The 115343-nt window shown below is 69.6% G+C and carries 98 protein-coding genes (1 of these 98 running past the window's edge); 50 read left to right on the top strand and 48 right to left on the bottom strand.

Features of this window, described 5'->3' with window-relative positions; all coding sequences use genetic code 11:
• Positions 1-960 carry the 3' portion of an AbgT family transporter gene (locus ACWD4J_RS22550; RefSeq protein ID WP_451397198.1) on the top strand. It extends 594 nt beyond the left edge of the window, so 960 of the gene's 1554 nt are visible here — the last part of the coding sequence; its start codon lies beyond the left edge, outside the window; the stop codon is at positions 958-960.
• 40 nt (positions 961-1000) lie between these two features.
• Complete coding sequence (locus tag ACWD4J_RS22545) at positions 1001-2176, top strand: M20 family metallopeptidase (RefSeq protein WP_451397197.1); 1176 nt, start codon at positions 1001-1003, stop codon at positions 2174-2176.
• 113 nt (positions 2177-2289) lie between these two features.
• Here the strand turns inward: ACWD4J_RS22545 and ACWD4J_RS22540 are convergent, their stop codons facing one another.
• Together ACWD4J_RS22540 and ACWD4J_RS22535 are read right to left on the bottom strand one after the other, a co-directional pair.
• On the bottom strand, positions 2290-3693 hold the full coding sequence (locus ACWD4J_RS22540) for a glycoside hydrolase family 43 protein (protein WP_451397196.1): 1404 nt from the start codon (positions 3691-3693) through the stop codon (positions 2290-2292).
• Between the two features lie 200 nt (positions 3694-3893).
• The gene (locus tag ACWD4J_RS22535; RefSeq protein WP_451397195.1) at positions 3894-4874 is read right to left on the bottom strand and encodes a LysR family transcriptional regulator; all 981 of its coding nucleotides are present in this window, start codon (positions 4872-4874) and stop codon (positions 3894-3896) included.
• A gap of 94 nt (positions 4875-4968) precedes the next feature.
• On the opposite strand from ACWD4J_RS22535, the gene mdlC reads away from it, so the two are divergent.
• The 3 genes from mdlC (at position 4969) to ACWD4J_RS22520 (ending at position 9379) form a co-directional block, all read left to right on the top strand.
• Positions 4969-6549, top strand: a complete 1581-nt coding sequence (mdlC, locus tag ACWD4J_RS22530) for a benzoylformate decarboxylase (protein WP_451397194.1) — start codon at positions 4969-4971, stop codon at positions 6547-6549.
• Positions 6550-6581: 32 nt separating this feature from the next.
• Positions 6582-8036: a benzaldehyde dehydrogenase gene (locus tag ACWD4J_RS22525; RefSeq protein ID WP_451397193.1), complete on the top strand. Its 1455-nt coding sequence runs from the start codon at positions 6582-6584 to the stop codon at positions 8034-8036.
• 86 nt (positions 8037-8122) lie between these two features.
• Positions 8123-9379 carry an MFS transporter gene (locus ACWD4J_RS22520; protein WP_451397192.1) on the top strand — a complete coding sequence of 419 codons (1257 nt, stop codon included), beginning with the start codon at positions 8123-8125 and terminating at the stop codon, positions 9377-9379.
• 111 nt (positions 9380-9490) lie between these two features.
• On the opposite strand, the gene ACWD4J_RS22515 is transcribed toward ACWD4J_RS22520, so the two are convergent.
• The 4 genes from ACWD4J_RS22515 to ACWD4J_RS22500 form a co-directional block, all read right to left on the bottom strand.
• Positions 9491-10627 carry a GH12 family glycosyl hydrolase domain-containing protein gene (locus tag ACWD4J_RS22515; protein WP_451397191.1) on the bottom strand — a complete coding sequence of 379 codons (1137 nt, stop codon included), beginning with the start codon at positions 10625-10627 and terminating at the stop codon, positions 9491-9493.
• A 350-nt stretch (positions 10628-10977) separates the two neighbouring features.
• Positions 10978-12396, bottom strand: coding sequence for a Gfo/Idh/MocA family protein (locus ACWD4J_RS22510; protein WP_451397190.1), 1419 nt, complete (start codon positions 12394-12396; stop codon positions 10978-10980).
• Between the two features lie 26 nt (positions 12397-12422).
• Positions 12423-13241: a carbohydrate ABC transporter permease gene (locus ACWD4J_RS22505; RefSeq protein ID WP_451397189.1), complete on the bottom strand. Its 819-nt coding sequence runs from the start codon at positions 13239-13241 to the stop codon at positions 12423-12425.
• Between the two features lie 91 nt (positions 13242-13332).
• On the bottom strand, positions 13333-14271 hold the full coding sequence (locus ACWD4J_RS22500) for a carbohydrate ABC transporter permease (protein ID WP_451397188.1): 939 nt from the start codon (positions 14269-14271) through the stop codon (positions 13333-13335).
• 212 nt (positions 14272-14483) lie between these two features.
• Here ACWD4J_RS22500 and ACWD4J_RS22495 point away from each other — a divergent pair, with 212 nt between their 5' ends.
• From ACWD4J_RS22495 to ACWD4J_RS22475, 5 genes are all read left to right on the top strand, one after another.
• Positions 14484-15509, top strand: coding sequence for a LacI family DNA-binding transcriptional regulator (locus ACWD4J_RS22495; RefSeq protein ID WP_451397187.1), 1026 nt, complete (start codon positions 14484-14486; stop codon positions 15507-15509).
• A gap of 244 nt (positions 15510-15753) precedes the next feature.
• Positions 15754-17010: an ABC transporter substrate-binding protein gene (locus ACWD4J_RS22490; RefSeq protein ID WP_451397186.1), complete on the top strand. Its 1257-nt coding sequence runs from the start codon at positions 15754-15756 to the stop codon at positions 17008-17010.
• Entirely contained in the window at positions 17007-19100 is a 2094-nt protein-coding gene (locus ACWD4J_RS22485; RefSeq protein ID WP_451397185.1) for a hypothetical protein, read from the top strand. The genes ACWD4J_RS22490 and ACWD4J_RS22485 overlap by 4 nt, the downstream gene beginning before the upstream one ends.
• A gap of 104 nt (positions 19101-19204) precedes the next feature.
• Complete coding sequence (locus ACWD4J_RS22480; protein WP_451397184.1) at positions 19205-20608, top strand: glycoside hydrolase family 5 protein; 1404 nt, start codon at positions 19205-19207, stop codon at positions 20606-20608.
• 156 nt (positions 20609-20764) lie between these two features.
• Positions 20765-22459, top strand: coding sequence for an APC family permease (locus ACWD4J_RS22475; RefSeq protein WP_451397183.1), 1695 nt, complete (start codon positions 20765-20767; stop codon positions 22457-22459).
• Here the strand turns inward: ACWD4J_RS22475 and ACWD4J_RS22470 are convergent.
• The 9 genes from ACWD4J_RS22470 to ACWD4J_RS22430 form a co-directional block, all read right to left on the bottom strand.
• The gene (locus ACWD4J_RS22470) at positions 22440-24152 is read right to left on the bottom strand and encodes a hypothetical protein (protein WP_451397182.1); all 1713 of its coding nucleotides are present in this window, start codon (positions 24150-24152) and stop codon (positions 22440-22442) included. The genes ACWD4J_RS22475 and ACWD4J_RS22470 overlap by 20 nt on opposite strands.
• The gene (locus ACWD4J_RS22465; protein WP_451397181.1) at positions 24149-25177 is read right to left on the bottom strand and encodes a hypothetical protein; all 1029 of its coding nucleotides are present in this window, start codon (positions 25175-25177) and stop codon (positions 24149-24151) included. The genes ACWD4J_RS22470 and ACWD4J_RS22465 overlap by 4 nt, the downstream gene beginning before the upstream one ends.
• Position 25178: 1 nt before the next feature.
• On the bottom strand, positions 25179-25523 hold the full coding sequence (locus ACWD4J_RS22460; RefSeq protein WP_451397180.1) for a hypothetical protein: 345 nt from the start codon (positions 25521-25523) through the stop codon (positions 25179-25181).
• 124 nt (positions 25524-25647) lie between these two features.
• Positions 25648-26157, bottom strand: a complete 510-nt coding sequence (locus tag ACWD4J_RS22455; RefSeq protein ID WP_451397179.1) for a hypothetical protein — start codon at positions 26155-26157, stop codon at positions 25648-25650.
• Between the two features lie 162 nt (positions 26158-26319).
• Positions 26320-27669, bottom strand: a complete 1350-nt coding sequence (locus tag ACWD4J_RS22450) for a chloride channel protein (RefSeq protein WP_451397178.1) — start codon at positions 27667-27669, stop codon at positions 26320-26322.
• Between the two features lie 235 nt (positions 27670-27904).
• A complete protein-coding gene (locus ACWD4J_RS22445; RefSeq protein WP_451397177.1) occupies positions 27905-29329 on the bottom strand; it encodes an RtcB family protein in 1425 nt (474 codons plus the stop codon).
• Positions 29330-29398: 69 nt separating this feature from the next.
• The gene (locus ACWD4J_RS22440; RefSeq protein ID WP_451397176.1) at positions 29399-30046 is read right to left on the bottom strand and encodes a protein-L-isoaspartate(D-aspartate) O-methyltransferase; all 648 of its coding nucleotides are present in this window, start codon (positions 30044-30046) and stop codon (positions 29399-29401) included.
• A 16-nt stretch (positions 30047-30062) separates the two neighbouring features.
• On the bottom strand, positions 30063-30296 hold the full coding sequence (locus tag ACWD4J_RS22435; RefSeq protein ID WP_451397175.1) for a hypothetical protein: 234 nt from the start codon (positions 30294-30296) through the stop codon (positions 30063-30065).
• 182 nt (positions 30297-30478) lie between these two features.
• Positions 30479-30931: an archease gene (locus ACWD4J_RS22430; RefSeq protein WP_451397174.1), complete on the bottom strand. Its 453-nt coding sequence runs from the start codon at positions 30929-30931 to the stop codon at positions 30479-30481.
• Between the two features lie 106 nt (positions 30932-31037).
• Here ACWD4J_RS22430 and ACWD4J_RS22425 point away from each other — a divergent pair, with 106 nt between their 5' ends.
• On the top strand, positions 31038-31733 hold the full coding sequence (locus ACWD4J_RS22425) for an NAD(P)-dependent oxidoreductase (protein ID WP_451397173.1): 696 nt from the start codon (positions 31038-31040) through the stop codon (positions 31731-31733).
• Between the two features lie 73 nt (positions 31734-31806).
• Here the strand turns inward: ACWD4J_RS22425 and ACWD4J_RS22420 are convergent, their stop codons facing one another.
• Both ACWD4J_RS22420 and ACWD4J_RS22415 read right to left on the bottom strand, forming a co-directional pair.
• Positions 31807-32538, bottom strand: a complete 732-nt coding sequence (locus ACWD4J_RS22420; protein ID WP_451397172.1) for a DUF429 domain-containing protein — start codon at positions 32536-32538, stop codon at positions 31807-31809.
• A gap of 61 nt (positions 32539-32599) precedes the next feature.
• Positions 32600-33580 carry an RNA repair domain-containing protein gene (locus ACWD4J_RS22415; protein WP_451397171.1) on the bottom strand — a complete coding sequence of 327 codons (981 nt, stop codon included), beginning with the start codon at positions 33578-33580 and terminating at the stop codon, positions 32600-32602.
• A gap of 143 nt (positions 33581-33723) precedes the next feature.
• Here ACWD4J_RS22415 and ACWD4J_RS22410 point away from each other — a divergent pair, with 143 nt between their 5' ends.
• Positions 33724-35850 (top strand): hypothetical protein, encoded by a 2127-nt coding sequence (locus tag ACWD4J_RS22410; RefSeq protein WP_451397170.1) that lies wholly within the window; start codon positions 33724-33726, stop codon positions 35848-35850.
• A 256-nt stretch (positions 35851-36106) separates the two neighbouring features.
• Complete coding sequence (locus ACWD4J_RS22405; protein WP_451397234.1) at positions 36107-37126, top strand: DUF6454 family protein; 1020 nt, start codon at positions 36107-36109, stop codon at positions 37124-37126.
• Positions 37127-37471: 345 nt separating this feature from the next.
• Here the strand turns inward: ACWD4J_RS22405 and ACWD4J_RS22400 are convergent, their stop codons facing one another.
• A complete protein-coding gene (locus ACWD4J_RS22400; protein ID WP_451397169.1) occupies positions 37472-38356 on the bottom strand; it encodes an SCO6745 family protein in 885 nt (294 codons plus the stop codon).
• Positions 38357-38390: 34 nt separating this feature from the next.
• On the bottom strand, positions 38391-38924 hold the full coding sequence (locus tag ACWD4J_RS22395; RefSeq protein WP_451397168.1) for a YbhB/YbcL family Raf kinase inhibitor-like protein: 534 nt from the start codon (positions 38922-38924) through the stop codon (positions 38391-38393).
• Positions 38925-39091: 167 nt separating this feature from the next.
• Between ACWD4J_RS22395 and ACWD4J_RS22390 the strand changes: the two genes are divergently transcribed.
• Entirely contained in the window at positions 39092-39784 is a 693-nt protein-coding gene (locus ACWD4J_RS22390) for a GntR family transcriptional regulator (RefSeq protein ID WP_451397167.1), read from the top strand.
• A gap of 400 nt (positions 39785-40184) precedes the next feature.
• Complete coding sequence (locus ACWD4J_RS22385) at positions 40185-40664, top strand: GyrI-like domain-containing protein (protein ID WP_451397166.1); 480 nt, start codon at positions 40185-40187, stop codon at positions 40662-40664.
• Between the two features lie 124 nt (positions 40665-40788).
• Here the strand turns inward: ACWD4J_RS22385 and ACWD4J_RS22380 are convergent, their stop codons facing one another.
• Positions 40789-41706: an aminoglycoside phosphotransferase family protein gene (locus ACWD4J_RS22380; RefSeq protein ID WP_451397165.1), complete on the bottom strand. Its 918-nt coding sequence runs from the start codon at positions 41704-41706 to the stop codon at positions 40789-40791.
• 122 nt (positions 41707-41828) lie between these two features.
• Here ACWD4J_RS22380 and ACWD4J_RS22375 point away from each other — a divergent pair, with 122 nt between their 5' ends.
• The 4 genes from ACWD4J_RS22375 to ACWD4J_RS22360 all read left to right on the top strand — a co-directional run bounded on the left by ACWD4J_RS22375 (position 41829) and on the right by ACWD4J_RS22360 (position 45496).
• The gene (locus ACWD4J_RS22375) at positions 41829-42218 is read left to right on the top strand and encodes a hypothetical protein (RefSeq protein ID WP_451397164.1); all 390 of its coding nucleotides are present in this window, start codon (positions 41829-41831) and stop codon (positions 42216-42218) included.
• Positions 42219-42223: 5 nt separating this feature from the next.
• Positions 42224-43159: a hydroxymethylbilane synthase gene (gene hemC / locus ACWD4J_RS22370; protein WP_451397163.1), complete on the top strand. Its 936-nt coding sequence runs from the start codon at positions 42224-42226 to the stop codon at positions 43157-43159.
• 867 nt (positions 43160-44026) lie between these two features.
• A complete protein-coding gene (locus ACWD4J_RS22365) occupies positions 44027-44821 on the top strand; it encodes an ATP-binding cassette domain-containing protein (RefSeq protein WP_451397233.1) in 795 nt (264 codons plus the stop codon).
• An 18-nt stretch (positions 44822-44839) separates the two neighbouring features.
• Positions 44840-45496, top strand: a complete 657-nt coding sequence (locus tag ACWD4J_RS22360; RefSeq protein WP_451397162.1) for a hypothetical protein — start codon at positions 44840-44842, stop codon at positions 45494-45496.
• A gap of 171 nt (positions 45497-45667) precedes the next feature.
• On the opposite strand, the gene ACWD4J_RS22355 is transcribed toward ACWD4J_RS22360, so the two are convergent.
• Positions 45668-46129: a protein kinase domain-containing protein gene (locus ACWD4J_RS22355; protein ID WP_451397161.1), complete on the bottom strand. Its 462-nt coding sequence runs from the start codon at positions 46127-46129 to the stop codon at positions 45668-45670.
• A 68-nt stretch (positions 46130-46197) separates the two neighbouring features.
• On the opposite strand from ACWD4J_RS22355, the gene ACWD4J_RS22350 reads away from it, so the two are divergent.
• Both ACWD4J_RS22350 and ACWD4J_RS22345 read left to right on the top strand, forming a co-directional pair.
• Positions 46198-47088, top strand: coding sequence for a PaaX family transcriptional regulator (locus tag ACWD4J_RS22350; protein ID WP_451397160.1), 891 nt, complete (start codon positions 46198-46200; stop codon positions 47086-47088).
• 383 nt (positions 47089-47471) lie between these two features.
• The gene (locus tag ACWD4J_RS22345; protein ID WP_451397159.1) at positions 47472-49142 is read left to right on the top strand and encodes an MFS transporter; all 1671 of its coding nucleotides are present in this window, start codon (positions 47472-47474) and stop codon (positions 49140-49142) included.
• 113 nt (positions 49143-49255) lie between these two features.
• On the opposite strand, the gene helR is transcribed toward ACWD4J_RS22345, so the two are convergent.
• Together helR and ACWD4J_RS22335 are read right to left on the bottom strand one after the other, a co-directional pair.
• Positions 49256-51427, bottom strand: coding sequence for an RNA polymerase recycling motor ATPase HelR (helR, locus tag ACWD4J_RS22340; protein WP_451397158.1), 2172 nt, complete (start codon positions 51425-51427; stop codon positions 49256-49258).
• A 188-nt stretch (positions 51428-51615) separates the two neighbouring features.
• The gene (locus ACWD4J_RS22335) at positions 51616-52851 is read right to left on the bottom strand and encodes a glycosyltransferase (protein WP_451397232.1); all 1236 of its coding nucleotides are present in this window, start codon (positions 52849-52851) and stop codon (positions 51616-51618) included.
• 545 nt (positions 52852-53396) lie between these two features.
• On the opposite strand from ACWD4J_RS22335, the gene ACWD4J_RS22330 reads away from it, so the two are divergent.
• The 10 genes from ACWD4J_RS22330 to ACWD4J_RS22285 all read left to right on the top strand — a co-directional run bounded on the left by ACWD4J_RS22330 (position 53397) and on the right by ACWD4J_RS22285 (position 67573).
• Positions 53397-54251 carry an ABC transporter permease gene (locus ACWD4J_RS22330; RefSeq protein WP_451397231.1) on the top strand — a complete coding sequence of 285 codons (855 nt, stop codon included), beginning with the start codon at positions 53397-53399 and terminating at the stop codon, positions 54249-54251.
• A complete protein-coding gene (locus ACWD4J_RS22325) occupies positions 54248-55135 on the top strand; it encodes a carbohydrate ABC transporter permease (protein WP_451397157.1) in 888 nt (295 codons plus the stop codon). Before ACWD4J_RS22330 ends, ACWD4J_RS22325 begins: the two co-directional genes overlap by 4 nt.
• Before the next feature lie 27 nt (positions 55136-55162).
• Positions 55163-56803, top strand: a complete 1641-nt coding sequence (locus ACWD4J_RS22320; protein ID WP_451397156.1) for an extracellular solute-binding protein — start codon at positions 55163-55165, stop codon at positions 56801-56803.
• An 82-nt stretch (positions 56804-56885) separates the two neighbouring features.
• Complete coding sequence (locus ACWD4J_RS22315) at positions 56886-58001, top strand: LacI family DNA-binding transcriptional regulator (protein ID WP_451397155.1); 1116 nt, start codon at positions 56886-56888, stop codon at positions 57999-58001.
• Positions 57998-59983 (top strand): DUF2264 domain-containing protein, encoded by a 1986-nt coding sequence (locus ACWD4J_RS22310; protein WP_451397154.1) that lies wholly within the window; start codon positions 57998-58000, stop codon positions 59981-59983. The genes ACWD4J_RS22315 and ACWD4J_RS22310 overlap by 4 nt, the downstream gene beginning before the upstream one ends.
• Positions 59984-60061: 78 nt before the next feature.
• Positions 60062-60685, top strand: a complete 624-nt coding sequence (locus ACWD4J_RS22305; protein ID WP_451397153.1) for an alpha/beta hydrolase fold domain-containing protein — start codon at positions 60062-60064, stop codon at positions 60683-60685.
• Positions 60686-60938: 253 nt separating this feature from the next.
• Complete coding sequence (rph, locus tag ACWD4J_RS22300) at positions 60939-63536, top strand: rifamycin-inactivating phosphotransferase (protein WP_451397152.1); 2598 nt, start codon at positions 60939-60941, stop codon at positions 63534-63536.
• Positions 63537-63886: 350 nt separating this feature from the next.
• Positions 63887-64198 carry a trypco2 family protein gene (locus tag ACWD4J_RS22295; RefSeq protein WP_451397151.1) on the top strand — a complete coding sequence of 104 codons (312 nt, stop codon included), beginning with the start codon at positions 63887-63889 and terminating at the stop codon, positions 64196-64198.
• 97 nt (positions 64199-64295) lie between these two features.
• Positions 64296-67289 (top strand): tetratricopeptide repeat protein, encoded by a 2994-nt coding sequence (locus tag ACWD4J_RS22290; protein WP_451397150.1) that lies wholly within the window; start codon positions 64296-64298, stop codon positions 67287-67289.
• 146 nt (positions 67290-67435) lie between these two features.
• Entirely contained in the window at positions 67436-67573 is a 138-nt protein-coding gene (locus ACWD4J_RS22285; RefSeq protein ID WP_451397149.1) for a hypothetical protein, read from the top strand.
• A gap of 36 nt (positions 67574-67609) precedes the next feature.
• On the opposite strand, the gene ACWD4J_RS22280 is transcribed toward ACWD4J_RS22285, so the two are convergent.
• Both ACWD4J_RS22280 and ACWD4J_RS22275 read right to left on the bottom strand, forming a co-directional pair.
• A complete protein-coding gene (locus ACWD4J_RS22280) occupies positions 67610-68785 on the bottom strand; it encodes a CaiB/BaiF CoA transferase family protein (protein ID WP_451397148.1) in 1176 nt (391 codons plus the stop codon).
• On the bottom strand, positions 68764-68913 hold the full coding sequence (locus ACWD4J_RS22275; protein ID WP_451397147.1) for a hypothetical protein: 150 nt from the start codon (positions 68911-68913) through the stop codon (positions 68764-68766). The genes ACWD4J_RS22280 and ACWD4J_RS22275 overlap by 22 nt, the downstream gene beginning before the upstream one ends.
• Between ACWD4J_RS22275 and ACWD4J_RS22270 the strand changes: the two genes are divergently transcribed.
• Positions 68906-70804: a cellulase family glycosylhydrolase gene (locus ACWD4J_RS22270; RefSeq protein ID WP_451397146.1), complete on the top strand. Its 1899-nt coding sequence runs from the start codon at positions 68906-68908 to the stop codon at positions 70802-70804. The genes ACWD4J_RS22275 and ACWD4J_RS22270 overlap by 8 nt on opposite strands.
• 126 nt (positions 70805-70930) lie before the next feature.
• On the opposite strand, the gene ACWD4J_RS22265 is transcribed toward ACWD4J_RS22270, so the two are convergent.
• The 4 genes from ACWD4J_RS22265 to ACWD4J_RS22250 form a co-directional block, all read right to left on the bottom strand.
• Positions 70931-71152, bottom strand: coding sequence for a helix-turn-helix domain-containing protein (locus ACWD4J_RS22265; RefSeq protein WP_370021954.1), 222 nt, complete (start codon positions 71150-71152; stop codon positions 70931-70933).
• The gene (locus tag ACWD4J_RS22260) at positions 71152-71643 is read right to left on the bottom strand and encodes a DUF2975 domain-containing protein (protein WP_451397145.1); all 492 of its coding nucleotides are present in this window, start codon (positions 71641-71643) and stop codon (positions 71152-71154) included. Before ACWD4J_RS22260 ends, ACWD4J_RS22265 begins: the two co-directional genes overlap by 1 nt.
• Positions 71644-72026: 383 nt before the next feature.
• Positions 72027-73496 carry an APC family permease gene (locus ACWD4J_RS22255; RefSeq protein WP_451397144.1) on the bottom strand — a complete coding sequence of 490 codons (1470 nt, stop codon included), beginning with the start codon at positions 73494-73496 and terminating at the stop codon, positions 72027-72029.
• A gap of 76 nt (positions 73497-73572) precedes the next feature.
• Entirely contained in the window at positions 73573-74307 is a 735-nt protein-coding gene (locus ACWD4J_RS22250; RefSeq protein WP_451397143.1) for a FadR/GntR family transcriptional regulator, read from the bottom strand.
• Positions 74308-75119: 812 nt separating this feature from the next.
• On the opposite strand from ACWD4J_RS22250, the gene ACWD4J_RS22245 reads away from it, so the two are divergent.
• Positions 75120-76574 carry an amino acid permease gene (locus ACWD4J_RS22245; protein WP_451397142.1) on the top strand — a complete coding sequence of 485 codons (1455 nt, stop codon included), beginning with the start codon at positions 75120-75122 and terminating at the stop codon, positions 76572-76574.
• A gap of 620 nt (positions 76575-77194) precedes the next feature.
• Positions 77195-79084 carry a Na+/H+ antiporter NhaA gene (gene nhaA, locus ACWD4J_RS22240; protein WP_451397141.1) on the top strand — a complete coding sequence of 630 codons (1890 nt, stop codon included), beginning with the start codon at positions 77195-77197 and terminating at the stop codon, positions 79082-79084.
• Between the two features lie 10 nt (positions 79085-79094).
• Here the strand turns inward: nhaA and ACWD4J_RS22235 are convergent, their stop codons facing one another.
• Positions 79095-79811, bottom strand: coding sequence for a DUF6250 domain-containing protein (locus ACWD4J_RS22235; protein WP_451397140.1), 717 nt, complete (start codon positions 79809-79811; stop codon positions 79095-79097).
• Between the two features lie 311 nt (positions 79812-80122).
• Here ACWD4J_RS22235 and ACWD4J_RS22230 point away from each other — a divergent pair, with 311 nt between their 5' ends.
• From ACWD4J_RS22230 to ACWD4J_RS22205, 6 genes are all read left to right on the top strand, one after another.
• Entirely contained in the window at positions 80123-80893 is a 771-nt protein-coding gene (locus ACWD4J_RS22230; RefSeq protein ID WP_451397139.1) for an SDR family NAD(P)-dependent oxidoreductase, read from the top strand.
• A 6-nt stretch (positions 80894-80899) separates the two neighbouring features.
• Positions 80900-81331 (top strand): VOC family protein, encoded by a 432-nt coding sequence (locus ACWD4J_RS22225; protein ID WP_451397138.1) that lies wholly within the window; start codon positions 80900-80902, stop codon positions 81329-81331.
• A 9-nt stretch (positions 81332-81340) separates the two neighbouring features.
• A complete protein-coding gene (locus tag ACWD4J_RS22220) occupies positions 81341-82897 on the top strand; it encodes an MFS transporter (protein ID WP_451397137.1) in 1557 nt (518 codons plus the stop codon).
• Between the two features lie 174 nt (positions 82898-83071).
• The gene (locus ACWD4J_RS22215) at positions 83072-83827 is read left to right on the top strand and encodes a nuclear transport factor 2 family protein (RefSeq protein WP_451397136.1); all 756 of its coding nucleotides are present in this window, start codon (positions 83072-83074) and stop codon (positions 83825-83827) included.
• On the top strand, positions 83824-84165 hold the full coding sequence (locus tag ACWD4J_RS22210) for a YciI family protein (protein WP_451397135.1): 342 nt from the start codon (positions 83824-83826) through the stop codon (positions 84163-84165). Before ACWD4J_RS22215 ends, ACWD4J_RS22210 begins: the two co-directional genes overlap by 4 nt.
• Positions 84166-84172: 7 nt before the next feature.
• The gene (locus ACWD4J_RS22205) at positions 84173-85423 is read left to right on the top strand and encodes an RNA polymerase sigma factor (RefSeq protein WP_451397134.1); all 1251 of its coding nucleotides are present in this window, start codon (positions 84173-84175) and stop codon (positions 85421-85423) included.
• 31 nt (positions 85424-85454) lie between these two features.
• Here the strand turns inward: ACWD4J_RS22205 and ACWD4J_RS22200 are convergent, their stop codons facing one another.
• From ACWD4J_RS22200 to ACWD4J_RS22165, 8 genes are all read right to left on the bottom strand, one after another.
• Positions 85455-86225, bottom strand: coding sequence for an SDR family NAD(P)-dependent oxidoreductase (locus ACWD4J_RS22200; RefSeq protein WP_451397133.1), 771 nt, complete (start codon positions 86223-86225; stop codon positions 85455-85457).
• Between the two features lie 35 nt (positions 86226-86260).
• On the bottom strand, positions 86261-87262 hold the full coding sequence (locus tag ACWD4J_RS22195; RefSeq protein WP_451397132.1) for a LysR family transcriptional regulator: 1002 nt from the start codon (positions 87260-87262) through the stop codon (positions 86261-86263).
• Between the two features lie 197 nt (positions 87263-87459).
• Positions 87460-88416 (bottom strand): fumarylacetoacetate hydrolase family protein, encoded by a 957-nt coding sequence (locus ACWD4J_RS22190; protein WP_451397131.1) that lies wholly within the window; start codon positions 88414-88416, stop codon positions 87460-87462.
• A 3-nt stretch (positions 88417-88419) separates the two neighbouring features.
• The gene (locus tag ACWD4J_RS22185; protein WP_451397130.1) at positions 88420-89790 is read right to left on the bottom strand and encodes an FAD-binding oxidoreductase; all 1371 of its coding nucleotides are present in this window, start codon (positions 89788-89790) and stop codon (positions 88420-88422) included.
• 11 nt (positions 89791-89801) lie between these two features.
• On the bottom strand, positions 89802-90779 hold the full coding sequence (locus tag ACWD4J_RS22180; RefSeq protein ID WP_451397129.1) for a cyclase family protein: 978 nt from the start codon (positions 90777-90779) through the stop codon (positions 89802-89804).
• On the bottom strand, positions 90776-91801 hold the full coding sequence (locus tag ACWD4J_RS22175) for an amidohydrolase family protein (protein ID WP_451397128.1): 1026 nt from the start codon (positions 91799-91801) through the stop codon (positions 90776-90778). The genes ACWD4J_RS22180 and ACWD4J_RS22175 overlap by 4 nt, the downstream gene beginning before the upstream one ends.
• A complete protein-coding gene (locus ACWD4J_RS22170) occupies positions 91798-92922 on the bottom strand; it encodes an FAD-dependent monooxygenase (protein WP_451397127.1) in 1125 nt (374 codons plus the stop codon). The genes ACWD4J_RS22175 and ACWD4J_RS22170 overlap by 4 nt, the downstream gene beginning before the upstream one ends.
• A 43-nt stretch (positions 92923-92965) precedes the next feature.
• Positions 92966-93271, bottom strand: coding sequence for an antibiotic biosynthesis monooxygenase family protein (locus tag ACWD4J_RS22165; RefSeq protein WP_451397126.1), 306 nt, complete (start codon positions 93269-93271; stop codon positions 92966-92968).
• Between the two features lie 240 nt (positions 93272-93511).
• Here ACWD4J_RS22165 and ACWD4J_RS22160 point away from each other — a divergent pair, with 240 nt between their 5' ends.
• The 6 genes from ACWD4J_RS22160 (at position 93512) to ACWD4J_RS22135 (ending at position 99536) form a co-directional block, all read left to right on the top strand.
• Positions 93512-94486, top strand: coding sequence for a fumarylacetoacetate hydrolase family protein (locus ACWD4J_RS22160; protein WP_451397125.1), 975 nt, complete (start codon positions 93512-93514; stop codon positions 94484-94486).
• The gene (locus tag ACWD4J_RS22155; protein WP_451397124.1) at positions 94483-95427 is read left to right on the top strand and encodes a VOC family protein; all 945 of its coding nucleotides are present in this window, start codon (positions 94483-94485) and stop codon (positions 95425-95427) included. Before ACWD4J_RS22160 ends, ACWD4J_RS22155 begins: the two co-directional genes overlap by 4 nt.
• A 28-nt stretch (positions 95428-95455) precedes the next feature.
• Positions 95456-96757 (top strand): histidinol dehydrogenase, encoded by a 1302-nt coding sequence (hisD, locus tag ACWD4J_RS22150; protein WP_451397123.1) that lies wholly within the window; start codon positions 95456-95458, stop codon positions 96755-96757.
• A complete protein-coding gene (locus tag ACWD4J_RS22145; RefSeq protein ID WP_451397122.1) occupies positions 96754-97524 on the top strand; it encodes an SDR family NAD(P)-dependent oxidoreductase in 771 nt (256 codons plus the stop codon). The genes hisD and ACWD4J_RS22145 overlap by 4 nt, the downstream gene beginning before the upstream one ends.
• Positions 97525-97748: 224 nt before the next feature.
• Positions 97749-98942, top strand: a complete 1194-nt coding sequence (locus ACWD4J_RS22140; RefSeq protein WP_451397121.1) for an RNA-guided endonuclease InsQ/TnpB family protein — start codon at positions 97749-97751, stop codon at positions 98940-98942.
• Positions 98943-99179: 237 nt separating this feature from the next.
• Positions 99180-99536 (top strand): hypothetical protein, encoded by a 357-nt coding sequence (locus ACWD4J_RS22135; RefSeq protein WP_451397120.1) that lies wholly within the window; start codon positions 99180-99182, stop codon positions 99534-99536.
• Positions 99537-99642: 106 nt separating this feature from the next.
• On the opposite strand, the gene ACWD4J_RS22130 is transcribed toward ACWD4J_RS22135, so the two are convergent.
• Positions 99643-99843: a hypothetical protein gene (locus ACWD4J_RS22130; protein WP_451397119.1), complete on the bottom strand. Its 201-nt coding sequence runs from the start codon at positions 99841-99843 to the stop codon at positions 99643-99645.
• A gap of 737 nt (positions 99844-100580) precedes the next feature.
• On the opposite strand from ACWD4J_RS22130, the gene ACWD4J_RS22125 reads away from it, so the two are divergent.
• From ACWD4J_RS22125 to ACWD4J_RS22115, 3 genes are read left to right on the top strand one after another with little or no spacing between them, the layout of a single operon-like run.
• Positions 100581-101537: a VTC domain-containing protein gene (locus tag ACWD4J_RS22125; RefSeq protein ID WP_451397118.1), complete on the top strand. Its 957-nt coding sequence runs from the start codon at positions 100581-100583 to the stop codon at positions 101535-101537.
• A complete protein-coding gene (locus ACWD4J_RS22120; protein ID WP_451397117.1) occupies positions 101534-102211 on the top strand; it encodes a DUF4956 domain-containing protein in 678 nt (225 codons plus the stop codon). The genes ACWD4J_RS22125 and ACWD4J_RS22120 overlap by 4 nt, the downstream gene beginning before the upstream one ends.
• Positions 102211-103983, top strand: coding sequence for a CotH kinase family protein (locus tag ACWD4J_RS22115; protein ID WP_451397116.1), 1773 nt, complete (start codon positions 102211-102213; stop codon positions 103981-103983). Before ACWD4J_RS22120 ends, ACWD4J_RS22115 begins: the two co-directional genes overlap by 1 nt.
• A gap of 104 nt (positions 103984-104087) precedes the next feature.
• Here ACWD4J_RS22115 and ACWD4J_RS22110 read toward each other — a convergent pair whose 3' ends face one another.
• The 9 genes from ACWD4J_RS22110 to ACWD4J_RS22070 all read right to left on the bottom strand — a co-directional run bounded on the left by ACWD4J_RS22110 (position 104088) and on the right by ACWD4J_RS22070 (position 115005).
• Positions 104088-106988 carry an NHLP bacteriocin export ABC transporter permease/ATPase subunit gene (locus tag ACWD4J_RS22110; RefSeq protein ID WP_451397115.1) on the bottom strand — a complete coding sequence of 967 codons (2901 nt, stop codon included), beginning with the start codon at positions 106986-106988 and terminating at the stop codon, positions 104088-104090.
• 1 nt (position 106989) lies between these two features.
• On the bottom strand, positions 106990-109107 hold the full coding sequence (locus ACWD4J_RS22105) for an NHLP family bacteriocin export ABC transporter peptidase/permease/ATPase subunit (RefSeq protein ID WP_451397230.1): 2118 nt from the start codon (positions 109105-109107) through the stop codon (positions 106990-106992).
• Positions 109108-109259: 152 nt separating this feature from the next.
• Positions 109260-110063 carry an HlyD family efflux transporter periplasmic adaptor subunit gene (locus ACWD4J_RS22100; RefSeq protein WP_451397114.1) on the bottom strand — a complete coding sequence of 268 codons (804 nt, stop codon included), beginning with the start codon at positions 110061-110063 and terminating at the stop codon, positions 109260-109262.
• Positions 110064-110191: 128 nt separating this feature from the next.
• The gene (locus ACWD4J_RS22095) at positions 110192-110419 is read right to left on the bottom strand and encodes a type A2 lantipeptide (protein ID WP_451397113.1); all 228 of its coding nucleotides are present in this window, start codon (positions 110417-110419) and stop codon (positions 110192-110194) included.
• A gap of 640 nt (positions 110420-111059) precedes the next feature.
• On the bottom strand, positions 111060-111611 hold the full coding sequence (locus ACWD4J_RS22090) for a DoxX family protein (RefSeq protein ID WP_451397112.1): 552 nt from the start codon (positions 111609-111611) through the stop codon (positions 111060-111062).
• Positions 111612-111839: 228 nt separating this feature from the next.
• Positions 111840-112469, bottom strand: coding sequence for an MBL fold metallo-hydrolase (locus ACWD4J_RS22085; protein ID WP_451397111.1), 630 nt, complete (start codon positions 112467-112469; stop codon positions 111840-111842).
• Positions 112466-113569: an S-(hydroxymethyl)mycothiol dehydrogenase gene (locus ACWD4J_RS22080; RefSeq protein WP_451397110.1), complete on the bottom strand. Its 1104-nt coding sequence runs from the start codon at positions 113567-113569 to the stop codon at positions 112466-112468. Before ACWD4J_RS22080 ends, ACWD4J_RS22085 begins: the two co-directional genes overlap by 4 nt.
• Positions 113570-113698: 129 nt before the next feature.
• The gene (locus ACWD4J_RS22075; RefSeq protein ID WP_451397229.1) at positions 113699-114025 is read right to left on the bottom strand and encodes a Zn-ribbon domain-containing OB-fold protein; all 327 of its coding nucleotides are present in this window, start codon (positions 114023-114025) and stop codon (positions 113699-113701) included.
• A gap of 245 nt (positions 114026-114270) precedes the next feature.
• The gene (locus ACWD4J_RS22070) at positions 114271-115005 is read right to left on the bottom strand and encodes a TetR family transcriptional regulator (RefSeq protein WP_451397109.1); all 735 of its coding nucleotides are present in this window, start codon (positions 115003-115005) and stop codon (positions 114271-114273) included.
• Between the two features lie 142 nt (positions 115006-115147).
• Between ACWD4J_RS22070 and ACWD4J_RS22065 the strand changes: the two genes are divergently transcribed.
• The coding region (locus ACWD4J_RS22065) for an acyl-CoA dehydrogenase family protein (RefSeq protein WP_451397108.1) at positions 115148-115343 on the top strand (196 nt) is incomplete at its 3' end.

Below are 115343 nucleotides of genomic sequence, written 5' to 3'. Positions count from 1 at the left end.
CTGTCGTCGATCTCCACTGCGGCCGCGCAGACCATCGACCCGGACTTCGTCGTCACCCCGGTGGCGAACTACTACTTCAGCCTCGCGTCCTCGGTGCTCGTCGCGCTCGTCATCACGATCGTCACCGAGAAGGTCCTGGCCCGCAGGCCCGATCTGGAGACGGACGAACCGTCCTCCGAGCTGGAGGCCGCGGAGCTGACCGAGGTCGAGGTCTCCGCCGCCGAGCGCCGGGCCCTGCGGGTCACCGGGCTGGTCGCGCTCGCCTTCGTCGCGGTACTGGTCCTCGTCATGCTGCCTTCGGGGTCCCCGCTGCGCGGTGAGGACGGCAGTGTGGTCCAGTCCCCGATGTTCTCGGGAATGGCTCTCCTCCTGGGTGTCTTCTTCGCGGTCCTGGGCACCGTGTACGGCCGGATGACCGGCAGCATCGCCGCGGCCCGGGACGTGGTCGCGGCCATGGTCGAGGGTGTCCGGTCCATGGCGCCGATCCTGGTGCTGTTCTTCGCCATCTCCCAGTTCCTCGCCTACTTCAAGTGGAGCCACATCGGTGAGGTACTCGCCATCAAGGGTGCGGAGGTGCTGAAGGACCTGGGCGTGCACGGAGGTGTGGTCCTGCTGGGCATCGTCGTCCTGGTCACCTTCATGAACCTGGCCATCACCAGTGGATCCGCACTGTGGGCCCTGGCCGCACCGGTGTTCATCCCGATGCTGATGCTCATCGGCATCAGGCCCGAGGTCACCCAGGCCGTGTACCGGGTGGCCGACTCGGTCAGCAACTGCGTCACTCCGATGAGCCCGTACTTCGCGATGGCGCTCGGCTTCATCCAGCGCTACCGCAAGTCGGCGGGGATCGGCACGCTGGCCTCCTTCACGATCCCCCTGGCGGCGGTCGTCTGGGTCGTGTGGGTCGCCTTCGTGCTGGCCTGGTATCTGCTCGGTATCCCCTTCGGCCCCGGCGCCTGAGAAATCTGAACCTCCCGAACCTCAACGGAGCGATTGCACCATGATCTCCGAACTCGCACGCCGCGCGGACGCCGCGACCGCGGACATGCTCGCCGACATCGCCGACCTCGTCGCCTGCGAGACCCACAGCTACGACCTTCCCGGCCTCGCGGAAGGCCTGGCGCTGGTGAACGACCTGCTCGCCCGCCGGCTCGGCGCCCCGACCCGGGCGGAACGGATCCCGGGCGGCGAGCGGGGCGACACCACCGTCGTCACCTATGAGGGGACCGGGCCGGGGCATGTCGCCGTCGTCGGCCACTACGACACCGTGTGGCCGCGGGGCACACTCGCCGACTGGCCGGTCGCCTCCCAGCGCGACGAGCACGGCAGGCAGCGGCTGACCGGACCGGGCATCTTCGACATGAAGACCGGTCTCGCCCAGGGCATCTGGGCCCTCAAGCTGCTGCGCGAGAGCGGTGGGGCCGTACCCACGGTCACCTTCGTCATCAACGGCGACGAGGAGATCGGCTCCCTTTCCTCGCGACCGGTGATCGAGCGCGTCGCAGCGTCCGTGGACGCCACGCTGGTGCTCGAGGCGAGTGTGGACGGTGCGGTGAAGTCCGGCCGTAAGGGCGGGGGCATCTTCACCGTGACGGCCACCGGCGTGGAGGCACACGCGGGGCTGAACCCCGAGGCCGGGGCGAGCGCGATCCACGCGCTCGCCGAGTTCGTCACGGCTGCCGCAGCCGTCGCCGCACCCACCGAGGGAACCACCGTCAACGTGGGGCGGATCAGCGGCGGGACCGGCACGAACGTGGTGGCCGGACAGGCGACCGCGAACATCGACATCCGTGTCCTCACCCAGGAGGAACAGGACCGGGTGGACGTGGCCTTCGACGGGATCGAGGTGAGCGACCAGCGCATCCGCATCGACGTCCAACACGGCTGGAACCGGCCGCCGATGATGCTGAACGCGGTATCGGAGCCACTGCTGAAGACGGCGCGAGCGGTGTCGGAGGAGCTCGGCAGTCACCTCGCCGATGTCACCGTCGGTGGCGCCAGCGATGCCAACTTCGTCGCAGGGCTCGGCCTTCCCGTGCTCTGCGGTCTGGGAGCGGTCGGCGGCGGAGCCCACGCGAGGCACGAGTTCATCTACCCCGACACGGTGTCTCACCAGACGGCCCTGGTGGCCGGGATCCTCAACCGGCTGGCGAGGGCCGAAGACCCGAGGCCCTGAACCGGATGCAGCGCACGTCCCCGCCGGTCGGCGGGGACGTGGAAGCCGGGGCAGTGCGGCCGAGCCCCGACCCTGTGCGTGCCGGGCCGTAGCCGGCAGGAGCGATCGGTCTCTCAGTAACCGACGGAGAACGTGGCGTCCGCGCGGTCGGTGGCGGTGGAGATCGGGTCGATGCGCAGGGCGAAGTCGGAGTGCCTGAGGTAGCGGTCAGGGAAGTTGTGCGACTGGTACGACGTCCAGGAGGAGTCGGCGAGGCCCGCGGTCGGATGGAACGTGGCGTCCTGGGCGAACGACGTGGTGCCGTCGTTGACGTCCAGCCTGAGCTGGTAGCTGTAGTGACGCAGGTAGCGGGTCGGGTAGTTGACCGACTGGAAGGACACCCCTGAGCTGTCGGCGAGACCCGGCACGATCTTCCACTGCGAGTCGGTGTACGGGTCGAAGGGGTACTCGTCGATGCGGCCGGCGAAGCTGGCGTGCCGGACGTAGCGGGCCGGGTAGTTGTAGGACTTGAGCCGGTTCCAGGCGGGCTTTCCGTAGTGCGCGACGAGGTTGTCGTACTCGGTCGTGGTGATCGACTCGATGGTGCCGTGCTTGGAGTTCACCGGCTGGGTGTAGTCGCGCTGGTCCAGGGCGGTCCAGGTGCCGGAGGCGAGGTCGCTTGTCTGCCAGGCGTAGAAGACGCCGTTGGGGGTGTAGGTGTCGCCCCACAGGTACCAGGTGCTCGAGGTCAGGGACTTGGCGAGGATCGGCGCCTCGGTGCCCCCGTGGGAGACCGGTGTGCTGAAGACGGTGAAGCTGCCGGGGTCGAGGGTCGTGGACTTCGCACCGACCAGTGCCTGCGTCGAACTACGCTTGAAGTACAGGTAGTTGACGCCGTTCACGCCGACGGCCATGTCGCCGTCGATGACGTCGTAGCCCGGGTCGAAGAAGACCTGCGGGGACGTCACCGTCCGGAAGTCGGTGGTGTAGTTCACCATGATGACGTTGTGGCCGCTGGAGTTGACGGACGAGTAGATGACTGCGTACTGGCCGCGGCCCGCGTCCCAGAACGCCTCGGGCGCCCAGCTGTGGGTGACCATGTCGTGCAGCTTCAGCCGCCGGTAGCCGGTGAGACTGCGCAGGTCGGTGGAGTCCCAGACGTGGATGTACTGGCTGTTGTAGCTCCAGTCGGTGCCCTTGAGGTCGGTGGCGAGGACGACGAAGGTGCCGTCCTGCTTGCGCATGATGAACGGGTCGCGCAGGCCTCCGGCGCCCTCGGTGGGCGTGACGACGGGGTTGTTCTGGTTCAGCGGCATCCAGTGGCGGCCGTCGGTGCTGACGGCCAGGTGCAGACCGTAGTCGGTGCCCACACCGTTCGGGGACTCGGTGAAGTAGCCCATGACGTAGGCCGAGTCCGCGGCGAGGGCGGGCCCTGCCCCGAGGGTCAGGTCGGCGGTCACGGCCAGCGGTACGGCCGCGGCCATACCGAGGAACAGCCGGCGGGACGGCTGCGAGCCGGGGTGGGGTCTTGCGTTCATCTGGTCTCCCAGTGGGGGGTGCGAGGCCGGTGGAGCAGCCGCATCAGGCAAGGGGGAGACCCTGATCGCTGGTGAGCGACGTCCACCAATGACTGGTATTTCGAACGTGGTTCGGTGAAGCGATCAGAAGCTAGAAGGGATGTGAGTACGCGTCAATATTTCTGTCACTTTTCGCTGATTCCTGCGGGGAACGCACGGGTTCAGCGGGGGCCGCCCCGAGGACTCCTCTCTGGGCGCGGCTGCGCGGTGCCGTACGGCGGCAGCTGGGCCGGGCTCACCTGTTCGCCCAGTACCTCGGCCATGAACGAGACCAGCCACCGCTGGGAGGGGCTGCGCGAGGACTCGTGTCGTGCGTACAGGGCCACCTCGATGGGCTCGGTCTCGAAGGGCAGCCGTACCAGGCGTACGCGGTGGGACTCGGTGAAGACCTCCGCGACGTACCCGGGGACGATGGCGATCAGGTCGGTCTGCTCCAGGAGGTAGGGGAGCATCGAGTACCGGGTGGCGTCCACGGCCACGCGGTCCAGGAGCCCGTGCGTGGCCAGTACGGCTCGCGGCGCGACGTGCCCGCTGGGGCCGAAGACCGTCGCGTGGTGCTCGGCAGTGAGGTCCGTGAGGGTGACCGAGTCGCCCCGGATGCGGGGGTGGTCGGCGGAGACCATGCCGACGTAGCGCTCGCGGAAGAGCGGGATCCGCACGGTCCGGTGGGAGGTCAGCACCGGGGTGGCCACGAACGCGTCGAGTTCGCCGCGGCGCAGCTGGCGCTCGGCGTCGTCCACGTCGAGCGCACGGATGGTGAACGACACCTGCGGCGCGCGCTCACGTGCCGCCGCCAGCAGGCGCGGCAGGAGGGTCACCTCGCCGAGGTCGGAGAGGGCAAGCGTGAAGCGGCCCGACATGGTCCCGGCGTCGAAGTCGTCGGCCTGGCGGGTGGTCGCCCCGTCGATCTCCGCCAGTGCGCGCTGCAGTGGCTCGTACAGCCGGCGGGCGCCCGCGGTCGGTGTCAGTCCGCGCCCGGTACGCCGGAACAGCTCGTCGTCGAAGTGCCGGCGGAGCTTCCCCAGGCTGTAGCTCACGGTGGGCTGCGTCACGTGGAGCGTCTCGGCGGTGGCCGTGACGCTGCCGGTCTCGTAGAGCAGCACGAAGACGCGGGCGAGATTGAGGTCGAAGTTGGTGCCCATATCGAAGGACTCTATATCGGAGCCGCACAACATCTATTGGTGCCCATGTCACAGCGTTGCTTAGCGTGTCGAGCGCTCATCGAAAGGAACGTCTGTGCCATCCGTGCGTCGTGTCTCCCACGAGCTCCTGGAGCGCCAGGGACTCACCACCGTCTTCGGCAACCCCGGCTCCAACGAGCTGCCCTTCCTCGCCGACCTGCCCGACGGCTTCCGCTATGTCCTCGGCCTCCACGAGGGCGCCGTCGTCGGTATGGCCGACGGCTACGCCCAGGCGACCGGTCGGCCCGTCCTGGTCAACCTGCACGCCGCCTCCGGCTCGGGGAACGCGATGGGCGCGCTGACGAACGCCGTGGCCTCCCGGACACCGCTCGTGGTCGTCGCAGGTCAGCAGGTGCGGTCCGCCATCGGCCCGGAGGCCAACCTGGCCAACGTCGACGCCCCGGCGCTGATGAAGCCCCTCGTCGGCTGGGCCGCGGAGCCGGCATGCGCCCAGGACGTACCGCGCGCGCTCGCCCAGGCCGTCTTCGAGGCGCAGCTGCAGCGGCGGCCGACGTACCTCTCCGTTCCGTACGACGACTGGGCGGCCGAGGCGGACGACAACTCCCTGGCGGTGCTCGACCGGCAGGTCCAGCGGGCCTCCGTGCCCGGCACGGCGCAGGGCCGCCGGCTCGTCGAGCAGGTCACCTCCGCCCAGCGGCCTGCTCTCGTGCTGGGCGGCGACATCGACTCGGCCGGCCTCTTCGACGACGCCGTCCGCCTCGCCGAGCGCCTGGGCGGCCCGGTGTGGGGGGCCCCGTCGCAGTTCCGGCTGCCCTTCCCCAACCGCCACCCGCTGTTCCGCGGCGTGCTGCCCGCCGGGATCGCACCCATCTCCCAGGCCTTCGAGGGCCACGACCTGGTGCTCGTGCTCGGAGCGCCGGTTTTCCGCTACCACGAGTACCTCCCGGGCCGGTACCTGCCGGAGGGCACCCGGCTGATCCAGGTGACCGACGACGCCTCCGCCGCCGCGCGGGCGCCGATGGGCGAGGCTCTGGTCGCCGACCCCGGAGCGGTCATCGACCTGCTGCTGAAGGCGCTGGACGCCCCCGCCACGCCCGCAGGCGCGTACCGGCCCGCACCCGGGCCGCTCACCGTCGATGGGCCGGGCCTGCACCCCGAGGAGGTCTTCGCCGCGCTGCGCGACGAACAGCCCGAGGACACCGCGTACGTGGTCGAGTCGACCTCGACGAACTCCTCGTGGTGGCGCCAGATGGACCTGCGCCGGCCCGGCTCCTACTATTTCCCGGCCGCGGGCGGGCTCGGTTTCGGGCTGCCCGGCGCGGTCGGGGTCGCCATGGCCCAGCCCGACCGCCCGGTCGTCGGCGTGATCGGGGACGGCTCGGCCAACTACGGCATCACCGCCCTGTGGACGGCCGCCCAGCACCACGTCCCCCTGACCATCGTGCTGCTGCGCAACGGGACGTACGGGGCACTGCGGTGGTTCGGCGGCCTCCTCGGTGTGCCGGACGCACCCGGCCTGGACATCCCGGGCCTGGACTTCACCCGCATCGCGGAGGGCTACGGCGTCCGCTCCCAGCACGTCACCGGCGTCGAGGAACTGCGTGCCGTCCTCGCCGAGCGCCCGGACGGCCCCCGGCTCGTCCAGGTGGACACCGCACTCACCACCCCCTCGTAAAGACCACCCCCCCGCAGAGAAAGAAGTGACGGATGAAACTCCTGGACAGCGACGTCTGGAGTAAGAGGTTCTTCAGCGACGGCTGGAAGGACTCCACCTCCGAATGCCCGGTGATCGAGCCGGCGACGGGGGAGCAGCTCGGCGCGGTCGGCCTGGCCACGGCCGAGGACGTACGCCGCGCCGCCGCCCGCGCCGCCGAGGCCCAGCGCGCGTGGGCGGCGACCGCCCCGCAGCAGCGGGCCGCCGTGCTGCGCCGCGCGGGCGAGCTCCTCACCGAGCACGCCGCCGAGATCGAGGACTGGCTGGTGCGCGAGGCCGGCTCCGTACGGGCCAAGGCGGGCTTCGAGGTGCAGCTCGCCGTGGGCGAGTGCTTCGAGTGCGCGGCGCTGCCGACCCACCCGCAGGGCGAGGTGCTCACCTCCGAGGAGGCCCGCTGGTCGCTCGCCCGCCGCCGCCCCGCCGGCGTCGTGAGCGTGATCGCGCCCTTCAACTTCCCGCTCATCCTCGGCCTGCGCTCGGTGGCGCCCGCGCTCGCCCTGGGCAACGCGGTGCTGCTCAAGCCGGACCCGCGCACCGCGGTGAGCGGCGGCGTCGTCATCGCGCGCGTCTTCGAGGAGGCAGGGCTGCCCGCCGGCGTACTCCACCTGCTGCCGGGCGACGGCTCGGTCGGCCAGGCGGTCGTCGAGGCCGACGAGGTCCGGGTCGTCTCCTTCACCGGCTCCACACCGGTCGGGCGGGCGATCGGCGAGCAGGCCGGCCGCCTCCTCAAGCGGGCCCATCTCGAGCTGGGCGGGAACAACGCCCTGGTCGTGCTGCCCGGCACCGACGTGCAGAAGGCGGCCTCCGCCGGCGCCTTCGGCTCCTACCTGCACCAGGGCCAGATCTGCATGACGACCGGACGCCACATCGTCCACGAGTCGCTGCTCCAGGAGTACACCGCCACGCTCGCCGCGAAGGCCGAGGCGCTCCCTGTCGGTGACCCCGCCCGCGAGGACGTGGCACTCGGCCCGATCATCGACCGCCGCCAGCTGGAGCGCGTGCACGGCATCGTCACCGAGAGCGTCGCGGCGGGCGCGACCGTCGCCGCGGGCGGCGAGATCGCCGGTGCCGGCTACCGCGCCACCGTACTGACCGACCTGACGACCGACATGCCGGCGTGGCGCGAGGAGATCTTCGGCCCCGTCGCACCCGTCATCGGCTTCTCGACGCTCGAGGAGGCCGCGCAGATCGTCAACGACTGCGAGTACGGGCTGTCCGTCGGCATCCTCGGGGACGTCGGGACGGCGATGAAGCTCGCCGACCGGATCGACTCCGGCAAGATCCACATCAACGAGCAGACCGTCAACGACGAGCCAGGCGCCCCCTTCGGCGGGGTCAAGGCCTCCGGCACCGGATCCCGTTTCGGCGGTGCCGCGGCCAACATCGAGGCCTTCACCGAGACCCAGTGGGTCACGGTCCGCCCGGACATCGCCGACTACCCGTTCTGATCCTGCTGATCCCGGCTCTCCCGTAGCCGCCCCGTTTCTCCGTATCCGCTCATCTCCCGTAGCCGCCACAGGGGGGAATTCCCACCATGCCATCCGCCATCTCGTCCCACGCACCGGCGCAGACCGGCACCGACAGACGCAACGCCTGGACGGTGATCCTTTGCTGGATCACCGTCATGCTCGAGGGCTACGACCTCGTGGTTCTCGGCGCCATCATCCCGACCCTGCTCAAGACCCATCACCTCGGCATGACCGCGGGTGACGCGACCACCATCGCGACGCTCTCGCTCGTCGGCGTGGCCATCGGCGCGGTCTGCGTCGGCCCGCTGGCCGACCGGCTGGGGCGGCGCCACCTGCTCATCGGGTCGGTGGTGCTGTTCTCGCTCTTCACCATCCTCGTGCCGATGGCCAACTCCGTCGCGATGTTCGCCGGGCTCCGCCTCATCGCCGGCCTGGGCCTCGGTGCCTGCATGCCGGTGTCGCTGACCATGATGTCCGAGCACATGCCGGCCAGCCGGCGGGCGCGGGCCAGCACGCTGACCATGACCGGCTACCACACCGGTGCCGTGATCACCTCGCTGCTCGCGCTGCAGGTGACCGACAACTGGAAGATCCTCTTCTACGTACTCGGCATCGTCGGCTTCGTCGTCGCCGGTATCCAGTGGTTCTACCTGCCCGAGTCCGAGGCCTTCGTCCACGCCAAGCAGGCGACCGAGTCCCAGCGCGTTCCGTTCACCGAGCTGCTCAAGCCGGTGTACCTCCGCGCGGGCATCGGGATCTGGCTCGCCTCCTTCATGGGACTGCTGCTGGTCTACGGCCTCAACACCTGGCTGCCGAAGCTCATGAACGAGGCCGGCTACCCCGTCCCCACGGCCGTCACCCAGCTTCTCGTGCTCAACCTCGGCGGCGTCGTCGGCCTGGTCGTCGGCGGCCTCATCGCCGACCGGCGGGGCATCAAGGGCACCGCGCTCGGCTGGTTCGCCGTCTCGGTGGTCATGCTGGCGTGCCTGAGCATCAAGATGGAGAGCACCATCCTGCTCGACGTCGTCGTCTTCTTCACCGGCGTGTTCGTCTTCTCGGCCCAGGTGCTCGTCTACGCCTACGTGACGAACTACTACCCGGCCGCCATCCGCGGCACCGCCCTCGGCTCGGCCTCCGGCATCGGCCGGATCGGCTCGATCGTCGGCCCGACGATCACCGGCGCCCTGGTCACCGCCGGAATCGGTCACCCGTGGGGCTTCTACTTCTTCGCCGTGGTCGCGGTCCTCGGCTTCCTGGCCGTGCTGACCCTGCCGCGCGGGGCGGCGAACGCCCAGGTGGAGGGTGTCGAGGCCGTCGCCTGACGCGCCTGTGGGCACTGCCCGCCACCGTGCAGCGGCACGGGCTCCGCACCGGGGCCCGTGCCGCTGTCATGCATGCCATGCCGTGCAGTGGTGACCGGCGCCGCAGTGGCGTCACACGGTCGTGCAGGCGGTGCCGTTGAGGCTGAATTGCGCCGGCTCGGTGAACGTACCGCTGTAGGTCCCCTGGAAGCCGAACGTCTGGCTGCCGCCGGACGTGATCTGCGTGTTGTGGGCAGCCCCCGTCGCCGTGACGGCCCCCGAGGACGGGGTGACCGAGGCGTTCCAGGCGTTGGTGATCTGCTGTCCGGAGGGCAGGGTGAAGGCGAGCTGCCAGTCGTCGACGGCGGACGAGCCGGTATTGGCGATGGTGACCGAGGCGGTGAAGCCGCTCTGCCAGACGTTCGTGGCGTACGTCACCTCGCAGGCCACCGAATCGCTGGGGTCCGGGTCGCTCGGAGTGCTACCGCCACCGGTGTTGACGGTCGAGGAGAAGGAGTTCACCGCGAGCCCCGCGCCGTTCTGCCAGGGTTCAAAGCCGGCCTGCACGCTCGTCAGGTACCAGTCGTCCTCGGCGAGTCCGCGGGACACGGCCTGCTGGACGAAGTCCATGACGTCGAAGCTCCAGCTGCTCATCGCCGAGGGGGAGACGAAGGACAGCACGTCGTTGCCGCCGTTGTTGCCCGACCACACCTCCCAGGAGCGCCCGGCCACGGTGGCCGTACCCACCTGCGAGCCCACTGGCTGGATCGATCCGACCCTGTTGAACCAGACCATGATCTCGGTCTGGTTGACGCCGTCGGTCTTCGCCGTCGGGTCGAGCCAGATGTCGTACGCGGCGTCGAAGACCGCGTTGCTGACGTAGCTGTACGAGATGCTGGTGGGCGCGCTGGAGATGCCGCTCACCTGCGCCGGGAGGTTGGTCCCCGGTGAGCAGTTGGTGTAGTGGCAGCCGTTGAAGGCCGACGGGTAGGACTTCGGAGCGCCGTTCGTCGGCACCGAGCCGTCGGCCTGGGTGACTGTGAAGCCCGAGTCGGTGACGTTGATGCACTGCGGGTCGCTGGTGCCCCAACGGTTGTTCTGGACGACATAGCGCCCCTGGATCGTGGTCGATCCGAACTGCTCGCAGATCGTGGTGTCGGCCTGGGCCGCCGTCGTCGTGGTCGCGAGTGCCGCAACGACGGCGAGAGCGGTGAGCAGCGCTCCGAACAGACTGCGCAGGGGGTGGGGCCGGGGCGGTGACGATCGCATGCGGGGGTCCTCTCTCGGAGGGATGTGGGGGGAGGTCTGAGGGTGTGGGAGCGCTCCCAAGTGTCGGTGGGACTGTAGGGAGTAGGGCATGTTCCTGACAAGACTCCGGACATCAAAGCGTCGAATGGATTTCGAAAGGCCAGGTCATGCGAGGTGCGCCGGGTCGGATGCCAGTCGTGAGAGTGCTCCGAGTGTGCGGCAGTGGTGCTCCGCGAGCTGCTTGAGGAGGTCCTCGTCAAGCAGCTCGCGGACAGGGCCGCAGAGGATGCCGCTGCAGAACCCGGCCCGAACACGAATCCGCTGGAACGCGAAAAGAACGCGAAAGGAACGCGATCGATCAACTGTCCAGGTCAGGGCCTGGCTTCGGAGGCGACCAGCGCTGTCGCGGGGCCGATCTCGAGCTGGTCGACGCGGATGGCGGTGCCGCTCTCCAGGGAGCGGTTTCCGGCCAGGCCCACGACGACGGAGCGCACGCCGTCGTGCCAGGAGGCCGCGTGCCCGAGGGGGTCCTCGCCCGCGCCGGTGAAGACGTCGCGCAGGAGGGCGGCGTCGCCTCCGCCGTGCCCGCCTTCGGCCTGTGGGATCGGAACTTCGCGGGCCTTCTCGAAGTGCCGCTGCACCACGAGGCGTTCGCCCACGGGACGTTCCCTGTCATCGACGACCAGTTCGGGGTGGGCGCTCGGGTCGGTGATCACGTGGCCGTCGGCGTCCGTGGTGACCGACCCTCGTTCGACGACGGTGAGTTCGGCGCGGCCCTTGGTGCCGTTGACGCCGATGACGTATCCCTCCCACGGTGAGTGGGCGTTGAGCGCGTAGGTCATGGAAGCGCCCGAGGCGTAGTCGACGATCAGGGAGAGGTTGTCCTCGATGGTGATGCCCGGGTCGAAGACGTCCTGGTCCCGGCGGTAGTTGTCGAAGTGCTCGGTGTCCAGGTAGAGCGCCTTGTACCAGGGCTCGTGGCGCAGGTCGAGGCTGAAGGCGTCACGCAGGGGCGAGTCGGTCGTGCCGCGCTCCGGGCGCGGTCCGAGCCCTCGGCGGGCGGCCGCGTCGGCGCCGTAGAAGCGCAGGCCACCGCTGGCGAAGACACGCCTCGGGACGCTGTCCAGCCACCAGTTGACCAGGTCGAAGTGGTGAGAGGACTTGTGGATCAGCAGGCCGCCGGACTTCTCCTTGTACCGGTGCCAGCGGCGGAAGTAGTCCGCGCCGTGGGCGGTGTCCAGCAGCCACTCGAAGTGCACCGAGGTGACCTGCCCGATCTCGCCCGAGACGATGACCTGCTTGAGGGTCGTATTGCGCGGCGAATAGCGGTAGTTGAAGGTGACGGTGACCTGTCTGCCGGTGCGCTCTGCCGCCTCCGCGATACGGCGGACCCCCTCCTCGCTGGTGGTCAGCGGCTTCTCGACGACGGCGTCGGCGCCCGCCTCCAGAGCGGCCACCATGACGTCCGCATGCGTGAAGTCGGGCGTCGTCACGATGACGCGGTCGATCCGGTGCCTGCGCACCGCCTCGGCCACCTCGTCGGGGGCGAACCGCACGGGTGGCACGGCGCCGGCCTCCCGCATGCGCCGCTCGTAGACGTCCAGACGTCCGCGGTTGGTGTCGCTCCAGGCGACGAGCTCGGAGACCGGGGCATGGACCCCGGTCATCGCGTCGATGTACATCTGCGCACGTGACCCGGTACCGACCAGGGCGTAACGCAGCGGGGACGTGGAGGTGGGCACCTTGGTTCCTTCGGTGAAGTAGGCGTGGGCCATTTGATACCGGTTCATTTGATACCGGTGCATCTGATTCCGGCTTATTTGATTCCGGTCGTCGCAATACCGCGCAGCAGCCAGCGCTGGCCGAAGAGAAACATCAGGAAGAGCGGCAGGAGCGAGACCACCGACATGGCGAACATGCCCCCGTAGTCGGAGGACGTCTGGGCGTCCAGATAGGTGTTCAGGGCCAGTGGGGCGGTCCAGTTGCTCTCTTTGGTCAGGTAGATGAGCTGGCCGAAGAAGTCGTTCCAGGTGCCGATGAAGGTGAAGATCGCGGTCGTGGCCAGGGCCGGCGTCATGAGCGGCAGGATGATCCGCAGGAAGATCCGCGGATGTCCGGCGCCGTCGATGCGGGCGGCCTCGTCCAGTTCGCGTGGCAGGGAGCGGATGAACTGGACCATCAGGAAGACGAAGAACGCGTCCGTGGCCAGGAACTTCGGGAGGATCAGCGGCAGGAAGGTGTTCAGGAGGTTGAGCTGCGAGAAGATCACATACTGCGGAACGATGATCACGTGGATCGGCAGCATGATCGTGCCGAGCATGACGGCGAAGAGCACCTTCCGGCCGCGGAACTCGAGCCGGGCGAAGGCGTAGGCCGCGAGCGAGCACGAGACGAGGTTGCCGATGATCGACCCGAGGACCAGGATCGCCGAATTGATCAGGTACTTTCCGAAGGGCGACGCAAGGGCCGTCCATCCGTTGCTGTAGTTGGAGAGCGTCAGGCCGTCCAGGCTGAGTCCCGGATCGCGGAAGATCATGTCGCTGGGCCGGAAGGAACTGATGACCAGCCAGATCAGCGGGTAGATCATGGTCACGGCCAGGACCGTCAGAAGCAGGTGCTTGAAGAGCCTCGACACCCGGTTTCCTCCGGCGCGCACCGGGCGGGAGCCGCGGCGCCGGGCGGCGGACGGGGCCTGACCAGGTGTGGCCGGGGGGCGCTGGATCGTCTTAGTCGTCATAGAACACCCAGAATCTCGAGGCCCAGAAGTTGACGGCGGTGAACAAGGCGACGAGGACCAACAGCGCCCAGGCCATGGCGGACGCGTAGCCCATGTTGAACCTGCCGAAGCCCTGCTTGTAGATGTACAGGGTCGTGAAGAGGGTCGAGTCGCTCGGGCCCCCGGTGCCCCCGGAGATGATGAAGGCCTGGGTGAACGACTGGAAGGCGAAGATGACCTGGAGGACCAGGTTGAAGAAGATGATCGGGCTGAGCAGCGGCAGGGTGACCGACCGGAAGCGGCGGAACGTGCCGGCCCCGTCGACCGCCGCGGCCTCGTAGTACATGGCCGGGATCTGACGCAGCCCGGCCAGGAAGATCACCATGGGCGACCCGAAGGTCCATACGTGCAGCAGCACGATGGTGCCCAGCGCCGTGGAGGGATTGGATATCCACCCCGGCCCCTCGATGCCGAACAGCTTCAGGAAGTCGTTCACCAGGCCGTCCAGGCCGAACACCTGACGCCACAGGATGGCGATCGCCACCGAACCGCCCAGCAGGGAGGGCAGGTACAGCACGGAGCGGTAGAACGGCAGGCCGCGCAGGCCGCGGTCGAGCAGCAGGGCCAGGCCCAGCGCGAGGGCGAGCTGAAGTGGCACCGAAGTGACGACGTAGATGAGCGTGACCTTCAGCGACGTCCAGAACTCGCTGTCCCCGAACATCCGGGTGTAGTTGTCGAATCCGCTGAACTCCGGTGACTGCAGAAGGTTGTAGTCGGTGAAGGACAGATACAGCGATGCCAGTACCGGTCCGATGGTGATGAACACGACGCCGAGCAGCCACGGGGCCAGAAACACGTAGGCGACGCGGGTGTTCTTGCGCTCCTTCGCTCTGCTCGGCCCGGACCGTTCGGTCCGGGCCGGCCGGCGGAGTTCGCCGATGCTGCTCACGTCATTTGACTCCTTCGTCCTCCTGCGCGACTCTGTGCGCGCAGTCGTGAGAAAGCGTTTTCACGGCGTGATTATGTGTATAGGGCATGCACTGGTCAACCCATCTCGCACAAGATTGAGGGGCCGTCATGTGGTCTCCGCGTCTCGGAGCCGTATGCCCAACGCACCGCCCTCTGCCCGCTGTTCTGCATGCATCGCACCTGAGGAGTCACATGACGCCCAAGCAGCGCTCGGGATCTCCGACCATCACGGATGTGGCCGCACGGGCCGGAGTGTCGTCGGCGACGGTCTCGCGCGTGATGAACGGCCGCTTCGTCGGCGACCCAGCCGTCGCCGAGCGCGTGCGTGAAGCCGCCTCGGCGCTGCAGTACCTGCCGAGCCCGCTGGCCCGAAGTCTCGTGCTCGGCCAGACCAAGACCGTCGCCTTCGTCGTCCCCGACCTCGGCAACCCGACCTTCCAGGAGCTGCTGCACCGTTTGACGAAGGCGGTGGCCAAGGACGGCTACCGGGTGCTCGTCGCCGACTCCGGCGAATCGCCGGAGGAGGAGGCGCTGCTCGCCATGGAGACCCGCCGCCGATGCGACTCCCTGGTGTTGTGCGCGCCGCGCATGCCCTCCAGGGCACTGGCAGAACTGGCGCCGCGGCTGCACCCTTTCGTCCTGATCAACCGGCCGACGCCGATCCCCTCGGTGCCGTCGCTGTCGGTGGACTACCGCACGGGCATCGTCGAGCTCGCCCGCCATCTGCACGGCCTGGGGCACCGGCGTCTGGTCTATCTCGCGGGCCCTGCGATGGCCTTCTCCAACAGGGCACGCCTGCGCGGTCTCGACGACTTCGCGGCCGAGGTGTCCGGAGTGGTCGTCCATCGGCTGGATGCCGGATCCTCGTCCGCGGACGGCTATGCGGCCACCGACGCGGTGGTCGCCAGCGGTGCGACGGCCGTACTGGCCTACAACGACCTGGTCGCCGTCGGCCTGCTCACCGGGCTGGCCGAACGCGGACGGCGTGTCCCCGAGGACATCTCGGTCGCCGGGTACGACGACATCCCCCTTGCCGGCTATGTGACTCCGTCCCTCACGACCGCCTCGGTGTCGTGGGAGGAGCTCGCGGCCCAGGCCTGGGCGCGGCTGCATGCGGTGATCCGGCGCGAAGGGCCTGGAGACGGTGATCCGGAGACGGTGATGTTTCGCTCCAGGCTGACCGTCCGGAACAGCTGTGGGCCGGTACCCGCAGTTTGAACGTCCGTCAGGAAGTGTCTCCGAGGCGTTGACAGGCTGTGACGGCGTAGTTAACTTCTCGCCCCGAGAAATCGTTTTCGTGGCCAGTACAAATATGTTCCCCGAGTTGGACGGACCCGGCCACACCTCCAACTTCCCTCAGCCCTGCCCCCCGTACCTGCGGGCATGGCACCGCTTGTCAGGAAAGACGAGGCATCTGATGCGGAAGACGTCGAAGAGTTTCTTGAGGGCGCCGGCGGTCGGGATGGCTGTTGCCGCGCTGGTGACGCTCAGCGGTTGTTCGTCCTCAGGGGGAGACTCGGACTCCACGACGACCATACGCTTCGCCTGGTGGGGCGACGACGCGCGCGCCGCGACGACCAGGGCAGTGCTGGCCGACTTCGAGAAGGCCAATCCCGGTATCAAGGTCGAGACCGAGACGAGCGACTTCGACTCCTACTTCGACAAGCTGGCCACCGAGACCGCCGCCCGGGACGCCCCCGACGTCATGACGCTCGGCGGTGCCTACCCGCGCGAGTACAGCGACCGGGGAGCCCTGCTCGACCTGAAGGAGGTCTCCTCCCAGCTGAAGCTGTCGAAGTTCCCGGAGACGACCCTCGCGGCCGCCAAGTTCAACGGCACTCTCTACGGGGTCCCCACCGGCGGCAACGCCATCGGCATGATCGTCAACCCTGCCGTCTTCAAGGCCGCCGGCGTGGACCTCCCGGACACCGACAACTGGACGTGGGAGGAGTTCGTCGAGGTCGCAGGCGAGATCACCGCCAAGAGCCCCAAGGGCACCTACGGTTTCGAGCCGAAGGTCAACGACACACTCGGCGTCTACGCCGGCCAGCGCGGAACACCCATCTTCGACGAGAAGGGCGAGGTCGGAGTCCAGGCCTCCACGGTCGAGGACTACTTCACGCTGGAGAAGTCGCTGCTGAAGGGCAAGGGCATACCGCCCGCCGAGAAGATCCAGGAGGTGGCCGCGGCGACGCCGGAGCAGACCCTCATGGGCCAGGGCAAGGCGGCGATGACCATCACCTACTCCAACCTGGTCGGCGCCTACGCCACTGCGGCGGGGACGGACTTGAAGATGGTCTCCATCCCCGGTGAGAAGCAGTACAAGCAACCGGGGACCACCGTACTGCCCTCCCAGTACTACGCGATCTCCTCGCAGTCCAAGCACGCGGAAGCCGCGGCCGAGCTCGTCGACTACCTGGTCAATTCGCCCGCTGCGGGCAAGAAGATCCGTGACGACCGCGGACTGCCCTTCAACACCGATGTCCTCAAGGCGATCACCCCGTCGCTGGACGAGGCGGGCAAGGCCAACACCGCCTACATCGAGAAGGTCGCGAACAACGGCGCTCCGGCCGCCCCGATCCCGCCGGCCGGCGGTTCCGCGCTCAACGACATCACTTCGAAGAACGACGCGAACGTGCTCTTCGGCAAGGCGTCCCCGGCGGACGCCGCCAAGGAGTGGGTGTCGCAGTTGAAGAAGGCGCTGGAAGAATCCCAGTGAGCCTCGACCGCGCGGGCGTGGTGGCACGCCACCGCATCCGGGTCCGCGAGATCCTCGGGCAGTCACCGCTCGCCGTGGGGAACGGCGAGTTCGCCTTCACCGTGGATGTGACCGGCCTGCAGTCGCTACCGGACCGGTACCCGCTGCCGGACCGGTACGGCCAGGGCACCGGCACCCTGCTTGCGACCATGACCCAGTGGGGGTGGCACTCCACGCCCGCGCGGCCCGAGCAGGCCCACGGCCTTCGGTCGACGCTCCGCCGATACGACACCGCACACGGCCCCGCCGACTACGTCGACCTCGGCGGGACCCTCTCCGCCACGGAGCAGTCCGGGATGACCCCGACCGAGGAGTGGCTGCGGGCCAACCCGCACCGGCTGGACCTCGGACGCATCGGCCTGTGGACCGCCGACACCGAAGGCCTGGTACGGGCGTCGGACCTGAGCGGCATCGACCAGGACCTCGACCTCGCCACCGGCGTCATCACCAGCCGGTTCAGGCTGGGCGGCCGCGGCTTCACCGTCCGTACGGCCGCCCACCCGGGCCGCGACGCCCTGGCGGTGGAGATCACCGCCGACCCCGGGGCGGCCGTCGGTCTCGTCGCCGCCTTCCCCTACGGCTCCGGGGCCTGGGGGGACGCCGCCGACTGGTCACGTCCCGACGCCCACCACACCCGGCTGGTCCGGGAGAGCGGCGGCTGGCGCATCGACCGCGAGCTCGACGCCACCCGCTACACCGTCCGGGTGTCCGGCCCCGCAGTGGAAGCCGAGATCACCGGGACCCACCGCGTCGTCGTCCGCGGTGACGGTGCCCGCTTCGCCGGCGTGGTGGAGTTCGCCTCGTACGGCGCCCGGCGGTCAGGCGCGCCTCTGACCAGCCAGGAGGTCTTCGCCGCCGCGGCGTCCGGATGGTCCTCCTTCTGGTCGTCCGGGGCCGCCGTCGACCTGTCGGGCAGCGAAGACCCGCTGGCCGAGGAGCTCGAGCGGCGCATCGTGCTCTCCCAGTACCTCACCCGCATCCACTGCGCCGGATCGATGCCCCCGGCCGAGACCGGGCTGACCGCGAACTCCTGGCGAGGCAAGTTCCACCTGGAGATGCACTGGTGGCACGCGGCGCACTTCGCCGCCTGGGGACGGCCGGAGCTGCTGGAGCGGAGCCTGCCCTGGTACGAGAAGGTGCGCCCGCTCGCCCGCGCCACCGCGGCGCGCCAGAAGCTTCCCGGGGCGCGCTGGCCCAAGCAGGTGGGGCCGGACGGCGAGGAGACGCCGAGCGACATCGGACCGTTCCTGCTGTGGCAGCAGCCGCACCCGATCCATCTGGCCGAACTCGTCCGCCGGGCCCGTCCCGGCGACCGCGACGTCCTCGAGCGGTGGGCGCCGATCGTCTTCGACACCGCCGCCTTCATGGCCGCGCTCCCCGAGCGGACACCCCGCGGCTTCGAGCTCGCTCCGCCGCTCGTCCCCGCGCAGGAGTCCTACGCCGCCGACCGCCGGCGCCTGCGCAACCCCACCTTCGAACTGGCCGCCTGGGCCTGGGCGCTGAGTGTGGCCAACCAGTGGCGTGTGCTGCTGGGCCTGCCGGAGGAGAGCCGGTGGCGGCAGGTCGCCGACGAGCTCGTGCCCCCGCCGGTGCGTGCCGGGATCTACGCGGCGATCGGCGTGCCGCCGTACACGGTCCGCGACGACCACCCCAGCATGCTCGGCGCCCTCGGGGTGATCCCGCGGACACCGCTGGTCGATCCCGCGACGATGGAGCGGACCCTGGAGTCGGTGCTGGCCGACTGGGACTGGGCGAGCGCCTGGGGCTGGGACTTCCCCATGGCGGCCATGACCGCGACCCGCGTCGGCCGCCCCGACCTGGCGACACGGGCGCTGCTCCTCGACCAGCCGAAGAACCGGTATCTCCCCAATGGTCACAATCGGCAGGACGACACGCTGCCCCTCTATCTCCCCGGCAACGGCGGCTTGCTCATCGCAGTCGCGCTCATGGCCGGGGGCTGGGACGGTGCGCCGCCCGCCGCGCCGGGTACGGGTCCGGGGTTCGGCTCCGGCTGGTCGGTGCGGCACGAGGGCATGGTGCCCCTGCCTTGAGCGGCCGCCCGCCCCGCCGCTGTGGCGCGGCCGTCAGGTGGCCGCCCGCCGTATTCCGTCCCTGCCTGAGCCGTACCCGAACGATCGCACCCGGAGGAAGACCAATGACCGCACTGCAATGGCTGCATGTCGACGGCGACAGGCTCGCCGACGAGCAGGGCCGGACAGTGGTGCTACACGGCGTCGGCCTCGGCGGCTGGATGAACATGGAGAACTTCATCACCGGCTACCCGGGCAGCGAGCAGGACATCCGCCGCCTGCTGCGGGAGGCCATGGGGGAGGAGGCGTACAACGCCTTCTTCGCCACCTTCCTGGTCGACTTCTTCGACGCGGCGGACGCCCGTCACCTCGCCTCGCTGGGCCTGAACTCGGTGCGCATCCCGGTCAACTACCGGCACTTCGAGGACGACGACCGGCCGATGGAATGGAAGGAGGCCGGGTTCGCGGCCCTCGACCGGGTGATCACGCTGCTCGCCCGGCACGGCATCTACTCGATCATCGACCTGCACGCGCTGCCCGGTGCGCAGAACCAGCACTGGCACAGCGACAACCCCACCCACCGCGCCGCGTTCTGGACCCACCGCCACTTCCAGGACCGCGCCGTGGCCCTGTGGGAACAGCTCGCCGAGCGCTACAAGGACCGCCCCGAGGTCGCGGGCTACAACCCGGTCAACGAGCCGTCCGAGCCGACCGGCGAGATCCTGCTCGCGTTCTACGAGCGACTGGAGCGGGCGATCCGGGCGATCGACCCGCGCCATGTCCTCTTCCTCGACGGCAACAAGTACTCGACCGACTTCTCGGTCTTCTCCCGGCGCGACGAGCCCCTCCCCAACTGTGTCTACACCGCCCACGACTACGCCCTGCCCGGCATCACCAGCGCGACGGAGTACCCCGGGATGACGAGGGGCGAGTACTTCGACCGCTCCGTCGTCGAGCAGACCTTCCTGCGGCGCACCCAGTACATGAGGGAGACCGGAACACCTGTCTGGATCGGGGAGTTCGGGCCGGTCTACCCCGCCGCCCGGCCGCAGGACACCTGGCGGTCGGCGCTGCTGCGCGACCAGTTGGAGATCTACCGGGAGCACGGGGCGAGCTGGGCCCTGTGGACCTACAAGGACATCGGCCTGCAGGGCCTGGTACACGCGTCCGCCGACAGCCCCTACCTGCAGCGCATCCGGCCGGCACTGGAGCAGAAGGAGCGGCTCGGCGCCGACTCCTGGGGAGGCTCGGACGCGGGGGTGCGCGACGTCCTCGACCCGATCGATGCCCTCTTCGACCGCGAGTTCCCCGCCTACGAGCCCTACCCGTGGGGCCGCAAGCCGCACATCGCGGTGCTCGTCCGGCACATCCTGCTCGCCGAGCCGCTGGCTGAACGGTTCGCCCGGCTCTTCGAGGACATCACGGTGGAGGAGGCCGTCGAGGCGGCGCGCTCCTTCCGGTTCGATCGGACAGTGGAGCGGACGGGGCTGTCAGAGGTGCTGCGGAAGCACTTGCTCGGCGCGGGGTAGGACACGAGGCTGCTGACGACACGTCGCATCAGTGGCCCACCCTGCCCGATGTGGCATTTGGTACACACATGAATCGTCTCGCTGTAACCTGTCGCTACTGTGTGCGAGGAGCTGCAAACGCTACGCGGAGGGTAGGGGCGGATGAGTCTCCGGGCGATGCAGCCCCGCAGTGGACAGCTCGTGAAGATCGAGGACGAAGACGAGCAGCGACGGCTGTCGGTGTTCCATCTCGCCGGGCTGGCGGCCGGGGGTGTGATCGGCTCCGGCTGGATGCTGGGCGCGGAGGACGCGTTCAAGGTCGCCGGATCCGACGCCTATCTGGCCTGGCTGTTCGGTGGCCTGCTCATGCTGCTGATCGCAGGCGTCATGGTCGAGTTGGGCACCGCCGCTCCCAAGACCGGCGGGTTGATCTTCCTGCCGCTGCAGAGCAGCGGTGCGCTGGTGGCGACGATGGTCGCGGCCGGTCTGTGGATCTTCTACGCGATCAACCTGGCCAGTGAGGCCGTCGCGATGACGAGGGGGCTCTCCTGGAAGGTCCACGGGCTCCTGGACTCCGGCGCACTGACCCTCAAGGGCTGGGGCTATGCGCTGGCCTTCATGGCGGCGATCTCCGCGGTGAACCTGCTCGCCCCGTGGCTCTTCTTCAGGATCAACTCCGCGTTGACGGTGGTGAAGGTCGTCATCCCGGTCCTGACGGTCGCTCTGCTGATCGCCTCCGGCTTCGACCACCAGGGTCTGCACGCGAGTCACGACAACACCGGAAAGGGCGTCGGCGCCGCCTTGACCGCGGTGGTCGGCAGTGGCGTCATCTACGCCTACGTGGGCTTCCAGGGGCCGCTGGACTTCGCCGGGAACATCAAGCGGCGGGGGATCGGCGAGGCGGCCCGGCTGCGTCGGGCGGTCTTCGGCACGATCATCTACTCGATGGTCCTGTACATATCGCTTCAGGTCGTCTTCAGCAGGTATCACGCGTACTGGAGCATGGACAACGTCGAGTCGTCGCCCTACGCCCAGTTCGCGTTCGCCGCCTCGCTGTGGTGGCTCGGGTGGCTGCTCAGGATCGGCGCCGTGGTCTCGCCCATGGGCGCGGGACTCGTCTTCGCCCACGCGGTCACGCGCGAGGTCGCAGCGCTCAGCCGGGCCCATCTCACGCACCGGGGACTCCAGACCGCCCGCAAGGCGTCGCTGAGGCGGCGGTACGACGCCTACTGGCTGGTGCTGGTGGTCGACTTCTTCATCGCGGGGATCGCGTTGCTGGCGGTCGGCGGCAGCTGGAACACCCTCGTCGCCATCACCGGAGTCCTGACGCTGGTCGTCTACGCCGTTCCGGGCGTCGTCCTCGTATCGCTGCGCGAGCACCTGACCGGCTACTCGCGTCTGCGGCATGACGTCCACGAGGTCCTGGCACGGGCGAGTTTCGCCCTGATCACGCTGATCCTCTACGGGGCGGGCTGGGCGCCCATGTGGCGCGGCATGGCGACCCTCGCGGTGGCCTGCGTCCTGCTGCTGTGGCTCCCGAGCCTGGCCCGGTGGCTGCCCGCCTTCGGGCGGATCTACGACGCCAAGGTGCACGTGACGCTGTTCCGGCACTGGCGCACCAGCCCCGCCGCGCAGGCAGCGATCTGGCTGATCGGCCATCTCACGGTGCTGACGCTGTCGACGCTGCTGGGCAACTCCCCGGTCGCCGTCCTTACCAAGCCCCTGGGGGGCTTCCTGGCCGTCGCCGCGTCACTCGCGGCCTTCGAGGGGCTGGTCAGAGCCTCCAAGCGGCACATGGCCGAAGTCGCGCCCATGCTGCCGACGCCCGGCACCGGCCGTCCCTCCCCGGCCGCTAGCGCAGCGAACGAATGACCTCCGTGGCCTCCGCGTCGAACCTCCTGCCACGCAGCTCCTCGACCGCCTCCTCCCTGCGATGCGCGTCGGACCAGCGGCCCACCGTGGCACGGAGCAGAAGGTGCCTGTCCTCTTCCTGCATCGTGCTGGCGTGCAGCCTGCCGACGATCACCGCCACGTCCTGAGGAGTGACCCGCTGCTCGTTCTCCAGGCAGCGTTCGAGCAGGTCCCAGCCGTCGCGGCGCAGACGTGCGCCGTACAGGCGGGCGGCGATATCGGCGATGATCGCTCCCGAACCCTCGGGCGCCCGGCCGGAGGCGGAGGGGTCCGCCAGCTCTTTGCAGGCCAGGTAGACGGCCTCCGAGCGGCCGGAGGACCGCAGCCCTCTCACGTAGTCGACGAACAAGCCGGCGTCGGCGCCCTGTTCGAGTACGTGTGCGGTGAGCTGCTGGGCCACCGTCTGCGCCGCACGGTTGCGGTCACGCGGCCGCTCGATCCTTTCCAGCAGGGCGGCCATGTCGGCCCCGGAGCGGCCGTCGGTGTGCGTCGCGGCGGCGATGCGCAGCAGCCTTCTGCACTCCGGCTGGGCGTTGAAGTTGCCCAGTACCGTGTCCAGATACTCGAGTTCCCTGGGCGAGCGCGGTCCTCCCTCGCGCGCCGTTCCCCTGGCCACGATGTCGGCGAGCAGGTCCTTGGTCGTCTTGGTGAGGGCCTCGGAGCGGTGCCAGGCTATGACGATCTCGGCCAGGTGCTCCACATTGTCGCGTGATGCGGCATGTTCGCGGATCGCCGCGCACTTCTCGGAGGACGGAGGCTTGGCCAACTGGCCGCAGATTTCGACGATGTCGTGCTGCGAGAGCCTTTTGCCGACGTGTTCCACAAGGGTGTCGGGGTTGTCCGTCCGGGTGGCTATCAGATGGGCGATGATCCGTCTCGTTTCAGGGACGTGATCCGGGAGCCGCAACTGGGCGTCGACCCATTCCTCCAGGATCCGCTCGGACGGACTGAGCTGGTGCAGCGCCCCGGCGAGATCGTTGAACTCCCTGGGCACGGTGTCCGACGCCTGCAGCGAACCCTGTTCAGTGATCGCGACGAGGGTCTGGCGGAGGAGTTCGGCGGCTTCATCGGGGCACTTCTCGTCGCGTAACGCGATATAGAGCAGGGCCTTGTCGAGATTGGTCCGCCCTGAACTCGGCGTGGTGAACACGCGCAGGGTCTTGTCCACCAGTTCGCGGTTGCCGTTTCGATGGCATACGCGGATGAACACGGCGACATCCAGGACGGTCCGCTGGCATGCGATGTCATGAATGACGCCGTCGGTCAGCCGAGGGCGTCCGTCCTCACTCTGGCGCTCGGCATCCCATTGTTTGATGGCGAGTTCCGCGGCATGCATGATGTTCCGGCACAACGCCGCCGTCGCCAGCATGTTGACGGCGTCCCGGTAATCGAAGCTCGCCGCGGACTCGATGAGCTGGTCGATGGGGCGCTTGATGGCGAAGGCGTGCATCGCCCGGATCGCGGTGGCGGGCCGGGGCTTCTCACTGCTCTCGGTGACCGGCTTCTCGCCCTCCCGCATGGCCTGCATACGCTCCACGAAGGCCTCGACCGAGCAGCTGGTCACCCATTCGTAGCCGAAGCTCCACGGCTCCCCGCCCTCACCCTCGGAAGCCTTTGCCGTGTCGGAGCCTTTGGCCTTCTGGCCCTCCCTCATGCGCGCAGTGCCTTCTCCACCTGATTCCAGTAGCGGGCAAAGGCGTGCGGTGAGCTGAACGTGTTGTTGGCCTTGACGTCGATGTGCCGCGCGAGATGCCGACTGGCCTCATCCGACCTGGCACTGAGGATAGCGACGACGTCGCCGGTCTTCCGCTCGTCCTTCAGCAGCTCGTCCAGGCGGGAATCCCGGTCCAGCATCAGGGTCTTGACCCAGTCCGCGGGCTCGACAGGAAGTTGCGGGACCTGATCGCGCCTCTTGGGCTCCATGCGGTTGGTGAAAAGCGGCGTGCCGTCGCGGGCGTCGTTCAGCGACATCCTCGGCACCTGGTGCCGGGCGGCGGTGCAGCTCTCCATCTCCTTTTTCACGGCCTCACGCAGAAGGCCGATGGTGAGCTGATGATTGTAGTCTTTCGTCCCGTCCTGAAGTATGTGCAGCAGATGCCCGCTGAACGGTGTGCACTTCGATAGTTCCCCGGGCAGGGCTGAACAGCCGTCGGCCGAGGCGAAATTCAGGTTCTTGACCGCCGTGAAAACGCAGGTTCCTTCGTCCAACTCGCCCAAGACCCCGGGGAGGACCGGTTCCTCGCCCAGTTGAGGCAGCAGATTAGAATAGCAGCAGTCGGCGATCAGTACTTTCAGCCTCGCCCTGGATTTGCGCATGACGCGGTAGACATACCAACTGGACAGCCAGGTCCACGGTTTGTCCCGAGAGGACGAGCCCACCGAGAAATGCACCTGCGCGCCGGGAAGGTCGCTCCAGTACTGACCGTGACCGACATAGACCACCAGGAAGATGTCGTCCGGCCCCGTCTCGTCCGCGGCCGCCTGCAGCGCCTCCATGACGCCGTCGGCCGTCCTGACCTCGTCCTCCGTGAGGACCCGGCAGCAGTCGGGGCCCCACATGTCGTCGCCCGCCAGGACTTCGCCGTACATGCGCGCGCTCTCGCCGATCGACGGATGACTGTCGATCCCCGAGTACTCGGCGTACCTCGCCGGTCCGATCACCACCGCCCGGGATGCCATCTCAGCCGTCCAGCCTCTCCGCTGCCTGCGCCTGCGCCGCATCCTCGTCCGAGTCGGGTACGGACTGCGTGCCGACCGACGTCTCCGGCGGATCCAGCCTCTCGCGGCGCCAGCGCTCGACGACCCGCTTCACGGCGTCCACGGTGGCCACCACGGTCATCTCGGTCGCCTTGCCGACCACGGCCACGAGGATGATCTCGACGATGCCGCCGGTGAGGACCTTGTCCTCGTCGACCGTCCGTGACTGCCACGACAGACCGGTCTCCGCCTCGAGGTCGCGCAGCATATGGTCCGGATCGTCCAGACCGGTCAGCCCTTTGACGGACACCGAGATCCTCGTAGCCATGCCAACGCCCCCGCATCGAGCTCGGACTTGAAGAAGGACGCCGAAGCCGGTTCCGCCGCCTTACCGCGTCAACGCCCATACCAGCGTACCCAGTCAGGCAAGCCCACCCGAGTCGCGTACCGAGTCAACCGTCGATCGACGTGAGGTGGTATGTCGTGTCCACCCAGAATCCGTGCCCGGTGTCGGCCTTGATCTCCAGGACGTACGCCCCGGCCCGCAGCGGAGCGAGCGCGCCCCACAGCCCCCACGTCGAGCGCCGCAGCAGCAGGGACCGGAACTGCCCGTGGAACTCCTCCAGCGGCAGGGGAGCGCCGTTGAGGAACGACTCGGCTCGTGCCACCGGCAGCCGCAGCCCCTCGGCCGAACGTCCGCCGGGCACCTGGACGTTGAGCACTGGGAAGAACACCGGTCGATCGGCCGGTATCTCGCAGTGTCTGGTCACCTTTCCGCCGTACGTGCCGGCGAGGAACCACACGTCCTCCGGCTGCTTCCACCCCGCGTGCTCGCCCGTGGTGTCCTTCACGGGGCTCGCGTCGTCAGGAGCGGACAGCGCCCACTTCCACCACCGCCCCGCCAGCGTCCCGCCCTCTTCGGGTGAGAGCTTCCACGTCGAACCCGTGACCGACTCCGCCACGATGTGCCCCCTTCATTTGCCTTCATGTACGCGACAACCCAACGGTGCTGCTGCGCCGCAGGCCAGAACGTAGCCCATGATCTTGGGGTGTTCGGGACCAGGGCTGTTCTGCTTCGGCCCGCACGAGCTGGTCCGCCGGGGGCCCTTTTCTGCCTGTACCGGTCAGGCGGCGGCTCCCGGCTCCTGCCGGTCCTCCGGTTCCCGCCGACGCCATCGGAGCAGCAGCCGGCTCGTGAGGAACGAGACGACGGCCGCGACGACGATCAGAGGCATCTGGCCGTGCCCGTCGCGGCCGAGCAGCAGCACGCCCAGGACCGCGCCGGTGAGGGGCAGGCCCGTCACGGCCGCGGCAGCGGCGGAGATCCCGAGGCCCAGGGCCGGGGTGGGGCCGAGGCCGGGCAGCCCCGAGCATGCCAGGGCGGTCGCCGCACCCAGCAGAACGGCCGGGAAGATCGGACCGCCGCGCAGGCTTCCGAGGCTGATGCCCCAGGCCAGTCCCTTGCAGACGACGAGCGCGAGCAGGGCGGCCACGGACCAGGCGTGCGGGTGGGCGGCGAGGTCGCCGAGGGCCGCCTGGCCGGAGAGCGCGGCCTCCTCGGGGGAGCGGCCGGTGAGCAGGGCGTACGCCGCGATGCAGACACCGGCTGCGACGGCGCAGACCACCGTGCGCCTTCCGGTGTGCCGCCCGGTCCAGATCGCCGTACGCCGGCCGAGTCCGTGTGCCGCGGTGACGACCAGCGCGACCAGCGCCGCCGCCGGGACGCCCCACAGGAAGTCGCCCGCGTCGGGGCCCACGTCGGGCGGCACCGTGGGCAGGCCGAGGGCGCCCACCGACAGGCCCGTCCACTGGCCGAGGCCGGTGAAGACCAGGGCTCCGGCCGCGCTCGCCAGCAGACAGGGCAGCAGCAGGACGACCAGCTGGGTACCGGCGAGGCCGGCCGCCTCGACGACCATCAGCGCGGCCACGAGCGGGCCGCCCAGGATGGTGGAGATCGCGGCGGTCGACCCGGTGGTGGCCACGATCGCCCTGGTCCCGGGGTCGGGCGCCGTCCGGGCCATGCGCAGGGACAGGAGCGCCAGCCCGCTGCCGAGCGCCATCAGCGGAGCCTCGGGCCCCAGGACGACACCGAGGGGGAGAGTGCCCACGGCCGCCAGGATCACGCCGGGCAGCTCCTTGGGGCCGATGGGCCGGCCCCCGAGGCCTTTCACCGGCACATGGCCTCCGCGCCCCGGCATGCGGGTGACGATCGGCGCGAGGATCAGCCCGGCCAGCAGCAGCGCGGGCAGCGGCCACCACCAGGGGGCGCGGTCGTAACCGACGGCCCGCGGCAAGGACTGCCACACGCCGCTCTGAAGCGCGTGCTGAAGGCTGACGAAGAAGAAGCTGGCGAGCGCGACGGGCACGCCGAGCAGCACGGAGCGCAGAAGAACCCGCAGATAGCCCCGGCTGAGCAGGACGTCGCTCCGATCTGCCTCCCCTGGTGCGGAATCGCCGGTTGCCGGGCGGCTCATGGCACTGGAACCCGGCCCTGGACCAGGCACGTTGAGACCAGGAACGTCGAGACCCGCATGCCCTCCATGCAAGGCCCGTCGGCGACGCCGTGCCCGTCGGCGGGCCTGAACGGGGGAGAGACACCCCGGCAGTCAGCGTGCGCAGGGGCCTGAACGGGTGAGAGACCAATCCGCGGTGCGACGCGGGGCTCCGGGCTCCGGGCTCCGGGCTTTGGGCTTCGGGCGTCCTGCGGTGTCATCCCTTGACGACGCCGAGCGGCACCAGGCGGGCGACCAGCCGTGCGAGCCCCGCGCCTTCGGTGGCGGTGGCGACCGCGTCGACGTCCTTGTAGGCGCCGGGCGCTTCTTCGGCGAGCCCGCGCCACGACGACGGCCGTACGGCGATGCCCTGGGACTCCAGTTCGCTCCGGAGTTCCTCGCCGCGGACCCTGCGCAGCGCCTGATGGCGGCTCCACACCCGCCCCGCTCCGTGGCAGGCCGACCGGAACGCGTCATTCCCGGTGGTGCCGACCATCACGTACGAGGCGGTGCCCATGGTGCCCGGGACCAGTACGGGCTGTCCGGCCCCGGCGAGATCCTCCGGCAGGCTCGGGTCGCCCGGTGGCAGGGCCCGGGTGGCGCCCTTGCGGTGGACGCACAGGCGGCGCCGGACACCGTCCACCTCGTGCGTCTCGATCTTCGCGGTGTTGTGGGAGATGTCGTACACCAGGTCAAGGCCCACCCCGGCCGCGACGGCGAAGGCATGGCGTGCGGCCTCGGCGAGCAGTTGCCGGTTCGCGCGTCCGTAGTTGGCGGCGGCCGCCATCGCCCCGAGATACGCGCGGCCGGGCGGGGAGACGACGGGTACGCAGGCCAACTGCCGGTCCGGGATGTGGATGCCGTATGTCCGCAGTGACTGGTCCATGACGCGGACGTGGTCGGTGCACACCTGGTGTCCGAGGCCCCGCGAGCCGCAGTGGATCATCACGCAGACCTGGCCGGGGCGCAGTCCGAAGGCGGCCGCCGTCTCCGCGTCGTACACCTGGTCCACCGCCTGCACCTCCAGGAAGTGGTTGCCCGAGCCCAGGCTGCCCACCTGCTGCAGCCCCCGGTCCACCGCCCGCTGCCCCACCTGCGACGGATCGGCCCCGTCCAGCACGCCGTAGTCCTCGCAGCGCACCAGGTCGCGTGGCACGCCGTGGCCGCTCTCGACCGCGTACCGGGCGCCGCCCACCAGCAGCTCGTCCATCTGGGAACGCCCCTTGAGCTTCCACAGCCCGCCACGGCCCATGCCCCGCGGGATGGTGTCGCCGAGGATGTCCATCAGCCTGCGCATGTTCGGGGCCAGCGGACCGCGTTCGATGTCGGCGGCCAGCAGCCGGACACCGCAGGAGATGTCGAACCCCACCCCGCCAGGCGAGACCACACCGGCGTCGTCGATGTCCGTGGCGGCCACCCCGCCGATCGGGAAGCCGTACCCCCAGTGCACGTCGGGCATGGCGAACGAGGCACGGACGATGCCGGGCAGCGTCGCCACGTTCACCACCTGCTCCAGCGCCTTGTCCCCGGCCGCCTGCGGCAGCAGGTCCCGCGTGGCGAAGACGACTCCGGGCACCCGCATCGGATCCTGCTGGTCGATACGGAAACGGAACGGGCCGTCCTGGACCAGCGTGATGTCCATAGTTCGAGCGTACGTGCGCCTCGACTGGCGGGCACCACTCGACTGACAGGCGGCGAAAGGGACGTCGGATCAGGGAAAGCCGTACCGGCCCCGCAGGCGTACAAAACGGGCCGCGGTCAGCAGCCGCCCCGCGTCCAGCCCCGAAGCCGTGCGCCGGAACGACATGACCTCCTCGTCGCCGCCGGAACCGATGGGCTGCGCGAGGCGGCCGCCGGGCCGCAACTGTTCGATCAGCGGCGCGGGTACCTCGGGGAACGCGGCCGACACGATGACCGCGTCGTACGGAGCACGGTCGGGCACGCCGCCGCTGCCGTCCCCGACCCGCAGTTCCACGTTCTGGACGCCCTGGCCCGCAAGGTTGCGCCGGGCCTCGGCGGCGACGTCAGGCCACATCTCGATGCTCACCACGTCGGCGGCCAGCCGGGCGAGCAGCGCGGTCTGGAAGCCGAGACCCGTACCCACCTCCAGTACGTGCTCGTCCCCGCCGAGGCCGAGGCTCTCGATCATCATGGCCGACAGCGAGGGCTGCGTGGTCACCTGCTCATGACCGATCGACACGGGTACGTCGTCGTAGGCCGCCGCAGCACGTCCGCTGGGGACGAACCGCTCGCGCGGCGTCGCCCGCACGGCCTCGAGCAGCCGCTCGTCGGTGATCCCGGCCGCGCGGAGGGCCCGTACGAGATCCTGGGGAGTACGGGCGGGATCCCGCGAGCGCACCGGGAGCCGGCCGGACTCAGGCGTGGTCGACCAGCTGCGCGAACCCCTTCTGGCGGGCGCAGTGCGCGCAGCAGAAGAACTCGCCGTCGGCCTGAAGGCCGTGGCCGAGGATGCGGCACTGACAGTTGGTACAGGTCGGGGCCATCTTCTGGGCCGCGCATTCAAGGCTGTCGAAGACGTGGACGGCTCCCTGCGCCCGTACCTCGAACGCCATGTCGTAGTCGTTGTTGCAGACCTCGCACACTGCCATGAACCTTCACTCCTTGATGTTGTGCGGTCATCGGGCCGCATGCGGCCCGCCCGGCTCGGCTCCCGCTCGGAAAGGTTGCTCCCGACTCCCTCTTCCACGGGCCAGGAGCGCGGATACGCTCCGTGCTCAGGGATCACACGGCTGGGGCGGCAGATGCCGCCGTACGCAGGGATCAGGGCACCTCACACGTCGAGCGTCACCGAGCAGGTCCAGCCTTCGGGGTGGTGAGCGAAGTACAGGTCATGCAGCGTGACCGCCTTCGGTGCCGCCCCCGTCACGGGAAGCGCCGATGCGTCAGCCATGTGCAGGCCGGCTCGCAGACCCTGGGGGACAGGGGTCAACTCCACGTCGACCGGTACCTCGTCCGCGGTGTCGAGCCAGTACACGACCTCCTCCAGCAGGGCCACGAGGAGGTCCTCGTCACTGTCCGCCCGTACCCTCACGTCCCGCCTGCGGACACCCGCCGCTCCCGTCAGATCGAGGAACGACTCGCAGACACCCCGCACCGCGTGTGCCAGACACTCCTCACGGGTCGGGGCCCACGCCTCCACCCGCAGATCCGCGGTGTGCGGCACACCGCGGTGGCCGGCGCGCCGCGCGCCGCCTTCCGGATGCACAGGCTCCGTACCTCTCACATCGTCATGGTCACCCCTCCACCGGGATGTCACACTCGCGGCCGCGCGGGCCCTCTTGGACGGCAAGGACACCTCGGAATCGGAACCCTCGGAGAGGGGAAAGCAAGTGAAGCTCGTCGTTTTCGGAGCGAACGGTCCGACCGGACGGCTGGTAACCGAACAGGCCATCGCGGAAGGGCACGCGGTCACCGCCGTCACGCGTCGGCCCGACGCCTTCCCGCTGACGGACCCGCGCCTGCACGTGGTCCGCGCCGACGTACTGGACCCGGCGGCGGTCGAACCCGCCGTGGCCGGGCACGACGCGGTGATCTCGGCACTCGGCGTCCCCTACAGCCGGGACCCCGTCACGGTGTACTCGGACGGCATCACCCACATCACGCAGGCCATGACGAAACAGGGCGTCCGACGTCTGGTCTGTGTGACCTCGACCGTGCTGTTCGGGGAGGCGCCAGGGGAAGGATTCTTCTTCCGCAAGGTGCTCGAGCCGTTCATCGTGCGTTTCGTGGGACGCACGGTGTACGACGACATGCGGCGCCTGGAGGAGATCGTGCGCGAGAGTGACCGCGACTGGACGGTCATCCGCCCCGCCGGCCTCTTCGACGCGACCGCCGTCAGCGACTACCGGGTCGCCGACTCACGGCTTGCGGGCCGGTTCACCGCGCGTGCGGACCTCGCGAACGCGCTGCTGCGCCGGGCAGTGGACGGCGGTTATGTGCGTACGTTCATCGATGTGCGCACCACGGAGGGAACCCCGAGCCTCATCGACCTCCTTCGGAAGGAGGCGGTGGGGAGCAAGAAGTAGGGACCGGCGCGGTTCAGGGGCCGAGGGACTCGGGCCCCGACGCGGCTCAGGGCTCCAAACCGGCCACCGAACGTCAGAACAACCGAGGCAGGCTGCCCTCCGCCGGGAGATGGATCCAGCCCTCGATCTCGGCCGCGGCCAGGTCCTGGCCCTCGGGCAGCGCGGTCAGGCCGAGTGCGGCGGCCCGCGCCACCAGTGCCGCGATCAGCGCGTCGAAGGCGTGCTCGCTGCGTTGGTACAGCTCCTGGACGTGCGGCTCGCACTGGAGCTGCGGTGCCGCGCGCAGCAGGACCTCCATGGAGCGCGGGCTGCCGAGCCCCCAGCGGAGCCGGGCGGCGGCGGGGTACACCTCCACAATGCCGCCCTTCCCCGTCCGCTCCACCTCCAGCCCCCGCGCGGCCAGCGCATCGGCAAGGTGCGCCCAGCGGGCGGTGGTCGCGCCGAGCCTGTCGAAGGCGACGGACAGCGGCGGACGGGCCCCTGCGCCGAGCGCCCGATGGGTCAACAGATCCGTACGGCGAAGGCGCAGGGTGGCGCGGTGCGCGGCGCTCTCCGCCCCCCGCCCGGGCCAGGGCCTGCCGGCCGCATGGGCGGAGACGGCCTCGACGAAGGGGATCGGCCAGCCGAAAGGACAGTCGATCCCGGCCCGTTCACCTGGCCGGAGACCAGTGAGGAGTCCGAGCAGATCCTCATCGGTGCACCGCAGCAGCGGGGGCTCGACGACGGCGCTCGCCCCCTCCCAGACGATCACTGCGGCCGCGGTGGTCCGGGGGCCGGCGGCGAGGTCGATGCCAAGGGTTCGCACGAGGTCATCATGGCAACCTGCTTTCGGCAGGCGCGCGACAGTCGCGCATGGGGCCTCTGCCTCACCTGTCGGTGATCTCGGAGAGCCAGGCCGGATCCTCCGCGCCCGGTGGCGCGTCGGGGCCCGGCTCGGGCAGCCGGCGCACCTCGCCCGTGCCCAGAGCGACCGTGACCCGCGGCCGCATCGGCCCGTCGCCCCTGCGCGAGAGCAGAACGAGCTCCCAGACCGTCGCCGTCATGGCGTCGAGCCGGGTGGCGCAGTCGGCGGCGACCCGCTGCGGTTCCTGGGTGCGGCCCAGGGACAGGTGAGCGGTGAAACTCTTCCCGCGCCCACGGCAGCGCGGGAATCGCTGCTGCAGTACGCGGTACAGACCCGCCCACGGTGCCGCGCCGGACGCCGCCGGGTCGAGCCACACCGTGGAGTACGCCCGGTGCCGGAAGGTGCGTACGCCGTCCAACCGGGCCGTGAAGACCGGCGACTGGGCCGCCGCAGCGGCGAGCAGCGGGGCCGCCTGCCCGAAGTCGGACTCCGGCACGAAGCCGAAGAGCAGATTGACGTGGGGCGGCCAGCGGTGGATCTGCGGATCGTAGTCCTGGCGGATGTCCTGGATCGGTTCCCACAGCTCGGCAGGCGGGATCCAGGCCACCGCCGTGCGAGCGGTCGGGTATGCGTCGAAGGCGGTGGTGGGCCCGCTCCAGCCGAAGTCCGGGTCGGGGCGCAGGCCGGCTTCCACACCGTATTGATCACCGTATCGGTCCGACGCGTACCAGCCCTCCGTGGCTCGCAGGCGGCGCGGGCCCCGCACACGGCCGGCGTTCGACACGTCGATGCGGTCCACACCCGTGGCCCGGTCCCAGACCACCTCGCCGTCCGCCTCGATGAACACCACCCGGTGCCATGGGATGTCGCCCCCGGGTACGAAGGAGGTCAGCGCGATGCGCTTGGGCGCACCCCCGCGCTGGCTGATCCCCAGCACGAACCGGGCCGGATCGAGCCGCGGGTCCCAGCGGACCCGGTGATAGATCTCGTCGCTGGTCCGCATCACGCCTCCTCTCCCACCTTCACACCATCTCTTCCTCCAGAGTGCCGCCGCCTGTAGGTTCTGGACCCGGCCTGCCTGCCGCGGCCGGTAGCGTGGGCAGCGGAGACACAGCCCGGCGAAAGGCCAGAGCGGGAACCATGCGGATGATCTTCAATCCCGCGGAGGAGCACGAGTACGAGGCGGCCTGCGGTCTCCTTGTCCACCGGTTCGACCGGTGGGCCGGGGAGAACGGGTTCGACGCCGATCCGTTCGTCGCCGAAGCCGCGCTGGAGTACCGCCACCTCGGCACGCCCGACGGCAGGCTGGGACTGTGGGACCAGCGGCACATCGAGGAGTTCCTGCTCGACTGGGTCCCGCGGACGGTGACCGTACTTCCCGACGAGGAGCCCGCCGACGCACCGGGCACTCTGCGGGCCCTGTTGCACTATCTGGACGCCGTCCACCTCGCGGATCCCCGAGGGGCGTCCCTGTCCGAGGCGCTGGAGGCCGTCGACGCGGCAGCGCCCCGCTACGCGGAGGCGATGGCCGACCGCAGCCGCTGGGGCCTGGCGAAGTTCTGGATCACCATCGCGGCGGAGCAGGGCGTCGACGTCCACGACGAGCAGGCGTTGCAGGAGTTCGTGGAACGGGCACAGCGCGAAGAGGTGCCCTACGACCCCGAGGTGCTCGACGCGATCGTGGAGCGGCAGATGCGGAGACCCGGGCCCGTACGGTCCGAGCCGCAGCTCCCGGTCGCGCTCCCGGGCGACGACGTCCTGCGGGAACAGGCCGACCGCTCACCGGTCCTGCGGCAGCTGCGCGGCCTGACCGAGTGGGCGGGGCGCGACGGTCGGACGCTCACCGGTTCCGGCAGGCTGCGTCTGTCCGACGCCCGAGAACTCGTAGAGCAACTGAACACCGGAGACGTCACCGACTCGGTCCGCTCGTCCGCGGACCTGCCGCGCCTCAACCTCCTCGTGGAGTGGGCGAAGAGAGCCAGACTGATACGAGTCGCCAAGGGGAAGCTGTACGCGGTGGCCAAGGCGGAGCCCGTACTGAACGACCCTCTTGCACTGTGGCAGCGGGCGTTCGATGCGTTCGGCGAGCTGCGCAGTCCAGTGAGGGGCGGGCCCCGCGGCAGGTACGGAGAATCCCTGCGATTCGACGAGTACGACCTGTACGACGTCATCCTCCCCGACGTACTGGCGACCCTCTACAGCCTGCCGTACCCCATGCCGTGGCCCGGGCTGCGCGAGACCGTCCACCTCGCCTACCGCTCGAGTTCTTTGCTGGGAGTGCTCGGCACGGGCTCCATCGGGTGGGAACAGCCCGACGACGACAGCGATCTGCGCAGGCTGCTGGGAGTTCTGGAGGACCTCGGGGCGATCGAGTGCCACCAGGGGATGGCCGAACCTGTCTTCGGGGATCTGGCGATGAGCGAGGACGAGGTCGAGGGCGAGGACGAGGCCGAGGGGTGGGCCGGAATGCCGGCCGCGGACGATGACGACCTGCTGGACGGTGTACTGCTGGATGACGCTCTGTCGGCTGACGCTTTGTCGGATGACGAGGCAACCCTGCGGAGCCGGAAACTGAAGTACGAACTGAGTGCGGGACCCGTTGAGTTGATCAGCCTCACCGACCTCGGAACGGACTCCGTGCGCCGCCGTCTGCTGGCCGAGGGCCGGGATGCCCCCTTGATCGGCGAGCTTGCCCAGGCCCAGCCGGCCGGCCTCCTGGGCGTCCTAGCCGACCACTACGATCCGGAGTCCGCCCGGGTCGAGCTCGCCGCATGGATGGCCGCCAACGGCGGCCGCTCCGCGGCGCTGGAGCAGCTCGTCCACGCGGTGCGGACCATGCCGTTCCGCACCCGGGCCGAGGCCATGCTGGACGTCCTCGCCTCATCGCTCGACGACGGTGAGATCCTGCTGCGAAGCCTGCGCTCGGACCCATCCCTGGCTCCCACCGCGCTGAGCCTCCTGGCCCGCCGGGAGATCCTCACCCCCGAAGACCTGACGGAGCCGGAAAGCCTGCTCATGGTCGCCGAAAGCCTGTTGCAGCTCTATGAGGCGACCGGCGCCGACGGGTTGGGCGAGATGCTGCACCAACAGGGCCACGAGGCCGAAGAGGCCCTTCGGACGGCTCTGACCTCCGGCCACCCGGACCGTGAAGGCCTTGCGGACCTTCAGACTCTCGCCGACCGTGGGTCCCGGGAGCGGAAGACCCACATCGGCCGTCTTCGGCAGCGCGGCCACCGGAAGAACGACAGACGGGGCGGTAGGCGGCGCCGCTGAGGACTGGCGCTCCCGGCGCGCCGGGTGCGGCCACTATCCTTCGGCGCGCTAGGTGACGGTCGGCGGGACCGGTGCGTACCCGGCGCCTGCGCGGTCGGGTGCGAGGGGCCTGCGCCGGACGTGCTCCCCGTACGCGGGGCGGTCGGTTGCGTGGCCGGTCGTTTCGATGCCCGTTGTCTGCTATGACTTTGCCGGTTCACTTCGCCCTCGTACGGTCACTGCGTTCTCGGGGGCCGATAGAACTGCAGGGGTGGACATGAAGAACATGGCGACCGGCCGTATCGCTGCCGCCGCGGCACTGTCCGCGTGCCTCGCCGCCGGGGGCGTGGCGATGGCGGTCAGCTCGACCCAGCACACTGTCTCGCCCGCGACGCGTGCCGTCGCAGCCGAGAGCCGGCAGGACGGCGTCCTTGCACAGGCATTCGACGCGGTCGATCGCAACACCGCCTGGCAGCTCACCGGCAAGCTCAAGCTCAACTTCGCGACCTACCACACCGAGGGGATGGTCCAGGCCGGAGGCCACATCTTCCTGTCCGCGGTCCAGATCATCGAGCCCACCCAGAAGTACCCCACCCCGCAGGGCGGGTACGACCGCACTCCCGGTCGTGGGATCGGCCACGTGTTCGTGATGGACGATGAGGGACACCTGCAGCGGGACATCGTCCTGGGCCAGGGGGACATGTACCACCCCGGTGGCATCGACTCCGACGGGAGTTCGGTGTGGGTGCCCGTGGCCCAGTACCGCCCGAACAGCAGCTCCATCATCTACCGCATCGACCTCAAGACCCTCGACGTCCACAAGGAGTTCGAGGTCAAGGACCACATCGGCGGCATCGTCCGCGACGAGGTCACTGGCCACCTCATCGGCAACAACTGGGGCTCGCGCCACTTCTACGAGTGGAACGAGCAGGGGCGGCAGATGGCCGACTGGGACAACTCCCAGTACTTCATCGACTACCAGGACTGCCAGTACGTCCCGGACCGCAAGATGCTCTGCGGCGGCGTCACGAACCTGCCCCAGACCCCGGCCGCGGGCGGAACCGGCGCCGTCTACGAACTCGGCGGGATGGCCCTGATCGACCTGCGCAGCCACAGGGTCCTGCACGAGGTGCCCTTCCAGCAGTGGTCGACCGCCGGCCACGTGGTCACCCGCAACCCTCTCAAGCTGTCCGCCGACGGAGACAAGATCACGATGTGGGCCGCTCCCGACAACGGCGAGGAAGGCAACGGCACTGAGATCCTGACGTACCAGGCGAGCGTGCACCCGGTCGGCTGATGTGCCGGAGCCCGGGCTCGGCGAACCGTGGCCTGGCTGCTCGAGGCTCCACCGATCTCGGTGCGGTTCACTCCTCCGCCACCGCATCGGAGGGGGGCCGCCGTCGGTCGTCGACGCGATCGAGTGGGGCAGCAGAGGCAGGGTGCGGACCTCCGCATGCTCAGCCAGGACGACCTGGATGCCATCGCCGCAGAACTCAACGACCGCCCCCGCAAGATCCACCGATACCGAAGCCCCGTCAGACGTCTACTCTGGGCTCCTGAACAGCGGTGATGCGTTGATCGCTTGAGCCCGCCATCGTTTATGCGAGATCCCGCCGTCCATGGGTGTCACCGTCAGTACGAGCTAAGCCGAACGAACGCCCTGAAACGTTCCCGCCGCGGTGAACGCGTCGGTGATCGGCGAGATGAGCGAGGCGAAACGGCGGGCACCCGCGTTACCGATCGGCTCCCACAGCGCGGAGCAGTGCTCGTCCGTTTCCACCTCGATCCGCTCGCGCGCCGCGTTGCCGGCGTCGGTGATCATGGCCTGGGAGTCGAGCCAGCCGCGCGCGACGAGACGTGCCGTAGCCGCGGTCCACTCCTCATCGTCCCACTGGCGGGTCGCCCGCGCGAGAGCCGTCGGGAGGCGGCCTGTCGCGGTATGCAGAACGAGGCAGTCGCACGGTCCGAGACCGTTGTCGGCGAGCACGACGAGATGCGCGTCGCCGCGCCACTCGCGCGCCACCGTGATCTGCTGCCACAGCGCGACGAGTGGATCGGACGGCATCGCGACCGACGCGTTCGCGGCGGCCAGCACCTTGCCGGCGTAGTCGGCGCCGGTGACGACCGGGTCGATCAGCGATCGCGCCTCAGCGAGTTGGTCGGCCGTGATCTGCACTCCGACGCGCCGCATCGCCCGCCCGGCGGCCAGGAAACGGGCGGCCTGCCACTGCTCGGGCGGCGCGGCGTCCCACACGCCCGCCATGGCCCGCACCGCCCGCGGGCTGAAGTTGTAGAAGGCTGCCAGCGTGACCTGCCACGGAACCGCGCCCATTGCGGCCGACCGGAAGGCAAGGTACGCCGGTCCGCGGTTGGTCACGCCGAACTTGGCCGCCTCTTGGGCGCTCTCGGGGGCGAGATAAATGAACAGGTGGGCCGCGCTGATGGCGCGGCTGACTTCGCGGACGGCGTTCAGGTCCATCGAGTCGTCGCCGGGGCGAACGGAGTCGGGAAGGTCGTCGAGGTGCATCGCGGTTGTTCCTCCCGGGAGTTGGGCGGCGCCGTCAGGCGGAGGTCTCGGCGGTGGCGATCAGTACCGCGCGGCCGAGGGTGTGACCGGCCATGGTGAAACCGAGGACAGCCGGGGTGGCGTCGGCCGGGACGCCGATGGAGGCGACGTCGAGGGCGTGCACCACGACGAAGTATCGGTGCGGGCCGTGCCCGGCCGGCGGGGCGGCGCCGATGTAGCGGGCTGCGCGGGCGTCGTTGGGTAGCTGGTAGGCGCCTTCGGGCAGGCCCGAGCCGGTGTCGTCGCCGGCGCCCTCGGGCAGTTCGGTGACGGTGGCGGGGACGTCGGCGACCGCCCAGTGCCAGAACCCGGACCCGGTGGGGGCGTCGGGGTCGTAGACGGTGACGGCGTAGCTCTTGGTGCCGTCCGGGGCGCCGCTCCAGGACAGCTGCGGGGAGATGTCCTTCCCGCCGGGCAGGCCGGAGGCGTGCTGTTCGGGCGGCCAGGCGGCTCCGTCGGTGACGGTGGTGCTGGTGACGGTGAAGGACGCCGCCTCGGGGAGGCGGGCGAAGGGGGCGTTGGCGTTCACGCGATGTTCCTTCCAGGTTCCTTCCAGGGCTGTGCGCTGGGGGCGGTGGCGCGGCCGATTACCGGGCCGCAGAGTCGACGGAACGGAGTCGGCGATGACTCCCGTCCGCCATTGATCGACGATAGCAGCAATAATCGATTATTTGTGAAATCGTCTATGCTGAGTTCATGACTGGCACGCCTCACAACCCGGCTCCCTCCGGGAAGCAGATGCTTTCCGAGCAGGTCTACACACACCTGCGGGGCGCGATCATGCGCGGGGACTACGCCCCTGGTGACGCCCTCAAACCGCAGGACCTCGCCAGGGAACAGGGCGTGAGCCTGGCCGTCACGCGCGAGGCGCTCGTGCGGCTGGTCGGCGAGGGGCTCGCCGACCGGCTGCCCAACCGCGGCTTCGCGGTCCCGTCCTTCTCCGACCGCCGCTGGCAGGAGATCGCGGAGGCCCGCCGGACCATCGAACCGGTAGTACTGCGCATGTCCATCGAGCGCGGCGACGTCGGCTGGGAGGCCCACGTGCGGGCCGCCCACCATCGCCTGGTCCGCACCCCGGCGTACGTGCCGGAGGAGGGCGAGTACTACACCGGCGCTTGGTCCGAGGCCCACAGGGCCTTCCATCGCACGCTGCTGGAAGGGTGCGGCAACCCCACCCTGCTGGAGACCTTCGACCGGTTGTGGACCGCGAGCGAGCTGGCCCGCCGTTGGTCGGCGCACCGCAACCCCGACCGGGACGGCGAAAAGGAACACCGCAGGCTGGAGGAGGCGGCGCTGGCCCGCGACGCCGACACCGCAGCCGCGGTCCTGGTTCAGCACCTCACCTTGACCGCAGCTGCTCTGACCGACGATTCAGGTCAGGCCACCTAGGCTTTTCCCGGAGTCCGGACAACGCCCCCGTGCACGTGGACCGCAGCGTCCGCATACGTGCTGACCTGCGCTTTTGCGTCCCTCGTGGGGCGTGATCGAACCGGCCGTGGAGCGGGATGGCGTCCAGCGGGCCCTTGTCCGTGACGTCCACGGTGTCGTCGGGGGCGGTCGTAGTCGGTGTCCGCCAGGGTGGAGCGTTCGCCCCAGTCGCCGGCCTCGTTGCGTTCCGACAGGGACACGTTCGCGCGTCTCATGTCGGTGTTCGGTCCGGCGCGCAGCGAGTGGCTGGTGACCTTCAGGCTGTTGACGTACTCAACGCCGGCGGCGGGCGCTGGCGGACGCGGCGTCGGGCCTGGCCCAGATCGAGGCGCGGCTCCGGTTGATCGAGAACGAGGGTTCCATGCCCCAGGAAGACGTCGTCATCAGGCAACTGCCCGCGGTCCGTCTGGCTGAGCTGAGCGCAATGGCCACGAGCTTCAGCCCTGACGAGACCGGCCCGCTTATCGGCCGGCTCTTCGACGAACTGCGCAGGCGGCTCAACTCTGCCGGAGTTGCTCCGACCGGCCCTCGCACCGTCTACTTCGAGACCCCTGACGAAGGCGACTACGGGATCGTCGTGCACGTCGGCCTCCCTGTCCCCGCGGGAGTCACGGAATACGCGGACCTCCAGATCGTCTCACTGCCCTCGGTGGAATGCGCCGCCACGATCGTGCACCGCGGCATGACGCACAGTTTTCTGAGCACCAGCCAGCTGCTTGTTCGCTGGGTCGACGCGCACGGCTACCGGTTCGACGGGCATGCGCGGGAGGTCACGCTCAACTCCTCTGAGGATTCGCACGAGTCGGTGGCCGAGCTGCAAGCTCCAGTCGTCACGACCTGACCTTGGCTGCTGCCACGTCGCCACCGCCAAGCGGGCTGCGAAACCCGGTGCCGACCGGGCCCGGCGCGCCCCCGCGAGATCGCCCACGGTCACCATGTGACTGAGCCTCGCGGGGGAACGGGGCCTATGCGGGAGAGGGCCAGTCCAAGCCGGATGTCAGAACGCGATCGAGCGCCGCCCGGCCTGCGGGTCCCCATGTCGGCTTGCCGCCAGGAAGGCCCCGGTCCCCGGCCTGGCCCATAAGGATGAGGAAAAGGCTTTTCAGAGCAGCCAACCCTCGGGCACGCCGGATCGTCGCCTCGTCCGCATGCGCGTACACCTCGAAGAACCGTGAGCCCGCACCCGCGGGAAGGAGCAGCCACGCGGCCGCGAGGTCCCACGCCGGATCGCCGGCGAACATGTCACCGAAATCAATTACGCCCGAGAGCGTCCCGTCCGAGACGACGACATTCGCGGGATGGAGGTCACCGTGCAGCCATACCGGCGGGCCCTCCCACTCAGGGGTCGCAACAGCATCGTCCCAGACGGCCCGGACGTCGGCGGCAATGCCGCCGGGGGCAACGGCTTGCAAGGACTTTTCGAAGCCGTCCGTGCACTTCTTGGGGTGGTCGCCGCGGTCCAAACTGATCGGCGCCTCAGCCGGCGCCTCCACGTGGAGCGCCCTGAGGAAGCCCGCCAACGTGTCGGCCGCGTGGTCGCCGCGGCTGATCGAGGTGTAGTCGAGTGGCTCGCCGGGAACCCACGTCATGATGGTCCAGGGCTTCGGGAAGCGCGCGGACGGTTCACCGATCCGTACAGGGTTCGGGACCGGAAGCGGCAGGTGCGGGGCCAGGACGGGCAGCCACCGGCGCTCCCTGCGCTGGAGATCCGGGGCACGTTCCGTGCGCGGCATGCGCACGGCCAACTCGTCCCCAAGACGCCACATTTGGTTGTCCCAGCCGCCCGCTACTTCGCGGATGGCCAGCCCTGCAAGGTCCGGATGCTGGTCCTTGAGTAGATCGTGTACCAGCTCTTCGGTGATCTCGATCTCGGAGTCGGTCATACGAAGCCACAGTACGGCGCAAGCAGCTGGAGTACGCGACACCTCAACATGCGGGCCTACCAGTCCCGAGGCCGTACCTGGCGCAGGAGCTGGAGCCCGGCCGCGCCGACCGGGACACCCTGGTGCAGGCGCGGCGCTGGATCGCCGAGGGAGCCGGCGTCCCGTCCCGGCGGGTGGCTGCTGGCGACGACAAGCGGATCACGTTCGTCGCCGAGGACGCCGGTATCTGGCTCGACCGCGGGGCTCCGAAAGGTCCCCGCTTCGATCTGGCCTACGTCGACTGGCGACGGGGCAAGTTCGAGCGGCTGCCCGATCTGCTGGCCCTGCTCAAGCCCGGCGGGCTGTATGTGGTGGATGAGACCTGCTGCCCCAGGCCACATGACCCGATGACCACCAGCAGCGCGTCGACGGCTTCCTCGAGCACCTGCCCGGGTAGCGCGACCTCCGTGCCGTGCCGTTCAGGTGGGCGTCCGGGCGGGTCGTCGGCGCCCGTATCTGACGGGCTATCGTGAACGGCATGTCCGTCTCTGAGCTGATCCGCATCGTCTCCCGCGACTCGCCCATGGCCCTGGCCCAGGTGGAACGCGTCCGCACCGAGCTGGCCGCGCTCTACCCGGGCCTGCGTACCGAGGTCGTCCCGGTGAAGACGACCGGCGACAAGTGGATGGGCGACCTGTCCCAGGTGGAAGGCAAAGGCGCCTTCACCAAGGAAGTGGATGCCGCGCTGCTGGCCGGTGAGGCGGACCTGGCGGTGCACTGCGTCAAGGACGTCCCCGCCGACCGCCCCCTTCCGGCCGGCACGACGTTCGCCTCGTTCCTCAAGCGCGACGACATCCGCGACGCCCTGGTCCACCCGGGCGGGCTCACCCTCGATGAGCTTCCCGCCGGCACCCGGATCGGTACCTCCTCGGTGCGGCGCATCGCGCAGCTTGCCGCCTCTCATCCGCACCTTCAGTGCGTGCCGTTCCGCGGCAACGCCAACCGGCGCCTGGAGAAGCTGCAGCAGGGCGAGGCGGACGCACTGTTGTTGGCGGTGTCCGGCCTGGAGCGGATCGGCCGCACCGACGTGATCACGCAGGTGCTGCCCACGGACGTGATGATGCCGCCGATCGGCGCGGGGATCCTGGCCCTGCAGTGCCGCGAGGACGACACCGCAGTGATCGACACCGTCAGTGCCCTCGGCGACCCCGCCACTCACCGCGAAGCCACCGCCGAGCGCATGTTCCTCCACGTCCTGCAGGGCCACTGCAACAGCCCGATCGCCGGATACGCACGGGCCGAACGCGGCGGCGGCCTCTCCCTGCGGGCCTGCGTCTTCACCCCCGACGGCAAGACCGTCCTCAACGCCCACGAATGGGCCGGCCCGCTCGATCCGGCAACCCTCGGCACCTCTGTCGCCGTCGCACTCCTGCGCCAAGGCGCCCGCGAACTGATCGACAACATCGCGCACTAGGCCCCTTTGGTCACCCATCCTCTGGGCGCCGGATCGAGCCGCGTCTGTCGTCGCCACCAATGCTCAGGCCGTCGGGTCGGCGGCGTCCGGGCGCGTCTCGGCTTCCCCCTCCACACTCCAGGTTCTGAGCACGCGCTGACGGCCGTCGGTCCCCTCGATGAGGCGGATGACCACGTTCGGGTTGCTGCCGTACAGCCCGACCCATCCCCGGTAGGTGCGCAGCGAGGGTGTGGCCCAGGTAGTCCGTTCCAGTGCGCTCGGCGTAGCGCATCGCCGTCTGAGGGCTCACGCCCAGGGCGTCCGCCAAGACGGTCCCGGGCTATGGCCACGCGCCCCAGAGCCTGGATCCAAATGGTCTGAGAAGCCCCGCCCGCAGACAGGCGGCGCCTTCTGCGCTGTCCACGTGCCCCAATCGGGTGTCATCGACTTACCGCGCCGACCGGGTCCCCATCGGCCGGGCCGGCGTGGTCGTCCACCAGGTCGGTGTGTCGGGCCGAACTCGCCACCCTACGCGCCGAACTCTCCGTGCGCGTGGGCACCGGCTGCCCGTTGCGGGCAGCCGGCCAACCCGGATGAAAACGGGTGGGGAGCATGACGAGCCCGACCGGTGACCAAGACCGTCGAGGGGCTCACCCCTCCCGGCGAACAACGTAGGGAAGACAAGCACGCGAAGCCTCTGGTGGATACGGTTCTCTTGGTCGAAAACCCATCTACCAGGGGCTCAGCTGTCTGTCAGCTTAACTGCCAAGCCCGTCTGCCAAGCTGGAAGGGCCAGCGCGTGGGCCACAGTGAGGAGTCGAGTTGTTACGGTGTGAGGCGGTCGGTAAACGTTACGGCGGAGGACGGTGGATCCTCAGCGACGTGGACATGGAGATCTCGACCGGTGACGTCCTCGCGGTGGTGGGCAGCAATGGTTCGGGGAAATCGACCTTGCTGAGGATCCTCGTCGGACTGTCGCAGCCCACCTCCGGGAGCGTGTCGGGCCGACCACCGCACATCGGTTACGTACCGGACCGCTTCACCGTCCACGACCGCATCTCGGCGATCTCCTATCTCACTCACATGGGGCGTATCCGTGGCATGTCGGCGTCCACCGCCCGTGCCCGAGGCGATCACCTGCTCGAGCGACTGTCCCTGGTGGGCGGCCGGAACGCGTCGTTGCGCACGCTTTCGAAGGGCAACGCGCAGAAGGTGGCGCTCGCCCAGGCTCTGCTTGTTCAGCCCGACCTGTTGGTCCTCGACGAACCCTGGTCAGGTCTGGATGCTTCGGCCCACGGTGTCCTCGCCGAGTTCATCGACGAAGTGGCCGCACAGGGCGGGTCAGTAGTCTTCACCGACCACCGCGAGGCGATCACCCAGACGCACGCCAGCGGCGCCTACACCATCAGCGACGGCAGGGTCACCTTGCTCGGCGGCCGGCACGCCGGGAGACGCACCTCGATGGTCGAGCTGGTCCTGACCGTGCCGCCCATCAGCGTCATGCCGGACGAGGTGAACTGGTCCGCGCTGCCGGGTGTGGTGGACACCGCCAAGCGCGGCGGGGAGGTCGTCCTGCGAGTCGAGCGGGAGCACTCGGACGCCGTACTGCTGACGGCGCTGCAGCACCGTTGGTCGGCAGTGAGCCTGGTAGGGGCCCGTGCGCGAACACAGTTTCCGGGTTGATGTGAGGAGGACCGCCCTGTGATCGCCCTGGTCCGCTATATGTTCACGGTGCTGCTGTTCTCCCAGCGCTACCTCGCTCCGCTGCTGTTGTTCCTTGGCCTGGTGGCCGTGCTGACCAGCAGCGACACCGGTCCGCTCACCGCGACCTACGCCTCGGTGGCCGGGGCCATGCTGCTGTGCTCGGTCTGGCTGACCATGGCACTGATCGGCCTTGAGGACCAGTCGCACCGCTCGATCATCGTCATCAGCGCCGGCAGCCATCTACGCGTCCTGCTCGCGACGGTCGGGACGGCCGCAGTGTGGTGCCTGCTGCTGATTGCTGCCGGTCTGGTGCTGCCGCTCATGTTCGGAACCCACACACCCGGCATCGCGGACCTGGCGCTCGGGACAGAGGCCCAACTCACCTGCGCCTTCACCGGCATGGCCATCGGACTGATCTGCTCGCGGCTGGTGTTCCGGCAGCAGGGCTACGCGCTCGTCCTCGCCCTGGTGCTCCTCTTGGCCGTGCTGCTGGGCAACGGCGTTTCCCCGGTCAACATCATGCTCACCCACCTGCAGAACACGTCGGACCCGGCGGACGCCCTGGCGCCCACGAGTGCCCTGCTCGCCGTCGCCGCGGGCTTCTTGGCGGCCGCAGTTGCTACTACACAGGCGATCGCCCGCAGAAAGGCATGAACCCTGCGGCGGGTTGCCCGCACCGGCGCAAGATCAGCCGCACCCAGCCGGGCGGCAGCCGGCCCGCGCCGCCCACCGCACCCGGACGGGCGCTCAACTCGGTCTCCAATTCATCGAGCAAGAAAGACGGTTCGGGCCGCGCATCCGGATCGGCGGCAAGGCAGGGGCGTATCAGCGAGTCGAGTTCGGGTGACAGGCCCGACACGTCCACGTCGGCGCGGGCGACGCGGGCCAGCAAGCGCAGGGTGTCGTCGTCGTCCGCGTACGGTGGGCGGCCCGCGGCCAGGTGAAAGAGGGGGGGCGCCCATTGCGTACCCGTCGGACGCGGGTGTGCCGGGCTCGCCTCTCGCCTCTCGCCTGCTCGGGCGAGGTGAAGGCGATCGTGCTCAGGGTGACGCTGGTGCGGGTGGCGTCGTGGGCGTGCGAGATGCCGAAGTCGATGACGCGGACACCGTCCAACGGCAGCGGGATGCTGGACGGTTTGATGTCGCGGTGCACGATCCCGGCCCCGTGCAGGGTGAGCAGGGCCTCCGCCACGCCGGCGGCGATCCAGCGGACGCTGTCGGCCGGCAGCGTACCCGCCTCGCGCACCAGCGAGGTCAGGGACGGCGCGGGGATGTACGCCGTCGCCATCCACGGCGTCGGCCTCAGGAGGGCGCTCGGCTGAGGTTCGGAAGGAGGAACGTCACCCGCTGTCTAGGATGACCCCTGTGACCAGCCCCGATCAGACGAGTGCCACCCCCCGGCCGCAGTCGCTGCTGCTCTCCTTCTTCGGGATCCATGTCCTCGGCCGGGACGCCGCGCTGGCTGCCGGGAGTCTGATCGACGTCTTCGCGCGGGCCGGGATCACCGAGGAGGCCGTGCGATCCACGCTCACCAGGATGGTCAAGCGCGGGCTGCTCGAACGGCACCGGCGGGGGCGGAAGACGTACTTCGGGCTGACGCCTCGCGCCGCGCGCGTACTGCAGGACGGGCACGACCGGATCTGGCAGACCGGGGCGGTCAACCGGGACTGGGACGGTACCTGGACGCTGGTTGGGTTCTCGCTGCCGGAGGCGTGGCGCAGTGAGCGGCATGATCTGCGGTCGAGGCTGGTGTGGGGCGGGTTCGGGTCCCTGCAGAACGGCCTGTGGGTGGCGCCCGGTGCGGTGGACGTGTCCGCCGTCGTGGCGGGGCTCGGGCTCGACTCGTATCTGAAGGTCTTCCAGGGCGCGATGGCCTCTGGGCCCACCGATGCCGGGTCGGTCCTGGAGACGGCGTTCGACATCGAGGCCATCGCCAAGGGGTACGACGTGTTCCTCTCCCGTTGGGGAGCGGAGGCTGAGGGCGGTGGCCGCTCATCCAGCATGGGTGCCGAGGACCTGGGAGAGGACGGCGTCGATGCCGTCGTACGTCAGTTGCTGCTGCACACCGACTGGCTGGAACTCGTCCGGCAGGACCCGCACCTGCCCGCCGAGCATCTGCCGGAGGACTGGCCGGCGGGCCGGGCCGAGGAGCTGTTCCGGGAGCTGGCGCGGCGGTACGAGGGGCCGGCCGGCCGGGAGGCCGCACGCACCCTCGACATGATCACGGACTTCGGCGACCCGGCCTGATCCACTCACTGGGACGCCTGCGGTCCTTCCTTCGATCACAAGGTGACCATCCCTGTCGCCCCTTATTTGCCGCATCCGCTGCTTTTCCAAATTTGCTGCATTTGTTGCATCACCTCATGTTGCCGCCCGGCTGGGTCCCCCTTGATCGCGGCCCGTCCTGATCGCGAACTGTGCTCTCTTCGCCCACGTCTGCCCGCCCTCGCCGCTCGACATTGGGCATTCTATTGACGGCAGTCGAAAATCAGCCCTACATTCGTCGCGTTCTCGGCACGCCGCATCCGAGGCTCCCCGCCCTGCGGGCCCTTTCCCCACGCCTCGTCTCGCCTTGCCGTCGTCTCCCGTATCCCCGCTGCTCAGCCGCTCAGCCGCACAAGGGAGTGCACGTGTCCACTGAAACCACCGAAACGCGTACGCAATCGCCATCGGAGTCCACCGAGAGCGCACCGGCAGGAGGCCTGCCCATCGGCACCCTCATCGCCGGCTGTTTCGCGGTCTGCCTGGCCCAGATCGCCCTCGCCATGCCCGCCACCCTGAACGGCCTCTTCCAGGAGGACCTGCACCCCATCGGCTCCCAGCTCACCTGGATATCGGACGCGTTCCTGCTGCCCGTCACCGTCCTCGAGCTGACCTTCGGTGTCCTCGGTGACCTCTTCGGGCGCAAGCGGCTGCTGGTGGGAGGCGGTGCTCTGCTCGTCGTCGGTGAGGCCACGGCCGCCGCCAGCAACGGCATCCACATGCTCTGGGTGGGTCAGGTGATCGCGGGCCTCGGTGCCGCCGCGTTGTTCCCGACCTCCCTCGCCATGATCGCCGCCGGTACGCACACCCCGCGCGACCGTGCCCGGACGATCACCATCTGGGCCGCCGCCCTGTCCAGCGGTGGTTTCGTCGCCCCGGTGCTCGGCGGCATCACCGGTAACTACGGTTCCTGGCGCTGGGCTTTCATCGTCGTCACCGGGCTGGCTGTCATCAGTACGGTGCTCAGCCAGTTGCTGGCGCAGAACTCCAGCGCGCCGGAGGGTCGCTCCCTCGACCTCGCCGGGCAGATCACCGTCGGCATCGGCATGTTCGCCCTGCTGTACGCGGTCATCCAGGGTCCGACGGACGGCTGGACCGCGACCCCCGTGGTCATCGCCTACGTCGTCGCCGCCGTCTTCATCGGCCTGTTCATCGTCGCCGAGCGGCGCGCCGCATCCCCGCTGCTGCGCCTCGACCTGTTCACCAACCGCGCCTTCGCGCTAGCCTCGTTCGTCGCGGTCGTCGGCATGTTCAGCTACCTCGGCACCGCGTACGCGACGAGCATCCGGCTTGGCCCGATCCAGCACCAGAGTCCGCTGCGCGGTTCGTTCGCCTTCATCCTCCTCAACTGCTGGACGCTGCTGCTCCTGCCTGTGATCTCCCGGCTCCTGGAGAAGGTCAGCCCGCGGTGGGTGCTCGGCGGAGGCCTCGCGCTGATGGCCGCCGGTGACTTCCTGGCCGCCGCCCTGCCAGTGAGCGACACCGCGCTGACCTCGCTCATCGTGCCGATCGGGCTCGTCGGCATCGGCTTCGCGCTCACCGTCTCCTCGATCACCGCGACCGCCGTCAACACCGTGCCCGTTCACTACGCCGGTATGGCGAGCGCGTCCACCAGTCTGCTGCGCGACTTCGGCTTCACGCTCGGCCCGGCCGTCATCGGCGCGATCGCCCTGAGCCGCGCCGCCAACGAGTTCACCGCCAAGCTCGCCTCCTCCGATCTCAGCGCTCAGGTCAAGGCCGCGGCAGGTGAAGTCGTGCGGGAAGGCGGACCTCTCGCCGTCAACTCCGTTCCGCCCACCTCGCCCCCTGGCGGTGCCTCCTCGATCGCCATGGAGGCTCTCGGGAACGGGTACTCCATCGGCTACATCGTGTGCGGTGTCGCGGCCCTCGCCTGCTGCGTCCTCACCGTGGCCGCCCTGCGCGGGGAATCGGGCGACCAGGCCACCACCCTTCCGATCGACGAGACGGTGGCCGACGCTCCCGGCGAGGACAAGGCAGCCCAGGCAGCCACCGCCACCCCCACCGTTCCTGTCGACTAGGTCCGTGTTCTAGGAGTCGCTGAACCGTCTGGTTGGTTGGCCGAGATCGTTGCGACCGACCCGCCAACCAGACGGACAGCCCCTTCGCGCTGCGACCGGTACTCGTCTCTGCGTCAGGAGCTCGTCAGGATGACGAGTTGCTGGGTCGCTCGGGTCATCGCGACATAGCGGTCGACCGCTCCCTCGACGCCCTCGCCGAACTCCTCCGGGGCGATGAGGACCACCAAGTCGAACTCCAGCCCCTTCGAAAGCTCCGGGGTCAGCGACCGGACGCGGGACGACGTCGCCCGGAACGTGGGATCGCCGATCACGCAGGCGATGCCTTCGGCATGCGCAGCGAGCCAGGTGTCGAGGATCGAGTCCAGATCCGAAACAGATCCGTGTACGACGGGGACGCCGCTGCTGCGGATGGAGGTCGGCACATTTGCGTCCGGGAGCACGGCTCGGATGACCGGCTCGGCTTCCGCCATGACCTCTTCCGGTGTCCGGTAGTTGATGCTCAGGGAGGCCAGGCTGATCCGGTCGAGCCCGATCCGCTCCAGCCGTTCCTGCCACGACTCCGTGAACCCGTGCCTGGCCTGGGCGCGGTCCCCGACGATGGTGAAGCTCCGGGACGGGCACCGGAGCAGCAACATCTGCCACTCCGCGTCGGTCAGTTCCTGAGCCTCGTCCACGACGATGTGCGCGAACGGGCCGGCGAGCAGGTCCGGGTCGACGGTGGGCAGTTCGGACTCGTCGACCAGGCTGACCTGGGCGTCCTCGCCGCGCAGCATCGTCACCAGGCCTTCGCCGTCGTCGCCGTCGGCTCCGGAGTCGGCTGCGGCCCCGATCAGGTTGTCGACGACCTGCGCCATGCGCTCGCGCTGGGCGGCGATGACGGCCTCGTGCCGGCGCTTCCGCCGGGCCGTCTCCGGGTCGCCGAGCCGCTGCCGTGCCGCGTCCAGGAGCGGCAGGTCGGACACCGTCCAGGCCTGGGCGTCCCCGCGCTGGAGCCTTTGAACCTCGTCGCGGCTGAGCCAGGGAGCGCACATCCGCAGGTAGGCGGGTACCGACCACAGGTCTCCGACGAGGTCAGCCGCTTCGAGCAGTGGCCACGCGCGGTTGAAGGTCGTGAGCAGCTCCCTGTTCTGCAGCAGCGACTTGCGCAGCAGGTCGGCCGAGACGTCGCCGTCGTGCTTGTCCACCAGGATGGTGAGCAGCTCCTCCCAGACCTGGTCGCGCGCCTCGTTGTGCGGAGTACCGGGATCTGCCGCTTCGAACGCCACGGCCCAGTCGTCGGCGCTCAGCCGGATGTCGGACCAGTGGGTCGTGACCGTCATCCCCTTGGTGGGCGGCTCCTCGTAGAATCTGACGGCCGTCTCGATCGCCTTCACCATGTTCGCGGACGACTTCAGGAGGGCCACGTCCGGGTCGGCCTCGATCGCTGCCGCGGCTCCCTCGGCGACGAGGTCCCGAAGGGTGCAGGTCTGCACGCCCTCCTCTCCGAGGCTGGGGAGGACGTCGGCGACGTAGGCCAGGTAGGGCCGGTGCGGACCGACGAACAGCACGCCGCCCCGACGGTGACCGAGGCGGGGGTCGGAGTGGAGGAGGTAGGCGGAGCGGTGCAGAGCGACGACGGTCTTCCCCGTACCCGGACCGCCGTCGACGACGAGAGCGCCGCGGGATCCCGCGCGGATGATGGCGTCCTGGTCGGCCTGGATGGTGCCGAGCACGTCTCGCATCCGTGCCGACCGGTTGCCGCCCAGGCTGGCGATGAAGGCGGACTGGTCGTCGAGCGCGGCGTGCCCGACAATCCCGTCCGAGGTGAACACCTCGTCCCAGTAGTCGCTGATCCGGCCGTTGGTCCAGCGATACCTGCGGCGGCTCGCCAGACCCATCGGGTTGGCGTGGGTCGCTCCGAAGAACGGCTCAGCCGCGGGGGAGCGCCAGTCGACCAGCAGCCGACGACCCGCGCTGTCCGTAAGGCCAAGTCGTCCGACGTACACGGGCTCAGGATCGTCCGCGCCGACCATGTGTCCGAGGCACAGGTCCAGACCGAAGCGGCGCAGTGTGCGCAGGCGAGCGGTCAGCCGGTGGATCTCGACGTCCCGGTCCATCGCCTGCCGGCCTGTGCCGCCGGGCGCCTTGAGTTCGGCGTCGAGGCGGTCGGACAGATCGGCGATCGACTGATCGAGGCACTCCGCGATGGCCGCGAAATGCTGCTCATCGCCGGCGATCAGCGTCGGGTCGGCCTTGGGGGAGAGGTGGTCGGGTAGGTCAAACGCCCTGGTCGTCAGGGGGTTCACGGTAAGCTCCGATCTCTGGTCACACACGACCATTTCGCGCGGCAAGGCATCTGAACCGGCGTGACGAACCGGCGGCCAGGACGAGCAACGCTCCGCCTGACGTGGACCCCGTGGGCCGTTGTCGGTTCAGGTCGCCAGGGTTTGCACGTTCTCGTGTTCTGGGTGCCGGCTCGACGATCCCGCGTGGTTCACGCGGACACAGGCGGCTTTTCTCGGCTGATCTCGTCGAGCAGCAGCTTCGCGGCCACCGTCGCCCCGTCGCTGCGGATCTCGCCGGCAACGGCGGTCGCCCGTGCGCGGGTCTCGGGGGCCAGAGCCGTGCCGAGCACGGCCGACAGGGACTCGAAGGTCGGAGTCGGACCAGTGTGTGCCGCGCCGATGCCCAGGTCGGCCACCCGGCCAGCCCAGTACGGCTGGTCCGTCGCCTGGGGTACCACCACCTGAGGCGCGCCGGCCCGGGTGGCCGTCGTAGTGGTGCCAGCGCCGCCATGGTGCACGACGGCGGCCACCCGGCCGAACAGCGCCTGCTGGTTGATCTCGCCGACGACGAAGCAGTCGTCCCGGTTGTCGATCAGGGCCAGATCGGCCCAGCCGCGCCTGACGAGAGCGCGGCGGCCCTGTGCGCGGATCGCCTCGATGGCCACCTGGGCGACGTCCGTCGATGTGTGCATGGGCATGCTGCCGAAGCCCACGTACACCGGTGGTGTGCCGGCGTCCAGGAATGCCACCAACTCGGCCGGGAGCGGGCGTTCGTCCGGCAGGATCCACGCGCCGGTTTGCACCACGTCGAGGCCCGGCGTCTCCTGCCACGGGTCCAGGATCGGGTCCGTCGCCAACCACGGCTGGTCGCCGATGACGTAGTCGCGAACGTTCTCCACCGGGGGCAGGCCGATCGACGCCCGGTTGGTGTTGAGTGCTTCACCGAACAGCGTGTCGATGCTCTTGGCGTCCAGGTCCCACAGCACCCGGTTGTCGGTCACCTCCGGCGGGAACGGCCGACCCGGATACGCCAGTGGCGGGTGGTGCGGCGACGGCAGGGTGAGCTGCTGGAAGGTCACGGACACCGAGCGGATGCCCAGTTTCTCGGCCACCGACCGCGCGCCGGCCGCAGCCGGCATCACGCCGGTCGCCACCAGCGCGTCACATCCCTCGGCCGCCGCGGTCACCGCCTCGAACTGGCCGGCGATCAACTCGGCCGCGCGCTGGGGCAGGTTCCCCGCTGACGGCGGTGGCGCCGCCGCCGTCAGCGCGCGCGCCGACCGGCCGACGGGTACCAGCGGCACACCCACACCGGCCAGCAACTCCGCGAACTCCTCGTCCGGCGGCGCGCACACCCGCACCTCCGCGCCGAGTCCCCGCAACGTCACCGCGAGTCCCACCAGTGGTTCGACATCCCCGCGGGACCCATACGTCGACAACAACACACGCACTCGCGACTCCCCGTTTCTGCAGCTTTTGGCTTCGGCCAGCGATTCTGCGGCACGACCCGGGCCTTGCCGCAAGCCCCCTAGTGCGCTATACCTTGAGAGTGGCAAGGAGTGGGTGACCTCCTTGCCTTTGTCTTTTGTCGCCCGCTGTGGAGGGGCAAGCCCCTCGCGAGGCGGCGGCGACGCGCCACGTGCGGCGGTTCCCTTGGCCCAGTACAGCGGCCGGCCCTGACCGCTTCCTGCCCGGGGTGGCCCGCAAGACTCCCCGCTCACCCCACGAGTCCGCCCAACGCCCCGGCGCCCGCCACCTCTTCACTGCTCGCGCACCCCAACACATATTCGTGTCCAGGACATTGACTCGGCATTGGAAACGTTTTAATTTCCTCTCGCTCCGAGTCGCACGAAGAGGGGGACCGGTGGACGTCGCGTTGCACGAACACAGAGATCAGCGAGCAGAGCAGCCCTCGAAGGGTGCTGCGAAGCCCGTTCGACCCGTACGAAAACGTTTTAACAAGGGGTCGAGCTGGGCGTTGGCCCTGCTCATGGTTCCCGGGCTCGCCTACTTCCTGCTCTTCCACTACGGCGCCCTCGTCGGCAACGTCATCGCCTTCAAGGACTACGTCCCCTTCGACGGCGTGTGGGGCAGCCAGTGGACCGGCCTGGCCAACTTCCAACGCATGTTCAGTGACGAGGAGTTCTGGTCGGCCGTCCTCAACACGCTCTGGATCGCCGTCCTCCAGCTCGTCTTCTACTTCCCCGTGCCGCTCGCTCTCGCCCTGCTGCTGCACAGCCTGACCTGGAGTACCGTCCGGCGGTTCGTGCAGTCGGTCGCGTATCTTCCGCACTTCATCTCGTGGGTGATCGTCGTCGCCCTCTTCCAGCAGGTTCTCGGCGACACCGGCCTGATCAACGGCTATCTCGGCGACGCCGGGCTGCACACCGTCGACATCATCGGCAACCCGGACGCGTTCAAGCCGCTCGTCGTCGCCCAGGTGATCTGGAAGGACGCCGGCTGGGGCACGATCATCTTCCTCGCCGCGCTCTCCCAGGTGGACGAGCAGCAGTACGAGGCCGCCGCCATCGACGGGGCGGGGCCCTGGCGGCGCTTCTGGCACGTCACGCTGCCGGCGATCCGACCCGTCGTCGTCCTCCTGCTGATCATGCGGCTCGGCGACATCCTCTCCGTCGGCTTCGAGCAGATGCTGCTGCAGCGCGACGCCGTCGGGCCCGAGGCCGCGGAGATCATCGACACCTTCGTGTACTACCAGGGCATCGTCGGCGGCGACTACGGATTCGCCGCGGCCGCGGGCCTGTTCAAGGGCGTCATCGGCGCCCTCCTCGTCTACGCGGCCAACAAGGTCGCCCACCGCCTCGGCGAACAGGGGGTCTACAGGTGAGTTCCCACGTCCGGCCGGGCTGGATGGAGAAGCCGAAGCCGCTCACCCAGGGCGCGAAGGCGGTGGCCCTCATCGCCGTGGTCCTCCTGGTCTGCGTGCCGTTCCTCGTCATCGTCTCGACATCCCTCGCCTCCACCGACGAGGTCGTCGCCAACGGCGGCTGGGTGCTGTGGCCCACCGACCCCACGCTCAGGGCGTACCGCGACATCCTGGACGGCGGCATCGTCACCCACGCCCTCGGTGTCAGTGCCGGAGTGACCGTGATCGGCACTCTGCTCAGCCTCGCCTGCACGGTCACCCTCGCCTACGCCCTGTCCCGACCCGGCGTCTTCGGCGGCAAGCCGGTGCTGCTGCTCGTCCTGTTCACGTTCCTCTTCCCGCCCGGCATGATCCCGAGCTTCCTGCTGGTCAAGGAGCTGGGCCTGCTGGACAGTTACGCCTCGCTCGTCCTGCCCGTCCTCGTCAACGTCTTCAACCTGGTCGTCCTCCGCGGCTTCTTCCAGGGCATCCCCGAGGAGCTGTACGAGGCCGCGCGCCTGGACGGGGCGGGGGACTGGCGGGTGCTGTTCTCCGTCGTACTGCCGCTGTCCAAGGCCGCGTTGGCGGTCGTCGGACTCTTCTACGCGGTGTCGTACTGGAACTCCTGGTTCTACGCCTCCCTCTACATGGAGAACGACCACTGGCCGCTCCAGCAGGTGCTGCGCACCTACGTGGTGGCCGGTTCCGGACTCACCGACGCCACCACCGGTGAGGGCACCGTCACCGCCCCCCAGACCGTGCAGATGGCGGTCCTCGTGATCGCCACCGTGCCGATCCTGCTCGTCTACCCCTTCCTCCAGAAGTACTTCACCAAGGGCGTGCTCACCGGCGCCATCAAGAGCTGACCCAAGCCGACACGAGGTGGTTCACCCATGCCAAGCCTGTCCCGCCGTACCCTGCTCGGTTCCATGGCCGCAGTCGCCGTCCCCGGTGTGCTGACCGCCTGCTCCACGAGCTCCGGTGACAGCGACGTCTCCAACGCGGGCAAGAAGCTCGCGCCCTGGCCCGCCTACCGGGCCGCGGCCAAGGCGCCCAAGCCCGACCTGGCGCCCACCGAGGCCGGTGTCCAGGCCGGATTCACGTCCTACCCCGCCGACCTGACGCAGTCCGTCTCCCGTACCCCGGGCGACGGCTCCACGATCAAGGTCATGACGGTGTCCTTCGGTACGCCGCCCAAGCCGGCCTCCGCCAACCAGTTCTGGGCGGCCGTCGAGAAGGCCCTCGGAGTGAAGATCGACTACACGATCATCTCCCAGGCCGACTACCAGAAGAAGATGGCCACGGTCATGGCGGGCGATGCCGACAGCCTGCCCGACATCATCAACATGTTCTCCGGGCTCACGGTGCCCCGTGAGGCCCAGTTCGTCCAGACGCGCGCCGAGGACCTCACCCCGTTCCTGTCCGGCGAGGCGATCGCCGACTACCCCAACCTGGCCAACATCCCCACCCACGCCTGGCGCGACATGGGCCGCATCGGCGGGCGTATCTACGGCATCCCCCTGGAACGCCCGCTGCCCGGCTCCACGCTCTGGATCAACCAGGCCATGTTCACCGGCGCGGGCATGAAGGAGGGCTGGACCTCCGACGACTTCGCCGCCGTCGCCAAGAAGGCCACCAGCGGCAAGACGTACGCCCTCGGTGCCGCGCAGGGTTCCGGGTTCGGCAACGGCTACCACTCCGCCGCCCACAACGCGCCCCAGGGCTGGTCCGTCACCAAGGACGGCACCTTCCTGCCGGGCTGCGCCGACGAGCGCTACAAGGCTTCGATCGCCTTCCGGGCCGAGTTGCGCAAGGCCGGCTCCTACTACCCGGACTCCACGTCCATCTCCCAGATCGACCTGAGCACCCTCTTCCTCAACGGCACCGTCGGCTCCATGCAGGACGGCTTCGGCGCCTACCTGCCCAAGTACCTCGACTCCGAGGGCAAGTTCACCCCGGCCGCGGCCCTCCCGTACAGCGTCGACGGCACCCCCGGCGGCGTCGTCGCCGCCCGCCGCTCCTTCGGCTACACCATCCTGAAGAAGGCGAAGAAGGAGCGCATCGAGCTGATGCTGCGCATCCTCGACTACCTCGCCGCGCCCTTCGGCACCAAGGAGTGGGAACTCGTCCACTACGGCGTCGAGGGCACCCACTTCACCCGCAACAAGGACGGCTCGCCGAAGGCCACCAAGCTCGGCGAGGTCGAGAACAACACCAACCTGCCGCTGAAGTACCTCGCCGAAGGCCCCCAGGTGCTGTTCGTGCCGGGCATGCCGGACCCCGTACGGGCCCTGCACGCCTGGCAGCAGAAGGTCGTCCCGCACGCCGTGCGCAACGCCTCCTACGGCCTGCAGTCCGCCACCAGCAACTCCCAGGGCGCCACCCTCGGTGCCCTCCTCGACGACACCGTCACCGGCATCATCGCGGGCCGCACCCCGATGTCCGAGTGGGACGCGGTGGTCAAGAAATGGCGCAGCCGGGGCGGCGACAGAATTGCCGAGGAACTGGCCAAGGACTACGCCGCCAACAACTGATCAGCGACCGGGAAACCGCTGAGCGGGAAACCGCCGAGCGGGAAACCACTGACGGGGGCGGCACGAAGGAGAGCGGACGGGGATGGGGAAGAACACGGGGGCTGCGGCCGCCGGTCAGGGTCGTCGAGTGACCATCCGGGAGGTCGCGGACCGGGCGGGGGTGTCCATCGCGACGGTCTCGCGTGTCCTGAGCGGCAACTACGAGACCCCGGCGGCCACCAGGGCCCGTGTGCTGCGGGCGGCCCGCGAGCTCGACTATGTGGCCAACGCGCACGCACGGGCGCTGGTCGGGGCCGGGCGCAAGATGGTCGCCGTGGTCGTACGGCAGGTGACCAGCCCGTTCTACGCGCAGGTCGCCGAGGGGGTGGAGGCCGAAGCCGCCACCCACGGGTGGCTCTGCCTGGTGGCCGCCACGGGCGGCGACCCTCAGCGCGAGCTGGAGATCGTGCAGCTCATGCGGGAGGAAGGCGCGAGGCTGGTCGTCCTCGTCGGCGGCGTCGTCGAGGACGAGGCGTACCGGGAGCGGGTGGCGCACTACGCGCAGGCGCTCGACGCGTCCGGGGCGCGCTTGGTGCTGTGCGGCCGCCCGGCCCCCGTGCCCGACATCCCCGCCCTCGTCGTGGAGTTCGACAACGAGGCGGGGGCGCGGGCCATCACCTCGCACCTGCTGTCGGCCGGGCACCGCCGCATCGTGTTCGTCGGGGCGCTGCCCGGCAACACGGCGCTGGACGCCCGTGTCGCCGGATATCGCGCGGCGCTCGCCGAGCACGGGCTGCCGCCAGAGGCCGCCCACGTCGTCGACTGCGGCCTCGGCCGGTCCGCCGGACTGCGGGCCATGACCGCGCTGCTGAAGGAGAGCGGCGGTGCCCCGGACTTCACCGCCGTCTTCGCCGGGGACGACATGGTCGCCGCCGGTGTGCTGCGGGCCGCCGCCGACGCGGGACTGCGCGTGCCCGAGGACATCTCCGTCGTCGGCTACAACGACATCCCGCTCGCCGAGGACTTCGACCCGCCCCTCACCACCGTCCGCACCCCCGCCGAGGAACTCGGCCGGTCCGCGGTACGGCTGGCCCTGCGCGATCCCGAGCACGCCGCCGGCACGCACCATCTGCTCGGCACCCACATCGTCGTACGCGACAGCGTCCAGCCGCCCCCGCCGGGGCCCGACTCGTCCGACGGAGGATCTCCCACCGCATGACCGCACCTCGTCTGTTCCTTCCGCGCCACGCCATGCCCAACCTGCCGGACCTTCCGCCCGACGACCGCCTCCGCTCGCCCGTCACCGGCTGGACCCGCGCGCACTGGGAGGCCGTCGCCGACCGGCTCCTCGACGCCCTCGTCCCGTATGCGACGCCCGGCTTCGCCCAGTACCGGCTGCCCGGACCAGCCAGCCACTCCGGTCCGCTCTCCGACGGCCTCGAGGGCTACGCCCGCTCCTTCCTGCTGGCCGCCTTCCGGATCGCGGGCGCGGGCGGGCAGGTGGACCCGACGCTCATCGAGCGATACGCGGCCGGTCTTGCCGCCGGCACCGACCCGTACAGCGCCGAGGCGTGGCCGCCCATCGAGGACCGGGGTCAGCCGATGGTCGAGGCCGCGTCCATCGCCATCGCCCTGCACGAGACCCGCCCCTGGATCTGGAACAGGCTGGACGGCGCCGTGTGCGCCCGTGTCGCCGAGTGGCTCGGCGGATTCGTCGGCAAGCAGGCGAACGACTCAAACTGGCGCCTGTTCCAGGTCGTCACCGAGGAGTTCCTCGCGTCCGTCGGTGCCCCGCACTCCCGCGCCGAGATCGACGGCGGACTCGACCGGATCGAGGACTGGTACCGGGGCGGAGGCTGGTACAGCGACGGCGACGGCCAGAAGTTCGACTACTACAACGGCTGGGCGATGCACCTGTACCCGCTGCTGTGGTCACGCATCGCCGGGCCGCGCGCCGACCCGTCGCGTGTCGAGACGTACCGTGCCCGCCTGCGCGAATTCCTCGCCACCTACCAGTACTTCTTCGGCTCCGACGGCGCACCCGTCCACCAGGGCCGCTCCCTCACCTACCGCTTCGCCACGGCCGCACCCCTGTGGGCCGGCGCCCTGGCCGACGCCACACCGTTGCCCCCCGGCCGCACTCGCCGCCTCGCCTCGGGCGCGCTGCGCCACTTCGCCGAGCGCGGCGTACCGGATGAGCGCGGGTTGCTGACGCTCGGCTGGTACGAGGCGTTCGAGCCGGTCACGCAGCGGTACTCGGGGCCGGCGTCGCCGTACTGGGCGAGCAAGGCGTTCCTCGGCCTGCTCCTGCCCGAAGACCATCCAGTGTGGACCGCGGCCGAGGAGCCGGGACCGGTCGACACCGCCGACGCGTGCGTGGCGCTGCCCGAGCCGGGCTGGCTGCTGCACTCCACGGCCGCCGACGGGATCGTACGGCTGGTCAACCACGGCAGCGACCGGGTGTTGCCGCCGCCCGCCAAGGTCGAGGACAACCCGCACTACGCGAAGTTCGGGTACGCGACGGCGGCCGCGCCGGACGCGGGAGACGCGGCGTGGGCGGCGGGCGTCGACAACCACATCGCGCTCGTCGAAGCGAACGGCACCGCCACCCGGCGCGGCCGCATCCATCCGCTCGGCGCCGCCGGACGGCGCGCCGCATCCTGGCACGCCCCCGCCGAAGGCAGCCGTATCGAGACGACGAGCGTGGTGCATGGCCCCTGGGAGGTGCGCGTCCACCGAGTTGTAGTACCTGCGGGTGTGGGCGGCGGTGCGGGTATGGGCGTACGGGAAGGCGGATGGGCGCTGGCGGACGACGAACCGCCTGCCACCGCCTCAGGACCCGGCTGCGCGCTGGCCCGCCGGGCGGACGGCCTGACCAGCGCGATCGTCGCTCTGTACGGCTGGGACGCCGCGCCCGGTGCGCTTGCCCTGACACAGGACGCGAACGCCTACGGCCGCCACTCGGCAACCCCGTATCTGACCCTGCCCGAACTCGCCGACGGCGGCGGGCTGTTCGTCACCTTGGTCGCCCTGACAGGCGATGACACCGACGGGCCGTGCACCGCCGAGTCCCTGCGAGCAGCGGTGACGGTACGCGTCAGGGACGACGGAGACCGTGCCGTTGTGGTCGTGCGCTTCGGCGACGGGACCGAGGAGGAGGTGGTGGTACAGGGGCCGACCGGAAAACAAGATCTGTCATGAGCACAATGCTCGTCCGATCAGTGCGATCGCTGGGCCGTCGTCGTCCGCGTGCCAGGCAACCGGACCACGCCGTCCAAGATGGCTCTGCTCGGTGAGGTGGCCGCGGACTCGGCGGCTCGGCTTCACTGCTGGCCAGCCCGTCATGCTCGCCCTCGACCGGACACAAGAGATCGATGCCGCGGTCGTCTCGGTGGACTGTCGCCTGGCTCCGGAGACCCCCTTGGTCCGGTCGAGGACTGCTACGCCGGTCTCGTCTGGCTCGCCCAGCACGCCGACGAGGTCAGCATCGACCCCCAAAGGATCATGGTCGCCGGCATCAGCGCCGGTGGTGGACTCGCGGCTGTGACAGCGGGCCCGCGGATTCCATCCCCTTTCCCGGTGAACGAGCTTGTCCAGACACTGGTATCGGGCGGTCGACATCCGCGAGCGGGCCAGAGTGCGCTTCGGGCCCCGACGAGGGACCGCAGCACCAGTAGCAGAAGAAGTCACGCAACAACTAACGATCAACTACTGGCGCAGGACGTTAGCTGGTCAACCCGCCTCGGGAGCGTCCGAGGGGGATCGAGCCCCCGTTTCGGGCTTGGGCCAACGCCGCGTACCCGTACGCGGCGCGCCACCGCTTCGCGAGAAGCTTGTCAGTTCCATTGGACGGCAAAAGGCAAAGGCAAGGAGAGCTCTCTCCTTGCCACTTTCAACGTATAGCGCACTGGGGGGCTTGCGGCAAGACCCGGGGCACGGCGCAGAATCGTCGGCCGAGGCCATGACCTGCGGAAACTCGGCGCGGAGGCGCGGGGGTGCGCGCCGCCCGACTGGGCGGAGCGGCCGGCCGAATCGTCAGAGGGAGGCAACCAGGGATGAGGACGTGCCCGACAAGAGGTTCGACAGAGTTGGAGGCGCCGGTGATTCGATCGGCCACCGCAGTGCAACGGAGCACGGCTGCCTCGGAGGTATCGCAATGATCGAACCGTACGTGTTGGATCTTCAAGAGATTGACGAGACGCAGGTCGCGGTCGTTGGCGGCAAGGGCGCGCACCTGGGCGGGCTGTCGGGGATCGAAGGCATCCGCGTGCCGGGTGGCTTTTGCGTGACGACGGACGCCTTCCGGCGGATCATGGCGGAAGCGCCGTCGATCGACGATCCGCTCGACCAGATGTCGCGCTTGAACCCGGACGACCGGGAGGCGATCCGCACGCTCAGCGCGCAGATTCGCCGGACCATCGAAGGGATTGCCATCCCGGGCGATCTCGCGACGACGATCACCCGTGCGCTCGCCCAGCTCGGCGAGCAAGCCGCCTACGCCGTCCGATCCAGCGCGACGGCAGAGGACCTGCCGACGGCCTCCTTCGCCGGCCAGCAGGACACGTACCTGAACGTCGTGGGGCCGACGGCGATCCTCCAGCACGTCAGCCGGTGCTGGGCCTCGCTGTTCACAGAGCGGGCCGTGACCTACCGCCAGCGGAACGGCATCGACCACCGTACGGTCCACATGGCCGTGGTCGTGCAGCAGATGGTCTTCCCGCATGCGGCCGGCGTCCTGTTCACGGCCGACCCCGTCACGGGCAACCGGAAGGTCGCCACCGTGGACGCCGGCTTCGGCCTCGGCGAGGCCCTGGTCTCCGGCCTGGTGAACCCGGACGTCTTCAAGGTGCGACACGGCGAAGTCGTCGCCAAAGCGATCGCCGCCAAACAGCGTGCCGTTCACGCCCTGCCGGCCGGCGGCATGCATGAAATGGCGATCGACTCGCAGCGGCAGGAGCAGCCGGCGCTGACGGATGCGCAGGCCGTGCAGCTCGTGCAACTCGGGCGGCGGATCGAAGCGCACTTCGGCCGCCCGCAGGACATCGAATGGTGCCTGGTCGATGATGGCTTCCAGATCGTTCAGAGCCGGCCGATCACGACGCTGTTCCCCATCCCCGAGAACGGCGACCAGGAGAATCACGTCTATGTCTCCGTTGGTCATGGGCAGATGATGACCGACCCCATGAAGCCCCTGGGACTCTCCATGTGGCAGCTGACGGCCATGGTGCCGATGCACGGGGCCGGCGGGAGGCTGTTCGTCGACGTCACCCGGCGTCTGGCCTCGCCCGCGAGCCGCGCCGGGCTCCTGGACGTCATGGGGAGAGGCGATCCGCTGATCAGGGACGCTCTGGAGACCGTCCTCGACCGCGACGATTTCGTCCCGTCGCTCCCGGACGCGGGTCCCGGCGTGCCGCCGGCCAGGGGTACGTCCGCCCCGATCGAGACCGATCCGGCCATCGTCACGGAGCTGATCGAGCGCAGCCAGGCGTCCATCGCCACCCTGCGCAGCGACATCCGAACGAAGACCGGACCGGCGCTGTTCGATTTCCTGCTGGAGGCCTTCGAGGAGCACAAGCGAGTCCTCAGTGATCCGCTGAACCTGCAGGCGATCACGGCGGGGATGGAGGCCACGTGGTGGCTCAACGACAAGCTGCAGGAGTGGCTCGGCGAGAAGAATGCGGCTGACACGCTCACGCTGTCCGCGCCCGGCAACGTCACGTCGGAGATGGGACTGGCGCTGCTCGACGTTGCGGACGTGATCCGCCCGCATCCGGAGGTGGTTGAGTTCCTGCGGGGCGTCGAGGACGAGGGCTTCCTGGACAAGCTGGCGAAGCTCGCGGGCGGGACCGAAGCGCGCGACGCCATCGAGGCCTACCTCGACCGGTACGGCATGCGCTGCGTCGGCGAGATCGACATCACGAGGCCGCGCTGGCGCGAGCGTCCCACCACGCTCGTGCCCGCGATGCTCGACAACGTCAGGAACTTCGAACCGGGCGCCGCCCAGCGGCGCTTCGAGCAAGGGCGCCAAGCAGCGCGGAAGAAGGAACAGGACGTGCTGTCGCGCTTGCGGGCCCTGCCGGACGGGGAGCAGAAAGCCGACGAGACGAAGCGGATGATCGACCGGGTCCGGACCTTCATCGGATACCGGGAGTACCCCAAGTACGGGATCGTCAGTCGCTACTTCGTCTACAAGCAGGCCCTGCTGGAGGAAGCCGAGCGCCTCGTGCAGGCAGGCGTCCTCTCTGAGAAGGAGGACATCTACTACCTCACGTTCCAGGAACTCCACGACGTCGTTCGCTCGAACCAGGTGGACGACCAGCTCATCCAGCAGCGCAAGGACGAGTTCCGGTCGTACCACGCGCTCACACCGCCCCGGGTGCTCACATCGGATGGCGAAGCCGTCACCGGGGCGTACCGGCGCGACGACGTGCCGGCCGGAGCCCTGGTCGGCCTACCGGTTTCCACCGGGACCATCGAGGGAAAGGCCCGCGTCATCCTTGACATGGCGGAAGCCGATCTCGAGGCGGGCGACATCCTGGTCACGACCTTCACGGACCCCAGCTGGTCGCCCCTGTTCGTCGGAATCACGGGCCTGGTGACAGAGGTGGGCGGCCTGATGACCCATGGCGCAGTGATCGCCCGGGAGTACGGCTTGCCGGCCGTCGTGGGCGTGGAGCAGGCCACCCGGCTGATCCGGGACGGACAGCGGATCCGCGTGCACGGAACCGATGGGTACGTCGAAATCCTGCCTTGACCGACAACACCGCGAACACGTCGCCCAAAGCGCGGTGAGGTCGAGTTCCAGCGATGCACGTCCTTCCAGATCGTCTTCGAAGGCTGTCTGACCCCAAGCGGAAGTTGACCAACTCCTGGCCAATCAAGGGGTGTTGGCCGAAGAAGGTGCTGTCGACAGGTGCCGCTATGATCCGCGTGGGAGTTCAATCGTTCGAGTACGTGGTGAATGTGCTCCGTGCGACGTCTTTGCTCGGCCTGCGGCGCTCGTGTCACAGATGTGCTGCAAGAGTCAATTGCCCTGCGATTGCCGGGCGATGATGTGGCGCAGCATGTGAGCGGTTTGTCAGGCAAGTTGATAGGGGCCCGCTGGTGGATGACGCGGTCGAGTTGGCGGACATGATCTGGCAGCTTCGCCAGGAGCTGAGCAAGGCGATGTGGGCCGGTGCCCACACCGACCTGCGGTTCAAGGCGGAGAAGCTCGAGCTGGAGCTGACCGTGGGGGTGGAGCGGACCACCGAGCCCGGGGTGAAGGTGCGTTTCTGGGTGTTCGACGCCGGCGCCACGGCACGGCGGTCGGCCATGACCACTCAGCGGATCACGCTGACGCTGCAGCCGGTACGCGCGGACAGGCCGGACGAAGTGGCGCTGATCTCCGGCGATGAGCTGGCCGACGAGGACTGACCGGGCCATGACGGAAACGCAGCCGAACCCCGGCCGGCCGGGGCAGCCGATCCCTGGCCAGGCAGGGCAGCCGATCCCTGGCCAGGCTGGGCAGCCGGTGACTGCCCGTCCGGACGACTTCGGACTGGACGCGCACCGCATCGCCGAGATCATCGTCATCACCGCTGCCGGTAACGGGCGGCGCGGGTCGGGGTATCGCGTCACCGACACCGCGGTGCTCACAGCGGCCCATGTGGTGGCCGACGCCACCGGCGTGCAGATTCGTTTCGACGCCGACCGGCCGGGCCAGTGGATGGTGCCGGCGAGGGTGGCCTGGTCGGACATCGACACCGATGTGGCCGTCCTGGCCTTCGCGCCGCCGGCGGGTTCCGGGGCGGTCGCGCCCACACGGTTCGGCCGTATCGCCGACGACCGTCACGCCGTCATCGATGTGCACGCCGCGGGGTTCCCGCTGTGGAAGCAGCGCCGCCGCCCCGACGGCAGGCGATTCCGCGAACTCCACCAGGCCGACGGCACCGTGGCAGCCCTGTCCAACCTGAGAACCGGCACCCTGGAGATCACCGTCGCGGCGGCGGCCGCCGACCCGGATCCGCACACGTCCCCGTGGTCGGGGATGTCGGGGGCGGCCGTATGGGTCGGCACCCACATCGTCGGGGTGGTCGCGGAACACCACCGCTGGGAAGGGCCGGCTCGGCTGACCGCGGCCCGCATGGACCACATCCTGCGCCGGGTCGGCGAACCGCGCGGGGCGGAGCTGGCCGGGCTGCTGGGGATGCCCGACCTCCAGCCGCTGCCCGAGGTGGGACCCCGGCCGGCTGACGCGGACCCGACGGCCAGTGCGACGGGTACGAACTCCGGGGTGCTGCACAGAGGTTCCAAGGTCATCGGGTTGCCGGTCGCGCATGGGCTCGAACTGTTCAAGGACCGCGCTCACGAGCGCGAAATGATCGGCCGCCACCTCGCCAACCCGGCCATCCGCATGGTGACGGTCACCGGGCGGCGGGGCATGGGCAAGAGCGCAGTCGCCGCCAAGGTCATGGAAATGCTGGAGGAAGGCGAGTGGCCGGGCCACCTCCAGGCGCCGCCGCCTTCGGGACTGGTCAATCTGAGCACCCGTACGTCGGGGATCTCCCTGGAGCGCATCTACTTAGACTGCGCCCACCTGCTGGGGCCGGACGAAGAAACGCGCCTGCTGAGCGTCTGGGCCATGAACCGATCCGTACACGAGAAGCTCGGCGAGTTGTTCGCCGCGATGGGGGACCGGCTCTTCGTCATCCTGCTGGACAACTTCGAAGATCTGCTGCAGGACGACGGCCTGCTCGAGGACGAGGAACTCAACGTCTTCCTCGACTGCCTTTTCCGGGCCAGATCCACGCCGCGACTGCTGGTCACGTCACAGGTACCGCTACGGCTCCCGCCCGAGTTGCGCCGTTTCGCTGCAGAAGTCGAACTGTCCGCGGGGCTGCCCCCCGAAGAGGCCGTCACGCTGCTGCGCGAACTCGACCAGGACGGCAGCCTGGGTCTCGCGCAGCTGTCGGACCAGCAACTGCTGCAGGCGGCGGTCCGTGTCCACGGCGTCCCGCGCGCGCTGGAGCTGCTGGTGGGCGCCATGGCCGACGACACTCTCATCCTGCCGACTCTGCATGAGGTGCTGGAGAGCTTCACCCTGCGCGGCGACGTGGTCGCGGGACTCGCCCAGGACCGGTACCACCGTCTCGAACGCGACAGCCGCACCGTCTTGAACGTCCTCGCAGTGCTGCGCACGCCCGTACCGAGAGAAGCGATCGAGTGGATCGTGGGCGGACTCGCCCCCGATCTCGATGTCCCACCGGTCCTGTCCCACCTGGTACGGGTGCGCATGCTGTCGGTCGACCGGGTCAGCCGCACCTTCGCGCTGCACCCGATGGACGCCGACCTCGCGTACGGCGCCATGCCACAGGACGGCGTACTGGGACGGCAGTCCGTGGAGCGGAGGGCGGCCGACTGGTACGCGAGCGTGGCCCCGCCCCGCTCGGACTGGCGGACCCTGGACGACATCCGGCCGTACCGGAGCGAATTCGAGCACCGGGCGCGCGCCGGAGACTTCGACGATGCCGCCCTGGTCCTCGGCAGGATCAGTGAATGGATGGTCTGGGCAGGCTCGGTGGTGACGGCTCTCTCGATGCATCTGAATTTGGAGGGGAAGTTGAGCGACGAACGGGCACGTCTTGCCCACCTCATCGGCTTCGGGCATGCCCGGCTCGCGGGGGGTCCGCTCCCGGACGCCGCCGAGTTGTTCAGCGAGGCCGCCGACCTGGCGCAGCGCGTCGATGACCGGCAAGCGCTGCAGAACGCCATGTTCGGACTGGGCGACGCCTACCGGCAGCTGGGCCGCCTGGACTCCGCGGTGGCTCCGCTGGCCCGTGCCGGCGACCTGGCCCATGAGAACGGAGACGCCGAAGCCGAGGTGCACGCCGTCCTGAGTCTCAGCCTCGCCCACAGCACCCTGGGCGATGGTCCCGCGGCCCTCACCGCTGCCGACAGGCTGCACGACCTAGCCGTCTCGACCGGCAATCTGCTCACCGAGGCCCGGTCATGGAATGCCCGCTTCACCGCCCTGCTGAGCATGGGTCGCTGGGAGGAGACCATCGCGGCCGGCGAGAGGGCCGTACGCGCCTACCAGGACGCAGGCATCCAGGAGGCAACCGACTACGCGCTCAACGCCAAGGGCGTGGCCCTGCTTGCGCTGGGCCGGTTCGCGGAGGCGGTGACGTCTCTACAGGCGGCCCTCAAGGCAGCGTCGCAGATGGAGAATCCGCGCACCGAAGGAGTCTGCCTCTACAACCTGGCGTGGGCCTACTGGACCGATGGCCAGTACGAGCAGGCATCCGAGACGGCCGAGCGCGCCACGATGTCACTGCAGATCGCCGGGGCAGCGGAGCAGGCGGCGGCGCAAGCCCTGGCCGAGGCCGCCCGCGCACGGGCCGCAGACGACACCCAGGCGGCCGCCGAGGCGCTGATCCGGGCCGCCGACGGCGTCGGGCGGAACGTCGAGATGGTCAGCCCGGCCTGGCTCACTGAGCATGCGCAGCGCCTGCAAGGTGAGGCCTGAAACCCGGCACGTCCTGAGGTCAGGGGCATTGCCTGACCGGTGACCGGTGACCGGTGACCGGGACCAGCCGGGCGTGCCGGTCGCGCTGTGGTGGCACCCTCGGTGCCACCACAGCACTCGCATCCCGGTCGCCTCACCCCTTGGTCATGCTCGCCGACCTCGTCATCGACGGCCGCTCGAACGACCCGGCCGTCCCCGCGGACGACTTCCGGCTCAGCCGCTTCGCCGAACAGCAGCCACTCGTCAGCCCACACCCCTACATCGGGGCGGGCGAGATGCGCTGAGCCACCCGTCGAACGCCAGGCCCGCGGCAACAGCCCTCACACCACGCTGTCCCGGCGCAGGGCCTCCGCGTCCTGCTCCGGGATGCCGAGCTCGGCGAGGATCTTCGCCGTGTGCTCGCCCACGTCCGGGACGGGGTCCATCCGAGGCGCGGGGTCGAGGAGCCCCGGAGGAGCGAGCGCCGGGAGCGGCCCGGCCGGTGACGCCACCTCGTGCCACCGGCCGCGGGCGGCCAGTTGCGGGTGGTTCCACACGTCGGCCACGGTGTTGACGCGGGCGTGGGCGACAGGGACGGCTTCGAGGAGAGCGCTCGCTTCGTCCCCGGTCAGCGCCGCGAAACGCTCGGCGATGATCCGGCCGAGCGCCTCACGGTGGGTGTTGCGGTTGGCATTGCCCGCGTAGTCGGGGTGGTCGGCGAGGTCGGGTCGACCGAGGAACCGGTCGCAGAAGGCCCGCCACTCCCGCTCGTTCTGGATGCTCATCATCACGACCTTGCCGTCGCCCGCCGTGAACGGGCCGTACGGGTAGATCGTCGCGTGGGCGGCCCCGGCCCGCGGCGGCGGCTCCGCACCGTCGTAGGCGTAGTACAGAGGGAATCCCATCCACTCGACGGTCGCCTCGAGCATCGACACATCGACATGTGCACCCTTGCCCGTCGTGGACCTCTCCAGAAGCGCGGCGAGGATCGAACTGTACGCGTACATCCCGGCGGCGATGTCGGAGACGGCGATCCCGACCTTCGCCATCTCGTCACCGGACCCGGTGACGGACAGCAGCCCCGCCTCGCTCTGCACCAGCGCGTCGTACGCCTTCATCGACTCGTACGGGCCGCCCTGCCCGTACCCGGAGATGTCGCACACGATCAGCCGGGGGTGGGCAGCCTGCAGGTCGGTGGCGCTCAGGCCCATGCGGGCGGTGGCGCCGGGGGCCAGGTTCTGGAGGAAGACGTCCGCGGTCGCGAGCAGCCGCCGCAGGACTGCCATGCCGCGGGGGTCCTTGATGTCGAGGGTGAGCGATTCCTTGTTGCGGTTGACCCAGACGAAGTGCGAGCTCAGCCCCTTGACGCGGGTGTCGTAGTGGCGCGCGAAATCGCCTGCCTCCGGCCGCTCGACCTTGATGACGCGGGCCCCGAGGTCGGCGAGCTGCCGGCTGGCGTACGGCCCCGCGATGGCCTGCTCGAGGGATACGACGGTCAGTCCGCGCAGCGGTTGCACACGTTCTCCTTGGTCGACGGGCGGTCGGAGGTTAAGTGTGCGTCACGGGACGAGACCAGAGCGCTGCGGGTGCCGGCGGTGACGGGAGTGTTGACGGACGCAAGGTACAGCAGGAATGTAATGGACATGCCTAAGACGGTGGTGTGGCGCCTGATCGATGTGCTCGTGCTGCTGGCCGCGTTGCTGACGGCGGCCGGCACGGCTACGCCGTCATCCGCCGCCGACAGCCTCCCCGGCTCCCTCTGGTTCGACGGACCTGCCGCCGCCGTGCTCACGGCGGAGGACGGCCGCTTCACCGACGGCCTCGGCCGCGAAGTGGTGCTCCGCGGCTACAACGTCTCCGGCGAGACCAAGCTGGAGGAGAACGGCGGCCTGCCCTTCGCGTCCGTCGCCGACGCCCGCAAGTCCGCGACCGCGCTGCGGGCGCTCGGCGGCGGCAACACCGTCCGCTTCCTGCTGTCCTGGGCGCACGCCGAACCCGTCCGCGGACAGGTCGACACCGCGTATCTCGCCGCCGTCACCGGGCAGATGCGGGCCTTCCTCGACGCGGGCATCCGCGTCTTCCCCGACTTCCACCAGGACCTCTACTCGCGCTACCTGTTCGACGAGGACAGCTGGTACACGGGGGACGGCGCGCCCCAGTGGGTCGTGGAGGCCGGGGACTACCCGGACGAGTTCTGCGGGATCTGCCTCTTCTGGGGCCAGAACATCACCCAGAACGAGGCGGTGAAGCAGGCGTCGTACGACTTCTGGCACAACACCGGCGGCGTCCAGGACGCCTTCCTCGACACCGCGCAGACGACGATGACGTACCTCGCCGGGCACCTCACCGCCGACGAGTTCGCGCGGGTCGCGGGCTTCGACCCGTACAACGAGCCGCACGCCGGCACGTACGACTCCGGGCAGACCAGCCGCACGTGGGAGCGCGACGTGCTCTGGCCGTTCTACGAGAAGTTCCGGGACCGCATGGACAAGGCCGGATGGCAGAACAAGCCGGCCTTCGTCGAGCCGAACCTCTTCTGGAACGCCAACCTGTCCTTCCAGAAGCAGGAGGGCGGGCTCCTCGACGCGGGAACGCTCGGCCCGCGCTACATCTTCAACACGCACTTCTACGACCAGAAGGCGATCTCCGGCGTCTTCATGCCCGGCAAGGCGGGCGACGGCCAGTACGCCACCGACTTCGCCGCCGTGCGCGACCGGGCCGGGGCCACCGGCACGGCGGCGGTCGTGAGCGAGTTCGGCCACCCGTTGTCGGGAGCGGTCTCCGACAAGGCGCCGACCGTCCTCAAGGCGATGTACCAGGCGCTCGACTCCCGTCTGCCCGGCGCCGACTGGTGGTCCAGGCCCACCGATTCCGGGGCGGTCGTCTCCGGCACGCAGTGGCAGTGGGACATCTACAACGGGCGGCACCACGAACTGATGAACGGCAACCCCGACAAGGTGCGGACCGACGGCGACGCGTGGAACGACGAGGACCTCTCCGCCGTCCGCCTCGACGACTCCGGCCAGGCGGTGCTGCGCCAGGACGCCCGTCTCCTGGACCGCCTGTACCCCAGTGCCACCGCGGGCCGCACTGTCGCCTTCACCTACGAGGACCGCTCCCGCGACGGATCCACCACGCTGACCTGGAACCCGGTACCGGACTCTCTGCCCCATGTCGCCGAGCTGGTGGGCTCGGGGCAGTACGGCCTGCTGCTCTGGCGCTCCGAGGGCGGTTCCGGCGGCACACCGGCACCCACCGAGCTGCACCTGCCTGCGACCTTCCCGACCTCCACGACCACCGTCGTCTCCGACCTGGGCACGGTCACCGGCCCGCCCGCGTACGCCGAGAGCACTCCCATCGCCGTGGCCCCGGAACCGGGCGGAACGGGAAGCCGCCGCCTCCTCCTGACCGCCCCCGACTCCGGCTCCGGCACCCTGCACTACGCCCTGATCACCAACGGCGCGACGGCCCCGTCCGCCGCCCTGCTTGGCGCGGCCCGTGCCGAACTGGCCTCCTGGGCCGAGTCCCACTCCTGACGCTGACGGCGGCGGGGCGGCCGACTCGGCCCGCGACGCCGCGATCGGCGATCCACGTTCCTACGGTCCATGTGCCGTGTCACGGGCCGGTGGTGCCAGGCGTTTTCACGCCCACCCTGGGGCACGTCATCCGCCCGCGGCGTCCTCGGCCTCCCAGCGCAGCAGGTCGCCCGGCTGGCACTTGAGCACCTCGCAGAGCGCGGCGAGCGTCGTGAAGCGCACCGCCTTGGCGCGGCCGTTCTTGAGTACCGCCAGGTTGGCGGGCGTGATCCCTACGCGGTCCGCGAGCTCGCCCACGGACATCTTCCGCCTGGCCAGCATCACGTCGATGTCGACGGCGATCGGCATCAGATCACCTCGTCCAACTCGGCCTGCATCTGCGATGCTTCGACGTCGCGCGCGACAGCCTGGGCGAGCAGCATCCGCAGCACGAGCACGATGAGAGCGACCCCCAGGATGGCCACGCCAACCCCGCCCATGATGACGGTGACGCCCGGGTCGGCCCGCTGGCCCGGCGCGTTGATGGCCGTGACCGCGAACCACACGAGGGCCGCCGCCACGATCGCGCCGATCACGACGTCCACGTACCGGAAGGCGGCGTGGGAGAACACGGTTCCGCGTCGCACCATCGTCACCAGCCGCCATACGCAGACCAGGGCGACCTGGGCCGACACCATGCCCAGGATCGTGATCACGCGCAGCGGGGTCAGCGGGAGCGACCCGTCCTCCGGGTCGCTCCCGCTGACCAACGTCCACACCATCAATGCCTGTACGAACACGGTGCCGGCGAGCACCGTCCCGAGCACGGCGCGCAGCGCACCCACTGTCAGCTTTCCCATGCCCCGTCCTTCCATCGACTCGCGATGGGAATCTATCGAATTTCGATAGGTGAAGCAAGGGCTGGGACGGAGGGTGGGCGGCGGTTTCGAACCGCGCCGCCGCCCCCTCCCATGGCGTGGCGTTCGCGCGAACCGTCTTGATCCTGCCGAAGTCGGCTCCGCTTGAGCACAAATCGGACGCCACCCGACTACGCCGAAGCCCTGGGGCCGAACCCATGTCGCCGCCGGCACCATAACCACCATCACGGCGAATCCGAGACCGCCATCTTCGTGGTGAGCGGCCGCCGGAGTTCGTGTTCCTCGACTACGCCACTGCCGACCTCGTCGGGCAGGCCCGGGAAACGCGGAGAGTCGGGTCGGCGGTCAACCGGATCCGTGTGGGCTCAGTCCGCGTCGGCGACGATGGAGCCGACGCGTTCGGCCAGGGTCGGGTCGCGGCGGACCAGGAGGGCCGCGTAGCCGACGGCGGCGAGCAGGGCGGCGATCGCCGCGTAGGGGAACCAGTTGTACGGCGCGGGCTGGCCGGGCTTGGCGAGGTAGTACAGCGGGACCAGGATGGCCACCGTGCCGAGCGTGGGCAGGAGGAGGTGCCGCACCAGCCGGAACTCCTGCGGGCGGTATCTGCGGTAGTACAGCGGCAGGGCGATGTTGGAGGCGAGGTAGACCAGCAGGATCAGGATGGCGCCGAGTGTCGAGGACTCGGTGAAGAACACCACCGGGTTCATCGAGCCGCCGGCGGACCCCAGCAGGTGGCCCAGGCCCCAGCCTCCGATGATCAGCAGGGCGGTGGCGGTGAAGGTGACGATCGCTTTGTTCGGCGTACGGCGGACGGGGTGGACGTAGCCGAAGAAGGACGGCAGCAGCCCCTCACGGCCGGCGTTGAACAACAGGCGGGCCTGGGAGTTGATGCCGGCGATCAGTACGCCGAGGGTGGAGGTCAGACCGCCGAGGTAGGCGAGGAACGCCAGCACGCCGAGGGTGTCGTGGGCCACCTCGATGAAGGGGATCCGTGAGGCCCCGAGTCTGCTCACGTCGTAGCTGAATCCGGTCACCGTGGCGTAGGCGAAGAGGATGTAACTCACCGTCATGATCGCGACGGAGGAGAACACGGCGCGGCCGACGTTGCGCCGCGGATTCTCCGTCTCCTCGGCGAGTGCCGCCGAGTTCTCCCAGCCGATGAAGAGGTACACCGCCAGCGGGAAACCCGCCGCCAGCCCCTTGAAGCCGTGGCTGATGTGGCTGGGCAGGAACGGATCGAGGGAAAGCCCGCCCTGGTGTTCCACGAGTGCCGCGATCGAAACCACGACCAGCACCAGCATCTCCACGCCGAAGAAGTAGCCGGCCCACTTGGTGGAGACCACTACCCCGCGCAGCATCAACACCACCGCCAGCCCGGTGAGCAGCAGCGTCCAGATGATCCACGGCAGGTCCACGCCGGTGTAGTGGTGCAGGGTGATCTGCACGAATCCGCCGGAGATCGAGACGACGCCGGCCATCGCGATGATGTACCCCAGCGCCGCCAACAGCGCCGTGGTCACCGCGCTGACCGGTCCGAAGGTCTTGCCCACGAAGGTGATGAAGCTGCCAGCCGAAGGGTGCGCCCGGGAGAACTCCGCCAGCGTGTTGCCGAGGAGCGCGACCGCGATGCCTGCGGCCACGATGGTCAGCGGTGACGCCACGCCCGCGGTGGTGGCCAGGAAGGCGAAGCCGAAGAAGAAGCTCATCGCCGGTCCGACGTTGGCCATCGTAGCGGCGGCGATGTCCGCCATGCCGAGGACGCCGCCGCGTAGCCGCTGCGGCGCGCCGCCGACAGGACCCGGCGGGGACAGCGGACCGGCTCCGGAGCTGGGCATGGCGGTAACTCCTCGTGCGGTGTGGCGGCGTGATGGGTGCGCGGGCTGTGGACGGTCACGCGGCACGGACCGGGCGTCAGTGGTGCGAAGAACGCTGGTGTGCCTTCACCGCCTGCACGGCCGGATCGGTTGCGCCCCGCCCGAGTTCGGCGAGCAGTTCGGCGTGACAGCGGTTCTGCGCCCGTGTCACCTCGGGCTGCGGTGCGGGCCTCAGCAGGCACAGTCGGCCGAGCAGATCGGCAGCGAACTCACGGATTCCGGGGCCGCCGAGTACCTCCGCGAGGTCCAGGTGGAAGCGGGTCTCCAGCTCGGCCATGCGTGGTGGGTCGTCAGTCAGTTCCATCTCCTCGACCAGTGCGTGAAGTCCGTCCAGCCGTTCGGCCGGGACCTCTCCCGAACCGTGCGCTACCAGTCCGCATTCGAGCAGCAGATGGAAGGCGTCCAGTGAAGCCGCTTCCTCGGCGTCGTACATCAGGGCGACGACGGTGTCCCAGCCCTGCGCGACGAACGTTCCGCCCGCCCGTCCGCGCCGGCGGTCGAGCAGGCCGTCCTGGCACATGCCCTCCAGCGCGCGGCGCACGGTGATCTCGCCGATCCCCAACTCCTCGGCGAGGACCCCGGCATCCGGCAGTCGGTCCCCGGCCTGCACGGATTGCAGGCGTACCCGCAGCGCGATCCGCGACCGGACGAGATCGGATCCGCTCTGCCCCCCGAGGGGCAGCGCGCGGGCGTGGCCCACGCCGGTAACCGAGGTCGTAGGAGCCGGGCCTGGCTGGTTGTAAGGCCCGAACTTGCCCGCTGCATTCACCACGACGCCACCCTAATGGCCTGCTGATCGCGGCCGTGGCCCGCAGGGAACGCGGTTCGGCGCGCCGGGTCGGGGCCGGGCACGTGACGTCGTCCGGCCGACCGGGACCGGCATCGCGGGCTCGATATCACGCCGGCCGGCATCCCGTGTCGGTCTCCCGGCGTGCGCCCCGCCGTGGGCGGGATCGTGCTCGGTGAGCGGGAAGGGCCGCGGGTGGTTCCCGCGACGACGCCACGGTGTCGTGCATGGGGGCTCCCAGGGGTGAGGGGAACGTCGAGAGGAGGCTCCGAATCAGGCCGGAACAGCCGGGCGACGGCACGGCAGGGGCGTCGCGACGGGAGTAGCGGATCGCGATGCAGGAAAAATTAGAGCAAGGTGAACAGTTAAACAAGACCCCGCCGAAACCGGTCCGGAAGCTGGGGGAGCGGGCAGACCGGCGGCCGGATCGTCATGGGTCTGAGCAAGGGTTTTGTGCCCCGGCGCGTGCGTCGGCGGTATCCGTCGACAGGGTGCGAGGGGACATGTGCGGGGCATGGGTGTCCGGGGCGGACGGCGCTCGGATGCCATGGGGTGGACGGCGGGACCCCTTGTTTTTTTCGATCGTCGTGAACTATTTTCCTGAGCGCCACCGGCAAGACCGGTCCAGCAGGCACCGGGCCCGGAGGCCGCGGTCCACCATGCCCTTCCCGCGACCGTGATCGCCACCCCGCTCCGTCAACCGGCCACCGCACGCCCCATCGCCGGAATCCACGCGGTCACCCCGCCCGATCCCGCCGGAACCCTCCCTCGTCCCCACTCGCTCCCTGGATGTCGAGATGACAACACGAGCCCCTCTTCCCACCTCCCATTCGGTAACTACCGACAAAAGCACCCCAGAAGGATCCGGCCTGCAAGCCGGGCTGAAGAACCGCCACCTGTCGATGATCGCGATCGGCGGCGTCATCGGCGCCGGCCTGTTCGTCGGCTCGGGCTCCGGCATCGCCGCCGCCGGACCCGGCATCCTGATCTCCTACCTGCTCGTCGGCGTCCTGGTCGTCCTTGTGATGCGGATGCTCGGCGAGATGGCCGCGGCCAGCCCCACTTCCGGCTCGTTCTCCGCCTATGCCGACCGTGCGCTGGGCCGCTGGGCCGGATTCACCATCGGCTGGCTGTACTGGTTCTTCTGGGTCGTGGTGCTCGCCGTGGAGGCGACCGCCGGCGCCAAGATCCTGGCCGGGTGGATCCCGGCGGTCCCGCAGTGGGGCTGGGCCCTGATCGTCATGGTCGTCCTCACCGCCACGAACCTCGCCTCGGTCAGCTCCTACGGCGAGTTCGAGTTCTGGTTCGCCGGCATCAAGGTCGTCGCCATCGCCGCGTTCATCGTGATCGGCGGCCTCGCGATCTTCGGCCTGCTGCCCGGCTCGGACCACCCGGCGTCCGGCTTCTCCAACCTCACCGCGCACGGCGGGTTCCTGCCCAACGGCCCCGGAGCGATCCTCACCGGCATCCTGATGGTGGTCTTCTCCTTCATGGGCAGCGAGATCGTCACCCTGGCGGCCGGCGAGACCGCCGACCCACAGGCCGCCATCACCAAGGCCACCAACAGCGTGATCTGGCGGATCGCGGTGTTCTACCTGGGCTCGATCCTGGTCGTGGTGTCGCTGCTGCGCTGGGACGACCCGGCGATCCTCAAGGACGGCTCGTACGTCGCCGCGCTGAACTCCATCGGCATCCCGCACGCAGGCCAGATCATGAACGCGATCGTGCTGACCTCGGTGCTGTCCTGCCTCAACTCCGGCCTGTACACCGCGTCGCGGATGGCGTTCTCGCTCGGCCGTCGCAGCGACGCCCCGGCCGCCTTCGCTCGCACCACCGGGCGCGGAGTCCCGCAGGCGGCCATCCTGGCCTCGGTGGTCTTCGGCTTCGTCGCGGTCGCCTTCAACTACCTTTGGCCGGACACGGTCTTCCAGTTCCTGCTGAACTCCTCCGGCGCGATCGCCCTGTTCGTCTGGCTGGTGATCTGCTTCTCCCAGCTGCGGATGCGCAAAACCCTCCAGCGGGAGTCGCCGGAGAAGCTGATCGTCAGGATGTGGCTCTACCCGTACCTGACCTGGGCCACCATCGCGATGATCACGTTCGTCCTGGGCTACATGCTGACCGACACCGCCGAGGGCGGCGGCCGCGACCAGGTCGTCCTGTCCACCCTGGTGGCCGCGGGCGTGGTGGTCTTCGCGCTGATCCGCGAGCGGCTGGGTCGGAAGGCCCGGCAGGACGAGATCATCCCGTCGTAGAAGCGTGGGCCCGCACACGGCCCACCGACCCGCCGGTGACGTGGCTCTCCCGCTGCGTCACCGGCTTCGCGGCTGCACCCGTCATACGGGATCGGCATGTCCTGCGGGGACGGACCAGCACGCCAGTGGTGCCGCGGCCGGGAAGGTCGTCGCGTGGCTCGGGGTGCGGGTGCGGTGGCTGTGACGATGGCGCGCGGATCGAAAGCGCGGCGGGGTAGAGCACGCTGTGCCCGTAGCGTGCCCGGGCCCGGTCGGCGGCGGCCTCGATCGCCAGGGACTTGTCGTCGCCGCTGTCGAGGGTGAGTTGCCGGGTGGCGTGCGCGGCGGGCTTCAGAGCGTCGGCGCGCAGGGCGATGTTGCGTACGCGAGCGCGCTGCAGGCCGAGGGATTTCGTGTCGGTGAGGGGAGATGCCGCCCGCTGACACTGCTGATCACGCCAGGTCAGTGGGGTGACGCGCAGCTTCCACAGGTCCGACTCCGGTCATGCGCCCTCATCTTCACGGAGCGCACCCGCCGAGGCACGCGGATGTGCCTCGCGCTCGCGATCCGGCCGTCGAAGCGGGCCCACCGGAAACGCCAGGAATCATGCCGTGATCGGAAATGCGAGGGACAATGCCGGGATGACGGACTCCGCGGCTTCCTCTTCGCCCTTCGGGCGGATCTCGATCAGAGGCGGGGAGAGAACGCCGCTGCGCGACTTCCTGCGGACGGAGACCGGCAGCGCCATGGTGCTGCTGGTCGCGACGCTGGCCGCCCTCGCGTGGGCCAACATCTCGCACTCGTCGTACGACAGCTTCTGGCACACGCGCCTTTCGGTCATGATCGGGGACCAGGGCGTGTCGCTGCCGCTGCGTGAGTGGGTGAACAGCGGGCTGATGACGTTGTTCTTCTTCGTCGTCGGGCTTGAGGCGCGGCGTGAGTTCGACATGGGGGAGCTGCGGGAACGGCGGCGTGTGACGCTGCCGGTGATCGCGGGAGTGGCCGGCATGATCGTGCCGATCGTCATCTATCTCGCGATCAACGCCGGCCGGGACTCGGTGCACGGCTGGGGCACCGCGATGTCCACGGACACCGCGTTCGCACTCGGCATGCTCGCCCTTCTGGGCTCGCGTTTTCCGGAGCGCCTGCGCACCTTCATCCTCACCGTGGCGGTCGTCGACGACTTCCTCGCACTCGCGGTGATCGCGGTCGCCTACAGCGAGAACGTCTCCCTGCCCGCACTGCTCGCGGCAGTGGGCATCTTCGGCGTGATCCTGCTGGTGCGCGCGGCCGGGTTGCGCCGCGGCGCGGTGTTCGGGGTGTTCGGCGTGGCGGCCTGGGCGGCGCTGCTGAAGTCCGGAGTGGATCCGGTCACCGCGGGTCTGGTGCTCGGACTCCTGACCTACGCGTACCCAGCGCCGCGCAGCGAGCTGGAACGGGCCACCGGCCTGTTCCGGGCCTTCCGCGAACAGCCGACGCCCGAGCTCGAGCGGTCGGTGCGCCAGGGCCTCAGATCGGCGGTGTCGCCCAACGAGCGGCTGCAGCAGCTGTACCACCCCTGGACCAGCCATGTGATCGTGCCGCTGTTCGCCCTGGCCAACATGGGCATCGCCATCGACGGCGACCTGCTCGCCCGCTCCTTCACCTCCCCGGTGACGCTGGGCATCCTGTGCGGCCTCGTGCTGGGCAAGCCGATCGGCATCATCGGCGCCGCATGGCTGACCACCCGTCTCAGCCGCGGTCGTATGACGCCGCAGGTCGGCTGGGGGTCCGTGGTGGGCGGCGGCACGATCGCCGGTGTCGGCTTCACGGTGTCCCTGCTGATCGCCACCCTCGCCTTCCGGGGCAACCAGCTCGAGGAGGCGAAGATCGGCATCCTCAGCGCGGTCGTCTGCGCCTTCGCCGCCACCTGGGCGGTCGCCCTGGTCATCAGGGCCCTCCCGCCACGCCGCCGGGCGCAGGCCCTGATCGGCACCGCCGAGACGATCGTCGACCTCGCCGTCCCCGTCGACCCGGACCGCGACCACGTGCGCGGGCCCTCGGACGCGCCGGTGACCATCGTCGAGTACGGCGACTTCGAATGCCCCTACTGCGGGCAGGCCGAGCCGGTCGTCCGCGAGCTCCTCGCCGGACGCGCATCCGTGCAGTACGTCTGGCGGCACATGCCGCTGACCGACGTCCACCCCCATGCCCAGATGGCCGCCGAGGCGGCGGAGTGCGCGGCCGAGCAGGGCGCCTTCTGGGAGATGCACAGCCTGCTCCTCGAGCACCAGGGCGCCCTGGAAGTCCGCGACCTCGTGCGGTACGCCGAGCAGCTGGGCCTCGACACGGAGCGCTTCCGCCGATGCCTGCGCGAGCGTACCGGGGCCGCCCAGGTGGCCGAGGACGTCGAGTCCGCGGACCTGAGCGGCGTATCCGGAACGCCCACCTTCTTCATCAACGGCCGCCGCCACCAGGGCGCCTACGACATCGACGCCCTCACCACCGCCGTACACGCCGCCAAGACGCGCGCGGTGCTCAGGGCGGGGTGAGGCGGGACGGTCAACCGACGGGCCCGGGGCGCCACACCGCGAAGTCGTTGATGCGGAAGTGGCTCCACACGGTGCGGAAGGCGAAGTGGCCGCTCGTGTACGGCTCGGGGTCGGTGTAGTCGAAGACGAGCCGGCCGTTGTTCCACCACTGCACCTTCGAGGCGTCCGAGACGATCCGGACGTGGTTGGGCTCGTTGGCCGTGAGCAGCGGCTCCGTGTAGTCGTAGATCAGGGGGCGGACGCCCGGCTCACCGACGTAACGCCTGAGGCGTGTCGTGGTGTTGTAGTTGGCGCCGTAGCCGGCGTAATACGTCGTGAGGTAGTCGTACTCGGCGAGCGTGCCGCCGCGCTGGGTGGCGAAGATGTCGTCGGGGGAGCGGACGTCCGTCGCGTTCCAGAAGTTGTTGAGGTCCGAGACACGGTCGTTGGCGCCGCCCGCCGAGACAGGCGTCGCGGTGTACTCGAGGACGTACGGGCCGGTGAGCCGCTGCCTGAACCAGACCGTCGCACCGCCCGGCACGTCGATGTCGAGCACCCCGCGCGCGGCGGTGACGCTGCCGCCGCTCTCCAGCTCGACCGCCCACTTGCCGAGGCCGTGCCGGAAGTCGTCGTGGGCCAGACGCGGTCCGCGTCGCGAACCCGCCGCGGCGGCGGATGTCGTCGGCAGGACGGCGGACAGCGCAACTCCGGTGGCCAGGGCGGCGAAGCCTCTGCGTGAGGGCGTCATGGCGCGATGTCTCCCTGCGGGTCGGGGTCGGGGTCGGTCGGCATGGGGTGGAGCGATGGGTTGCAACGCTTGGCTGGGTCGGGACGATCGGGTTGGAACGATTCAACGACCCATACCCTCCCTTGCGCCCCGCAGAAGCGCAAGGTTCCGCGCACGATCCAACAAAAGGGGCCCCTTCGGGACTTGGGTCATACCAGCCATCCGAAGCGGCGATGGCCCCTGCGAGTCCGAATTCTTGTTCCGGCCAATGGGCGTACCTACGCTGCCTGACACCGCACTCCGGCGGTACAGGGACAAGGGACGAAAGCAACATGGGTCGACTGGACGGGAAAATCGCGTTCATCAGCGGCACAGGGGCCGGAATCGGACGGGCCGCGGCCCGGATATTCGCTGAGGAAGGCGCCTCCGTATTCGGCTGCGACATCGATTCGGATGCGGCAGTAGAAACCGTCGAGCTGGTGGAGAAGGCCGGGGGAGTGATGAAGTCCCTCGCCCCCGTCGACCTGTCGACCCAGGACGGCGCACAGGAATGGATCGAAGCGGGCATCGCCGCCTTCGGCGCCATCGACATCCTCTACAACAACGCCTCGGCGCTGCGGAACGGGCCGTTCGAGACGATGCCCGCCGACGACTGGTACTTCACCATCAAGAATGAGCTCGACATCCCGTATTTCTGCACGCAGGCGGCCTGGCCGCACCTGATCGCGCGGGGCGGTGGCGCCGTGCTCAACGTCGCGTCGGTCGCCGCCGTGCGCGGCGCGCCGTTCATGCCGATGGTGCCGCACGGCGCCGCCAAGGGCGGGGTGCTCGCCATGAGCAAGCACCTGTGCGCGGCCGGCGCCCCGCACCACATCCGCGTCAACACCATCGCGCCCGGCATGACCCGCACCTCCGCGACCGCGCCCTTCCTCGACGATCCCGACGGGCCGAAGGCGCAGCTCGAGGCGCGTATCCCGGTGGGCCGGATCGGGCAGCCGGAGGACATCGCGCGAGCCGCCGCGTTCCTCTGCTCCGACGAGGCGTCCTTCGTCAACGGCGCCAACCTCATGGTCGACGGCGGCGACAGCGCGATGGCGGGCTGAGCCGCGATGACCTCATCGAACGCCGCGAACACGCGACTCGACCACGTGGGCGTCAACGTACGCGACCTGCCCGCCCAAACCGCCTGGTACAAGGACGTCTTCGGGCTGAAGACCGTCTTCGAGTTCCACCTCGAAGGCCCCGGACTGCGCGGCGTCGTCCTGGAGCATCCGCACGGCTGGCGCATCGAACTGCTCGCCCGCCCCGGATCCGGGCCGGGACTCCGTGCCCCCGACCCGCTGACCGCCACCCTCACCGAGGGATACGGGCACTTCGCGGTCACCACCCCCGAACTCGACCCCGTCTACGAGGCCTTGGTGACCCACGGCGCCGGCGAGGCGATGAAGCCGGGGCCCTCTCCCGAACCGGGCGTGCGCATGGCCTGGGTGACGGACCCCGAGGGAAATCTCATTGAACTCATCGAGAAGAATTCTGTGTGAGGGCGTGCCATGGCGCAAATAACTGGATCCACAGGTCCCGCTGGTTTCCTGAAAAGACTCGACCGCGGCACACTCATAGCCTGCTGTCTCGCGGTCGCCGCCGCGCAACTGTGTATTACCGTACCCTCGCCGATCAACGGCGAAATCACGGCCGCATTCGGAGCATCCGGTTCCCAAGTGGCTTGGGTGACCTCCGCCTTCATTCTCCCCACCGCGATTCTCGAGCTGAATTTCGGTGTGGTGGGGGACCTCTTCGGCCGTAAGCGACTGCTGGTGCTCGGCGGACTGGTCCTCGCGCTCGGCGAGCTCCTCAACGCCACCGCCCAGAGCATCACCATGATGTGGATCGGTCAGGCCCTGGCGGGCGTCGGTGCCGCCGCGCTCTTCCCCAGCTCCCTCGCGGTGATCGCGGCCGCGACCCCCGACGAGAAGGACCGCGCGAAGGCGGTCTCCACCTGGGCGCTCAGTATCTCCATCGCCTCGGCCGCGGGACCCCTGTCGTCCGGCGTCCTCGCCACGGTCGCCGACTTCCGCTGGGCGTTCGTACCGCCGGTCGTGCTCGGTCTGGTGGTCGCGGTCGCGTGCTGGAAGCTCGTCACCGACTCCAAGGCCCCCGAGGGCCGGTCGCTGGACTGGCCCGGCCAGATCACCATCGCCGTCGGACTCACCGCGCTGCTCTGGGGCATCATCGAGGGCGGCGAGCGCGGCTGGAGCAGCCCCGCGATCGTCGGTTCGCTGGCCCTGGCCGCCGTGGCCCTCGTCGGGTTCATCATCGCCGAGAAGCGCGCCGCTTCGCCGATGTTCAACCTGGACCTGCTGAAGATCCCGTCGTTCGCCGCGGCGGCCGTCGTCGCACTCGCCGGCATGTTCGGCTTCATCGGCACCGCGTACTGCGTCTCGATCCGGCTCGGCGCGGTGATGCACCTGAGCGCTCTCAGGTCCGGCATGCCGTTCGTGATCCTTCAGCTGATCCCGCTGCTGCTGGCGCCCGTGCTGAGCAAGATGCTCACCCGCATCGACGCCCGCTGGCTCCTGATGGGCGGCCTGCTGCCCATGGCCGCGGGACAGTTCTGGATCGCTGCGCTCCCGATCACCACGACCTCTCTCGCGGCCTTCATCGGCCCGGTGCTGCTGCTCGGCATCGGCTTCATCTGCGTCGTGTCCTCGCTGACCTCGGCCGCCGTGAACGCCGTGCCGATCGAGATGACCGGTATGGCGAGCGGCGCCACCAGCCTGGTGCGCGAGTTCGGCCAGGGCCTCGGCCCGGCCGTGATCAGCACGATCGCGATGAGCGCCGCGTCCTCGGCCCTGGTGGGCAAGCTCAGCGGCGCCGACGCGGGCATGGAGGCGGCGGCCGGTCCGCTCGCCGTCGTCAACGCGGGCAGCGACAGCGCCAAGGCGGCCGCCCAGACCGCCCTCGGCCACGGCATGGCCGTGGGCGTGCTGATATGCGGCTGCGCCTCACTGCTCGGCGCGCTCGTCACTCTGCTGCTGGTCCGGAAGAACACCGCCCGTGCGACGGTCGGCGCGACCGGCGGGCCGGCCGTGGAGGCCGCGTCCGCGTAGCGGCAGACCGCAAGAGAGAGTGAGCCGGGGTCGGCGGACCCCGGCTCACGCGTGTCCGGCCTCGTGCAGACGAGAAAGGTTCACCATGGCGGGAGGAGGGTGTCGATTCGGCGCCGGGCCGTTCGTCGGCTGTGTGCAGGGAACGCAAGAGCACCGAGCATCGGGAGGATTCCCATGAAGTACATGCTGCTGGTCTGCGGAGACGACTCCGCCGACGCCTCCGGCATGGCACCCGTCGAACCGTGGGTCGAGGAGCAGGGCGCCCAGCGCGGCGTACGGCTGCACGGCCACCGGCTGCGGCCGCCCGCCGACGCCGTCACCGTGCGGGTGCGCGGCGGCGAGGTGCTGCGCACCGACGGGCCGTTCGCAGAGACGAAGGAGTACGTCGCCGGGTACGACATCCTCGAGTGCGACAGCCTGGAGGAAGCCGTGGAGGTCGCCGCCAAGCATCCTGTGGCGACCATCGGGGCCATGGAGGTCCGCGCGTTCTGGGAGGACGAGGACGTCGAGGGGGAGCTCCGCCGTATCGACGCCGAGCTCACCCGGGCGTTCCGGGACAAGGACATCGACCGGGCGATGGCCTGCTACACGCCGGACGTCGAGGCGTTCCACCCGATGAGCGGCCCGGAGCAGCGCGGGATCGACGCCCTTCGCAAGGCGCTGGAGTGGTGGTGGTCGACGCTGACCGGCCCCGTCGACCGTGAGGTGCTCGAACTCCGCGTCGAGGTGGACGAGAGCGTCGCGTTCAGTCACGCGCTGGTCCGGATGCGGGCCACGCGCGCGGACGGCGGGCCACTGGACAGCGTCGTGCGCGTGACCACCGGATACCGTGCCGTCGGCGACCGGTGGCTGATCGCCCACCAGCACGCGTCGGTGCCGTTCGACGCGGGAATCGCCGGGACCGACGGAGGCGAGGAGAATCCGTCATGAAGTACGTCATGTTCATCTGCACCCCCGTGGGCGGCGAGGAGCTCAGCCCCGAGGAGATCGCCGACGACCCGCGCTTCACCTCGTACATCGACCATGTGCGCAGCAGCGGTGTGGTGAAGGGCGGAGCGCGGCTGCGGCCGTCGACCGACGCCACCACCGTGCGCGTGCAGGGCGACGAAGTGCTGCTCACCGATGGTCCGTTCGTGGAGTCCAAGGAGTACGTCGCGGGCTTCGACATCATCGAGGTCGCGGACCTCGATGAGGCCATCGCGCTCGCGGCGCGGCATCCCGCCGCCCTGTTCGGGGGCTCGGTGGAGGTGCGGCCGATCTGGGAGTGAACGGACAGTGAGCGATGTCGAGGAGGCGGTCGCCGCCGCCTTCCGCGAGGAATGGGGTCAGGTCGTCGCCACGCTGATCCGGGTGACCGGCGACTGGGACCTCGCCGAGGAGTGCGCGCAGGACGCCTTCGCCCAGGCCCTGGACAGGTGGCGGAGGGACGGCGTCCCGCGCCGTCCCGGTGCCTGGCTCACCACGACGGCCCGCAACCGGGCCCTCGACGTGCTGCGCCGGGAGGCGGTGGGGGCGGCGAAGCTGCGGGAGGCGGCAGTGCTGGCACGGGACGAGGGGCCCTACGACCCCGACCACGAGGACGACGGCAGCGGCGTGCGGGACGACCGGCTGCGGCTGATCTTCACCTGCTGCCATCCCGCGCTGCCCATCGAGGCGCGGGTGGCGCTGACGCTGCGGACGCTCGCGGGGCTGACCACGCCCGAGATCGCCCACGCCTTCCTCGTGCCCGAGGCGACGATGGCCCAGCGCCTGGTGCGGGCGAAGCGGAAGATCCGCAACGCCGGCATCCCGTACCGGGTGCCGCCCGCGCATCTGCTGCCCGAGCGCACCACGGGTGTCCTCGGCGTGCTCTACCTGCTCTTCAACGAGGGGTACGCCGCGACGTCAGGCGCCGACCTGGTGCGCACGAACCTGTGTGCGGAGGCCATCCGCCTCGCCCGCGTCCTCGCCCACCTCATGCCCGACGAACCCGAAGTGCTCGGCCTGCTCGCGCTCCTGCTGCTGCACGACGCGCGACGCGCCGCGCGCGTGGACGAGGCAGGGGAACTGGTGACACTGGAGGACCAGGACCGCACGGCATGGGACCGGACCGCGATCGACGAGGGCGCCACCCTGCTGGTGACCGCCCTCCGCCGCGGCCGCCCCGGCCCGTACCAGATCCAGGCCGCCATCGCCGCCTGCCACACCACGGCGGCCACGGCCGCGGACACAGACTGGGCCGAGATCGCCGCGCTGTACGGGGAGTTGGCGCGGTACGTGCCCTCCGCCGTCGTGCGACTGAACCGCGCGGTGGCGGTGGGCATGGCGGACGGCCCGGAGGCGGGGCTGGCACTGGTTGCCGAGCTGGAGGAGCAGGGCGACCTCGCCGACTACCACCTGTTGCCCGCCACCCGCGCGGACCTGCTGCGCCGCATGGGACGTACGGGGGAGGCGGCCGAGGCGTACGAGAGGGCGCTGGAGCTGGTGGAGAACGACGCCGAACGACGCTTTCTGGAGAAGCGGCTCGCGGAGTGCCGGCCGGCGTAGGTGGTGGTTCGTCGGTCGGTGCGCCCACCGACTACTGCGCGTCCAGTGCGTTGGTGATCGCCTTCACCCCGCCGTGCGCCGCGTACCCGCCGTCGACCGTGATCTCCGCGCCGTTCACGTACGACGCCTCGTCGGAGAGCAGGTAGACGACCAGCGGTGTCACCTCGTCGACCGTGCCCGCGCGGCCCTGCGGGGTCATGGAGAGGTGGGCCTGGACGAACACCGGGTTCGCGGAGGCCATCAGCGGTGTCTCGATGTAGCCGGGGTGGATCACGTTCGTGCGGATGCCGCGTGGGGCCAGCTCCAGTGCGGCCACCTTCGACAGGCCGCGCAGCGCCCACTTGCTCGTTGTGTACGCGACCGCGTGATGGGCCGTCAGGCCCGCGACCGAGCCGACGTTGACGATCGATGAACCGGACCGCATCAGCGGGGTCAGGGCCTGGATGCCGAGCATCGCGCCCGTGGTGTTCACGGCGAACGCCCTGTTCCAGTCGGCCAGCTCGACCTCGCCGAGGCGGGCCCGCATGGGAATCCCCGCGTTGTTGACGAGGCCGTGCACGACGGACAGGGATGAGGCCAGCGCCGCCCAGTCGTCCGGTGACGATACGTCGAGGTGCCGGTAGCGCACGTCCAGGCCGTCCGCGCGGAGGGACGCGGCCAGCTTCTCGCCGGCCTCGTCGAGGACGTCGGTCGCGATCACCGTCGCGCCCTCACGGGCCGCCGCCTCCACCTCCGCGGCTCCCTGGCCCTGTGCGGCTCCGGTGACGACGACGGTTCGGCCCGCCAGACGCGTGCGGCTCACGGCTTCCTCCAAGGGGTTCGGGTTCGATCCCCACGCTAGGAAGCCGCGGACAGCTCCGGAAACGCGTGTTCGTCATGGCTGGCATCCGCGGCGGCGATCACCTCGGGCTCACCGGTCTGCTCCTCGAGGGGCTCGTCCAGCGAGGCGCCCACCATCCTGACGATCTCCCGCAGCCAGCGGTGCGCCGGATCGGAGTGCCGGTTGTGGTGCCAGTACATGGCCTCCACCAGCGGTACGTCCGGGAACGGCGTCGGTACGGCGACACACCGCGCGAACCCCTCGTACCGCAGCGCGAGCCGTTCCGGCACCAGCGCCACCAGGTCCGTGCCGCCCACCAGGAACGGCAGCACACTGAAGCCCGGCGCGCTGACCTGCACGCGCGGGGTGATGCCGAGGGTCTCCAGCTGACGGTCGGCGGGGGTCATGCTCTTGCCGAAGGCCGATGCGGCGTGCGGCATCTCGGCCAGGTCGCGCAGGGTGAGCCGGCCGTTCACCAGGCGTGGGTTGTCGGGGTCGACGATGCACACGAACCGGTCGTGCATCACGGCCTCGCTGATTCCGGGAAGCCGGTAGCCGAGCGGCACCAGCATCAGGTCGTGGCAGCGCAGATGCGTCTCGCTCTCCGGCTGGCCGTGCACGAGCGGGTGGAAGTCGATCCGTACGCCCGGGGCCTCCTGCGCGATGGCCCGCAGCAGCGGCTCCACGAACACTGTCATGACGTAGTCGGACATCACGACCGAGAAGCGCTGCCTGCTGCGCGCCGGGTCGAAGTGCCGGGTCAGCGACATCGCCTCCTCCGCCTTGTAGAGGGAGGCCTGGACGACGGGCAGCAGCCGCTCCGCGAGCGGGGTCAGCTCGTACTCGCGGCCCACGCGCACGAGCAGCTCGTCGTTGAAGTGGCGGCGCAGCCGGGCGAGCGAGCCGCTCATCGCGGACTGGCTGGTGGACAGCCGTACACCGGCGTGCGTGACGTTCTTCTCCTCGAGGAGTGCTTCCAGTGCCACCAGAAGATTCAGGTCGATTGCTCCGAGACCCACGGATGTCCCCTTCCGGCCGCGTCTTTGAAGCTCGGTGAACCGGAGCGTAATGACGGGTTTGCGGCTGAGGAACCCCTGGCGGCCGATGTAAGCGGATTCTCAGGAAGATGCGATGCAAGACATCGGGGGCGGCAATACGCGCAGCTCAAAGGCCTGTGCGGCGTGCTCGGCCGCACAGGCCTTCGGGGTTGCGGCGGCTACGGGCGCGGGGTCCGGCCCCGCTTCCGGGCGCGCGGCAGGTAGACGTCCGTACGGCCGGGGACGATGTGGTTGGAGACGCTGCCGAGGCGTTCCACGGTGAGCGTCACCTCGTCGCCGGGCTCAAGCGGCGGAGGCGTGCGCTCCCCGGCCCGCCCCCAGTGCTCGGCGAGCGCCCCCCAGCCGCAGGTGCCCGAGCCGAGGATGTCGCCGGGGCGTACCCAGGTGTCGCGGGCGGCGTAGGCGACCATCTCCTCGAAGGTCCAGGAGACGTTGGCGAGGGTGTCGCGGCCGATCAGCTCGCCGTTCAGGGTCACGGTCATCTCCAGGTCCAGGAAGCCGTCCCCGTCGCGGCGGTCCGCCACCTCGTCGGCCGTCACCAGATACGGGCCGAGGGTGTTCGCGAAGTCCTTGCCCTTGGAGAAGCCGAGGCCGAGGTTCTTCTCCGGCTTCTGCAGGTCGCGCGCGGACCAGTCGTTGAAGACCAGGTAGCCGGCGATGTGGTCGCGGGCCTGCTCGGGCGTGAGGTCCCGGCCCGACCGGCCGATGACCGCGCCGACCTCCAGTTCGAAGTCGAGGACCGAGCAGCCGGCCGGGACCGGCACGTCGTCGTGCGCGCCGTACGCGGCGTGCGGATTCGTGAAGTAGAAGTTCGGCGCCCGGTACCACTCGTCGGGGACGTGCTCGAGGCCGTCCAGGGACTTCGAGACGCCCTCGATGTGGGCCTCGAAGCCGACGAAGTCGCGGATGGAGGGCGGCTTGAGCGGGGGCAGCAGGCGCACCTGCTCGACCCGCAGGTCACTGGGGTTGGCCAGTGCCTCGGCCCCCGCCTCGTGAAGCGCCTCCTGCTCGATCAGGGACAGCACGGTCACGTTCTCCGGCAACGGATGGATGATCCCGTCGCGTACGGCCCCGGCGCGCTCCACGCCCTCGTACTCGTATGTCGCGAAACGCATCGCTCACTGCTCCCAGTGGTTGGTGTTGGTGACGTCGCCGGTGCTCAGATAGCCCGCGAACAGGCCCTTCGGGTCCCGCACCGCGCGTATCCCCTGAAGCCGCCGCCACTGCTCGTCACCCATGAACTTCAGCTGCCGGACGGTGAAGTCGGAGTCGCCCAGGTACTGGCCCGCCGTGACCGGCTGCATGGCGGCCATGGCCTCGCTCAGCCACCCCCGCAGCTCGCCGTCCCGCTCCGGCTCGTCGTGCACCACGTACGTGGCGCAGTAGATCTCCGACTGGAGGGAGAAGGCCATGTCCGGGAGCTCGCGCAGCGGTGCCATCGAGAACCAGATGGTGAACGTGCCCCGCGTCGGTTGGTCCGTGAACGCCTTGCGGATCGCGGGGACGACCTTGTGCGCGGGCCCCGTCAGCCAGGCGTTGTCGACCAGGTAGCGGTGGCCTTCGGGGTTGGCCGTGCGCTGCCCGTCGAGCTGTTCGGCGAGCGTGGTCGGCTCGGCCTCGACGCGGAACAGCGCGCGGTCCGCGTACGGATTGGTGTGCAGGGGGGCCAGCGCCTCGGCGGCCTCCTCGGCGGTGTCGGTCATCGAGACGCCGGTCACCAGCAGCACGGGTTCGTCGTGGTCCGGCGGTGTCTGCGTCAGCGCAACGATCTCTACGAGGTCCGAGACCGTGTGGTGGGTGTCGTGCAGCCAGGTCATGACCTCGTCGAACAGGTCGAGAGGGTACGCGTGCACGGTGTGCGCGAGGTGCTTCGGCAGCGGGCGGGTCCGCAGATGGAAGCGGGTGACCACACCGAAGAAGCCAGGGCCCGCCCCGCGCGCCGCCCAGAACAGGTCGCTGTGGTGCGACTCGTCGGCGCGCACCAGTTTGCCTTCGGCGGTGACGACATCGATCGCGGTGATGTTCTCCGCCGCCCAGCCCCAGCCGCGCGCGTTCCAGCCCTGCCCGCCCTGGAGGAGAAATCCGCCGATGCCGACGGACGGGCAGTGCCCGCCGTTGAAGAACCGCCCGAACCGCCCCAGGTAGGGGTTGAGTTCGTCGCCGCCCTTCACGCTGGGCGTGGCCGACACGATCCCCGTCGTCTCGTCGTACGACATCTCGTGGAAGCCGCCGAGGTCGATCAGCAGGGCCTCGTCGCGCACCGACCAGGCGGCCCAGCTGTGCCCGCCGGAGCGTACGGCGACCTGCCAGCCGCGCTCGATCGCCAGCCGCACGCCGTCGACGACGTCCTGTTCGGTCATCGCCTTCAGTACGGCGGCGGGGGTGCGGTCCGTGGGCCGGCGGGCGTTGAAGACCCGGCCGAAGCAGGCCTCGTCGAAGTCCTCGTCGCCCGGGAAGTGCAGACTGCCGGAGAAGCGGTTGGTGTTCATGGTCGGGCTGCTCACTTGATCGCGATCGGGTTGACGGGCGCGCCCACCGCGCCGGTCACCGGCAGGGGCGCCGCGACCAGCAGGAACTCGTAGACACCGTCCGCGGCACAGTCCTCGGCCAGCTCCTCCAGGTCCCACATCTCGCCCAGCGGAAGGCCCATGTTGGGGATGGCGATCTGGTGCAGCGGCGACATGGCGGGCTCGGCGAACTCGTACGGACGCACCTCCAGGCCCCAGGTGTCGGAGGCGATCGCGGCGATCTCGGTGCGGTGCAGCCAGCCGAGCGTGGTGAAGGACAGGCCCGGTGCGTCCCCGGCCGCGTAGCCGCCCCATGCCTTTAGGCGCCGTACCCGCCCCAGCTGGCCGGTGCGGACGAGCACCAGGTCGCCGCGGCGCACCGTCGACGTGCCGCCCTGGGCCTCGATCGTGGCGCGCAGGTGCTCCTCGAGGATGGGGAAGGCGTCGGGCAGTTCGCCGTGCTCGTCGCCGACCGCGCGGCCCACGTCGAGGAGTACGCCGCGCCCGGTGAAGGCGTCCGCCATGTTCTCGATGCCGGTGACGGAGTCGCCGTTGCCGTTCACGATGGTGCAGGGACGGCCGTTCCACGCCTGCTTGTTGTCGAAGATGTGGCCGAGGCCGTCCCACTGCGTCGAGGCCTGCAGCGGCATGACGACGTGGTCGTCGGCGCCGCCGAAGCCGTGCGGGAAGCCCTGCGACTCGGCGGCCGCGTCGCTCCCCGTGTCCTTCATGAAGTGGACGGGGTTGATGCGCCCGCGGAACCCGCGCTGGGGGCCGTCCTCGTTGAACTCCTGGGACAGCGAGAAGGCGCGGCCGCGGTGGACCAGGCCCGCCGCGTGGGCCCGCTTGGCGTCGTCGATGTAGTTGAGCGTGCCGAGCACGTCGTCCTCGCCCCACCGGCCCCAGTTCCGGTATGCGGCACGGGCCTTGGCGAGCTCCTCCTCGATGGGGCCGAGAGGCGTGGGGGTCATCGGGATTGTCCTTTCAGGAGCAGGTCGAGGGCGTTGCCGCCCGCCACGGCGTCGCGGTCGGCGGGGGAGAGGCCCGCGGCGTCCAGGCGGGCCGCGGGGTCGTCGACGCCCATGTCGAAGGGGTAGTCGGTGCCGAGCACCACGCGGTCCGCACCCACCTCGTCGACGAGGTGACGCAGCGCCCGCGGGGTGTAGACGAGGGCGTCGAACCAGATGCGCTTCAGGTATGCGCTCGGGGGCTCCGCGCAACCCCGCGCGTCATCGCGGACCTGCCAGGCGTGGTCGGAGCGGCCGATGTACGTGGGCAGATAGCCGCCGCCGTGCGCGGCCACCAGCTTCAGCCGGGGGAAGCGGTCGAGCACCCCCGTGAAGATCAGATGTGACAGTGCGACCGTCGTCTCGACGGGCTGGCCCACAGTGTTGCCGAGGTACCGGGTGGCGAGCCGCTCGCGGAGCGAGCAGCCCCACGGGTGTACGAAGACGACCGCGCCCAGCTCCTCGGCCTTCGCCCACACCGGGTCGTGGGCGGGGTCGGCGAGCTCCCGTCCGTCCACGGTCGTGGAGACGCTGATCCCGTACAGCCCCTGCTCGGTCACGGCCCGGTCGAGGAGCGCCACCGCCAGATCGGGGTGCTGCATGGGGACCGTGCCGAGGCCGTACAGCCGCTCGGGGGCGACCGCGCAGTGGGACGCCACCGCCTCGTTGACGGTTCCGGCGAGACGTGTGGCCAGGTCGGGCTCCGCCCAGTAGTGGTGCATCGGCATCGGGCCGACCACCTGGATGTCCACGCCCATCGCGTCGAGGTCGGCGAGCCGGACTGCCGCATCGGTCAATCTGCCTGAGAGACGCTCGAGTTGAGAGCGGTTGGCGGCGAGGGACTCGGGCGAATGGGCCTGCTGTTCCGCGGCCAGTTCGGCGGCGAACCCGGGCGTGCCCGCACACAGTGCGTCGGCCGACGGGACGGCCAGGTGGCCGTGGAAGTCGACGACGGGGCCGCCAGAGCCGGCAGTGGGGGCGCTCATGCCGCCGCCGTCAGGTACGAGAGGGTGTCGGACATGATCCGGCCCGGGTCGGCGCCGGGCGTCTCCGGGTGGATCTCCCACTCGGCGAGCTGGAGCGAGTTCCGCAGGACCACGCGTACGCGCGGCAGCCGCCGCACCATGAACGCCTCCAGCGCCTGCTCGATCGAAGCGTCCCCGGCGACCAGTTCGGCGAGGACCACGGCGTCCTCCGTACACATTGCCGCGCCCTGCGCGATCAGTGGCGGGCAGGCGTGCGCGGCGTCACCGATGACGATCGCCCGGCCGCGGTGCCACGGTTCGTCGACGAGGATCGCCTCGATCCACCGGTAGTCCACGGGCGCCTCGTCCGGCAGCGCGGCGATCACCTTGCCCCAGGTGCCGCCGTAACCGGCACCGCGCTCGCGCAGCAGCGACAGGGGGGCGCGCGGGCCGATGAGCGAGACGTCCAGGTTCTCGTCGAGGAGGTACGCGTAGCACTGGTCGTCGGAGATCGGGCTGTACCCGGCCTTGTAGCGCGGCCCGCCGTAGTAGACCTCCGCGCAGTCCATCTCGGCGGGCCGGTCGGCGACCACACGGAAGATCGACATGCCCACCGGCTCGGGCTTGGTGGCGATGCCGATCAGTGTGCGCATGTGCGAGTTGATGCCGTCGGCGCCCACCACCAGGTCGTAGCGGCCGGTCGAGCCGTCGGTGAACGTCACGTCCACATGGCCGGGAGCCTGGTCGAGGGCGGTGACGCTCAGCCCGAGCCGGACCCGCACCCCGTGCGCGTACACGGCGTCGCACAGGGCCCCCTGCAGATCGGAGCGCAGCGCGCCCGCGGTGGACGGCAGATCATCGCCGCCGGTGTGCGGCGTGGGCAGCTCGGTGATCAGCTCACCGTCCGCGCGGCGCAGCCGCATCAGGTCGAACGGCACGGCGCGGGCGAGGACACGGTCCAGTACGCCCACCGAGCGCAGCGCCTTGAGAGCGTTCCCCTGAAGGGTGATGCCATGGCCGACACCGAACCACTGGGGCGATATCTCGACGAGCTCGACCTCCGCACCGCGTTGGGCGAGCGCGAGGGACAGCACGCTTCCGGTGATGCCGCCACCGACGACGAGCACCTTTTGCACTGGCATGGGCGATCCTTGCGAACGTAGAAGAAAGAAAAATGAAGGAAGATCAGCCGGAGTAGCGATCCCCGAGCTCCCGGTAGTGCTCGACGGCCGGCGGCTCCGCGAAGAACGGGCCGACGACAGCGCGCCAGCGCTGGAAACGCTCGGACTCGCGGAAGCCCACCGTGTGCGCCTCCACCGATTCCCAGCCGACCAGGAGCAGATACGCCTGGGGCCGCTCCTCGCAGCGAAGCAGCTCGGCCCAGCGGAAGCCGTCCGCCTCGGCGAGGACCTTGCGGCCCTCATCGAAGGCCGCCTCGAATTCCGCTTCACGGCCCGCCGCGACGGTCAGCTCGGCATGCTCGACTACCACGTTGTTCTCCTCGGGATGGTGGGTGCTCCGACCCTGCTCGGACGGTGGATGGGGCGTCAACGGATCGAGGCATCGGCAAGGGGGACGTCATGCATTCCGTACGGCGATGAAGCCGCACGGAGCCGCGTTTCGGGACCCGGCGGGCCGCCGATGGCAGGCATCGCGGATGTCCATTTCCGCCGCCGTTCGCGGCTGCCTAGCGTCGAAGGCGAGCCCCCACCCTTACGAGGAGAGCCGCCCGTGCCCGAACCCCACCCCTCCCATGCCGGACCCTTCGCGCTCGGCACCTTCAGCAGCGCCTCAGGCGCCTTCCCCGGCCTGGTCACCGGTGCGCGCGTGCGCGACCTGTCCGGCCTGGTGCCGTCCGTACGCGCCCTGGTCGAGGACTGGGACGCCTGGCTGCCCCGGCTCGCCGAGCTCGCCGAGTCCGCCGACGGGCCCTGGCACGACCTCGCCGACCTGTGCGTACTCGCACCCATCGAGCCCGGCCAGATCCTGCAGAGCGGCGCCAACTACCGAAAGCACGTGGTCGATATCGTCGCCGCCGAGAAGGAGAGCGTGCACGGCGCAACCCCCGAGGAGGCCCGCGCCGACGCCGAGAAGATGATGGACGAGAGGATCCGGAGCGGCGTCCCCTACATCTTCCTCGGCTCACCGCGTGCCATCTGCGGCCCGTACGACGACGTGGTGCTGCCCCCGCTCGGCGAACAGCACGACTGGGAGCTCGAACTCGCCCTCGTCATCGGCAAGGAGGGCAGGCACATCCCGGCCGAGGACGCCATGGAGTACGTGGCCGCGTACACCATCGCCAACGACATCACCACCCGCGACCGGCTCTACCGACCCGACCTGAAGGCCATCGGCACCGACTGGTTCACCGCCAAGAACGCCGACACCTTCCTGCCGACCGGGCCCTTCCTCGTGCCCGCCGCCTTCGTCGGCAACCCCACCGAGGATGCAGCCCTGCGGATCACCCTGCGCCACAACGGAGTCGTACGCCAGGACGAGTCCACCAAGGACATGATCTTCGACATCCCGCGGCTCATCGCCTACGTGTCCACGACCACCACCCTGCGCCCCGGCGACCTCCTCCTCACGGGCTCCCCGGCCGGCAACGGCGCGCACTGGGGCGTCTTCCTGAAGCCCGGGGACGTGATGGAAGCCGAGATCACGGGCCTGGGCCACCAGCGCAACACCATCAGGAGCCACGCATGAGCGTCCAGCCCTTCCAGCCCATCACCCATCTGCGCCACGTCGACCTGGCCGTACCGGACTTCGACAGGCAGCGGGCCTTCTACGGCACCACCTGGGGCCTGACGGAGGTCGCGAACGACAGCGGCCTCGCGTTCTTCGCCGCAGAGGGCAGCCCCGAGCAGTACGTCGTACGGATCCGCAAGGACGAGCGGAAGCGGATGGATCTGGTCGCCTTCGGGGCCGTGTCGCCCGCAGACGTGGACGAACTGGCGGAGCGACTCGGCCGGGCCGGGGTGCAACTTATCAACCAGCCAGCCGTGTTGGACACACCCGGCAGCGGCTACGGCTTCCGCTTCTTCGACCCGGACGGACGCGTCGTAGAGGTCTCCGCCGACGTCGAGACCCGTACCCACCGCAGGATCGAGGAGCGCGAGGCGATCCCCGTCCGGCTCTCCCACTGCGTGGTCAACTCCCAGGACCCGGAAGGGCTGCGGGACTTCTACGTCCAGCACCTCGGCTTCCGGCTCACGGACACGCTGTACTCCACGCACATGGGCGACCTCATGTACTTCCTGCGGTGCAGCCCGCTCCACCACTCGTTCGCCATCGCGCGCGGCCCCCACGTCTCCCTCCACCACGCCTCGTTCGAGATGCGGGGCGTCGAGGAGTACATGCGCGGCACGGGGCGGGCGCTGCGCGCCGGGACCCGGCTCACCTGGGGGCCCGGCCGCCATCTCGCGGGCGACAACACCTTCTCCTACTTCCATGACCCGCACGGCAACACCGTCGAGTACACGACCGAACTCGCCGTCCTCGAAGAGGACCTGTGGCACCCGGGCCGGCACGACGTGGACGACCCGATCACCCAGGACCAGTGGGGCACCGCCGACCCGATGAGTGAGTCGGTCGCCAAGGAGCAGTTCAACGACCCCGACGTGCTCTTCCAAGCGCCGCCCGTGTGACCCGATCCCCCGTAGAAAGGCCGCAGTTGTGGCAGAGATCCTGAAGCACGCCGTACCCAAGGCCGAGGTCGCCGCATCCCTCGACCAGGTGCGCGCGACCGTGGCCGGCGTCATCGCGGACATCCGCGAACGCGGTGACGTGGCCGTGCGCGAGTACTCCGAGAAGTTCGACACGTGGTCCCCCGACTCCTTCCGGCTGTCGCAGGAGGAGGTCGAGAAGATCGTCGCGTCGGTGCCCCAGCAGGTCATCGACGACATCCGCTTCGTCCAGGAACAGGTGCGCACCTTCGCCCGTCACCAGTTCGACTCGATGAGCGAGTTCGAGGTGGAGACACTGCCGGGCGTGCGCCTGGGCCAGAAGCACATCCCCGTGCAGGCGGCCGGCGCGTACATCCCCGGCGGCCGCTACCCACTCACCGCCTCCGCCCACATGACCATCGTCACGGCGAAGGTGGCCGGTGTGCCGCGGGTCGTGGCCTGTACGCCGCCCATCCGCGGGGAGATCCCGGCCGCCACCGTAGCGGCCATGCACCTCGCCGGTGCGGACGAGATCTGGTTGCTCGGCGGGGTCCAGGCGGTCGCCGCCATGGCCGTCGGCACGGAGTCGATGCAGCCGGTGAACCTGATCGCCGGACCCGGCAACGCGTACGTCGCGGAGGCCAAGCGGCAGCTCTTCGGCGAGATCGGCATCGACCTGTTCGCCGGGCCCACCGAGATCCTCGTCCTCGCGGACGACGACGCCGACCCGTTCACCTGCGCCGTCGACCTCCTCTCCCAGGCCGAGCACGGCCCCGACTCACCGGCCGTGCTCATCACCACATCCCGGGAGGTCGCGGAGAAGACCATCGCCGAGGTGGAGCGCCTGCTGCCCGGCATGCCCACCCGCGACTACGCCGAGCCCGCCTGGCGCGACCACGGCCAGGTGCATGTCGTCGACTCGCTCGACGAGATGTACGCACTCGCCGACGACTTCGCCTTTGAACACGTCGAGGTGCTGACCGCCGAACCGCGGCTGGCGCTGGAGAAGATGACGCAGTACGGCGCGCTGTTCCTGGGCGAGGGAACCTGTGTCTCCTTCGGCGACAAGGTCATCGGCACGAACCATGTGCTGCCGACACGTGGTGCCGCGCGCTACACCGGCGGCCTGTGGGTGGGGAAGTACCTCAAGACGGTCACGTACCAGGAGGTCACCGACACCGAGTCGCAGGCGCTGCTCGGTCGGCTGTGCGGGCGCGCCTCGCGCGTAGAACTGTTCGAGGGGCATGCGCGCTCCGGCGATGTACGGGCGGCCAGGGCAGCGGGGGACGCGCTGCCGTGGAACGCCTCGTGAGCCTGACGGGGCGCACGGCGCTCATCACGGGCGGCGGCGGTCCGCTGGGGCGGGCGTTCGCGCTCGCCCTTGCGACGGCCGGGGCGCGGGTGATCCTCGTCGGTCGCAACGAGCAGGCTCTCGCGGACGCGGCGACCCGTGTCGTCAAGGAGGGTGGTCGGGCGCGTACGGCGGTGTGCGACGTGACCGACCCGGCGTCCGTCACGGCCCTGGCCGCCGAGCTCGCCGACGAGGACATCTCCATCCTCGTCAACAACGCGGGCGTCGCAGGCCCGGTGAAGCCGCTCACGGACATCGAACCGGACGAGTGGGACGACGTGTTCGCCGCCAACGTGCGCGGCGTCTACCTGGTGTGCCGGGCCTTCCTGCCACCGATGATCGCGGCCGGTCGAGGGGACGTCGTCAACATCGCGTCGGTCAGCGGGAAGCGGCCGCTGCTCAACCGAACCCCGTACACGGCCTCCAAGATGGCGTTGCTCGGCCTGACGCGGACGCTGGCGGGAGAGGTCGGCCCGGCGGGTGTCTCCGTCAACTCCCTTTCTCCCGGCCCGGTTCGCGGCCCGCGCATGGATCGCAACTTCCGGCTGACCGCCGAGCTGACCGGCTGCACCGTGGCGGAGGCGGAACGCGACTTCGCCTCCCGGGCTGCCCTGGGCAGGCTCGTCGAGGAGGACGAGGTGGCCCGCGCGCTCGTGGCGATGCTCGCGATGCCCGGTCTGTGCGGGGCGGACATCGATCTGTCGGCGGGGATGATCGCGCCGGCGTAACGGCACAGGCCCCACGAGTTCTTCAGACCGGCGAGGTGGGCGGCCCGAGAGCCGCCCGCATTGCCGTCATCTGGATTCCTCCGTGGATGCCCCGGCCTTCAGTCGGGGAGGAAACGGACTCCTGCGGAGCAGGGCAGGGAAAGACGATTCGACGCCAGGGTGGATCGTTGTCTGCCACCAACCACCGGCAGCAGCACACAAGTTGAGGTGATAGTTTGTGAGGTGTGGCCACTCACGTGAAGCGGGCGTTCAAGTACCGCTTCTACCCGACCGATGTGCAAGCAGCCGAGCTGTCGCGCACGTTCGGCTGTGTGAGGAAGGTCTACAACCTGGCGCTCGCCGCCCGCACTGAGGCGTGGGCGCGGCAGGAGCGGGTCAACTACAACGCCACTTCGGCGATGCTGACGGCGTGGAAGAAGACCGAGGAACCGGCCTACCTGGGCGAGGTGTCGTCGGTCCCGCTCCAGCAGGCGCTGCGCCACCTGCAGGTCGCGTTCACCAATTTCTTCGGCAAGCGGGCCAAGTACCCGCGTTTCAAGTCGCGGAAGAAGTCCCGTATGAGCGCGGAGTACACCACGTCCGCGTTCCGCTTCCGGGACGGGAAAATGACGCTGGCGAAGATGGCGGAACCGCTCGATATCGTGTGGTCCCGGCCGCTCCCCGAGAGGGCCACACCGTCCACGGTGACCGTGTCGCAGGACAGCGCGGGGCGCTGGTTCGTGTCGATGCTGTGCGAGGACCCCGGCGTGCAGCCGCTCCCGGCCACGGACACAACGGTCGGTATCGACGTGGGTCTGGACCACCTGCTGACCCTCTCCACCGGCGAGAAGATCGCCAACCCGAGGCATGAACGGCGGGACCGCGCGCTTTTGGCGAAGGCCCAGCGGGAACTGTCCCGCAAGGCCAAGGGTGACGGGGCGAACCGGGCCAAGGCCCGGCGCAAGGTCGCCCGCATCCACGCCCGCATCACCGACCGGCGACGCGACGCGTTGCACAAGCTGACCACTCGACTCGTGCGTGAAAACCAAACGCTCGTGATCGAGGACCTGACCGTGCGCAACATGGTCAAGAACCGGAGCCTGGCCCGTGCCATCAGTGACGCGGCGTGGGCACAGTTCCGGAGCATGCTGGAGTACAAGGCCGCCTGGTACGAGCGGGACGTGATCGCGGTGGACCGCTTCTTCCCCTCCTCCAAGCTGTGCTCCGCCTGCGGCACCTTGGCTGACAAGATGCCGCTGAACGTCCGTACCTGGACGTGTGACTGCGGGGCGACCCATGACCGGGACGTGAACGCGGCGAAGAACCTTCTGGCCGCCGGGCTGGCGGTGTCTGTCTGTGGAGCTGGTGTAAGACCTCAACGGAGAACTCCGGGCGGGCAGTCGGCGACGAAGCAGAAAACCCAACGGCGCGAGCCGTAGGAATCCCACTCGTTTACGAGGGGGAGGAAGTCAACATCTTGCCGTTGACGCGCGGGCGCGGCGGCGCGGCGGTGGCGGCGACCACCCGGGGACCGGGCCCGGGTCGTCCGCTCGATCATCTGCCCCCGGGGCGACAGTGGGATCCGTGCAGACGCCGACGTTCATCAGCCGCCCACACCTCCCGACGCAGCCGCCACCTTCACCTCGATCGCGCTGAAGGGCGACTTCTACAACGGCATGCGCAAGGGCAAGAACATGGTCCTCACCTTCGACGACTCCACCGTCGAAGGCGTCATCTCCGCGTCGGGGGCCAAGCACCGGGTGTCCACGATCGACTCCTCCAACTTCTACGACCTGGGCATCGTCACCAACACCGTCCAGGCCGCCGTCAACAACGGCGTCATCGTGACCCTGGACAACGGCTCCCGCTGGACGGTCACCGGCACCTCGCACCTCACCAAGCTGACGGTGGCCTCCGACGCCACGGTGACCGCGGCGGCCGGCCGCTCGCTGACGATGACGGTGAACGGCACGACGACCGAGATCAAGCCGGGTACCACGTACTCCGGAGCCATCGTGCTGACGGCTGCCTAGTACTCGGCTGCCCAGTACTCGGATGCCTTGCTCGTGGGTTCACCGGCGTGCGATGACGAGAGACTCTGCGCATGCCGGTGGACCCGGTGAACCCGGTGGACGGTGGTCAGGCTTCTTCCAGGGCCTCACCGAAATCGCGCAGCACTCGGCTGTGGTGGTTGTGAGCGAGTGCGTGTCCGATGCCGATGGCTGCCGCGACCGGCCATTCGATGATCTCCAACGCGGTGAGCACGCCCAGGCCCGCGAGAAAGACAAGCTGGTCCGCGGGCGGGAGCTCCAGATGCATGCCGGCCACGTCGAGGGTCACGGAATTACCCGAGACGACACGTTCGGCTGCCGCCTGTGCACCGGTGCCCCTGCCCCTGCCCCGGGCCCGGGCATCGGCCTGCGGTGAGTCCAGAGGACGCGTCCTGCTGGCTGACACGGTCATGTCTCGTTCCTTTCACTGGCCGTTACGATCGCGCCAGTCCTCCCTCTGGTCGATCCCATGCGCGCCTTCGCGGGCCTCGGCAGACGGATTCCCAAGAAATCGCGGAACCGTGAACCGTCCGCGAAATGCGCGTAGTCAAATGTGCTCGCGCCTACCTTGTGTGGCGCGACGCCCACATATGACGCACATTGCGTGCAACTCTGGGGTCGTCACCGAAGAAGGCTACGGTTGCGACCCTCTGTATGCATCACATGCTATTTATGCTAGGCGTCGGCAGGCGCGGTTTCCACTGGGCGATCGACGCATTCCAGCGCCTGGGATCACCTGAGATCAAGGGCGGCCCAAGGTGCAGCAGGTTCCTCCGACGACGCACGCGTGCGCGCGATCACGCAGGCCCTCGGCCCGTATGGATTCCTCAGCCGCTGCCGGTGGCGCTCTCTGACGTTGGTTGCCCTGCGCTGTGCCGGGCCGGACACCCGTGTCGGAATCGCTCGTGTTCACCGCGTGTTCATTTTGTGTCCTCAGAGCGTTCAGAGATGCCTCTCACCGGTCTCTCATCTCTTACCTGTTTCTTACTTGAAGGAGGTTGATCAATAACCATCTGAAAGGAAGTCATGACTGGCTGGCTCAAGCGCCGCCGCCAGGGCGACGGCGAGACTGCGGGCGGCACGGCGCCCGCGAGGGCCGGGGGATCACCACCGGCGACCGCGGACGAAGAGGCCCTGCGGGTGGCAAGCAGACTCCACGCGTTCAACCGCTACGAGCTGAAGTACCTGGTCCCGGTGGACCAGGCGGCGGAGATCCGCGACGAGCTCGGCCAGCGGATGGACCAGGACCTGCACAGCCCCGTGGGCGGCTACGGCGTGTGGAGCCTGTACTACGACACGCCCCAGCTCCGCTTCTACTGGGAGAAGATCGAGGGCCTGAAATTCCGCCGCAAGCTGCGCATCAGGCATTACGGAGACCTGGACGGCGTCACCGACGAGTCCCCGGTCTGCGTGGAGATCAAGCAGCGGGTCAACCGGGTCACACAGAAGCGCCGCATCACCCTGCCGTACGCCACGGCCCGGCAGCTGTGCGACGAGCGGGAGCTGATCGACCATTCCCCGAAGGAGAAGGCCTTCGTCAACGAGGTCCTCGAACTCGTCGTCCGGCTGAACCTCCAGCCCACGGCCATCACGGGCTACCAGCGCGAGGCCCTGGTCGGCCGTGACCAGGACACAGGGCTGCGCGTCACCTTCGATCGCCGCATCCGCGGCCGCGACCGGGACTTCCACTTCGGCACCCCGAACGCCGAGAACCGGTTCACCATCCCGCCCCACATGTCGGTGATGGAGATCAAGGTGAACGAGCGCACCCCGTACTGGATCACCGATCTGGCCGCCAAGCGCAACCTGAGCCTGATCCGGGTCTCCAAGTACGTCCAGAGCATCGAGGCGTTCGGTCTGGCCCCCAGGTCCGTCTTCCACGTCCGCGAAGAAGACCTCCCACCGGCACCCCGCACTGCTCCGGCCATTCCCACCCCCACGTCCCCCATGACGCACCGCACCACGGAGGCACTCCACTCGTGAATTTCGACCTGCAGGACCTGAGCGGCACGTTCAGCGTCACCGACATCGTCCTCGCCATGGCCCTCTCCTTCGTGCTCTCCACGGTGATCGGCTACGTCTACCGGGCCACGCACAAAAACGTCTCCTACAGCCAGTCCTACGTGCAGACCCTCGTCATCGTCGGCATGATCGTCGCGCTGATCATGCTGGTCGTCGGCTCCAACCTGGCCCGCGCCTTCTCCCTCGTCGGAGCGTTGTCCGTGGTCCGCTTCCGCAACGCGGTCAAGGAGACACGGGACGTCGGCTTCATCTTCCTGGTGATGGCCATCGGCATGGCGTGCGGCGCCCGCTTCTACACCCTCGCCGCGGTCGGCGGCATAGTGATCGCCCTGATCATCCTGGCGATGAGCAAGTTCAACTGGTTCGCCCTCAACGTCCAGCGTCAGGTCGTCAAGGTCCAGGTCCCGGCCGGCGAGGACCACACACACGCCATCCAGGACGTCCTCCTGCGCCTCACCGACGAGTTCGAGCTGGTGAGCACGGAGTCGATCCGGGGCGGCACGCTGACCGAGGTGTTCTACACGGTCCGCATCAAGAAGGGCCACGAGCCCGGTGAACTGGTCGCGGCCCTCCAGGAGCGCACCATGGGGCAGCGCGTGACCGTGCTGACCGGTTACGACCAGACGGACCTCTGATGGCCGCCCCCCGCAAGCGGCTGGTGCACCGCATCCCGCTGCGGCTGCGCCACCACTGGAAGCCGGCCGCACTGCTGGCCGCGGGGATGGCCGTCCTGCTGATCTTCCTCGGGGACGTACGCGTCAGCCCGTTCGTGACCAGCTCCTCCACGGCTGACGCGGACGAGATCACCGAGAACATCGCCGGAACGGTCGACTTGTTCGACGAGTCGCAGGCGCACTCGATCCAACTCGAGTACGACCAGACCGACTTCGACGACATGATGGACAAGTACCAGGACGACGGTGAGAAGGAGTTCATCGAGGCCGACCTCACCATCGACGGTGTGTACCTGAACGACGTAGGTATCCGTCTCAAGGGCAACTCCACGCTCCAGAGCCTGCGCAGCGGCAGCCAGGGCGGCGGCCCTCAGGGTGGGTTCCCGGGACAGGGCAACCAGCAGCAGGAGGGAGGTCAGCAGCAGAACACCGGGCAGCAGAACACCGGGCAGCAGGACGACGACCAGCAGCAGGGTCAGCAGGGCGGCGGCATGATGCGCGGTGGTGGTGGAGGGATGACGCAGTTCAACCTCTCCGCCTCCAAGCCCGAGGAACTGCCCTGGCTCATCAGCATCGACGAGTACGTCGAGGGCCGCGCCTACCAGGGCCACCGCGAGCTCTCGCTGCGCCCCGGCGTCGACGAGGCCCTGCCGCTGAACGAGGCCCTCTCGCTGTCCCTGATGGAGAAGTCCGGTCAGACGGCCGAGAAGTTCGCCTTCACCACCATGAAGGTCAACAACCGCCCGGCAGCGACCCGGCTCATGGTCGAGAACCCGAGCAAGGACTACGTCGACTCGGAGATCGGCAGCACGGGCGTGGCGTACAAGGCCCGTGCGGGCGGCAGCTTCGACTACGTGGGAGACGACCCCACCGACTATGAGAAGTCCTTCAAGCAGCTCAACCTGAAGGGCAGCCAGGACCTCTCGCCGGTGATGAAGCTCCTCAGGTGGGTCAACAAGGCGTCGGACAAGGAGTTCGCCCAGGATCTCGACAAGTACGTCGACGTGGACTCCTTCTCGGAGTACGTGGCGACGCAGAACCTGATCCTGAACTTCGACGACATGGCCGGACCGGGGAACAACTACGTGCTCTGGTACGACCTCGACACCAAGAAGTTCTCCGTTCTCGGGTGGGACTTCAACCTGACCTTCAGCGGCTCTGCCACCACCGGACCCGATGAGAGTACGAGCATGGGCGGCGGAGGTGGCGGCATGAGGCCGGGTGCCACCGCACAGGACGGGGCGGAGACCACGGACGGGGCGGACACGACGGACGGAGCGGAGACCAGGGACGGAGCGGCCCAGGGAATGCCGCAGGGTGGCGCCATGCCGTCCGGCGCCCCGTCGGGCATGCCGTCAGGAATGCCGCAGGCGCCAGGAAACGGCCAGAACGGCGGTTTCCCGGGCGGCGACACGGCGGGCGGCGACACGGCGGGTGACGACGCCGCCGGAGGCGGAATGCCCGGCGGAGGAGGCGGCTTGGGCGGCAACATCCTCAAGGAGCGCTTCCTCGAGACGGACGCCTTCGACTCCGCGTACCACGCGGCGTACAAGAAGCTGTACAAGCAGTTCTTCGCTTCCGGATACGCGGTGGATGCCGTTGACTCCCTCGCCGCGCAGGCGAAGAAGGCGGGCGCCGACGCGTCGGGAGTCTCCGACACGGCGAAGTCCCTTCGTACGACGCTCACTTCGCGGACGAAGAGCCTCGCCACGAACAAGGTGATCACCGGCTGACATACCGTGCCGCAACACCCGATGCCCGGGCCGCTCCTCAGAGGGGCCCGGGCATCCGGCTTACCGGCTTCCGCGTCGAGCCCGACACGCCACGCCAGGGAAGGTCAACGCATCTGCCGCCGCACCAGTTCATGCAGCCGCCCGCCCGTGTCCGCGAGCAGTACCGAGGGCGGCCCCTGCTGCACGATCCGGCCCTCCGACATCACGATCACGCGGTCGGCGTCCATGACGGTCGACAGCCGGTGGGCGATCACGACACGGGTGGCCTGCAGGCGGCGCGTGCTCTCGATCACGGTGCGCTGGGTCTCGTTGTCCAGCGCGCTCGTGGCCTCGTCGAAGAACAGGATGCGCGGGCGGCGGACGAGGGCCTGGGCGATCATCAGGCGCTGGCGCTGGCCGCCCGAGACGGAGCTGCCGCCCGCGACGATGGTGTGCATGCCCATGGGCATGCGCTTGATGTCCTCGGCCAGGCCCGCCAGTTCGGCCGCCTCCCACGCCTCCTCCAGCGTGAACGGCTCGGCACCGCAGATGCAGTCCAGGATCGACCCGGTGAGGGGCTGTGCGTGCTGCAGGACCACGCCGCACTGGCGGCGGACGGCGGCCTGGTCGAGGGCGGCCAGGTCCTGGCCGTCGTACAGCACACTGCCGGAGAACGGTCTGTCGAAGCCGATGAGCAGCCTCAGCAGCGTGGACTTGCCGCAGCCGCTCGGGCCCACGACCGCCACGAACTCGCCGGGCCGCACCTCGAACGTCACGTCGTCGAGGACCAGCGGCCCGTCGTCGGTGTAGCGGAAGGACAGTTTCCTGGCCTCGATGCCGCCCGACAGCACACCCGGCTGGGTGCTGGCGCCGCGCACCTCCGGCGTCGCGTCGAGCACCGGCTTGATCTCCTCGAACATCGGCAGTGCGGCCGCGGCCGAGACCAGCGCGCCCGTGAGCTGCGTGGCCGAGGTCAGCATCATGGTCATCGCGGTGTTGAACGTCAGGAACGCACTGGCCGAGAGGGAATCGCGGGCCGGGCCCGCCAGCAACATGAACATGATCAGCGAGCACAGCGGCAGATACACCGCACCGAGCACCGTCGTCAGATTCTTGATCCGCCCCACGCGCTGCTGCAGCTCCCGGCTGCGCGCGAACTCCTTGGCCCAGGAGGCGTACGCGTAGTTCTCGGCCGCCGCGACCCGCAGCTTGGGCAGGCCCCGCAGGGTCTGGAACGCCTGGTTGTTGAGCTTGTTGCTCAGTACGACGAGCCGTCGCTGCCAGCGCACCTGCCACAGCCCCATGCCGAGGAACACGGCAGCGATCACCAGCAGCAGGGCCATGGCGGCGAGGGCCAGCGGGACGCTGTAGAGCAGCAGCAGGACGAGGTTCATCGCACCGACCGTGCCCGCCTGCACGACCACCGGGCCGACGCCCGCGAAGAGCCGGCGGATGGCGCTGATGCCCATCGCAGCACTGGCCAGTTCACCGGTGGAGCGGCCGGTGAAGAACTTCGTCGGCAGCCGCAGCAGCCGGTCCCAGACCGCCGGCTGCAGCGTGGCCTCGATCCGCCCCTCCATCCGCAGGATGGTCAGGTTCTGCATCAGCATGAACGCTGCCGAGACGATGCTCGTGATCATGATCGCCAGACACACCTGGACGATCAGGCTCTTCTCGCCGTTCGGCACGAAGCCGCCGAGCACCTTGCCGGTCGCGATCGGCACCAGCGTGCCGAGCACGACGGTCACCAGTCCGCTCAGCAGCAGGTTGCGCATGTCCCCGTTGGTGCCGCGCAGGCTGAACCGCATCAGCCGCAGCGGGCTCATCGGGCGCTCCGGCAGCGGGCGGTAGAACATCACCGCGCGCGGCTCGAACTCCTCGGCGTTGTCCTCGTCCACGCGGATGCTGCTGCCGGTCGACGGGTTCTGCGCCACGTACCCGCCGCGCCGCCACAGCAGTGCGACCGGTGCGCCGGACGCGGACCGATGGCCCACGAGAGGGCCCGCGTTGTCCCGCCACCAGCGTCCGTCGAGCCGCACGGGCCTGGTCCGGATCCGCGACGCCACGGCGATGCGCTCGACGGGGTCGAGGCGCTCGTTCTGCGCGCCGCTCATCGAGGGTTCCGTGAGGGTGATTCCCGTGGCCCGGGCCACCACGCCGCAGACGGCGAACGTGGCGTCGTCACCTCCCGCTGTGGTGCGCGAGGACTTCGAGCGCCGGCGTATGGAGTCGAGCAGCGCCTGGTCGGCCTGGGCGCGCACGGCCTCGCCCGCCTTGATGCCGGCCGCCGTACGGTCCTCGTGCGAGCGCTCCAGCTGCTCGATCCAGCGGTCGAGCGAGGACAGCAACCGGTACTGCTGGTCGACCATCCCCTGCCACACGGCCGGGTCGATGAGCAGATCGGCCGCCGCGTCGGCGCTCACCTCGGCGCCGTACTGCACGCTGCCCGGCGGCACCTGCATCCACAGGATGTCGTCGTCGGTCGCCGTCTCCCCGTCCACCGGCCGGCCGTCGAGCGGCGCCTGGAAGAGGATGCCCATGCTGCGCCCGACACCGAGGGCGAACGCGTACTCCAGCGGGCTCGGCGCGGCCTGGGCCTGCGCGTGGAAGTCGTACGACCGCACGCCCGTGTCGTAGATGCCGGAGGCGCCCGGGTCCGTGGCATACGGATCGTGCGACCACGTGTCGGTGAACTCCGGCCGGTACAGCTGCCGCAACGGGATCCGGCGCAGCACGCACTCCCGCAGCGGCCTGCCCACGAGCGTGTGCTGCGGCCCCTCGACGGGACCGAGCAGCAGGGAACCCGCCTCGAGCCGGCCGAGGAAGTGCCAGTGGCCCTCCTGCACCGCGTCGACCGCGAACATGTCCATGGCGCCCGCCACGACGAGCCACAGCACATGCGGCCCTTCCAGCGGAAGGCGGTTCAGGCCAGTGCAGTCGAGCGGCGTCCCGAGGCCGCCCAGGGCGCCGAGCACCATGTCGCCGTCTGCGGCCCCGGTGGCGGCGGGCTGATGGACGGAGGTCATGTCAACGCTCCTTGACCAGTTCGGCGTACGGCCCGCCGGAGGCGACCAGCACGTCATGGCGGCCGCGCTCGACGACCGTGCCGTGGTGCAGCACCACGATCTCGTCGCTGTCGCGGACCGTGCTGAGCCGGTGGGCGATCACGACGCAGGCGCAGCCTCGCCGCCGCAGATTGTCGATGATGACCTGCTCGGTCTCCGCGTCGAGCGCGCTCGTCACCTCGTCGAGTACGAGGATGCTGGGCCTGCGGACCAGGGCCCGGGCGATCTCGAGGCGCTGGCGCTGGCCGCCGGAGAAATTGCGGCCGTCCTGCTCGACGCGGCTGTTGATGCCGCCGGGGCGGCGCATCACGACGTCGTACAGCGCGGCGTCCTGCAGCGCGGCGATCACCGCGTCGTCGGGTATGGACGGGTCCCACAGCGCCACGTTGTCCCGGACCGTGCCCTCGAAGAGGAAGACGTCCTGGTCGACGAACGACACGGACGCGGCCAGGGCACCCCGCGGAATGTCCTCCAGCCGCTGCCCGTCGATGCGGATCGTTCCTTCCCACGGCGTGTAGAGCCCCGAGATCAGCCGGGACACCGTGGACTTGCCGCTGCCCGACCCGCCGACCAGCGCCACCTGCTGACCCGGGCCCACCGACAGCGAGAACCCGGTGAGCAGCGGCTTGTCGAGCGGGCTGTAGCCGAAGGTGATGTTCTCCAGCGTCACATGGCCCTTGAGCCTCCGCGTGCTGGCCGTTCCGTCGGGACGGGCGTAGAGGGAGTCCGCCGGGAAGTTCTCGACGTCCTTCAGCCGCGCCACATCGGCGGCGAAGTCCTGGATACGGCCGGTGACGCCGTTGAGCCGCGTGATCGGCGCGGTGAACCGGGTCACCAGCGCCTGGAAGGCGACGAGCAGACCGATCGAGATATGGCCGTCCACCGCACGCAGACCGCCGATCCACAGGATCAGCGCGCTGTTGAGCGTGGCAAGTGTGGGCGCGACGATACCGAGCCACGCGGCCGGCACGCCGAGCCGCTGCTGCTCCTCCAGCGTCGTCGCATGCTGCCCCGCCCAACGGCGGAAGTACCCGCTCTCACCGCCCGTGGCCTTCAGCGTCTCGATCATCTGCAGCCCGGTGTACGAGGTGGTGGTCAGCCGGGCGTTGTCGGCGCGCAGCTTCTGCGTACGCGTGGCGCGCAGCCGCACCACCACCCGCATCGCCACCACGTTCAGCAGCGCTACCAGCACACCGATGACGGTCAGTTGCGGGTCGTACGTCCACAGCAGCACCGCGTACAGGACCACGACGACCGCGTCGACACCGGCCGCGGCGAGATCGCGTGCCAGGGTCTCGGCCACCGCGTCGTTGGACTGCAGCCGCTGCACGAGGTCGGCGGGGCTGCGCTGGGCGAAGAACGTCACCGGCAGCCGCAGCAGATGCCGCAGGAACCGGGCGCTGCTGAGCGTCGACGAGATGAGGCGGCCGTGCAGCAGGTTCGCCTGCTGCAGCCAGGTGAGCACGGCCGTGAGCAGCACGGAGGCGGCCATCGACGCGAACAGCACGCCGAGCAGCGAGGTCTGGCCGCCGATCAGGAACATGTCGATGTACGTACGGCTCAGGGCCGGCACGGCCGCGCCGACGGCGACCAGCATCAGGCTGGCGAGCACCGCGGCCGGCATCGTGCCGGAGGTGCCGCGCAGCCGGGCGGGCATCGCGCCCAGGACGCCCGGCTTGCGGCCGCCGCGCCGGAAGTGCTTGCCGGGCTCGAGGATCAGCACGACACCGGTGAAGCTGGTGTCGAAGTCCTCCATGGGAACGAAACGGCGGCCCTTGCCGGGGTCGTTGATGTACACGCCGCGCCGCCCGAGACGGCGCCCCATGCCGTCGTAGACGACGTAGTGGTTGAACTCCCAGAACAGGATGGCGGGACCCGGCACCCCCGCCAGCGCGGTCAGGTCCATCTGCATGCCCTTGGCGTCGAGCCCGTAACCGCGCGCGGCCTTCAGCAGATTGCTCGCCCGTGAGCCGTCCCGGGACACACCGCAGGCGATGCGCAGCTCCTCCAGCGGCACATGCTTGCCGTAGTGGCCGAGCACCATGGCCAGCGAGGCGGCGCCGCACTCCACGGCCTCCATCTGCAGCACGGTGGGGCTGCGGACGGTCTTCTGTTTCTTGACCTTCGGCTTGGACCTCGAGCGGGACCTCTGGCCGGCCCTCGCGTTCGCCCTCGGGTTGGACCCCGACTCGGGCCGGTGCCGACGACGGACCGGCGGTGGGGGTAGCTCTGTCATGGAAGCAGCCAATCGATCGGGCGCTGCTCGGCCAGGCGGATGGCGCCGGTGGCCTGAGTCATGGAGTCGAGGGCGTACGGAGGGCCGTCCGCGGTGGACCACTTGTAGCCGGACTTGGTGGCGGACGACCGGTCCAGACCCACCAGCACGGCCACCGGGCGGTCCTGCGCGAACTGCGCGCCGAGCTGGCTGTCGCCGAGGAACGCGGTGATCTGCGCTTGCGTCTGAGTGGTCCGGCCCACGGCCTTCACATGGCCGCGCAAGCTGCCGTACTGCTCCTTGGACACCGACTGGACGGTGAGGTCGACGGACGCGCCCAGTGGTACGGACGCCGCGCTGTCGGCCGGCACGTACACCACCGCCAGCAGCGGATCGGACGCGTGATCAGTCCGTTCGAGTGTCGCGACGTTCGCTCCGGTGGTGACGACCGCGCCGATCGTGGCGAGCAGGGTGGTGACGCGGCCGGCTGCGATGGTGCGGACGACCGTGTCGCCCTGGGCCGTACGGACCTTCAGCAGCGGGGTGTCGGCAGCCAGCCGTTCGCCCTGCTTCGCGAGGACGGCGGTGACCTGGCCGGCGACGGGGCTCTGCAGGATGTAACTGCCCTGGGCGTGAGTGAGGATCGCGGAGGCCCTCAGCGTGGACGACACGCGGCCCGTGACGGCCCAGAAGGAGGCCGCCACCATGACGATCACGGTGATGATCAGGACCAGACGGCCCTGCGGCCGGGCGAACCGCACCGGCAGGTCGAGCTCTTCGGGCGACTGCAGCTTGGAAAGTGCCTTCTGGCGGAACTGCACGGGACTCTTCCCTCGACTGCGGTACGTGATGGTCGGGGCAGGCCGATGGCCAGGGGACGGGGCCGGGGCCTGCGGGCACCCGTGAGTCCCGGAACCGGCTGGTTCCGGGACTCACGGAGCAAGAAGTCTCAGAGACCGGCGGTCAGGCCGGACACGGTGCCGAGGATCGGGGCGGTGTTGAGGCCGGTGACGCCCTCAACGGTGCCCACGACGCCGGTCAGGGTGCTGGAGACCGGGGCGACCGAGTCGACGATGCCCGTGACGTTGCCGACCAGCTCGCCGACGATGCCGCCGGAAACGTTGTCCAGGTCGGCGTCGGAAATCTCGCGGGTCTCAACCTGGGGGGTGAAGTTCATGATGAGCTTCCCTTTCCTGTGGATATTTTCTCAAAATGGCGGCCGGCACTGCGTGGCATGCGGACAGGCCGTCCCGCGGGCGTCTGACACGTGAACGAGATTCGTTCGTGCAACTGCCGCGGTGCGCAGGATCAAAGCACGTCAGCGCACGACGCAGCCAATCCTCCGAGCATCGGTTCGACGCTGTTCGGCCGCTCAACTACCTTTGCGTGCACGCCCGTCCACGAGTTGGTGGCGGCTTCTTCACGAGATCCACCAGTGGTGTTCCCCTGCTTCGATTTCGCCGCGGCAGTCAAATGGGACACTCCGACACCAAAGGCCGGACGGGCCGTCAGCTCGGCCACACCGGCGCGGCGTGCCGTGCCCCGCGTGCGTATTCAGTGTGCAGATTTGCTGAAGGCGACATTAGCGCCCGCCCTTATGAACCCTCGGTAACCGGACATTGCAGAGCGCATTCGGAATGGCGTTTCTTCACGGCGGAACGGGACATTACTGCTGTCTGTGCGGTATTCGGGGATATATATCGCGGAGATGTGCTCACTCGCCGAAAGGCGGGGCGACTGCGGGAAGCGGGCAGCGCGAAGGCCGGCCCGGTGGGCCGGCCTTCGGTCGTTCCGTGTGTGCTGCCGCACCGCCTCGCTTACTTGCGGAGCAGCAGGGTCGCTCCGGCGACCACGGCGCCGAGGGCGACGGCGGCGATGCCGTAGGTGAGCCGGTGCGTGCGCAGGCCCGGGAGGAAGCGGTCGACGGCGTAGCGGCCGGGACCGGTCAGGGCGAGGGACGCCGCCGCGACGGTCAGCAGGAGCTCGTACTCCACTCCATTGGGGGCGAAGAAGCCGCCGCCCCACTTCACCGCAAGGGCGTTGATCATGGTGCCGAAGACGGCGGCGCCGGCCAGCGGGGTGAGCAGGCCGAGCGCGAGGCCCAGCCCGCCGAGGGTCTCGGTCAGGCCGGCCACGGCCGCCATGGCCTTGCCGGACGGGTAGCCGCTCATCGTGAAGAACTGGCCGGTGCCGTCGAGGCCCCCGCCGCCGAACCAGCCGAAGAGCTTCTGCGTTCCGTGGGCGGCCATGGTGAGGCCGACGGCGAGGCGGAGCAGCAGGAGGCCGGTGTCGTAGGCGTGCAGGGAGTGGGTGTGCCCGGTGGTGGCGGCGGTCGCGGGGGCGAAGCGGGCGGTCGTAGAGGTGGTCACGAGCGTTCTCTCCTGTGTGGGGGGTTCGGGACAGCAATGCCACAGCCGGGCCCGAAACATGCTTGAAGTATCAAGCACATGCTCGTAATGGTATCAGGTTGTTTAGGTTTCAACGTTTCGCCGCGTCGGCCTCAGCTCGCCGAGTGCCGGGAGCATCAGCGAAGAACAGGCCGGGATACGGGAGGCGCGAGGGGCAGGGCGGGGCGCCAGGCGGCGCCCCGCGACGCATCAGTGCCCGCGCGAGATCCACTCCTCCAGGTGAGGCGCCTCGTCCCCGATCGTCGTCGACTCACCGTGCCCGGTGAGCACGCGCGTCTCCGCGGGCAGGGTCAGCAGCCGGTCCCGGATGGAATCGATGATGGTGCCGAAATCACTGAAGGACCGGCCCGTGGCGCCGGGACCCCCGTGGAAGAGGGTGTCGCCCGTGAACACCGTGGCCAGCTCGGGTGCGTAGAAGCACACCGCACCGGGGGAGTGCCCCGGTGTGTGCAGTACGTGCAGATCGGTGCCCGCGACCGTGAAGACGTCGCCGTCCTTCAGCTCCCGCTCCGGGGACCGTTCCGGGTGGGTCAGCCGCCATACGGGCAGGTCGCCGGCGTGCAGCAGGATCGGCGCGCCGAAGCGGTCGGCCAGCTCCGGGGCGACCCGTACGTGGTCGTCGTGCGCGTGTGTCGCGAGGACGGCGAGGAGACGACGGTCGCCGATCGCATCCGCGATCACCGACGCGTCGTGCGGGGCGTCGATCACGACGCACTCGCTGTCGTCGCCGATGATCCAGACGTTGTTGTCGACGTCGAAGGTCTGCCCGTCCAGGCTGAACGTGCCCGAGGTGACCAGATGGTCGACACGTGCCGTCATCGCGCACCCGCCCTGTCGAGTACGACCACCGAGCGCAGCACGTCGCCGTGGTGCATCTTCGTGAACGCCTCCTCGACCTGGTCGAGAGCGATCGTCTCCGACACGAAGCCGTCGAGGTCGAAGCGGCCCTGCCGGTAGAGATCGATGAGCATGGGGAAGTCGCGGCTCGGCAGGCAGTCGCCGTACCAGGACGACTTCAGCGCGCCGCCCCGCCCGAAGATCTCGATCATCGGCAGCGTCACCTTCAGGTCCGGCGTCGGCACGCCGACCAGCACGACCGTGCCCGCCAGGTCCCGGGCATAGAAGGCCTGCTCGTACGTCTCGGGGCGGCCGACCGCCTCCACCACGACGTCCGCGCCGAAGCCGCCGGTCAGCTCGCGCACCCGCTCCACGACGTCCTCGGTGCGCCCGTTGACCGTATGTGTGGCGCCGAAGCCGCGCGCCCACTCCAGCTTCCGGTCGTCGACGTCGACGGCGATCACCTTGGACGCCCCGGCCAGCACCGCGCCCGCGACGGCGGCGTTGCCGACGCCGCCGCAGCCGATCACCGCCACGGAGTCGCCGCGGGACACCCCGCCGGTGTTCACCGCGGCACCGAAGCCCGCCATCACGCCGCAGCCGAGCAGTCCGGCGGCGGCTGCCGGCGCCTCGGGGTCCACCTTGGTGCACTGCCCGGAGTGGACCAGAGTCTTCTCTGCGAACGCGCCGATCCCCAGGGCGGGTGACAGCTCGGTGCCGTCGGTCAGGGTCATCTTCTGCGCGGCGTTGTGTGTGTTGAAGCAGTACCAGGGCTGGCCCTTGGCGCACGCGCGGCACTGTCCGCACACGGCGCGCCAGTTGAGGATCACGAAGTCGCCCGGCGCCACGTTCGTGACGCCCTCGCCGACCTGGGAGACGATCCCGGCCGCCTCGTGTCCCAGCAGGAACGGGAACTCGTCGTTGATCCCGCCCTCGCGGTAGTGCAGGTCCGTGTGGCACACCCCGCACGCCTGTACGTCCACGACGGCCTCGCCGGGGCCCGGATCGGGCACCACCACATCCGTAAGTTCCACCGGGGCGCCCTGGGCCCTGGCGACAACGCCCTTCACCGTGTGCGGCATGTTCCCACCTTCGGATCGTCCTGCCGCCACCCTAGTCGTGGAGGTGGATCACCGAGAGGTGCACGCCGACAGGCGGGTCGTCCCCGGTCGCGAGGCAGGGACGTGAGGCGGGTGCCCTGGGGTGCGGCCTTACGCCCAGGGCCGGTACGGCTCGTCCATGAGCTGGAACAGTGGCTCCCTGCGGACGGGGTCCTCGGCCCTGGAGAGCTGCACCCGGTCGCCGGGGTGCACCGCGGCGGGCGGGCCGAGCACCCGGCCCCGCACGGTGAACCCCTCGGCCATCTCGATGAGCGACTCGTTACGGGCCGACGGGGTGCCCCGGTGGACCACCGTGGTGCGGCGCACGACTCCCTTGCCCTCGCTGTGCTCGGTCCGCAGATCGCTGGAGGCGCAGACCGGGCAGAGCAGGCGCTGGAAGGAGGGGGTGCCGCACCACTGGCAGCGCTGGAAGCACAGGCCGTCGAAGGCGGTGGGGTTCCCGGTGGTCGTGGTGCCGTTGTCGGTCGCGGCGTCGAGTCGGCTCTCGGCGATCGCTGTCCCTGTCCCTGGGTGGAACACGATGTCATCTCCCTGCACTCGGGGCCGGAATCCGAATGTGCTCGGAACGCCGCGCACGAGGTCAGAGTATGGCACTCAGTGTCATGAGTAAAGGCACTCCGTACCCTCTATGTGTGAAAGCTCTGTTGGCCTTCGCGTGAGCCTCAGTCCTGACGGAACGTGGATTCGATCTCCCGGACGACGCGCCACATCGGTGTCCCTCGCTTGGAGATGACGACGACCACGTCCTCCGGTTCCTCCAGGGCGGTGCGGGCGGTGCCGGGGGTCTCGGGACCGAAGGTGTCGCGGACATGGGCGAGCGCATGGTCGACCTCGGCCGCCGCGTCGCTCTGCCCGTCCGAACGGAGCCAGGCGCGGAGGCCGTTGTTGTGCGCGGCCACCACCGCGGCGGCGATCACGTCCGCCTGCAGGGTGCCGTCGCGGCGCCCCGCGAAGCGCTCGCGCAGATATCCGGCGAGGGCGCGCTCGTAGCGCCACACCACCGACAGCTCGTACGCGCGCAGCCCGGGGACCTTCCGCGTGAGCTTGTAGCGCTGCACGGAGAATGTCGGGTTCTCGGCGTACATGCGCAGCACGAGCCGGGCGGCGTCGCAGACCCGCACCACCGGGTCGTCGTCGTCCGTGCCCGAGCTCAAAAACTCCGTCATGTCGGCCAGGCAGCGCTCGTGATCCGGGAAGACCACGTCCTCCTTGGACGGGAAGTACCGGAAGAACGACCGGCGTCCGACGCCTGCCAGCGTCACGATGTCGTCGACGGTCGTCTGCTCGTAACCGTGCTCGAGGAAAAGCTGGAAGGCGGCCGCGACCAGGGAGTCCCGTATGGGCGGCTTCGGGGGTGTCGCATCGGGTGCCGGGCCGCGACGGGGTGCCTCGCTCATGGGGGCGAACCTAGCACTTGGGGCAGAGCGGATGGCACTCAGTGTGCATACTGGAGGGAACTGAGTGCCACTATCGCAGTAATCCTTCAGCATCACCCTTTGAAGTCCTCATCCCGTTCAAGCGGACTGGAGTCACCCACCGATGAACCAGCATTTCGATCTGTACCGGCCGTCGGAAGAGCACGACATGCTCCGGGAGACGGTGCGTTCGCTCGCCGAGGCGAAGATCGCCCCGTTTGCGGTTGCGGTGGACGAGGAGGCGCGGTTCCCGCAGGAGGCGCTGGAGGCGCTGGTGGCGTCGGAGCTGGCGGCGGTGCATGTGCCGGAGGAGTACGGGG

It is taken from the genome of Streptomyces sp. NPDC002577 (assembly GCF_053594815.1).
Note: the sequence above shows the minus strand (reverse complement) of the source record. Positions and strands in the feature narration are given on the sequence as shown.

Excerpts from the sequence above, each read along its gene's own strand:
- ACWD4J_RS22545 (WP_451397197.1), top strand. The coding sequence starts at position 1,001 with ATGATCTCCGAACTCGCACGCCGCGCGGACGCCGCGACCGCGGACATG.
- ACWD4J_RS22540 (WP_451397196.1), bottom strand. The coding sequence starts at position 3,693 with ATGAACGCAAGACCCCACCCCGGCTCGCAGCCGTCCCGCCGGCTGTTC.
- ACWD4J_RS22535 (WP_451397195.1), bottom strand. The coding sequence starts at position 4,874 with ATGGGCACCAACTTCGACCTCAATCTCGCCCGCGTCTTCGTGCTGCTC.
- ACWD4J_RS22525 (WP_451397193.1), top strand. The coding sequence starts at position 6,582 with ATGAAACTCCTGGACAGCGACGTCTGGAGTAAGAGGTTCTTCAGCGAC.
- ACWD4J_RS22520 (WP_451397192.1), top strand. The coding sequence starts at position 8,123 with ATGCCATCCGCCATCTCGTCCCACGCACCGGCGCAGACCGGCACCGAC.
- ACWD4J_RS22515 (WP_451397191.1), bottom strand. The coding sequence starts at position 10,627 with ATGCGATCGTCACCGCCCCGGCCCCACCCCCTGCGCAGTCTGTTCGGA.
- ACWD4J_RS22510 (WP_451397190.1), bottom strand. The coding sequence starts at position 12,396 with ATGAACCGGTATCAAATGGCCCACGCCTACTTCACCGAAGGAACCAAG.
- ACWD4J_RS22495 (WP_451397187.1), top strand. The coding sequence starts at position 14,484 with ATGACGCCCAAGCAGCGCTCGGGATCTCCGACCATCACGGATGTGGCC.
- ACWD4J_RS22490 (WP_451397186.1), top strand. The coding sequence starts at position 15,754 with ATGGCTGTTGCCGCGCTGGTGACGCTCAGCGGTTGTTCGTCCTCAGGG.
- ACWD4J_RS22480 (WP_451397184.1), top strand. The coding sequence starts at position 19,205 with ATGACCGCACTGCAATGGCTGCATGTCGACGGCGACAGGCTCGCCGAC.
- ACWD4J_RS22475 (WP_451397183.1), top strand. The coding sequence starts at position 20,765 with ATGCAGCCCCGCAGTGGACAGCTCGTGAAGATCGAGGACGAAGACGAG.
- ACWD4J_RS22470 (WP_451397182.1), bottom strand. The coding sequence starts at position 24,152 with ATGAGGGAGGGCCAGAAGGCCAAAGGCTCCGACACGGCAAAGGCTTCC.
- ACWD4J_RS22465 (WP_451397181.1), bottom strand. The coding sequence starts at position 25,177 with ATGGCATCCCGGGCGGTGGTGATCGGACCGGCGAGGTACGCCGAGTAC.
- ACWD4J_RS22460 (WP_451397180.1), bottom strand. The coding sequence starts at position 25,523 with ATGGCTACGAGGATCTCGGTGTCCGTCAAAGGGCTGACCGGTCTGGAC.
- ACWD4J_RS22450 (WP_451397178.1), bottom strand. The coding sequence starts at position 27,669 with ATGAGCCGCCCGGCAACCGGCGATTCCGCACCAGGGGAGGCAGATCGG.
- ACWD4J_RS22445 (WP_451397177.1), bottom strand. The coding sequence starts at position 29,329 with ATGGACATCACGCTGGTCCAGGACGGCCCGTTCCGTTTCCGTATCGAC.
- ACWD4J_RS22435 (WP_451397175.1), bottom strand. The coding sequence starts at position 30,296 with ATGGCAGTGTGCGAGGTCTGCAACAACGACTACGACATGGCGTTCGAG.
- ACWD4J_RS22415 (WP_451397171.1), bottom strand. The coding sequence starts at position 33,580 with ATGCGGACCAGCGACGAGATCTATCACCGGGTCCGCTGGGACCCGCGG.
- ACWD4J_RS22410 (WP_451397170.1), top strand. The coding sequence starts at position 33,724 with ATGATCTTCAATCCCGCGGAGGAGCACGAGTACGAGGCGGCCTGCGGT.
- ACWD4J_RS22405 (WP_451397234.1), top strand. The coding sequence starts at position 36,107 with ATGAAGAACATGGCGACCGGCCGTATCGCTGCCGCCGCGGCACTGTCC.
- ACWD4J_RS22400 (WP_451397169.1), bottom strand. The coding sequence starts at position 38,356 with ATGCACCTCGACGACCTTCCCGACTCCGTTCGCCCCGGCGACGACTCG.
- ACWD4J_RS22390 (WP_451397167.1), top strand. The coding sequence starts at position 39,092 with ATGACTGGCACGCCTCACAACCCGGCTCCCTCCGGGAAGCAGATGCTT.
- ACWD4J_RS22385 (WP_451397166.1), top strand. The coding sequence starts at position 40,185 with ATGCCCCAGGAAGACGTCGTCATCAGGCAACTGCCCGCGGTCCGTCTG.
- ACWD4J_RS22380 (WP_451397165.1), bottom strand. The coding sequence starts at position 41,706 with ATGACCGACTCCGAGATCGAGATCACCGAAGAGCTGGTACACGATCTA.
- hemC (WP_451397163.1), top strand. The coding sequence starts at position 42,224 with ATGTCCGTCTCTGAGCTGATCCGCATCGTCTCCCGCGACTCGCCCATG.
- ACWD4J_RS22365 (WP_451397233.1), top strand. The coding sequence starts at position 44,027 with ATGGAGATCTCGACCGGTGACGTCCTCGCGGTGGTGGGCAGCAATGGT.
- ACWD4J_RS22355 (WP_451397161.1), bottom strand. The coding sequence starts at position 46,129 with ATGGCGACGGCGTACATCCCCGCGCCGTCCCTGACCTCGCTGGTGCGC.
- ACWD4J_RS22350 (WP_451397160.1), top strand. The coding sequence starts at position 46,198 with ATGACCCCTGTGACCAGCCCCGATCAGACGAGTGCCACCCCCCGGCCG.
- ACWD4J_RS22330 (WP_451397231.1), top strand. The coding sequence starts at position 53,397 with ATGGTTCCCGGGCTCGCCTACTTCCTGCTCTTCCACTACGGCGCCCTC.
- ACWD4J_RS22320 (WP_451397156.1), top strand. The coding sequence starts at position 55,163 with ATGCCAAGCCTGTCCCGCCGTACCCTGCTCGGTTCCATGGCCGCAGTC.
- ACWD4J_RS22315 (WP_451397155.1), top strand. The coding sequence starts at position 56,886 with ATGGGGAAGAACACGGGGGCTGCGGCCGCCGGTCAGGGTCGTCGAGTG.
- ACWD4J_RS22310 (WP_451397154.1), top strand. The coding sequence starts at position 57,998 with ATGACCGCACCTCGTCTGTTCCTTCCGCGCCACGCCATGCCCAACCTG.
- ACWD4J_RS22305 (WP_451397153.1), top strand. The coding sequence starts at position 60,062 with ATGGCTCTGCTCGGTGAGGTGGCCGCGGACTCGGCGGCTCGGCTTCAC.
- rph (WP_451397152.1), top strand. The coding sequence starts at position 60,939 with ATGATCGAACCGTACGTGTTGGATCTTCAAGAGATTGACGAGACGCAG.
- ACWD4J_RS22285 (WP_451397149.1), top strand. The coding sequence starts at position 67,436 with ATGCTCGCCGACCTCGTCATCGACGGCCGCTCGAACGACCCGGCCGTC.
- ACWD4J_RS22270 (WP_451397146.1), top strand. The coding sequence starts at position 68,906 with ATGGACATGCCTAAGACGGTGGTGTGGCGCCTGATCGATGTGCTCGTG.
- ACWD4J_RS22275 (WP_451397147.1), bottom strand. The coding sequence starts at position 68,913 with ATGTCCATTACATTCCTGCTGTACCTTGCGTCCGTCAACACTCCCGTC.
- ACWD4J_RS22265 (WP_370021954.1), bottom strand. The coding sequence starts at position 71,152 with ATGCCGATCGCCGTCGACATCGACGTGATGCTGGCCAGGCGGAAGATG.
- ACWD4J_RS22260 (WP_451397145.1), bottom strand. The coding sequence starts at position 71,643 with ATGGGAAAGCTGACAGTGGGTGCGCTGCGCGCCGTGCTCGGGACGGTG.
- ACWD4J_RS22255 (WP_451397144.1), bottom strand. The coding sequence starts at position 73,496 with ATGCCCAGCTCCGGAGCCGGTCCGCTGTCCCCGCCGGGTCCTGTCGGC.
- ACWD4J_RS22245 (WP_451397142.1), top strand. The coding sequence starts at position 75,120 with ATGACAACACGAGCCCCTCTTCCCACCTCCCATTCGGTAACTACCGAC.
- nhaA (WP_451397141.1), top strand. The coding sequence starts at position 77,195 with ATGACGGACTCCGCGGCTTCCTCTTCGCCCTTCGGGCGGATCTCGATC.
- ACWD4J_RS22235 (WP_451397140.1), bottom strand. The coding sequence starts at position 79,811 with ATGACGCCCTCACGCAGAGGCTTCGCCGCCCTGGCCACCGGAGTTGCG.
- ACWD4J_RS22230 (WP_451397139.1), top strand. The coding sequence starts at position 80,123 with ATGGGTCGACTGGACGGGAAAATCGCGTTCATCAGCGGCACAGGGGCC.
- ACWD4J_RS22225 (WP_451397138.1), top strand. The coding sequence starts at position 80,900 with ATGACCTCATCGAACGCCGCGAACACGCGACTCGACCACGTGGGCGTC.
- ACWD4J_RS22220 (WP_451397137.1), top strand. The coding sequence starts at position 81,341 with ATGGCGCAAATAACTGGATCCACAGGTCCCGCTGGTTTCCTGAAAAGA.
- ACWD4J_RS22215 (WP_451397136.1), top strand. The coding sequence starts at position 83,072 with ATGAAGTACATGCTGCTGGTCTGCGGAGACGACTCCGCCGACGCCTCC.
- ACWD4J_RS22210 (WP_451397135.1), top strand. The coding sequence starts at position 83,824 with ATGAAGTACGTCATGTTCATCTGCACCCCCGTGGGCGGCGAGGAGCTC.
- ACWD4J_RS22190 (WP_451397131.1), bottom strand. The coding sequence starts at position 88,416 with ATGCGTTTCGCGACATACGAGTACGAGGGCGTGGAGCGCGCCGGGGCC.
- ACWD4J_RS22185 (WP_451397130.1), bottom strand. The coding sequence starts at position 89,790 with ATGAACACCAACCGCTTCTCCGGCAGTCTGCACTTCCCGGGCGACGAG.
- ACWD4J_RS22180 (WP_451397129.1), bottom strand. The coding sequence starts at position 90,779 with ATGACCCCCACGCCTCTCGGCCCCATCGAGGAGGAGCTCGCCAAGGCC.
- ACWD4J_RS22175 (WP_451397128.1), bottom strand. The coding sequence starts at position 91,801 with ATGAGCGCCCCCACTGCCGGCTCTGGCGGCCCCGTCGTCGACTTCCAC.
- ACWD4J_RS22170 (WP_451397127.1), bottom strand. The coding sequence starts at position 92,922 with ATGCCAGTGCAAAAGGTGCTCGTCGTCGGTGGCGGCATCACCGGAAGC.
- ACWD4J_RS22155 (WP_451397124.1), top strand. The coding sequence starts at position 94,483 with ATGAGCGTCCAGCCCTTCCAGCCCATCACCCATCTGCGCCACGTCGAC.
- ACWD4J_RS22135 (WP_451397120.1), top strand. The coding sequence starts at position 99,180 with ATGCGCAAGGGCAAGAACATGGTCCTCACCTTCGACGACTCCACCGTC.
- ACWD4J_RS22125 (WP_451397118.1), top strand. The coding sequence starts at position 100,581 with ATGACTGGCTGGCTCAAGCGCCGCCGCCAGGGCGACGGCGAGACTGCG.
- ACWD4J_RS22115 (WP_451397116.1), top strand. The coding sequence starts at position 102,211 with ATGGCCGCCCCCCGCAAGCGGCTGGTGCACCGCATCCCGCTGCGGCTG.
- ACWD4J_RS22110 (WP_451397115.1), bottom strand. The coding sequence starts at position 106,988 with ATGACCTCCGTCCATCAGCCCGCCGCCACCGGGGCCGCAGACGGCGAC.
- ACWD4J_RS22105 (WP_451397230.1), bottom strand. The coding sequence starts at position 109,107 with ATGGAGGCCGTGGAGTGCGGCGCCGCCTCGCTGGCCATGGTGCTCGGC.
- ACWD4J_RS22095 (WP_451397113.1), bottom strand. The coding sequence starts at position 110,419 with ATGAACTTCACCCCCCAGGTTGAGACCCGCGAGATTTCCGACGCCGAC.
- ACWD4J_RS22085 (WP_451397111.1), bottom strand. The coding sequence starts at position 112,469 with ATGACGGCACGTGTCGACCATCTGGTCACCTCGGGCACGTTCAGCCTG.
- ACWD4J_RS22080 (WP_451397110.1), bottom strand. The coding sequence starts at position 113,569 with ATGCCGCACACGGTGAAGGGCGTTGTCGCCAGGGCCCAGGGCGCCCCG.
- ACWD4J_RS22070 (WP_451397109.1), bottom strand. The coding sequence starts at position 115,005 with ATGAGCGAGGCACCCCGTCGCGGCCCGGCACCCGATGCGACACCCCCG.